Source organism: Streptomyces sp. NPDC050416 (assembly GCF_044458845.1).
GTDB lineage: Bacteria > Actinomycetota > Actinomycetes > Streptomycetales > Streptomycetaceae > Streptomyces.
This window is the reverse complement of record NZ_JBITII010000001.1, coordinates 847696-960524: the sequence shown is the minus strand read 5'-3', so window position 1 is coordinate 960524 and position 112829 is coordinate 847696. Positions and strand designations below refer to the sequence as shown.

Here is a 112829-nt window from a genome sequence, read left to right as displayed (position 1 = left end):
TCCATACAGGTCCGCCTCGGGGTGGACCTCGACGACTTCGAGCAGGCCGCCTCGGTGCACATCGCACTCCTCGCGCACGACGCGCAACAGCAGTGAAACACCCGACCACCTGGGAAAACGGCGGTGAAACATGGGCTCACGGCAGAGTGACACGGTGACACGCCGCACGCCCGCAGACGTGACACGGTGCAACTCAACGACGCCTTTCGCCCTCCCTAGGCTCACGGCACACCGAGCGACCGGAGGTCCCGATGAGCCGAGTGATCCGTGCCGCCGTCTTCCAGACCGCCTGGACCGGCGACAAGGAGTCGATGATCCAGGTCCACGAGCAGGCGGCCCGCGACGCCGCCGCACAGGGCGCCCAAGTCCTGTGCTTCCAGGAGCTGTTCTACGGACCGTACTTCTGCCAGGTCCAGGACCCGGCCTTCTACGAGTACGCCGAGCAGATCCCCGAGGGCCCGATCGTCCGCCGCTTCCAGGCCCTCGCCAGGGAACTGGGCATCGTCCTGGTCCTGCCGATGTACGAGGAGGAGCAACCCGGCGTCCTCTACAACACCGCCGCCGTGATCGACGCGGACGGCTCCTACCTCGGCAAGTACCGCAAGACCCACATCCCGCAGGTCCAGGGCTTCTGGGAGAAGTTCTACTTCCGCCTGGGCAACAGCGGCTGGCCGGTCTTCGAGACCGCCGTCGGCAAGGTCGGCGTCTACATCTGCTACGACCGCCACTTCCCCGAGGGCTGGCGCGCGCTCGGCCTCGCGGGCGCCGAGATCGTCTTCAACCCCTCGGCCACCTCGCGCGGCCTGTCCGGCTACCTCTGGCAGCTGGAACAGCCGGCGGCTGCCGTCGCCAACGAGTACTTCGTGGGCGCGATCAACCGGGTCGGCGTCGAGGAGTACGGCGACAACGACTTCTACGGGACGTCGTACTTCGTCGACCCGGAGGCCCAGTTCGTCGGCGAGGTGGCCAGCGACAAGGAGCCCGAACTGGTCGTCCGCGACCTGGACATGGCCAAACTCCGAGAGGTCCGCGACCGCTGGCAGTTCTACAGGGACCGGGCGCCTGGAACGTACGGGCCACTGACAGCTCCGTAGGACGTCCGCTGGGGGAACGTCCTCAGGGGCGCGGGGCTGTATTCGATATGCGGCTACCGCCGCGTGCGCGCGAGCAACCACCCACAACCGGCACGCACCCACTGCGAGGAGCGACCACGACATGAGCAGCCGTACAGTCATCCGCGGCGGCCTCGTCATCACCGCATCCGACGAGATCCACGCCGACGTCCTGATCGAGGACGGCCGAATCGCCGCCCTCGCAGCCTCCGGCACCCCCGCCGCCGAGGCCTTCACCGCCGACCGGACCATCGACGCCACCGGAAAGTACGTCATCCCCGGCGGCGTCGACGCCCACACCCACATGGAGCTGCCCTTCGGCGGCACCTTCGCCTCCGACACCTTCGAGACCGGCACCCGCGCCGCCGCCTGGGGCGGCACGACCACGATCATCGACTTCGCCGTGCAGAGCGTCGGGCACAGCCTGCGCGAGGGCCTCGACGCCTGGCACGCCAAGGCCGAGGGCAACTGCGCCGTCGACTACGGCTTCCACATGATCGTCTCCGACGTGAACCAGGAGACGCTCAAGGAGATGGACCTGCTGATCGAGGAGGGCGTCACCTCCTTCAAGCAGTTCATGGCCTACCCGGGGGTGTTCTACTCCGACGACGGCCAGATCCTGCGGGCCATGCAGCGCTCCGCCGAGAACGGCGGACTGATCATGATGCACGCCGAGAACGGCATCGCGATCGACGTCCTGGTCGAGCAGGCGCTGGCCCGCGGCGAGACCGACCCCCGCTACCACGGCGAGGTCCGCAAGGCCCTGCTGGAGGCCGAGGCCACCCACCGCGCCATCAGGCTGGCGCAGGTCGCGGGCGCACCCCTCTACGTCGTGCACGTCTCGGCGACGGAGGCGGTCGCCGAGCTGGCCCGGGCCCGTGACGAGGGACTGCCCGTCTTCGGCGAGACGTGCCCGCAGTACCTGTTCCTGTCCACCGACAACCTCGCCGAGCCGGACTTCGAGGGCGCGAAGTACGTGTGCTCCACCCCGCTCAGGCCGAAGGAGCACCAGGCCGCGCTGTGGCGGGGGCTGCGCACCAACGACCTCCAGGTCGTCTCCACCGACCACTGCCCCTTCTGCTTCGTCGGCCAGAAGGAACTCGGCCGCGGCGACTTCTCCAAGATCCCCAACGGCCTCCCGGGCGTCGAGAACCGTATGGACCTGCTCCACCAGGCCGTCCTCGACGGGCACATCTCCCGCCGCCGCTGGATCGAGATCGCCTGCGCCACCCCCGCCCGGATGTTCGGCCTCTACCCGAAGAAGGGCACCATCGCGCCGGGCGCCGACGCCGACGTCGTCATCTACGACCCGCACGCCGAGCAGGTCATGTCGGCCGACACGCACCACATGAACGTCGACTACTCGGCGTACGAGGGCAAACGCGTCACCGGACGGGTCGAGACGGTCCTCTCGCGCGGCGTACCCGTCATCACCGAGCGGGAGTACACCGGGCACGCCGGGCACGGCGTCTTCACCCCGCGTTCCACCTGTCAGTACCTCAACTAGGAGTGGTGCCGATGGACTTCGGACTCGTCCTGCAGACGGACCCGCCGGCCTCGCGGGTGATCAGCCTGATGAAACGCGCGGAACGCAACGGATTCTCCTACGGCTGGACCTTCGACTCCGCCGTGCTGTGGCAGGAACCGTTCGTGATCTACAGCCAGATCCTGGCCAACACCACGAAACTGAAGGTCGGGCCGATGGTGACCAACCCGGGCACCCGCACCTGGGAGGTCACCGCCTCCACCTTCGCCACCCTCAACGACATGTACGGCAACCGGACGGTCTGCGGCATCGGCCGCGGCGACTCCGCGATGCGCGTGGCCGGCCGCAAGCCCAACACGCTGGCCCGGATCAGCGAGGCCATGAAGGTCATCCGGGCCCTCGGCAGCGGCCAGGAGGCCGACCTCGGCGGCGGCACGGTCGTCCGGTTCCCGTGGATCAAGCCGGAGGCCGAACTCCCGGTGTGGATGGCCGCGTACGGCCCCAAGGCCCTGAAGATGGCCGGCGAGGAGGCCGACGGGTTCATCCTCCAACTGGCCGACCTCTATCTGACGGAGTACATGGTCAAGGCCGTGAAGGACGCGGCCGTCGCCGCCGGCCGGGACCCGTCCGAGGTGACCGTCTGCGTGGCCGCCCCGGCCTACGTCACCGAGGACGACTCGCCCGAGGCGCTCGCCCACGCGCGCGACCAGTGCCGCTGGTTCGGCGGGATGGTCGGCAACCACGTGGCCGACCTGGTGTCCAAGTACGGCGAGCACTCCGCCGCCGTCCCCGACGAACTCACCGACTACATCAAGGCGCGCGAGGGCTACGACTACTCCCACCACGGCCGCGCCGACAACCCCGACACCCAGTTCGTCCCCGACGAGATCGTCGACCGGTTCTGCCTGATCGGCCCGGTCGACAAGCACGTCGAGAAGCTGACCGCGCTGCGCGCCCTCGGCGTCGACCAGTTCGCCGTCTACGACATGCACGACGCGCAGGAAGCCGTGATCGACACGTACGGCTCGCGGGTCATCCCGGCCGTCAACGGCTGACCACCGCCGCACCACTCCCTCGATCTCCCCCTTCCCGCCGGCCCGGGAAGGGGGCCCAGGGCGCTCCCGAGCGCACCCCCCATCGGCGTCACCCGCATGGCCTTTCCCGTCCCACCTCCACGATTGGCCTGGCCCATGACCGACACCGTTCCCACGGCACCGCCGCCGACCACCCAAGTCACCCTCGCCGACGGCCGGGTGGAGATCGCCCCGGGCGCCCCCGCACCGACCGGGGCCTACGCCAACGAGGACCTGCTGCCGGTCCCCGTCGAGAAGCGCACCTGGACCACGTACAACTTCTCCGCGCTGTGGGTCGGCATGGCCCACAACACGGCCTCCTGGACCCTGGCCTCCGGCCTCATAGCCGTCGGCATGGACTGGAAGCAGGCGGTGCTCACCATCGCCCTGGCCAATGTGATCGTGCTGATACCGATGCTGCTCACCGGGCACGCCGGACCCAAGTACGGCATACCCTTCCCGGTCTTCGCCCGGGCCTCCTTCGGCATCCGCGGGGCCAACCTGCCCGCCGTCGTACGGGCGCTGGTGGCCTGCGGCTGGTTCGGCATCCAGACCTGGATCGGCGGCGAGGCCATCTTCTTCCTGGCCGGCAAGCTCGTCGGCAGCGGCTGGACGGACGCGGCGAAGGTCGGCGGCTATGCCTGGACCATGTGGCTGTCGTTCGCGATCTTCTGGGCGCTCCAGGTGGTCATCATCTACCGGGGCATGGAGACCATCCGCCGCTTCGAGAACTGGGCGGCGCCCTTCGTGCTCGTCGGCGCGTTCGTGATGCTGTGGTGGATGAGCGACAAGGCGGGCGGCTTCGGCCCGCTGTTCGACCAGCCGTCGAAGCTCGGCTGGGGCCCGGACTTCTGGAAGCTGTTCGCACCCGCCCTCATGGGCATGATCGGCTTCTGGTCCACGCTGTCGCTGAACATCCCCGACTTCACCCGCTACGGCAAGAGCCAGAAGGCGCAGACCTGGGGGCAGGCCCTCGGTCTGCCGACGACGATGACGCTGTTCGCGTTCCTCTCCGTGATGGTCACCTCGGGCTCGCAGGCGGTCTACGGCGAGGCGATCTGGGACCCGGTACAGCTCGCGGCGAAGACCGACAACACGGTGGGCCTGCTGTTCGCCCTGGTCACCGTCCTGGTGGCGACGCTGTCCGTCAACGTCGCGGCCAACCTGGTCTCACCCGCGTTCGACTTCTCCAACATCGCGCCCCGGAAGATCAGTTTCCGGGCGGGCGCCCTCGCCACCTGTGTCCTCGGCGTACTGATCTTCCCGTGGAAGCTGTACTCCGACCCGCAGGGCTACATCTTCACCTGGCTCGGGCTGGTCGGCGGCCTGCTCGGCACCGTCGCGGGCATCCTCATCGCCGACTACTGGATCCTGCGCCGCGCCCGGCTCGACCTGGCCGACCTGTACCGCACGGGCGGCCGCTACTGGTACGAGGGCGGCTGGAACTGGCGGGCCGTCGTCGCCTTCGCGGTCGGCGGCGTCCTCGCCGTCGGCGGCGCCAGCTTCAAGCCGCTGATCGACGGCCGCCCCGTCCCGGCCCTGGCCGATCTTGCGGACTACGGCTGGGCGGTGGGCCTGGGCACGTCGATGCTGCTGTACCTGCTGCTGATGGCGGCACGGGGCCGGGACCGGACCATCGTCTGACACGGTTACGGTCACGGACGCTGGAGGGCGGTCAGCCCTTGCCGCCCTCCAGCGCGGCCACCGCTTCCTTCGCGGCCTTGATCGCGCCCTTGTTGATCGTGTCCGTGCTCGGCGCCTTCTTCGACTCGAAGTCACTGCCGTTGTACGTGATGACCACCAGCGCGTTCGACGCGCGGACGAACACCTGGCCCTCACGGGTCTGCTGCTTGTCCTCGGTGGTGAGGTTGACGATGGAGTACGCGCTGTCACCGAGACCGGGGACGGCGCCTCCGCCGCTGCTCTCCTCGGTGCGGCCCTTGTAGGCCTTCTCGGCCGCCTCGTCCGACTCCATCACCTCGAAGGACACGTCGAGCCAGCGGTAGTCGTACCCCTTGAGCGCGTTCCAGGAGCAGGTGCGGCGCACCTCCGAGTCCGTGGAGGGGATCTCCTTCCCGGCCGTCTTGGCACCCGGCACCAGCGACTCGACCGTCTTCTTGGCGACGCTCTCGCACGGCGCAGGCGCGGCCGAGTAGGTCTTCGACACCGTCGACGTCGACGGGGCGGACGCGGACTGGGTCTCGGTCTTCTCGTCGGCCGGCTTGTGCTCGGCGGCCTGCGGTGCGGCGAGCGGACCGGACGACAGCGCCCAGCCCGCCGCGGCGAGCACGGCCACCGGCGACAGGCGTGCGGTCAGGGCCAGGGGCAGAGGTAGGGAACGCACGGCGCCCTTCTCGTGGGGGACGGCGGACGGGACGACAGTTTCACATGACTCCCTGTGACGCGGAAGGGCGAACTCGCTCCGTGCCTGCGCGGTGACGGTGACTCACTGTCGACGGTCGTGGTTTCGGTCGGTTCGGCGACCACTGGGTGGTTTGTCATCGCGCCGGTCGCACAGGAGCCGGTCGGCCTATCGTTGCGGACATGGTCTTCCAGCCGTCCACGGAACCCGCCGTCTTCCACGCAACGCTCCGCGACCAGTTCGAGACGTTCCTCGATGAGCACCGCTCCGCGCTGCACGACAGTCTGAACGGACTGACCGAGGAGCAGGCACGCCGGTCACTCGTCACGTCCAAGACCACGCTGCTCGGCCTGGTCAAGCACGCCACGTTCGTCGAGAAGGTCTGGTTCGACGAGGGGACAACCTGCCGGTCCCGCGCCGAGATCGGCATTCCCGACTCGCCCGACGAGTCCTTCGACCTGCGCGACGACGACACGATCGCCTCGGTCCAGCACGCCTACCAGCAGGCTTGCGCGGCTTCCCGTCGCGCCACGGCAGAGCTGACGCTGGACGACCTCCTCCTGGGCAACCGCCGGGGCCCGCTGCCCCTGCGCTGGGTCTACCTCCACACACTGCGCGAACTGGCCCAGCACTGCGGCCACGCCGACATCCTCCGCGAGCAGGTCCTCGGCGGCACGACATCCCACGGCTGACGCGGGCACTGTCCGACGTTCACAGCATGTCCCCCGCGCCCCTCCACCGAGGTACGGCCCAGGCCAGCACGTAGCCGAAGCCGTTGAGGGCCCAGTGCAGCGCAGCGGGCGCCAGCAGACTCCCGGACCGGCGCCGCAGCTCGCACAGGACGACCCCGGCCGCGGTCGTGGCGACCACGGCGGCCGCGACCGACAGCACGGTGCCCGCCGGTCCCGTGCCCAGGACCGCCACGGCCTCGTTGGCCCGGCTCAGCCCGCGCGAGGGAAGCACATGCCAGAGCCCGAACAGCACTGACGACACCGCGGTGGCCCAGGCAGGACCGTGCCGACGCCGCACCATGGCCCACAGGACGCCGCGGAAGGCGATCTCCTCCAGCAGCACGGTGCCGACCGGCACCCGGATCAACACTCGCCACAGCAGTTCCCCCTCGGTCAGGCCGGTGGCGCGTTCGTCCTCGAACGCCTCCCTCGTGGCCGGCAGAGCGAGCCCGACCAGGAAAACGGCGAGAACCGCTCCCACCAGCACCGCTGACCACCGCAGTCCCCGGTGCAGGGCAGCCGGGCCGAGCCCGAGATCGGCTCGGGTGAGACCGTCCCACCGGGCGATCAGCAGCAGCGCGGCAGCCGCGGCCACGCAGGTGGGTACGTAGGCGCCGGGCGCGAGCCAATTGTTGAGCAGGTTCGCGGCCACCAGGACGGCGAGGACACAGAACATCCGCATGGTGTCACCAGCATCCCGCCATCCGCTCCGTCAGCCCGGGTAGGGAAGGGAGATCACCGCCAATGAGGTGAACGAGATGAGAGGCCCTATGTTCACGACCCGCCCCACCCTCCAGGGCACCTTCGGCATGGTGTCCTCCACGCACTGGCTCGCCTCGCAGTCGGCCATGGCCGTCCTGGAGGACGGCGGCAACGCCTACGACGCGGCCGTGGCGGGCGCGTTCGTGCTGCACGTCGTCGAGCCGCACCTCAACGGCCCGGCGGGCGAGGTGCCGATCCTGCTCGCGCCGGCCGGCGGCGAGGTAAGGGTGCTGTGCGGACAGGGCGTCGCACCGGCCGGGGCGACGGTCGCGCACTACCGGGGCCTCGGCCTGGACCTCGTCCCCGGCACCGGGCCGCTCGCCGCCGCCGTGCCGGGCGCGTTCGACGCCTGGATGCTGCTGCTGCGCGACCACGGCACCAAGTCCCTCGCCGACGTCCTGAAGTACGCCATCGGATACGCCGAGCACGGGCACCCGCCCGTGGAACGCGTCGGCGAGACCGTCGAGACCGTACGCGAGCTGTTCGAGACGGAATGGACCTCGTCGGCGGACGTCTACCTGCCCGGCGGCAAGTCCCCGCGTCCCGGCGAGCCCTTCGCCAACCCCGCGCTCGCCGCCACCTGGAAGCGCCTGCTCGCCGAGACCGCGGGGGCGGGGGACCGGGAGGCCCGGATCGAGGCCGCGCGGGAGGTGTGGCGCCGCGGCTTCATAGCCGAGGCCCTGGTACGGCAGGCCGGGCAGCCCACCCTCGACACCAGCGGCGAACGCCACACCGGCACCCTCACGGCCGCCGACCTCGCCGGCTGGTCCGCGACCTGCGAGACACCGGTGTCGTACGACTGGAACGGCTGGACCGTGTGCAAGCCGGGCCCCTGGAGCCAGGGCCCGGTCCTCCTCCAGCAGCTCGCCCTGCTCCCGCCGGAGCTGCCCCGCCACGGCTCCGCCGACTACGTCCACCTGCTGGTCGAGAACTGCAAACTCGCCATGGCCGACCGGGAGGCCTGGTACGGGGACGCCGCCGACGTGCCGCTCGACGACCTGCTGTCCGACGCGTACAACACCGACCGCCGCGCTCTCGTCGGCGAGCGGGCCGGTCTCGACCTGCGGCCCGGCAGCCCCGGCGGACGCACCCCGCGGCTGTGCGCGCACGCGCGCGTGGCGGCCACCGCCCTGGAGGGCTTCGACGCCCTGGGCGTCGGTGAACCGACGGTCGCCAAGAGCCCCACGTCCCCCGTGCCCGGCGAACCGGAGGTGGGCGACGACGGGACCACCCGCGGCGACACCTGCCACCTCGACGTCGTCGACCGCTGGGGCAACATGGTCTCGGCCACACCCAGCGGCGGCTGGCTCCAGTCCAACCCCGTCGTGCCCGAACTCGGCTTCCCGCTCGGCACCCGGCTCCAGATGACCTGGCTGGAGGAGGGCCTGCCCAACTCCCTCACCCCCGGCCGCCGCCCCCGCACCACGCTGACGCCCTCGATCGCCCTGCGCGCGGGCGTGCCCGTCATGGCGTTCGGCACACCGGGCGGGGACCAGCAGGACCAGTGGCAGCTGCACTTCTTCCTCGCGGTCGCGCTGCGCGCCGAGGTGCGCGGCGGCCTGGACCTCCAGGGCGCGATCGACGCCCCGAACTGGCACAACGACAGCTTCCCGGGCTCCTTCTACCCGCGCGGCATGCGCCCGGGGAGCGTCACCGTGGAGTCGCGCACGGACCCGGCCGTCGTCGAGGAGCTGCGGCGGCGCGGCCACCAGGTGACCGTGGGCGGCCCCTGGTCGGAGGGCCGGCTCTGCGCGGTCGCGCGGGCCCCGGAGACGGGCGTCCTGTCGGCGGCGGCGAACCCGCGCGGCATGCAGGGCTACGCGGTCGGGCGGTGAAACCGCTGAGTCCCCCTGGCCGTGGAGCCCGCGCGGCGCCGTCGCTGTTCATCGTGACGCCACCCGGAGTGCGCCGGGCGGGTGGGGATTGTCAGTGCCGCGTGTTGTGATGGAGGGGTGATCGACAGCACCGAAACCATCGAAGAGTTTCTCGCCCGGCACGCTTCCGACGTCGAGGAGGCGATCCGCAGCGCGGCCGCCGCCGAGATCATGCCGCGCTGGCGCCGCCTCGCCGCACACGAGGTCGACCAGAAGGCCGGCCCGCACGACCTGGTGACGGACGCCGACCGCAAGGCCGAGCTGTATCTGACCGAGGCACTGGGCGCCCTGCTGCCCGGCTCGGTCGTGGTCGGCGAGGAGGCGGTCCACGCCAACCCGGCGTCCTACGAGGCCATTCGCGGCGACGCCCCCGTCTGGATCGTCGACCCGGTCGACGGGACCCGGCAGTTCGTGCGCGGCGAACCGGCCTTCTGCACCCTGGTCGCGCTGGCCCACGGCGGCACCCTGCTCGCCTCCTGGACCTACGCCGCCGCCCGCGACCAGCTCGCCACCGCCCAGCGGGGCAAGGGCGCCTACCTCGGGGGAGAGCGGCTGTTCGCCGGTGTGCCCGAGCCCGGCCGGGACCTGCGCGTAGCCACCTCCCACCCGGACTACACGACGGACGACCAAAAGCGCGCCCTGCTCGGCCTGCGCACCGAGGGCGTGGCACCGCGCGCGTGCGGCTCGGCCGGACTCGAGTACCTGGCCATCGCGCGGGGCGAGTCCGACGCGGTGGCCTTCTCCTGGGAGGCCGCGTGGGATCACGCGGCCGGTCTGCTCCTGGTCGAGGAGGCGGGCGGCGCCCACCTGACCCGCTCGGGCGAGCCGTTCCGCATCACGGGCGGCAACGAGCTCCCCTTCACCGCGGCCCGCGACGCGGCCACGGCCCGCCGGGTGGCGGCACTGCTGGCGAGCGCAGACTGAATGTCACGGACCGTGCGCCCCCCGTCGCCCAAGGGGCGCTCCGGGTGCCGTTTCCGCGCGATTCCCCCCGCGGCCGGTGACTGTCAGTCCCCGGGCCTATCCTGATCCTCAGTGGCCGTCGGCTGACGAAGGGGTCCGAAGGTGCCGTCGATGCTCGATGCCGTCGTAGTGGGTGCGGGGCCGAACGGACTGACCGCGGCCGTGGAGCTGGCCCGCCGCGGATTCTCCGTCGCCGTGTTCGAGGCCCGGGGCACCGTGGGCGGCGGTGCCCGCACAGAGGAGCTCACCCTGCCGGGCTTCCGGCACGACCCGTGCTCCGGGGCGCACCCCCTCGCCATCAACTCACCCGCGTTCCGCGCCCTGCCGCTCCAGCGCTACGGCCTGGAGTGGCTGCACGCCGAGCTCCCCATGGCGCATCCCTTCCCGGACGGCTCGGCGGCCGTGCTGGCCCGGTCGGTGGGCGAGACGGCCGCCTCCTTCGGGCCGCGTGACGCCGGGACGTACCGCAGGCTGGTCGAGCCCTTCCTGCCCAAGTGGGACGTGCTGGCCCGGGACTTCATGTCCCTGCCGCTCACCGCGCTGCCCCGCGACCCGGTCACGCTCGCCCGCTTCGGCCTGGTCGGCCTGCCCCCGTCGACTCTGCTGACGCGCCGCTTCCGCGACGAACCCGCCAGGACGCTGTTCGCGGGGCTCGTCGCGCATGTCATGGCGCCGCTCGGCGGCTTCGCCACCAGCGCCATCGGCCTGGTCTTCGCCCTGGCGGCGCACGCCCGCGGCTGGCCCGTCGCCCGCGGCGGCTCCCAGGCCATCTCCGACGCCCTCGCCGCCTACCTGCGCGACCTCGGCGGCAGCGTCCACACCGACTACGAGGTCAAGCGCCTCGACGACCTGCCGCCGGCCCGTGCGTACGTCTTCGACACCTCACCCACCGCCCTGGCCCGCATCGCCGGCTTCGGCAACCACTACGCGGACTTCCGCTACGGACCGGGCGCCTTCAAGATCGACTACGCGCTGGACGGCCCCGTGCCCTGGACCGCGAAGGAGGCCCGCGTCGCCGGCACGGTGCAGATCGGCGCGAACCGTGCGGAGATCGGCGCGGCCCTGCGCGCGGCGTCCCGCGAGGGCCGGGCCCCCGACAAGCCTTTCCTGATCACGGTCCAGCCGAGTGTCGTCGACCCCACCCGGGCCCCGGCGGGCAAGCACGTCTTCTGGGCCTACGGGCACGTCCCGCACGGCTGGACCGGCGACCTGACCGACGCCATCGAGCGCCAACTGGAGCGGTTCGCCCCGGGGTTCCGCGACCGCGTCTTGGCCCGCGCGACGGCGGGCCCGCCCGAACTCGCCGCCCGCAACGCCAACTACGTCGGCGGCGACATCGCCTCCGGCGCGGTCTGCGGTCTGCAGATCCTGCTGCGCCCCAAACCGACCCTGTTCCCCTACCGCACGCCGCACCCGGCCGTCTTCATCTGCTCGTCGGCGACCCCGCCGGGCCCCGGTGTGCACGGCATGTCGGGGCACAACGCGGCGAAGGCCGTCTGGAAGCGACTGAGGCAGCCATGACCACCATCGAACTGGTCCAGGGCGACATCACCCGCCAGAGCGTCGACGCCATCGTCAACGCGGCCAACTCCTCGCTGCTGGGCGGGGGAGGCGTCGACGGCGCGATCCACCGGCGCGGCGGCCCGGCCATCCTGGAGGAATGCCGGAAGCTGCGCGCCTCCCACTACGGCAACGGCCTGCCCACCGGCCAGGCGGTCGCCACCACCGCCGGAGACCTGGACGCCCGCTGGGTGATCCACACGGTCGGCCCCGTCCACAGCGCCACCGAGGACCGCTCCGCCCTCCTCGCCTCCTGCTACCGCGAGTCCCTCCGCGTCGCCGACGAGCTCGGCGCCCGTACGGTCGCGTTCCCGGCCGTCTCCACGGGCGTCTACGGCTGGCCGATGGACGACGGCGCGCGCATCGCGGTGGAGACCGTACGGGCCGCGGACACGGCGGTCGAGGAGGTCAGGTTCGTGCTCTTCGACGAGCAGGCGTACGAGGTGTTCGCCGGCCGGCTCCGCTGACGCGACCCGGCCGGGCCGGGCCGTCTCAGACCGGCTCGGGCTCGAAGTGCTGCAGCAGGTCCCGGCCGGGCTGCACCACGCCGTAGCTGCTCTCCGGTACCGCGTTCCAGACGCCGGGCAGATCACCGAGCGGCTCCGACACGACCAGCCGGGTCCCCTCGGAGATGTGCTTCAGGAACGCGAGGTCGGGGTGGAGGGCCCGCACGTCCTCGACCCGGCTGCTGTAGTACAGCGACCGCGAGTCTCCCGAGCTGGAGTACCGGAAGAACCACAGCCGTTCGCCGTCGGTCACCGCGACCGTCATCTGGAGCGGCTGCGCCACCCCGTGCTCGTGCCCCAGCCGCTCGACGAGCCCCACCATGCGGGCCACCGCGCCCGGCGGATCGCCGTCGAGCCCCAGGGTGAGGGCCACGTGGAACATCACCTCGGAGTCCGTTGTGCCCTCCAGCGACGGGAACAGTTCCGGATCCACAGCGAGCATGAGATCGCGGCGCAGTTCGCTGAACCCGCTGATCGCCCCGTTGTGCATCCACATCCAGCGCCCGTGCCGGAATGGGTGACAGTTGGTCTGCTGCACGGCCGTCCCGGTGGACGCGCGGACGTGGGCGAAGAACAGCGGCGAGCGGACGTGATCGGCGATCTCGCGGAGATTTCGGTTGCTCCAGGCCGGACCGGTGTCGCGGATGACGGCGGGGGTGCGCAGGTGCCACGCGTACCAGCCGACGCCGAAACCGTCGCCGTTGGTGGTCTCGACACCCATCCGTGCGTGCAGGCTCTGGTCGATCAGCGAGTGCTGCGGCCGGTACAGGACGTCGTCCAGCAGCACGGGAGTGCCCGAGTAGGCCAGCCAGCGGCACATGGTCGCCACCCCCATCCGAGCCGCCTCGGCCCTGCCGTGCGGCTCCGCAGGTGTCGGTGCGGATACGTCTCGCGCGCCGGGGCCGCGGCGCGTGGTCCCAGACAACCCCGCCACCGGTGACGGCCGCATCGCCCGCCACGGGTGGTTGCCGGGGGAGCGGCAGCGCCCGGGCCGGTGTGCGTGGGGGAGTGAACACTGAGATTCTGGGGAAACGAGTGCTGCTCATGATCCGGCGCACGGCAGGCAGTGGGAGCCCCATGGCCGCGACCTCGGAGACCGGTGCGGAGCCGACGTCCACGGGCGTCGACCCCATGGGCGATCCGCTGCTGCGCACCCGGTTCGCCCTGCCGAAGCGGCCCGCCGGCTTCCTGCGCCGCAGCCGCCTGACCGGACACCTCGACCAGGCGCTCATGACCCCCCTGACGATGGTCAACGGGCCGGCCGGCGCGGGCAAGACCCTCCTGGTCGCCGACTGGGCCGCCGGCCTGCGCGAACCGGTCGTCTGGCTCACGGCCGAGCCCGGCGACCAGGCTCCCGGGATCTTCTGGGCCTATGTGCTGGAGGCACTGCGCGCCGCCGGTGTACCCATGGCGGGCGAGGTCGGCTGCCCGGCGGAGGCCGGCCGGGTGGACCGGCGGACGCTGACCCGCCTCGCCGCCGACCTGGAGAGCCGCGACCACACCACCGTCGTCGTGCTCGACGAGTTCGACCGGGTGACCTCACCCGAGATCGCGGAGCAGCTGCAGTTCGTTCTGCGCCACGCCGGGCACGGCCTGCGCCTGGTCCTCGTCACCCGCACGGAACCCCTGCTGCCGCTCCACCGCTACCGGGCCTCGGGCGAGATGACGGAGATCCGCGACGCGGAGCTGGCGTTCACCGCCGAGGAGGCCGCGGACCTGCTGTCGCGGCACGGCCTGCACCTGAACCACAGCGCCGTAAGGGCCCTGGTCGACCGCACCCAGGGATGGGCCGCCGGCCTCAGACTGTGCGCCCTGGCCGCCCGGCAGGTCGCGGACCCCCACCTGTACGTGAAGCAGTTCGAGGCCGACCACAGCGCGGTGGCCGACTTCCTGCTGACCGAGGTGCTCGACCGGCAGCCGCCCCGCACCCAGGACCTGCTGCTGCGCATCAGCGTCCTGGACCGCTGCTGCTCCGACCTGGTGAACGCGCTGACGCTGCGGACCGACGCCGAGCAGGTCCTGGCCGCGCTGCACCGGGAGAACGCCTTCGTCCAGTACCTCGGCCACTCGTGGTACGGCCTGCATCCGCTGTTCGCCGAGATCCTCCGCGCCCACCTGCGGGAACGCTTCCCCGGACTGGAGCCGGAACTGCGCGGCCGGGCCGCGCGGTGGCTGCGGCGGTCCGGAGCCCTGCACGAGGCGCTCGTCCAGGGCGCCGCCGCGGACGACTGGGAGTTCACCGCCGACGCCGTGGTCGACGACCTCGCGATCGGGCAGCTGTTCACGGGCCTGCACGCCGAGGACCTGTCCGCCCTGTTCGCGCGGATGAGCCCCGAGGCCACGGGCCCGGCGCCCGACCTCGTCCGCGCCGCCCGCGAGCTGGCTCACCACGACCTCGACCACGGCCTGCCCCACCTGCACCGGGCCGGGCGCCACCTGGCCGGGAACGGCCGCGACAGGGCGCCCGTCCGGCTGGCCCGAGCCCTGCTGGAAGCCCTGGCGGCACGGATGACCGGCGCCCCGGACAGAGCGGAGCGAGCCGCCGAGGAGGCCCGGGGCCTCCGCCAGGACGTTCCCGCCCACCTCCTGGAGAACCACCCGGAAGTCACCGCCCTCCTGCTCACCCACCTCGGCTCCGCCCGCCTGTGGGCCGGGCGTTTCGACGACGCCCGCGACGCCCTGTCGGCGGTCGCCGGACACCCCGGCGGAGCGGCGATGGCACTGCCCCGGTGGGAGGCGCTCGGCCACCTCGCGCTGATCGACCACCTGAACGGCCGGCCCGGCCCGGCGGAGCACAAGGCCCTGGCGGCGGCCGGCCAGGCCGAGCGATACAGCCTGCCCCCGCAGTCCGGGGCCGGCCTCGCCCCGCTGGTCCTGGCCGCCGTCCTGATCGACCGCGACGAACTCGACGACGCCCAGGCGCTCCTCGACGCGGCGGCCGCCTCCCGGCCGCTCCGCGACGACCCGGTGACTCAGGCCGGCCGGACCCTCATCCGGGGGCGGCTGCTCCTCGCCCGCGGGGACGCCCGGGCCGCGCTGGCGGCGGCGGACGCGTCCGTACCAGCAGCGGTGAGCTCCCCCTGGGCGGAAGACCACGCGGCCCTGCTCGCGTCCGCCGCCCACCTGGCCCGGGGGCATCCCGAAGCGGCCCGGGAGGTCGTGGAGCACGTGGCACACCACCGGACGGCCTGCGCGGTCGAGGCGGCGCGGGCCCGGCTCGCGGCGGGGCAGGTCGAGGGGGCGCTCGACATGATCGACAACCTGCCGGAGGACGATCGCCCCGGCCCGGCGGTGACCGTCCGGGCCACACTGGTCCGCGCCCAGGCCGCCCACGCGAGAGGCGACCCCGTCACCGCCCGCCGCCTCGTCGCCCGGGCCCTGCGGGACGGCCGGCGCGAGCATCTGCGCCGCCCCTTCCTGGAAGCCGGTCCCTGGCTCCGCCCCCTGCTGAGCACCGGCCGGTGCCGGGAACTGGCCGGCGGCTGGCTCCTTCCCCGCCCCGGCCGCCCCCACGACCCCGGGCCCGCCGCGCCGGACCGGCACCCGGCACTCGCCGTCGAGGAACTCAGCGCACGCGAGCGTGACGTGCTGCGGCTTGTGGCCGACATGAGGTCGACGGAGGAGATCGCCGCCGGCCTGCACGTGTCCGTGAACACGGTGAAGACCCACCTCAAGAGCATCTACCGCAAACTCGCGGTCGGCCGCCGCGGCGACGCGGTCCGCCGCGCCCGCGAACGGCGGCTGCTGTGACGGCTGCCGTGAGGTTCACCTGCGCCGGGTGACGCCGTACGGCGCGCCGGGGCGGAGCATCGCCAGGGAAAGGCGTGCCCCGTCCGCTTCAGGCCGTCCGCGGGAGAGCTGTTCATGCGCTACGAGATCCGTGTCGACGGACATATGTCGGAGACGCTGGCCAAGGTCTTCCCGGAGCTGGACCACGTGCTGATGTCCGGCCAGACGGTCCTGTACGGCCCCGTCGTCGACGAGGCCCATCTGTACGGGCTGCTGACCCGCTTCCAGGCGCTGGGACTCAGGGTCGTGGAGATGCGTCAGCTGCCGGAGTGAGCCGGGCTCACCGGGTGGCCGTACGGATGACCCGCCGCGGTGAGGCGGCCCCGTCCCGCACACGGGCACGCTGAGAGCGGCATGTTGCGCAGCGCGCCGGACCCGACAGCACGGTGCGGCCACCGCGGACGACGTGGAGGCCGGTGCAGGTTCGCATCCCCTGACGACCACGGGCCGAGGCGCCGGAAGCCACTCGCATCCCCGCCCCGACCCGAGGGTGAAGTGTGCCTCCTCACGCAGGAAGAGAACGTGACCACCCTTGATCCGCCTGCCCGTGACCGGTCCCAGCTGGTGCCAACCGTTGCCGCCGAGCGCGCTCAGGAACGGGCGCGGACCAACAGCAGCGCGACGTCGTCGTCGGGCTCCGGGCTCAGCGCGCCGAGGAGGCTGTCACTGGCCCGTTGCAGGCTGGGCCCCGCGTTCTCCAGGAGGCGGGTCAGCAGGTCGAGGCCGGTGTCGATCGGCTCCCCGCGGTTCTCGACCAGCCCGTCGGTGTACAGGGCGAGCAGGGAGCCCGGAGCGAACTCCAGCTCCACGGTGCCGAACTCCACGCCGCCCACCCCCAGCGGCACCCCGCCGGGCACGTCGACGAGCTTCGCGCCGCCGTCCGCCCCGGCGAGTACCGGCGGCAGATGACCGGCGCTGGACAGCGAGCAGACGCCCGCCCGCAGGTCGCACACCGCGTACACGCACGTGGCGATCGCGTCGCCGAGCGAGCCGGCGATGTCGTCGAGGTGCCGCAGCAGCTCGGCGGGCGGCAGGTCCAGCCGGGCCAGTGCCCGCGTCGCCGTGCTCAGCTGCCCCATGATCGCCGCGGCCTGGACGCCCTTGCCCATGACGTCGCCCACCACGAGCCCGGTGCGTCCCGGGCCCAGCGGCAGCACGTCGTACCAGTCGCCGCCGACCTCACTGAGCGCCGGGCGGTAGCGGGCGGCGATCTCAAGCCCCTCCTGCTCGGCGGGCGTGGCCGGGAGCAGACTGCGCTGGAGCGTCAGGGCGGTACCGCGTTCCCGGCCGTAGAGGCGGGCGTTGTCGATGCAGATCGCGGCGCGCGCGGCGAGCTCCGAGGCCAGCGCCTGGTCCCGGTCGTCGAACGGGCGTTCGTCGATCGTGCGGTACAGGGTGAGGGTGCCGAGCACCTTCCCCCGGGCCACCAGCGGCACCGCCAGGTAGGAGTGCGCGCCGGCCTCGTGCAGGGTCCGGGCGGCCCGCGCGTCCCGGGCGATGCGCCGCATCATCTTCGGGTCCACGCGCTCGACCAGGACCGGGCGGGCCCTGCGCACGCACTGCGTGATGATCCGTGACGAGGCGTACGTGGCCAGTTCGCCGACCGGGTCGGCGGCGTGGATGGCGTCGGTCGGGTAGCCCGCCGCGACGGCCAGCGCCCGGAACTCCGCGGGTGCGCCGCCCGTCACCGGCACGATGGTGCCGCGGGCCACGACGGACTCCAGGACGTCCACGGCGGCCAGGTCCGCCAGGTGCGACACCACCACGTCGGCCAGCTCCCGGGCGGTCTGCTGAAGGTCCAGCGTGGTGCCGATCCGCACCCCGGCCTCGGCGATCACCGACAGGTGCTGGCGTGCCTGCGCGACCTCGGCCGCGGCCTGCTGCCGTTCGGTCACGTCCAGCACGGCCATCGCGAGCCCGAGCACCCGGCCGTCGGTGTCCTCGATCCGGTGGTACGACTCCGAGTAGGCGCGGTCGTGTTCGTCCGCCGCCGTACGGCCGATGGTCTGCTGGTCGAGCAGCGGCCTGCCCGTCTTGAGGACGTGCCGCATCCGGGCCTCGATCGCCTCGACGTCCAGGCCCGGCAGCACCTCGCCGAGCCGCCGGCCCAGCAAGGCCTCCTCGGGCACCCCGTTGATCCGCTCCAGCGCCGGGTTGACCCCGACCCAGCGCAGGTCGTTGTCGAAGACGGCGATGCCGAGCGGGGTCTGGTTGACGAGGCTGTGCGACAGGGCGAGGTCCCGCTCCACCTTCCGTACGGTCGTCGCGTCCGTGGCGAGTCCCAGCAGGTGGGGCCTGCCCTCGCTGTCGAGGAGCCGCATCGTGCGGAACTCCACGGCGCGTTCCGTGCCGTCGCGGTGCCGCAGCGGGAAGACACCGGCCCAGCGGTCTCCCGCTCTGACCTGGGCGAACAGCTCCCTGCCCCGGGGGCGGTTCTCGGGCGCCACCAGGAGCGTGTCGGCGCGCTGACGCAGGGCCTCGTCGGCGGTGTAGCCGAGCAGCTGCTCGATCTCGGGGCTCCACAGGGCGATGTGCCCGCCGTCGTCCAGGACCACGGCCGCGACCTTCAGCAGGTCCAGCAGCCCACCGGGCGCGGCCGTGACGGCGCCCCGGTCCGAGGGCGCATACCCGTTCATGCGAGCCGCTCCTTCCGGCGCGGCAAAAGGTCCGGCCAAGATCCGTTGCGCAGGCTGTCCGATGAGGTCACATTACGGTCGGAGGAGCGACACTGTCGCGCCGAAATGACAAATAACCGCCGGTCGATGCACAGAGGAAGAGGGAGCGGGATCTTGGCTGACTGGACGTTGAGGGAGAGCCTGGCCACCATGTCGGGGACCGTGCGCTGGGACCGGTTCGGGGAGCCCGGCGGTGAGCCGGTCGTGCTGCTGCACGGGACGCCCTTCTCCTCGTATGTGTGGCACGAGATCGCTCCGGCGCTCGCCGCCGGCGGGCACCTCGTGCATGTGTGGGACATGGCGGGCTACGGCACCTCCGACATGCACCCGGACCAGGACGTCTCGCTGGGGGCCCAGGGCCGGATCTTCACCGAGCTGCTCGCGCACTGGGGGCTTGAGGAGCCGTCCGTCGTCGCACACGACTTCGGCGGGTGCGTGGCACTGCGCGCCCATCTGCTGCACGGTGCCCGCTACCGGCGGCTCGCGCTGGTCGACCCGGTGGCGCTGGAACCCTGGGGTTCTCCCTTCTTCCGGCTGGTCGGGGAGCACAGCCACGTCTTCGAGCAGTTGCCGCCGGCGCTGCACGAGGCTCTGGTGCGCGAGTACGTCACGTCCGCGAGCCACCTCGGCCTGCGGCCCGCCGCGCTGGACGCGCTCGTGCGGCCCTGGACGGGGGAGCGGGGCCAGGCCGCCTTCTACCGCCAGATCGCGCAGGCCGACCAGCGCTACACCGACGACATCCAGCCGCTGTATTCCACGCTCGACCTGCCGGTGACGGTCTGCTGGGGCACCGAGGACACCTGGATCCCCTTCGCCAAGGGCCAGGAGCTGGCCGCCCTGATCCCGGGTGCGCGGCTGGTGCCCGTCCCGGAGTCCGGCCACCTCGTCCCGCTGGACGCCCCCGCCCGGCTGACGAACGAGGTGCTCACCTTCCTCGGGGCCTGAGGGCGTCGCGGCCAAGGACGCGGGAGAACCATCAGGACCGAACAAAGTCCGACGGGGTCATTGCTTCGGTTCTGTTCGAGTCCTAGGGTGTGCCTGCTCAGCAGTTGCTCCGTCACCGTCAGTTGCACCGGTCCCAACTGAAACACCCGGTAAGGGAGTTGGGGACCGCAACGGACGTGCCCTCAGTCCGTGCAGCACCCTGTCGAACCGAGGAAGGCCACGGTCATGCCGCACCCGCTTCCGTCCCCCGCCGACCGGCCCGTCGTCAGCCGTCGCCGCCTGCTCGAAGGGGGCGCCGCCGTGCTCGGCGCGCTCGCCCTGTCCGCGTCGCCCGCCGTCGCGCACGCGGCCGACCGACGCCCGGCGGCGGACGGCCCGCCGGAGTGGAACGACGGCCTGGCCGTGTACCGCGTGGGCACCGAGCCGCCGCACACCACGCTCATGCCGTACGCCGACCTCGGGCAGGCCCTGGCCGGCGACCGCGAGCGCTCGCCGTACCGGCTGAGCCTAGACGGCAAGTGGAAGTTCGCCTACGCGGACCGCCCCGACGACCGGGACGCCGACTTCTACCGCACCGACGTGGACGACTCCGGCTGGGACACCATCCCCGTGCCCTCCGCCTGGCAGCTGCACGGCTACGACTTCCCCATCTATGTCAACATCACCTACCCCTGGTGGGGACCCAACGGCGGCGGCGAGGAGGCCCAGCCGCCCACCGCCCCGACCCGCTACAACCCCGTCGGCCAGTACCGCCGTACGTTCACCGTCCCCCGGAACTGGTCGGGCCGGCGCACCTTCCTGCACTTCGAGGGCGTCAAGTCCGCCCACTACGTGTGGATCAACGGCGAACTCGTGGGCTACCACGAGGACTCCTACACCTCCGCCGAGTACGACATCACCCCCCACCTCAAGCCGGGCACCAACCAGATCGCCGTCGAGGTGTACCGCTACTCGGACGCGGACTGGCTGGAGGACCAGGACATGATCCGGCTGAGCGGCATCTTCCGCTCGGTCCATCTGTACTCCACCCCGAACGTGCACCTGCGCGACTTCAAACTGGACACCCCGCTCGGCGACGCCTACGCCTCCGCCGAACTCAAGGTCACCGCGCACGTCCGCGACTACGGCGGCAAGGGCGCGGGCCGCTACACCGTCGAGACCCAGCTCTACGACGCGCGCGGCCACGCGGTCTGGTCGCGTCCCTTGAACCAGCCCGTCGACGTCCCCGACGGCGACGAGGCCACCGCCGAGGCGTCCAGAGCCGTCCCCTCGCCGAAGCTCTGGTCGGCCGAGCACCCGAACCTCTACACCGCCGTGCTGCGACTGCGCGACCCGTCCGGCAAGGTCGTCGAGACCCTCTCGCACCGGGTCGGCTTCCGCGAGTTCGCGCTCAAGGACGGCCTGATGCGCATCAATGGCAAGCCGGTCTCCTTCCGCGGCACCAACCGGCACGAGATGCACCCGGAAACCGGCTCGGCGCTCACCCGGGCGCAGATGATCGAGGACATCGAGATCATCAAGCGGCTCAATATCAACAGCGTCCGCACCTCGCACTACCCCAACAACCCGCTGTGGCTGGAACTCGCCGACGAGTACGGCCTGTACCTCGTGGGCGAAACCAACCTCGAAACCCACGGCATCCGCGACAGGTTCCCCGGCAGCGGCCACCCCGAGTGGACCGAGGCGTGCGTGGTCCGCGCCCAGAACATGGTCCACCGCGACAAGAACCACGCGTCGGTGGTCATATGGTCCCTCGGCAACGAGGCGGGCGGCGGCACCACCTTCAACGCCATGCACGACTGGATCCGCTCCTACGACCCCACCCGCGTCATCCAGTACGAGGGCGACGACCGCCCGGGCATCAGCGACATCCGCTCCGAGATGTACGACAGCCCGCAGCGGGTCGAGCAGCGCGCCAAGGACACGAACGACACCCGCCCGTACGTGATGATCGAGTACTCGCACGGGATGGGGAACTCCAACGGCAACTTCAAGAAGTACTGGGACATCGTCCGCCGCTACGACGTCCTCCAGGGCGGCTGGATCTGGGACTTCGTCGACCAGGCCCTGAGCTGGCCCACCCCCACGCGCAAACTGCTGACCGAGTCAGGCCCGGGTGCACTGCGCGGCGAGGTCATCGCGCCCGCCGGTACCTTCGACCGCGCGAAGGGCGTCTCCGGCGGCACCGTCTTCCCCCGCGACGCCCGCCTCGACCTCACCGGCTCCCTCACGCTGGAGGCCTGGGTCACCCCGCACGTGACCGGCGGGCACCAGCCCCTCATCGCCAAGGGCGACACCCAGTACGCCCTCAAACAGACCGACAAGAACCTGGAGTTCTTCATCCACGGCGGCGGCCAGTGGGTCACCGCCAGCTGGGCGCTGCCCGAGGGCTGGACGGGCAGGGAGCACCACGTCGCCGGTGTCTTCGACGCCGACGCGGGGACGCTCACCCTGTACGTCGACGGCCAGGTGCGCGGCACCCGGACCACCACCCGGCGCCCCGGCGACAACACGGCGTCCCTGTCCCTCGCCACCGACATCGACAACCCGACCCGGGAGTTCAGCGGCACCATCCGGCGGGCCCGCGTGTACGCCCGCGCGCTGAGCGCCGCCGAACTGGCCTCCGACAGCCGCGGCCCGGACGACGAGGGCGTGCGCTTCTGGTTCGACGCCGCCACCGTCGGCTTCAGCGAGAAGCGCCCGCGCGACAAGACCTTCTACTCCTACGGCGGCGACTGGGGAGACAACCCCAACGACGGTGCCTTCGCCGGTGACGGCATCATCACCGCCGACCGCGGCCTCACCGGTAAGTCCGCCGAGGTCAAGCAGATCTACCAGGCGATCAACGCCGCCCCGGCCTCCGGCGGCCCCGGCGCCGTCACCCTCACCAACGAGTACCTCTTCACCAACGTCCGTGAGTTCGACGGCCGTTGGTCCCTCATCGCCGACGGCAAGGTCGTCCAGCGCGGCCGGCTGACCCGCGAACAGCTGAACATCGCCCCGCTGACCAGCAAGGACATCAAGGTGCCGGTGCGGCTGCCGGCGAAGCCCGCACCGGGCACGGAGTACTTCCTCCAGCTCTCCTTCACCACGAAGGAGTCCACCAAGTGGGCGAAGGCCGGCTTCGAGGTGGCCAAGCAGCAGCTCGCCCTCGACACGGACAGCCCGGCCGTGACGCCCCTGCCGCTGCGCAGCGTCCCCGCCCTGCGGTACACCGAGCGGGACGATGCCGTCACCGTCAAGGGCAAGGGCTTCTCGGTCACCGTCGACAAGCGCACCGGCACCATCACCTCGTACGAGGCGGGTGGCACCCGGCTCATCACCTCCGGCCCCGTCCCGAACTTCTGGCGGGCGCCCACCGACAACGACCGGGGCAACGGCCACCACACCCGTAACCAGACGTGGCGCGACGCGGGATCCAGGCGGAAGGTGGCGGACGTACGGGTCCGGCCCCTGGACGACCGGGCCGTCGAGGTCACCCTCACCGGCACGCTGCCCACCAGCACGGAGTCCACGTACAGCACGACGTACACGGTCTTCGGCAACGGCGAGATCAAGGTCGACAACACCCTGCACCCGGGAGCGTCGAACCTGCCGTACATCCCCGAGGTCGGCACCCTGCTGTTCCTGCCCCGCCGCCTGGACCGGCTGCACTACTACGGCCGGGGCCCGGAGGAGAACATGTGGGACCGGAACAACGCCACCGACGTGGGCCTGTACTCCGGCACCGTCTCCGACCAGTGGACCTCCTACCTGCGCCCCCAGGAGAACGGCAACAAGACCGACGTCCGCTGGGCCGCGCTGACCGACGGCGGCGGACGCGGACTGCTCGTCTGCGGTGAGCCGCTGGTGGAGGTCAACGCCTCGCACTTCACCCCCGAGGACCTGTCGGTCGGCGCCCGCCACGACTACCAGCTCAACCCCAGGGACGCGGTGGTCCTCCGGGTCAACCACCGTCAGATGGGTGTGGGCGGCGACAACAGCTGGGGCGCCCACACCCACGACGAGTTCAAGCTCCTCGCCAACCGCGACTACGCCTACACCTACCGGCTGCGTCCGCTGACGCGCGTGAGCGAGGCGATGGCGGTGTCGAGGCGGCCGACGGCCACCGAATAGCCGGAATGGCGCGACAGCGGCGCCGCCTCAGTCGGTGGCGTCGCTGATGCCCAGGCGCAGATGCTCCACGTGGTAGACGGCCTGGTCGAGCAGCTCGGCGACATGGTGGTCGTGCAGCGCGTAGACGACGGAACGGCCCTGCCGCTCACCGACGACCAGGCCCAGATTGCGCAGCAGCCGCAGCTGGTGCGAGCAGGCCGACTGCTCCATGCCCACCTCGGCGGCCAACTCGGTGGCCGGCAGCGGGCCTTCCCGCAGCCGCGCCAGAATCAGCAACCGGGAGGGCGTGGACAGGGCCTGGAGCGTGGTGGCGACCTTCGCGACATTGTCCGCGTCCAGGCGTACGCGCTCGGTGGCGTCCTGCGCGGGGATGACGGCTCCATGACCCATGACGCCATCGTACCGGTCGCCCACAAACACATGAATGGATATTCATTCGTACTGGCTACGGTGGTGCCCGCGGGGCGCCGCCCGGGCACGTCGATGTCGGATTCTCGCCAGCCTGGCCCCGTCCCGTGCCGGATGCTGGACGCATGCAGATGGGGATGCACACCGACACCGAGCGCTGCGTGCGCGCCGTCCAGTCCAAGGACGCCCGGTTCGACGGATGGTTCTTCACGGCCGTCCTGACGACCGGCATCTACTGCCGTCCCAGTTGCCCGGTCGTGCCGCCCAAGCCGCAGAACATGGTCTTCCACCCGAGCGCGGCGGCCTGCCAGCAGGCCGGGTTCCGGGCCTGCAAACGCTGCCGGCCCGACACCAGCCCCGGCTCCCCGGAGTGGAACCAGCGCGCCGACCTCGTCGCCCGCGCCATGCGGCTGATCGCCGACGGTGTCGTGGACCGCGAGGGCGTGCCCGGCCTCGCCGCCCGGCTCGGCTACAGCACCCGCCAGGTCGAGCGCCAGCTGCTCGCCGAACTGGGCGCGGGCCCGCTCGCGCTCGCCCGCGCCCAGCGGGCCCAGACGGCCCGGCTCCTCATCGAGACGACGGCCCTGCCGATGGCGCAGATCGCCTTCGCCGCCGGCTTCGCCTCGATCCGCACCTTCAACGACACCGTCCGCGAGGTGTTCGCCCTCTCCCCGAGCGAGCTGCGCGCCCGCGCCCCGAAGCGGCAGGGCGCGAGCACCCCCGGCGCGCTGTCCCTGAGGCTGCCGTTCCGCACCCCGCTCAACCCCGACAACCTCTTCGGCCACCTCGCCGCCACGGCCGTACCCGGGGTGGAGGAGTGGCGCGACGGCTCCTACCGGCGCACGCTCCGCCTGCCCTACGGCCACGGCATCGTGTCCCTGACTCCCGCCCCCGACCACATCGCCTGCCGTCTCATCCTCAGCGACCTGCGCGATCTGACCGTGACGATCAGCCGCTGCCGCCGTCTGCTCGACCTGGACGCCGACCCGGTCGCGATCGACGACCAGCTGCGCACGGACCCGGTCCTGGCGCCGCTGGTCGACAAGGCGCCCGGCCGGCGCGTCCCGCGCACGGTGGACGAGGCGGAGTTCGCGGTCCGGGCCGTGCTCGGCCAGCAGGTCTCCACCGCCGCCGCCCGCACCCACGCGGCCCGCCTGGTCACCGCGCACGGCGAACCGGTCGACGACCCCGAGGGCGGCCTCACCCACCTCTTCCCGGCCCCCGAGGCCCTCGCGGCGCTGGACCCGGAGACCCTGGCGATGCCCCGCACGCGCCGCACGACCTTCACCACCCTGGTCCGCCGGCTCGCCGACGGCGACCTCCACCTGGGCGTGGAGAGCGACTGGCCGCAGGCCCGCGCCCAGCTCCTCGTCCTGCCCGGGTTCGGCCCCTGGACGGCCGACGTCATCGCCATGCGCGCCCTCGGCGACCCCGACGCCTTCCTCCCCACCGACCTCGGCATCCGCCGCGCCGCCAAGGAACTAGGCCTGCCCTCCACCCCCGCCGCGCTCACCGCCCGCGCGGCGGCCTGGCGCCCCTGGCGGGCCTACGCCGTCCAGTACCTCTGGGCGACCGACAGCCACCCGATCAACTTCCTACCGGTATAGGGACGTTCCATGAAGCACCACACCGTGACCGACAGCCCCTACGGCCTCCTCACCCTCGTCGCCGACGACGGCGTTCTGTGCGGCCTCTACATGACCGACCAACGCCACCGCCCCCCGGAGGAGACCTTCGGCCCACGCGACGACACCCTCTTCGCCGAGACGGAGGAACAACTGAAGGCCTACTTCGCGGGCGACCTCAAGGAGTTCACCGTCGAACTCCGCCTGACCGGCACACCGTTCCAGTGCCGCGTCTGGGACCGACTGCGCCGCATCCCCTACGGCGAGACCCGCACCTACGGCCAACTCGCCGACGCCCTCGGCGCCCCGACCGCCTCTCGCGCGGTCGGCCTCGCCAACGGCCGCAACCCCATCGGCATCATCGTCCCCTGCCACCGCGTGATCGGCGCGAACGGGGGCCTGACGGGATACGGGGGCGGGCTGGAGCGCAAGCAGCGCCTGCTGGACTTCGAGCGGGGGGCCGCACTGTTCTAGGCACCCGGCTGATCAAATTTGACTAGAGTGGGGTGATGCCGGAGAAGACGATCCCGATCCTGCCGTGCCAGACCCTCCCGCCCCTCCTCGACTTCTACACCGCCCTCGGCTTCGAGGTGACCTACCAGCAGCGCAGCCCCAACCCGTACGCGGTCGTCGAGCACGGCGGCATCGAGCTGCAGTTCTTCGCCATGAAGCACTACGAGCCGACCGGCTCGATCAGCACCTGCTACGTCCTGACCGACGACGTCGACGGCCTGTACCAGGCGTTCCGGACCGGGCTCAAGGCGGCGTACGGCAGGATCCCCACCCGGGGCCTGCCGCGGGTCGGGCCGCTCAAGGACATGTCGTACGGCGTGCGGCAGTTCCTCATGACCGACCCGGGTGGCAACTGCGTCCGGGTCGGGCAGCGCACCGGCGCGAGCCGACACCACGGGCCGACCCCCGAGGAGACCTTCGCGCGGGCCCTGCACCACGCGTCCCTCCTGGCGGACTCCAAGGGGGACGCGGCGGGCGCCGCCAAGGTCGTCGACCGGGTGCTGGGCCTGACGGACGAGACGCCGACGCCCGTACAACTGCTTCAGCTCCTCGTCCTGCGCGCGGACATCGCGGGGCGCCTCGGCGACGAGGAGACGGCGGCGGCCGCCCTCGCCCGGGCCGCCGCGCTCGACCTCACCGAAGCCGAACGCGACCAGGCCCGCGACACACTCACGCGCCTGGAGGACCTGCCGGCGGCGTCTCGGCCGTGAGACCGCGCAACAGCTCGGGCAGCGCCGTGCCGATGGGCTCGCGGACGATCTCGTCGGCGCGGTCGTCGTACGGTGTCGGCTCGGCGTTGACGATGACGAGGCGGGCGCCGTGGTCGGCGGCGACACCGGCGAGGCCGGCGGCGGGCTGGACCTGGAGGCTCGTACCGACGGCGACGAACACATCACAGGCCTTGCTGATGGCGGCCGCCTCGCCGAGAACGACCGGGTCCAGCCGCTCGCCGAACATCACCGTCGCCGACTTCAGGACGCCGCCGCACTCCAGGCACGGCGGGTCGTCCTCCCCGGCCTCCACCCGGGCGAGTACGTCCTCCATCGAGCCGCGGACGTGGCAGCCGGTGCAGACGACACTCCGGGCCGTGCCGTGCAGTTCGAGGACCTTGCGGGCGGGCATTCCGGCGAGCTGGTGCAGCCCGTCCACGTTCTGCGTGATCACCCGGACGGGCACCCCGGACCGCTCCAGCTCGGCCACCGCCCGGTGCGCGGCGTTGGGCTCCGCCTGAAGGGCCCGGTTCTCGCGCCGCATCTGCCAGGAGCGGCGGCGGATCTCCGGGTCGGCCATGTAGTACTCGTACGTGACGAGCTTCTCGGCCTCCGGATCCCGCCGCCAGAGCCCTTTCGGCCCGCGGTAGTCCGGGATCCCGGAGTCCGTGCTGATACCGGCGCCGGTGAGGAGCGCGACGAGGGGCTTGGCCATGGCACCGAGGGTAGGGCGGGCCGTACGACAGCGGCGAGCGATTATCGAACGGGACGCCGGAGGGTGAACGGGCGGATCCGGTCAGGACACCCGGTGCCCGTTCTCCAGCTCCGCCGTGCCGGAGCCGTCCGCCAGGACGTCCAGGGCGGCCAGGACACGGCGGCCGAGGGCGCCCGGCAGATACTCGGGCAGCTCCTCGCGCGGGACCAGCCGCCAGGACAGCAGTTCCTCCTCCTGGAGCCGGATCGCCTTGAACTCGTCCTCGCCGAGCACCCCGCCGTCGTACAGGTACGCCACCAGCGGCGGACGCCCCGTGCCGTGCACCCAGTCCACCGCCAGCAGCCGGCCGAGCTCACGGTCCAGCCCGATCTCCTCCGCCGTCTCGCGCCGCGCGCCCTGCCGAGGCGTCTCGCCGTCGTCGGACTCGATCGTGCCGCCGGGCAGCGCCCAGCCCTCCCGGTAGTTGGGCTCGACGAGCAGCACCCGGCCCTCCCCGTCCCGGAACAGCGCGGCGGCGCCGGCCAGGACGCGGGGCAGGGACGCGATGTAGGCGGCGAAGTCAGAAGAGGTGGTCATTGGGGCAGGGTAACCACCCGATGACGGTTCAGCCGCGGGGGAAGGCGCAGCAGACCTCAGGCCTCCCGCCCCGCCAGCCGCAGCGTCCGCTCCGCCAGCTCGCTGATCCGCACCCCGTCGAAGCCGAACACCGCGCTGCGGACCGTGTCCTCCAGCGGGACCGTCCACTGCTCCGGCATGGCCGCGGCCCCGCCGAACACACCCGCCACCGACCCCGCCGTCGCCCCGTTGGAGTCGGTGTCCAGGCCGCCGCGGACGGTCAGGGCGATGGTGCGGGTGAAGTCGCCGTCGCCGTAGAGCAGGCCCGCGGTGAGAACGGCGGCGTTCGGGACCGTGTGGATCCAGCCCATCCCGGCCGTCTCCTCGGTGAGCGTGGTGAGCGTGTCCTCCCACGACATCCGGGTGTCGTGCAGGGAGGCGACCCGGCGCACCGTACGGGCCAGGCGGCTGCTCGCCGGGATCACGGCCAGGGCCTCGTCGATCGCGTGCCGCACGGTGGGCGCCGTGAACGCCGCCGCGATCAGAGCCGCCGCCCACATCGCCCCGTACAGCCCGTTGCCGGTGTGCGACAGCACCGCGTCCCGCCGGGCCAGCGAGGCGGCCCGGCGCGGCAGGCCCGGACAGGTCCAGCCGTAGATGTCGGCCCTGATCAGCGCCCCGATCCACTCCTGGTACGGGTTGTCGTACGTCGCCGTCAGCGGCGGCTTCAGCCCGTTGGCGAGGTTGCGGTACGCGGCCCGCTCGGCGGTGAACGTCTGGAGGTACGGCAGCCGCAGCAGCCACAGGTCGCCGACCTGCTCGGTGCTGAAGCCGAAGCCGTGGGTCTCCAGCAGGTCCAGGCCGAGGATCGCGTAGTCGACGTCGTCGTCACGGCAACTGCCGTGGATGCGGCCACGCACGCACTGGCGCCATTCGGGGCGCAGCTCGAAGCCGTCGTGTTCGCTGATCGGTTCGGGGAGGTAGTCGGTCAGCGGCAGGGCGGCGGCCTGGCGCAGGTAGCGGTCGATGCGGTCGCGGGTCCAGACCTCGCCCTGCTCGACCGGTTTGCCGAGCATGTTGCCCGCGATGCGGCCCTGCCAGCCGCCGAGGATGCGGTTGGCTAGGTCTGTCTGGGGGTGCGCTGGGGGCATGGTTAAGGTCTACCCGTTTTCGGCGCGCGCCTGAGGGGCGGGGGACTGCGGTGTGCTCGCGGCCGCGGGTGCGTCGTGGTCGGTCGCGCCCGCGGCGGCAGCCGCATAGATGGCACAGCCCCGCGCCCCTTGGGGCGTCGTTCCAGAGGTTGGGCAGAGGCTGACGGCGGGGGTGTCCTGCGGTTAAGGTCGCTGCGGCGCGACTGGCCTTGACGTGCGTGAGGGCCCGTAGAGCAAGGGGAGTGCAAGTGGCGGACGCTGCAGTGAGCGATACCCGGAAGGCACGGCGGGTGCTCGTCGCCGCGGACAAGTTCAAGGGGTCGCTGACGGCCGTGGAGGTCGCCGAGCGTGTGACGGCCGGGCTGCGCCGGGCCGTACCGGACGTCGAGGTCGAGGCGCTGCCCGTGGCCGACGGCGGCGACGGAACCGTGGCCGCGGCGGTCGCGGCCGGGTTCGAGCGCCGGGAGGTGCGGGTCGCCGGCCCGCTCGGCGACGAGGTGACGGCGGCGTTCGCGCTGCGCGAGCACACCGCGGTCGTGGAGATGGCCGAGGCGAGCGGACTCCAGCTGCTGCCCGCCGGGGTCTTCGCACCGCTCACGGCGTCCACGTACGGCTCCGGCGAGCTGCTGCGGGCCGCGCTGGACGCGGGCGCCCGCACGATCGTCTTCGGCGTCGGCGGCAGCGCCACCACGGACGGCGGCGCCGGGATGCTGTCCGCGCTGGGCGCGCGCTTCCTGGACGGGCAGGGCGAGCCGGTGCCCCCGGGCGGCGGCGGCCTCGCCGAGCTGGCCACCGCCGACCTGTCCGGCCTCGACCCCCGCCTCACCGAGATCGAACTGGTCCTCGCGAGCGACGTGGACAACCCGCTGACGGGCCCGAAGGGCGCGCCCGCGGTCTACGGCCCGCAGAAGGGCGCCTCGCCGGACGACGTGACGGCCCTGGACGCCGCCCTCGCGCACTTCGCGAAGGTGCTGGAGGAGTCGGCCGGGCCGAAGGCCGCCCACTTCGCCGCCTCACCCGGCGCGGGCGCGGCCGGCGGCATCGGCTACGGCGCCATGCTGCTCGGCGCCCGCTTCCGCCCCGGCATCGAGGTCATGCTCGACGTCCTGGGCTTCGGCCCCGCCGTGGACCGTGCCGACCTGGTGATCACCGGCGAGGGCTCCCTCGACGAGCAGACCCTCCACGGCAAGGCCCCGGCGGGCGTCGCCGCGGCGGCCCGCGCGGCGGGCAAGGAGGTCGTCGCGGTCTGCGGCCGCCTCGCCCTCCTCCCAGAGGCCCTGGGCCGAGCCGGTTTCCGCCGGGTCTACCCCCTGACGGACGCCGAGCCGGACGTGGCGAAGTGCATCGCCGAGGCGGGCCCGATCCTGGAGCGGGTCGCGGAACGCATCGCCAGGGACTTCCTGACCTGAGCCGTCACGGCAGGGGTATCAGCTGGTGCACGTCCTTGGCTGTGGTCTCCCACGCCAGGGAGTGGCCCGCTCCGGCGAGGCGCTTCTGGGGTCCCTTGACGGCCGCGTAGAGGGCCGGCACGGAGAAGCGGATCGGGTCGGGGAAGGTCGCGGGGCTGTTGGCGGCCCGGTCCAGCTCCCCGTAAACCTGTTCGCCGAGGACGAGTGTGCCGGCCGGGTCTCGTGCGGCACCGTCAGGCTGTTCCAGCCCCACCAGTAGGTGTTCCGGTACCGCAGGATGCCCTCGGACTCGCCCGGTTCCACCTGGGGGCCCCACTTGCTGCCGAGGGGGACGTTCTGCATGCAGGCCTCCCAGGTCAGGTCCACGACGGCCGGCTCTCGCAGGGCGGGATTGCCGTCCAGCCCCGTCCTGAACCCGGTCTCGGCGCCGACCAGTATGGGAAGCCCCAGGTGGCGGAGCCGCCGGGTACCGGGGCGAGGTCGAACGCGGCCAGAACAGAGGTAGTTGACTGGTCAAGGGCAAAAGGGAAATGCCCTTGAACGTGAAAACGGGTGTGGCCCGAGCCTTCGAGGCTCGGGCCACACCCGTCAGTGGTGGGACGAGGTCAGGGCAGCTGCGCCGCCCGTGCTTCCCGCCGGTTGTCACGGAAGTTGTTCACCCGTCGGGCCGTCGCGAACAGCGGGATCACCGCCCCCATGACCAGCTGCAGCGCGCATCCCGTCTGGAGCAGCAGCTGTCCGCTCGGCGCGTCGAAGGCCCAGGCCGCCATCATGCCCATGCCCACCACGATCCACGACAGCATCGCCACCGCGAGCCGCCCCCGCGGCTTCGGGTACTCGACCCGGCTCACCATGAGCCACGCCGTACCCAGGATCGCCAGCAGCGTCGCCACGAACGGCAGCTCCAGCAGCACGATCGACACGACCGTCAACGCGCCGAACGGTGACGGCATGCCCTGGAACGTGCCGTCCTTCACCGTGACGCACGAGAATCTCGCAAGCCGCAGCACCACCGCCAAGAGCACCACGATCGCCCCGACCGCCGCCACTCGCTGGTACGCGCCGTCCGCCACCATGCCGTACACGAGGACGAAGTACGCCGGCGCCAGGCCGAAGCTGATCAGGTCGGAGAGGTTGTCCAGCTCGGCGCCCATGGGCGAGGAGCGCAGCTTGCGCGCCACCAGGCCGTCGAACAGGTCGAAGACCGCCGCGCACAGCATCAGGATGACGGCCGTGGCCGCGCTGTTGCGCGCCATGCCGGTCTCCTGGCTGCCGGTGAGATCCGGGATCAGGATGCCGGTGGTGGTGAAGTACACCGCCATGAAGCCGCACGTGGCGTTGCCGAGCGTCAGGGTGTCCGCTATCGACAGGCGAAGAGAGAGGGGCATTTCCTCTTCTTCGTCGACCTCGTCGGCCTCCGGGACCCAGCCGGCCTTGGTGTCGGGATCAATCACGGTCAATGCGAGTCACCCCAGCCACGGTCTTCTGCCCCACCTCGACCGCGACCTCCACACCCTCGGGCAGGTAGAGGTCGACCCGCGAACCGAAGCGGATCAGGCCGATCCGCTCGCCCTGCTCGACCTTGGTGCCCTGGGGCACGTAGGGAACGATGCGGCGGGCGACCGCGCCGGCGATCTGGATCATCTCGATGTCGCCGAGCTCGGTGTCGAAGTGCCAGACGACACGCTCGTTGTTCTCGCTCTCCTTGTTGAAGGCGGGAACGAAGCCACCGGGCACGTGCTCGACCGACGTCACCGTGCCGGCCAGCGGCGCGCGGTTGACGTGGACGTTGAGCGGGCTCATGAAGATCGCGACGCGAGTGCGGCCGTCCTTCCACGGCATGATGCTCTGCACCACACCGTCGGCGGGCGAGATGACCCGGCCCTGGGTGATCTCGCGCTCGGGGTCGCGGAAGAACCACAGCATCCCCGCCGCGAGCGCGGTGGCGGGAACGGCGACGGCCTTGGCGGCGCCGGAGCGACGGGCGCGGGCCAGGCTGAGGGCTGCGGTGGCGACGGTCGGAAGGAGCCACGGCGATGCTCCGCGCGCGAGGCGTACGCCGGCCCGGCTGTCGCGAGGTGCAGAGGTTTGGCTGTGGGGCATGGATGACCTTCGTAGCGGATGATGCCGCACTCTGACGGGGGACGGCGGCTTTCCGGCGATCGTAGCGGCTCGGGGCCCTAACTGGGTAAGCCAGGCAGCCGAGTCGGCCGCCGAAGAGTGCTGACGGGGTGTGATCTTCTTCTCCAAGAAAACACCCCGTATCCGGACATCTAGCCCTGGAATCGATACTCCTCGAGCAGCCGCCTGCCGATGATCATTTTCTGGATCTCGGCGGTACCTTCACCGATCAGCAGCATCGGTGCCTCACGATAGAGGCGCTCGATCTCGTACTCCTTGGAGAAGCCGTAGCCGCCGTGGATCCGGAAGGCGTCCTCCACGACCTCCTTGCAGTATTCGGAAGCGAGATACTTCGCCATACCGGCTTCAAGGTCGTTTCGTTCCCCGGAGTCCTTTTTGCGAGCTGCGTTCACCATCATCGCATGCGCGGCCTCGACCTTGGTAGCCATCTCGGCCAGCTTGAACTGGATCGCCTGGTGCTGGGCGATCGGCTTCCCGAAGGTGTGACGCTGCTGCGCGTACTGGACGCCGAGTTCGAACGCACGCTGAGCGACGCCGCAGCCACGCGCCGCCACGTTCACGCGGCCGACCTCGACGCCGTCCATCATCTGGTAGAAACCGCGGCCGGTGACCCCGCCGAGCACACGATCGGCGGGAATCCGCAGGCCATCCATGATGAGCTCGGTGGTGTCGACACCTTTGTAGCCCATCTTGTCGATCTTGCCGGGGATGGTGAGGCCGGGGCGGACCTCGCCGAAGCCGGGCTCCTTCTCGACGAGGAAGGTCGTCATCGACTTGTGGGGCGCGGTGCCCTCGGGGTGACCTTCGTCACTTCGCACCAGAACGGCCACGAGAGACGATGTTCCGCCGTTGGTCAGCCACATCTTCTGGCCGTTCAGGACGTACTCGTCGCCGTCCTTCACCGCCTTCGACGTGATCGCCGACACGTCCGAGCCGAGGGCCGGCTCCGACATCGAGAACGCGCCCCGGACGTCGCCGGCCGCCATCCTCGGCAGGAAGTGGTCCTTCTGCTCCTGCGTGCCGTGCTGCTTGAGCATGTACGCCACGATGAAGTGCGTGTTGATGATGCCGGACACCGACATCCACCCGCGGGCGATCTCCTCCACGCACAGCGCGTACGTCAGGAGCGACTCGCCCAGACCCCCGTACTCCTCGGGGATCATCAGGCCGAACAGGCCCAACTCCTTCAGCCCGTCGACGATCTGCTGGGGGTACTCGTCGCGGTGCTCCAGCTCGGTCGCGACCGGGATGATCTCCTTGTCCACGAAGTCCCGGACGGTGGACAGGATCTCCTGCTGGATGTCCGTCAGACCGGCGGTCTGGGCGAGTCGCGCCATGGCTACTTCTCCTGCTCCCTGAGCTCGGGGCGGCCGGGCTGCTCGCCGCCGCGCTCCTTGATGTACGTCTCGGTCGGCACCATCACCTTGCGGCGGAACACGCAGACCAGCGTGCCGTCCTGCTTGTAGCCCTTGGTCTCGACATAGACGATGCCGCGGTCGTTCTTCGACTTCGACGGCCACTTGTCGAGCACGGTCGTCTGGCCGTAGATCGTGTCGCCGTGGAAGGTCGGCGCCACGTGCTTGAGCGACTCGATCTCCAGGTTGGCGATCGCCTTGCCGGAGATGTCCGGCACGGACATGCCGAGCAGGAGCGAGTAGATGTAGTTCCCGACGACGACGTTCTTGCCGAAGTCCGTCGTCTTCTCCGCATAGTTCGTGTCCATGTGGAGCGGGTGGTGGTTCATGGTGAGGAGACAGAACAGGTGGTCGTCGTACTCCGTGACCGTCTTGCCCGGCCAGTGCTTGTACGTCGCCCCGACCTCGAACTCCTCGTAGGTGCGTCCGAACTGCATCGCGCTCAGGCCTCCGGGATCTCGAACTTGCTGGTGCGCCGCATCCCGGCGGCGCGTCCCTTGCCCGCGATGACCAGGGCCATCTTGCGGCTGGCCTCGTCGATCATCTCGTCGCCGAGCATCGCCGAGCCCTTCTTGCCGCCCGCCTCGGACGTGTAGTAGTCGTACGCGTCCAGGATCAGCTCGGCGTGGTCGTAGTCCTCCTGGGACGGCGAGAAGATCTCGTTGGACGCCTCGACCTGGCCCGGGTGCAGCACCCACTTGCCGTCGAAGCCGAGCGCGGCCGCACGCTGGGCGACCTCGCGGTAGCCGTCGATGTTGCGGATCTGGAGGTAGGGGCCGTCGATCGCCTGGAGGTTGTTGGCGCGGGCGGCCATCAGGATCTTCATCAGGATGTAGTGGTAGGCGTCCGCCGGGTAGCCGGGCGGCTGCTCGCCCACGACCAGCGACTTCATGTTGATGGACGCCATGAAGTCGGCCGGGCCGAAGATGATCGTCTCGACGCGCTGGGAGGCCTGCGCGATCTCGTTGACGTTATTCAGGCCCTGGGCGTTCTCGATCTGCGCCTCGATGCCGATCTTGCCGACCTCGAAGCCCATCGTCTTCTCGATCTGGGTCAGCAGCAGGTCCAGCGCGACGATCTGCTGGGCGTCCTGCACCTTCGGCAGCATGATGCAGTCGAGGTTCTGGCCGGCGCCCTCGACCACCGTCACGACGTCGCGGTACGTCCACTCGGTCGTCCAGTCGTTGACCCGGACCACGCGCGTCTTGCCCGTCCAGTCGCCCTCGTTGAGGAACTTGACGATGGTGTGCCGCGCCTCGGGCTTCGCGAGCGGGGCGCACGCGTCCTCCAGGTCGAGGAAGACCTGGTCCGCCGGGAGGCCCTGCGCCTTCTCCAGGAAGCGGGGGTTCGAGCCCGGTACCGCCAGGCAGGAACGCCGGGGGCGAAGGCGGTTGACCGTGGTCATGCGGAGACCTCCAGGGGGTCGAGCTTGTTCGCTTTCCGGATCTCGTCGACGATGCGGCCGATGATTCCGGTGATGTCGAAGTCCTTCGGGGTGAAGACCGCGGCCACTCCGGCTGCCCTGAGCTGCTCGGCATCCCCGTTCGGGATGATGCCACCGGCGATCACCGGGATGTCTGTGGCACCGGCCACACGCAGCCGTTCGAGCACGTCCGGCACCAGCTGGGCGTGCGAGCCGGACAGGATGGACAGGCCGACCGCGTGCACGTCCTCGGCGAGGGCCGCGTCCACGATCTGCTCGGGCGTCAGCCTGATGCCCTGGTAGACCACCTCGAAGCCGGCGTCACGCGCGCGCACCGCGATCTGCTCGGCGCCGTTGGAGTGGCCGTCCAGGCCCGGCTTGCCGACCAGGAAGCGCAGCTTGCCCACGCCCAGGTCCTTGGCCGTCAGATCCACCTTGCGGCGCACCAGGGCCAGCGTGCTGCCCTCCTCGGCGGGGACCGCCACCGGCGCCGAGGAGACACCCGTGGGCGCCCGGAACTCGCCGAACACCTCGCGCAGGGCCCCCGCCCACTCGCCGGTCGTGACCCCGGCGCGGGCGCACTCCAGGGTGGCCTCCATGAGGTTCTCGGTGCCCCGGGCGGCCTCCTTCAGCCGCTCCAGCGCCTTGCAGGGCCGCGGGTGGTTGAAGGGCGGCTGGTAGCGGCTGTCGCGCCACTGCTGGAGCGCGGCGATGACGCGGGCCTCGACCGCCGGGTCGACCGTCTGGATCGCGGTGTCCAGGTCGGCGGTCAGCGGGTTCGGCTCGGTGCCCTCGAAGGCGTTGACACCGATGATCTTCTCCTGGCCGGACTCGATCCGGCCCCGGCGCTCCGCGTGCGAGGCCACCAGCTGCGACTTGAGGTAGCCGGACTCGACGGCCGCCATCGCGCCGCCCATCTCCTGGATGCGGTCGATCTCCGAGAGCGAGGCCTCGACCAGCTCCGTCACCTTCGCCTCGATGACCTTCGAGCCCTCGAAGATGTCGTCGTACTCCAGCAGATCGCTCTCGTACGCCAGCACCTGCTGGATGCGCAGCGACCACTGCTGGTCCCAGGGGCGGGGCAGGCCGAGGGCCTCGTTCCAGGCGGGGAGCTGCACGGCACGCGCGCGTGCGTCCTTGGAGAGGGTCACGGCCAGCATCTCCAGGACGATCCGCTGGACGTTGTTCTCCGGCTGGGCCTCCGTCAGGCCCAGGGAGTTGACCTGGACGCCGTAGCGGAAGCGGCGGTGCTTGGGATTCTCGATGCCGTACCGCTCCCGCGTGATCTTGTCCCAGATGCGGCCGAACGCCCGCATCTTGCACATCTCCTCGATGAAGCGGACGCCCGCGTTCACGAAGAAGGAGATCCGGCCGACGACGTCGCCCATGCGCTCCTGGGGCACCTGCCCCGAGTCGCGCACGGCGTCGAGGACGGCGATCGCGGTGGACATCGCGTACGCGATCTCCTGGACCGGCGTGGCGCCCGCCTCCTGCAGGTGGTAGCTGCAGATGTTGATCGGGTTCCACTTCGGCATGTGGGAGACCGTGTACGCGATCATGTCCGTCGTCAGACGGAGCGACGGCACCGGCGGGAACACGTGCGTCCCCCGGGACAGGTACTCCTTGACGATGTCGTTCTGGGTCGTGCCCTGGAGCTTGGTGATGTCCGCACCCTGCTCCTCGGCGACGACCTGGTAGAGCGCCAGCAGCCACATGGCCGTGGCGTTGATGGTCATCGAGGTGTTCATCTGCTCCAGGGGGATGCCCTGGAACAGCCGGCGCATGTCACCGACGTGCCCGATCGGCACGCCGACCCGGCCGACCTCGCCGCGGGCGAGGATGTGGTCGGAGTCGTAGCCGGTCTGTGTCGGCAGGTCGAACGCCACCGACAGACCCGTCTGGCCCTTGGCGAGGTTGCGCCGGTACAGCTCGTTGGACGCCTCGGCCGTGGAGTGACCGGCGTAGGTCCGCATGAGCCACGGACGGTCCTTCTGACGCTCTGTCATCCAGCGGCCCTCAGATGTTCCGGAAGCGGTTGATGGCGTCGAGGTGCTGGGCGCGCTTCTCCTGGTCGCGCACGCCCAGCCCCTCCTCGGGGGCCATGCACAGCACACCGACCTTGCCCTGGTGGAGGTTGCGGTGCACGTCGTAGGCGGCCTGGCCGGTGTCCTCCAGGGAGTACACCTTCGACAGGGTGGGGTGGATCTTGCCCTTCGCGATGAGCCGGTTGGCCTCCCAGGCCTCGCGGTAGTTGGCGAAGTGCGAGCCGATGATGCGCTTCAGGGACATCCACAGGTAGCGGTTGTCGTACTCGTGCATGTAGCCCGAGGTGGAGGCGCACGTGGTGATGGTGCCGCCCTTGCGGGTGACGAAGACGCTCGCGCCGAAGGTCTCGCGGCCGGGGTGCTCGAAGACGATGTCGATGTCCTCCCCGCCGGTGAGCTCGCGGATGTGCTTGCCGAAGCGCTTCCACTCCTTCGGGTCCTGGGTGTTCTCGTCCTTCCAGAACTTGTAGCCCTCGGCGTTGCGGTCGATGATCGCCTCGGCGCCCATCGAGCGGCAGATGTTCGCCTTCTGCTCGCTGGAGACGACACAGATCGGGTTTGCGCCGCCGGCCAGCGCGAACTGGGTGGCGTAACTGCCGAGTCCGCCGCTCGCGCCCCAGATGAGCACGTTGTCGCCCTGCTTCATGCCGGCGCCGTTGCGGGAGACCAGCTGCCGGTAGGCGGTGGAGTTGACCAGGCCCGGGGCGGCGGCCTCCTCCCAGCTGAGGTGGTCCGGCTTGGGCATCAGCTGGTTGGACTTCACGAGCGCGATCTCGGCGAGGCCGCCGAAGTTGGTCTCGAAGCCCCAGATCCGCTGCTCGGGGTCGAGCATCGTGTCGTTGTGGCCGTCGCTGGACTCCAGCTCGACGGAGAGGCAGTGCGCCACGACCTCGTCGCCGGGCCGCCAGGCGTTGACGCCCGGGCCGGTGCGCAGGACGACGCCCGCGAGGTCGGAGCCGATGATGTGGTACGGCAGGTCGTGGCGCTTGGCCAGCTCGCTGGTGCGGCCGTAGCGCTCCAGGAAGCCGAACGTCGACAGCGGCTCGAAGATCGAGGTCCACACCGAGTTGTAGTTGACCGAGGAGGCCATGACGGCCACCAGGGCCTCGCCCGGGCCGAGCTCGGGCAGCGGCACCTCGTCCAGGTGGATCGACTTGCGGGGATCCTTGTCGCGCGTGGCGAGCCCGGCGAACATCTCCGTCTCGTCCTTGTGCACGGTGATCGCGCGGTACGACTCGGGGAGCGGGAGGGCGGCGAAGTCCTCCGACGTGGAGTCGGGCGACTGGATCGCGGCCAGGATGTCCTTAACGGTCACGGTGTTGCCTCCGGCGGTGAGCGCCCTGAGGGAGGGGCGCCGATGGTTACGTCGGTGCTGCTGAGGGTCGGGGGTGTGCCGTCGGTTCGGCGGTGGTGCTGTTCGGCAGCGCTGGTGGCGCGGGAGGTTGCCTGTGACGCAGGCGTCCGGGCGGGCAGGCGCTGGGCTTGCTGGGACGTCGCCCGGACCTCTTCAACGTATGACACCGCGTGTCACCTCGCAAGGCACTGAGTGCCAGAACTTTCTCTCAGATGAAATCTTTACGTAACAAATGAGCGATGATCGATCGAACGGCCTCGTCAAGGGCCTGCAAAACGGCCCCTGACATGCCAAAACGGCCACCCCGTGGGGTGGCCGTCATCACAGGAACGGGAGCCGCTCAGCGCTCCTTGAGGGCCTGCTCGATCGTCCGCATGACCTCGTCCAGCGGGGCGTCGGTCCGGGCGACGGTCACCAGCACCTCACCCTGCGCCGAGGTCGTCGCCGCGGCCGGCTGCGCCTCCGTGGAGCGCCCGGCCCCGATCCCCGTGCCGAACGTCTTGCGCACGATCGCGAAGGCGTGGTCCAGCTGCGCCTCCACGTCCCCCTGTCCGCCCGCCCGCAGCCAGCGCCGCAGGACGTGGTTGTGGGCGGTGACCACGGCGGACGCGGCGACCTCCGCGAGCAGCGGGTCGTCGTTGGCGTCGTCGGCGTGGGCGCGCTCGTCGAAGTGACCGAGGAGATAGCGGGTGAACAGGCGCTCGTAGCGGGCCACCGACGCGATCTCCGCCTCGCGCAGGGTCGGCACCTCGCGCGTCAGCTTGTAACGGGCGACCGAGATCTCCGGCCGGGCCGCGTACATCTTCATGACTTCCTTGATGCCGCGGCACACCGTGTCGAGCGGATGCTCGTGCGCGGGCGCGGCGTTGAGCACCGCCTCGGCCCGGACCAGGGTGTCGTCGTGGTCGGGGAAGATCGCTTCTTCCTTGGAGCGGAAGTGGCGGAAGAAGGTGCGGCGGGCGACGCCGGCCTGGGCCGCGATCTCGTCGACGGTGGTCGCCTCGTAGCCCTTGGTCGCGAACAGCTCCATCGCGGCGGCCGCCAGTTCCCGGCGCATCTTGAGCCGCTGGGCGGCGGCGCGAGAGCCTGCGGCACTTTCCGGCGCGTCGGTCGTAGCCGATGTACGTGAGGACTTGGCGGGCTGGGACATGCCCTGAACGTACTGCATGTGCGCAGCTCGCTGCGCGTGACCTGGTTCTCCGCCGCCGCCCTGGGGCGGCGGGAACCGGTCCGGGCCGAGCAGGCCGCCCCACTCCGCGCCGGACCGGAACCAGTCGCCGGGACCGTCAGCGCTTGGCATATTCGCGGAAGCCACGGCCGGTCTTGCGGCCGAGGCAGCCCGCGGCCACCAGGTGCTCCAGGAGCGGTGCCGGGGCGAGCCCCGGGTCGCGGAACTCGCGGTGCAGGACCTTCTCGATGGCGAGCGAGACGTCGAGTCCGACGACGTCCAGCAGCTCGAACGGGCCCATCGGGTAACCGCCGCCCAGCTTCATCGCCGCGTCGATGTCGTCGAGGGACGCGTAGTGCTCCTGCACCATCTTGATCGCGTTGTTCAGGTACGGGAAGAGCAGCGCGTTCACGATGAAGCCCGCGCGGTCCCCGCAGTCGACCGGGTGCTTCCTGATCCGGCCGCAGACCTCGCGGACCGTGGCGTGGACGTCGTCGGCCGTCAGCACCGTACGGACGACCTCGACCAGCTTCATGGCCGGCGCCGGGTTGAAGAAGTGCATGCCGATCACGTCCTGCGGGCGCGAGGTGGCCCGGGCACAGGCGACGACCGGCAGGGACGAGGTGGTGGTGGCCAGCACCGCGCCCGGCTTGCAGACCTTGTCCAGCGCGGCGAACAGCTGCCGCTTGACCTCCAGGTCCTCGGCGACGGCCTCCACGGCCAGGTCGACGCCCGCGAAGTCGTCGTACGTGCCCGTCGGCGTGATGAGGTCCAGGGTCTGCGCGGCGGCCTCGGCGGTCATCCGGCCCTTGTCGACCGAGCGGGACAGGGACTTGCCGATGCGGGCCTTCGCGGCCCGGGCCTTCTCCTCGCTGCGGGCGGCCAGCACGACCTCGTACCCGGCCTTGGCGAAGACCTCGGCGATACCGGAGGCCATGGTGCCCGAGCCCGCGACACCGACCGAGCGGACCTCCCGGCCCGGGGCCAGGTCGCCGCCCTCCAGCGGGGTCAGCGCGTCCCGCACGACGGTGCCGCTGCCCGGCGCCTCGTACGTGTAGAACCCGCGTCCCGCCTTGCGGCCGGTCAGGCCGGCCTCGCTCAGCTGCTTGAGGATCGGCGCCGGGGCGTGCAGCCGGTCGCGGGACGCGGCGTACATCGCCTCCAGGACCGTGCGCGCGGTGTCGACACCGATCAGGTCGAGCAGCGCCAGCGGGCCCATCGGCAGGCCGCAGCCCAGCCGCATCGCGGCGTCGATGTCCTCACGGGAGGCGTACTTCGCCTCGTACATCGCGGCGGCCTGATTGAGGTAGCCGAACAGCAGGCCGTCGGCGACGAACCCGGGGCGGTCGCCGACCGCGACGGGCTCCTTGCCCAGGTCGAGGGCGAGATCGGTGACCGCCGCGACGGCTGCCGGCGCGGTCAGCACCGAGGAGACGACCTCGACCAGCTTCATGGCCGGCGCCGGGTTGAAGAAGTGCAGGCCCAGCACCCGCTCCGGACGGGCGGAGTCGGCGGCGAGCCGGGTGACGGACAGGGCGTTGGTGCCCGTCGCCATGATCGTCTCGGGGCGCACGATCCCGTCCAGTTCCCGGAAGATCTGGTGCTTGACCTCGTACGACTCCGGCGCCACCTCGATGACAAGGTCGGCGTCGGCCGCGGCCCGCAGGTCGGTGGAGGTACGGACGCGCTCCAGGATCTGCGTGCGCTCCTGCTCGGTCAGCCGGCCGCGCTCCACGCCACGGGCGGTGGAGGACTCCAGGGCGGCGACGCACTTCGCGGCCTGGGCCTCGCTGATGTCGATGCCGACGACCTCGCGGCCGGCCTTGGCGAGGACCTCGGCGATGCCGGTGCCCATCGTGCCGAGACCGACGACGGCGATGGTGCGCAGCGGGGACAGGGACGGGTCGGACAGGGGAGTGGCCATCGCGGGACTCCAGGATGAGGGTGACGACGGGGAACGCGTCCCGGGTGCGCCGGAGTACGGACCGGCAGGGGCCGGTCCCGGGCGCACCGGGTGCGTGAGAAGTGCGGGTGCTGGCCGGGCTGCGAGCGCACACGCCCGGTGCCGTCGGGCCGGGCGTGCACACGCCCGGTGAACGGCGGTTCCGACCGGCCCTGTCCCGGGGCCGAGCCGTACTGCGGTACCGATGTACCGAACCGACTGCTCTCGCGGTGGCCGCGTCACCAGACCGCCGCGAGGAGATACGAGTGGGTAACTCGCTCGTCTGAGCTTAACTCGCGGGTAACGAGCGCGCCAGCCCTCGTGTTTGTGATGTACGTCCCGCGCGGCTCGCGCCAGCCCCTAATCTCTCAGACATGGACGAAGAGTTGCGATCACTCACGGAGCGCTTACGGCAGGAGTCGGGGGCGTCGCCCGCCTTCGAGCGGCTCGTGGCGACCGACGACCTCGACGCCCTGGCCGCGGTGCTGACCGAACCCGGGCAGTCCTTGTGGGCGCGGGAGCTGGCCGCCTTCCGGCTGGGACTCGCCGGGGACCGGCGGGCCTTCGAGTCCCTGGTGCTGCTGCTCAACCACCGTGATCCGCCGCGCTGCGCCTCCGCCGCGTACGCCCTCGCCCGGCTCGGCGACCCGCGCACCGCCCGCGCGGCCGCCGCCCTCGCCACCAACGAACTGCGGGTCGCCTACGCCCTCCACCCCGTCCGGCTCCTGGTCGACCTGCGCGCCCCGGAGGCCGTGCCCGCCCTGATCACCACCCTCCAGCGACGGCTGCGCCCGCACGACCCGTACCGCCGCGTGGCCCTCGCCTGCGTGGACGGGCTCGGCACGCTGGGCGACGCGCGGGCCAGACCCGTGCTGAACGAGGCCCTCGCGCATCCGGTGCTGGCGGAGGCGGCGGTGCGGGCGCTGGGGCGGATTCCGAAACAGCGGTGAGATCAGCGGGGGAGCGCGCGTGCGTACCGCACCTCGGGGACCGTGACACCGTCCACCTCGAAGGGCTCCTCCGCGCCGTCCGCCTCGAAGCCGGCCCGTTCGTAGAACCGGCGGGCCCGGCCGTTCTCCTTGAGGACCCACAGGAGCAGCCGGCCGTGGCCCGCGGCGGCGCAGCGCGCGACGGACTCCGCGAGGAGGGCCTGCCCTACGCCGTGTCCCACCCGGTCGGGGTGGACGTAGAGGGCGTACAACTCGGCGTTGGACATGAGGAGTTCACCGTCCCGGTACGAACCGTGGCAGGCCCAGCCGACGACCTCGCCGCCGCTGTCCTCGGCGACCAGGTTCACCACGTTGTCGTCGGCCTGCGCCAGATGCCCGCGACGACGCTCGGCGTCCTCCGCGACGCTGAGCCCGTCCAGGTACGACTGCGGTATCAGCCCCCGGTACGCGCTCTGCCAGCCGCGGATGCGGATCTCGGCGACGCGGTCGCAGTCGGCGAACGTCATCTCCCGTATCCGGAGCTTGCTTGTACTGGTCGACTCACTCATGGGCCCATGGTGGACCATGGCGGGGGCGTCGCCGTCCTTGATCGCCTCCGTCGTCAGGCGGTCGAAGGTGTGCCGCTGCTTCGCGTGGAGCTGCAGGGGAGCTCACTCGAGTTCAGCCTCGGAAGCCGAGCAGGCCGTGCAGCGTCGAGCCCTTCGAGGAGGCCGCGTTCCCGGCGGCCGGCTTCGGGTCGGGCAGTGCCTCGCACACCGCGTCCGCCTCGCCGTGGCCGCGCGGCACCGTGCCGTCGGAGAGGTACGCCGCCAAATGCTCGTCCAGGCAGGTGTTCCCGCTCAGCGTGATGCCGTGGTTGCCGCCGCCCTCCTCGACCACCAGGCTGGAGTCCGCCAGCAGATGATGGACGGTGACACCGCCCTCGTAAGGGGTGGCCGCGTCGCCGGTCGCCTGGAACAGCAGGGCGGGTGGCAGTTTGCCGTTGGCGACGTTCACCGGCTTCAGCGAGTCCGCCGGCCAGAACGCGCACGGCGCGTTGTACCAGGCGTTGTTCCAGGTCATGAACGGCGCCTTCTCGTGCACCGCCCAGTTGTCCTCGCGCCACCGGTGCCAGTCGCGCGGCCAGCCGGCGTCCCGGCACTGCACCGAGGTGTAGATGCTGTAGCCGTTGGCGCCGGAGGCGTCGAGGGCACCGAGGGCCTCGTACGCCTCGACCAGCGGCTCGGGTTTCCCGTCGTTCACGTAGGCCGCGAACGCCTCGGCCAGACGCGGCCAGTGGCCGTTGTGGTAGCCGCCCGGGATGAAGGTGTCCTCCAGCTCCGCCGCCCCCACCCTGGCGCCCGCCGGCTTCTTCGCCAGCGCCGCCCGCATCGCGTACCACCTGGCCTCGATCCGCTCCGGGTCGGTGCCGAGCCGGTACGTCGCGTCGTGCTCGGCGACCCAGGCCAGGAAGGCGCGGTGGCGGTCGTTGAAGGCCAGGTCCTGGTTGAGGTTGGCGTCGTACCAGACCTCCGTGGGGTCGACGACCGAGTCCAGGACCAGGCGCCGGACGCGCTCCGGGAAGAGCTTGGCGTAGACCGCGCCCAGGTAGGTGCCGTACGAGTAACCGAGGTAGTTGATCCGCTTGGCGCCCAGGGCCTTCCGGATGGCGTCCATGTCGCGCACGGCGCTGATGGTGTTCAGGTACGGCAGCAGACGCCCGTACTTCTTGCCGCAGGCCCTCGCGAAGGACTCGGCGCGGGCGAGGTTGGCCCGCTCGATCGCGGGTGTCGTCGGCAGGGAGTCCGGGCGCACCGGGGCGAAGTGGCCGGGGCGGCAGTCCAGCGCGGGCCGGCTCTTGCCCACGCCGCGCGGGTCGAACCCGATGACGTCGTACTGCGCCGCCACTTTCCCGGGCAGCGCGGACGCGACGAACCCGGCGAGCGCCAGACCGCTGCCGCCGGGGCCGCCGGGGTTGACCAGCAGCGGGCCCTGGTAGGTCCTGGCGGTGTGCGGGACGCGGGACAGGGCGAGGGTGATCCGCCGGCCGTGTGGCCTGCGGTGGTCGAGCGGCACCTTCAGGGACGCGCACTGGAGCGTCGGGTAGTTCTTGGTGGCGCAGTTCTTCCAGGTGGGTTCCGCGGTGGATTCCTCGACGGGTTCCGCGGAGTGCACGGGCTCCGCGGTGCGCGGTGCGCTCGCCTCGGCGGGAACGGCCGTGAGGGTACCGGCCATGACGGCGGCGGCGCCGCACAGCGCGGCTGCGCGTTTTCTCATGGAGTCCTCCCAGGACGGCGGGATGGAGGACCGCGAGGGTCACCGTCCTCGCCGCATCGTCCCGGAGAGGAGTCCTGGAAGAGCTCATTCCATCACTGTCATGACCCGGATGGATCTTCGGATACGCTCGAACGCTCCTCAAGGGATGCGCTGGAACGCCTTAAAGGAGCGAGAGTTGTGTCGGCCCGGACACCGGGGGCTCCCCGGCCGGCTCCGGGGGCCGGATCCGGCGCGGCATCCCCGCGCGCGTCGGCCCGATGCCGTACTCCTCGGCCAGCTCGTGCACCTGACGGGTGATCCGGCGCTGGTACCACTTCGGGGCGTAGGAGCCCGCCGCGTACAGCCGCTCGTAGCGTGGCACCAGGTGGGGGTGGTGCTGCCCCAGCCAGGTCATGAACCACTCGCGGGCGCCCGGCCGCAGATGCAGCACCAGCGGGGTGACGGACGTGGCGCCGGAGGCCGCGATCGCCCGTACGGTGGCCCGCAGCCGGTCCGGCTGGTCGCTCAGGAACGGGATGACCGGCGCCATCAGCACCCCGCAGCCGATGCCGTGCTCGCCGAAGGTCCGTACGACCTCCAGGCGCCGCTCCGGCGCGGGCGTGCCCGGCTCGACGGTCCGCCACAGCTCCTGGTCGGTGAAGCCGACCGACACGGAGATGCCGACGTCGGTCACCTCCGCGGCCTGCTTGATGAGGTCCAGGTCGCGCAGGATCAAGGTGCCCTTGGTCAGGATCGAGAAGGGGTTCGCGTGATCACGCAGGGCCGAGATGATGCCCGGCATCAGGCGGTAGCGGCCCTCGGCGCGCTGATAGCAGTCGACGTTCGTGCCCATCGCGATGTGCTCGCCCTGCCAGCGGCGCGAGCCGAGCTGCCGGCGCAGCAGCTCCGGCGCGTTGGTCTTCACCACGATCTGGGAGTCGAAGCCCAGGCCCGTGTCGAGGTCGAGATAGCTGTGCGTCTTGCGCGCGAAGCAGTACACACACGCGTGTGAGCAGCCGCGATAGGGATTGACGGTCCACTGGAACGACATCCGGGAGACCGCCGGCACCCGGTTGATGATCGAGCGGGCCCGGATTTCGTGGAAGGTGATTCCCGCGAACTCCGGCGTGTCGAAGGTGCGGGTGGTGACGGCGTCCGCGCCGAACAGCGCGGCGTCGGCCCGGCTGTGTTCGGAGTCCTCGGTGAGGTTGTCCCAGCGCATGACGCCTCCTCGGTAGCACTGACCACAGAATAGAACACATGTTCCCTTGATCGTGCGAGGGTGTTTCCGAACGGGTGCGACCGGGTTGGGCGACCCCGATTTGGGGGGCCGGGCAGCGGGGTGGTTGGCTTGCCCCCAACCCCCGAGAACCCATGTCCTGGAGGAAAGCGATGGCGCAGGTCGAGGCCACTACGGAGCGGATCGTCGCGGCGGACGCGGAGACGGTGTTCGACGCCCTCGCCGACTACAGCGGCACGCGCGCGAAGCTGCTGCCCGAGCAGTTCAGCGAGTACGAGGTCCGCGAGGGCGGTGACGGCGAGGGCACCCTCGTCCACTGGAAGCTCCAGGCCACCAGCAAGCGCGTGCGCGACTGCCTCCTGGAGGTCAGTGAGCCCACGGACGGAGAGCTGGTCGAGAAGGACCGCAACTCCTCCATGGTCACCACCTGGCGGGTCACCCCGGCCGGCGACGGCAGGTCCCGGGTCGTCGTGACCACCACCTGGACCGGCGCCGGCGGTATCGGCGGCTTCTTCGAGAAGACCTTCGCGCCCAAGGGCCTCGGCCGGATCTACGACGCGCTGCTCGCCCGACTCGCCGCCGAGGTCGAGAAGTAGCCTTCCCAAGGCGCAAATACTGAAGGGCCGTTGTGCCCCTCACCGGTTCGAGTGATGTCCGTACGGCTCGCTCCTGTGCCGTAACTCGTCGCGCTTGCTCGTAGTTGTCGCTTTTACGCGGGAATTGTGCGGCAGCGCGACGAGGGGAGCGGTAGGTGGGCGGGATCACTCTGGCGCAGGACGAACCGGCGGTGGCACCTCCCGAACCTCCCGCCCCGCCGCCGGCCCCGGCCGTCGAACTGAGCCCGCGCAGAGTGCGGTTGGTCTTCCTCGCACTCCTGCCGGCCCTGCTCCTCGCCGCCCTGGAGCAGATGATCGTCGCCACGGCGCTCCCGAAGATCGTCGGTGAGCTGCACGGCCTGGACCGGATGTCCTGGGCGATCACCGCCTACCTGCTCACCGCGACGGTCGGACTGCCGGTCTACGGCAAGCTCGGCGACCTGCTCGGCCGCAAGGGCGTCTTCCAGTTCGCGATCGTCGTCTTCGTCGCCGGCTCCGCGCTCGCGGGCCGGGCGCAGACCATGGACCAGCTGATCGCCTTCCGCGCCCTCCAGGGCGCCGGCGCGGGCGGCCTCGTGATCGGTGTCCAGGCGATCATCGCGGACATCGTGCCCGCCCGGCAGCGCGGCCGCTACCTGGGCCTGATCGGCGCCGCCTTCGGACTCGCCTCCGTGGCCGGGCCGTTGCTGGGCGGCTACTTCACCGACCATCTCTCCTGGCGCTGGTGCTTCTACGTCAACGTGCCCTTCGGCCTGGTCACACTGGCCGTCGTCGCCATCGCGCTGAAGCTGCCGAAACCGGCGGGCAAGGCCCGGCTGGACCTCCTCGGCGCGCTGCTGCTGACCGCCGCCTCCACCTGCCTGGTCCTGCTGACCAGTTGGGGCGGCACCGAGTACGCCTGGGACTCGCGCGTGATCCTCGGCCTCGGCGCCGGAGCGGCCGTGGCGACCGTCCTCTTCCTCGTCGCCGAGCACTTCGCCGCCGAACCCCTCATCCCCCTGCGGCTGTTCAGGGACTCCGTCTTCAACGTCACCGGCCTGGTCGGCCTGGTGACCGGAGCCGGGCTGTTCGGGGCCGCCAGCTATCTGCCGACCTACCTCCAGATGGTCGACGGGGTCTCCGCCACCGAGTCGGGCCTGCTCATGCTGCCCATGACGGCCGGCATCGTCGGTGCCTCCGTCATCGCCGGTCAGCTCATCAGCCACACCGGCCGCTACAAGGCCTACCCGATCCTCGGCTGCGCCCTCTCCGCCGCCGGCATGTGGCTGCTGTCCCGCCTCGACGCCGACACGCCCCGGCTGCACTACAGCGTCTGGACGGCCGTCCTCGGCGCCGGCATCGGCATGGTGATGCCGGCGCTGATCCTCGCCGTGCAGAACTCCGTGCGCCCCGCCGACCTGGGCACCGCGACCAGCGCCAACAACTACTTCCGGCAGATCGGCGGCAGCGTCTCGGCCGCCGTCCTCGGCGCGTTCCTCGCCGGCCGGCTCGCCGACGCCCTGGCCCATCACCTGCCCACGCGCGCGGGCGACCGGCTCCCCGACCCCGAGTCCCTCACCCCGCAGCTCGTGCACGCCCTGCCCCCCAGGCTGCGCGACGGCTACATCGGGGCGTACGCCGACGCCATGCCGCGGATCTTCCTCTACCTGGTGCCGGTGCTGGCCCTCGGGCTGGTCATCGCCCTCTTCCTCAAGGAGAAACCCCTGGTGTCCCACCACGCATCCGTCACAGACCTGTACACGGAGCCGGGGAGCACCCCGATCCCGCAGGCCCGCGCTCCGCACACCGCCGGGATCCCCGTCTGCGGCTCGGTGCAGCACCACGACGGGACCGTCGTGCCCCGCGCGGCGCTCACCCTCATCGACGCCACCGGCCGGCAGACCGGGCGCGGCGCGAGCGGTGAGGACGGGCGCTACGCGCTGGCCACTCCGGGGCCCGGCTCCTACGTGCTGATCGCCGCCGCGGGCGGCCACCAGCCGCAGGCGGTCTCCGTGACCGTGGGCGAGCGCCCCGTCGAACTGGACATCGTCCTCGGCGGCGCGGGCAACCTCGTCGGCACCGTGGTCACCGCCGACGGCACCCCCGTACGGGACGCCGGCGTCACGCTCACCAACGCGCACGGAGAGGTGGTGGCCACCACCCGCAGCGGCCGCGAGGGCGGCTACGTCATCACCGATCTGGTGGCAGGCGAGTACACCCTCGCCGCCAGCGCCCCCGCCTTCCGCCCGGCCGCGCTCCCCGTCACCGTCCAGGCCGCCCGCGAGACCCGCCGGGACATCGAACTGGCCGGCGGCGCCCTGCTGCGCGGCACGGTCCGGGCGGGCGGCGGACGGCCCGTGGAGGACGCGCGGGTGACGCTGCTCGACGTGGCGGGCAACGTCGTCGACACCCTCACCACCGGGCCCGACGGCACGTTCCGGTTCGTCGACCTGTCCTCCGGCGAGTACACCGTCATCGCCGCCGGCTACCCGCCCGTCGCCACCGTCCTCCAGGTCGCCGGAGGCGGCCGCACCGAGCGGGACCTCCAGCTCGGACACGAGGACTGACCCGCACCGGCGCGCGGGGTCGCACGCCGGTGCGCACCCCGCGCGACCAATTCCCCCGTTGCCGCACACGGCGACCGGCGGTCGCCGTACGGTGGTGATGCGGATCCGTGGGGAGAGAGGGCATGGACCGTGGCACCGAGAGCGCCGAGTACGGTTCGGTGACCGACCCCACCGGGCCCGGCCGTGTCCCCCTGGCCGTGGTCGTCGTCGACCGCGAAGGCCTCGTGTCGCACTGGAGCCGGGGCGCACGGCGCCTGTTCGGCGTCCCCAAGGACGAGGCCATCGGCCGCCCGGCCCTCGACCTGCTCCCCGTCTCCGGCGCACTCCCCGAGGACCAGGACACCACCCCGTACGAGGCCTACGACGGTCTGGGGCCCGGCCTCGGACCGTCCCTCGACGGCGGGCTGTCCTACCCGGCGGCCGGCCGCGCCCGGCTCACCGCTCCCGGCAGCGACCGGGTCGACGTCCTGTGGTGGGCCTACCCCCTGGTCGGCACCGGCCCCGAGCGGCTTCTCGTGCTGGCCGCCGACGCGGACGGGCTGCGCGCCGGCGGCATCGACGGGGCGTTCGAGCGGATCGCGCCCGGCTTCGCGCCGCACACCGACTTCCCCGGCTCGGAGGACCTCGCCCGCAGGCTCCCCGAGATCCTGCCCGGCATGAGCGTCGGCGAGAGCGCCCGCATCGTCGCGCAGGTCCTCGAACTCGGCTACCCGGTCCTGGAGTTCAGCCAGAACGACCGGGTGCCCATCACCCAGGACTGGGGTGTGGCCCGGCGCGCCGAGCGCAAGGCACGCCGGGAACGCGCCGCGCGGGCTCTCGCCGCCGGCGAGCCCGTCCCGGAGGAACTGCGCGACGAGGGCGAGGACCTCGAGTACGCCGCCGTCCGCGAGCGCCTGGAGTTCCTCAACGAGGTCAGCGGCCGCATCGGCACCTCCCTCGACCTGTCCCGCACGATCATCGAGGTCAGCAGGGCCGTCGTGCCCCGCTTCACCGACGTCGCCGGGACCTATCTGCGCGAACAGGTCGTCGCGGGCGAGGGGTTCCCGGAGGGCGTGCCCGACACGACGACCCTGTGGCACCGGGTCGCCGTCGAGCACACCGACGAACCCGGCCGCTGGGACGACGTCGTGCCCGTCGGCGAGGCCATGCCGTTCCCGGCGCACACGCCGTTCTTCCAGTGCATGACGACCGGCGAACCCGTGCTCGTGCCGCACATCGGCGAGGAGATGGGCCACGCCATCGCCGCGCAGTTCGAGAAGCGCGACATCCGGCCGCTCATCACGGGCCGCTCCATGCTGGTCGTTCCCCTGAAGGCCCGCCAGGTCGTGCTCGGCTTCATGATCCTGCTGCGGCACCCGGAGCGGCCCGTCTTCAACGACATGGACCGGGTCACCGGCGCCGAACTCGCCGCCCGCGCGGGGCTGGTGCTCGACAACGCGCGCATGTACACGTTTCAGGAGAACGTCGCCGAGACGCTCCAGGACAGCATGCTGCCGCACATCCCGTCCCGCATGGCGGGCTGCGACATCGCCACCCGCTATCTGCCCGGCACGCTGCTCGGGCGGGTCGGCGGCGACTGGTTCGACGCGGTGAAGCTGCCCGGCGGGCGCACCGCGTTCGTCGTCGGCGACGTCATGGGCCACGGACTGAACTCGGCCGCATGATGGGGCAGTTGCGCACGGCCGTGCAGACCATGGCCGGGCTCGACCTGCCGCCCGCCCAGCTGCTGCGCAACCTCGACGACCTCGCCCAGCGCCTCGGCGACAGCTACCTTGCGACCTGCCTGTACGCCGTCTACGACCCGATCGCGGGCGAACTGCACCTCGCCAACGCCGGTCACATCCCGCCCGTCCTGGTCCGCGCCGAGGACGGGCGCAGCGAACTGCTCGGTCTGCCCACCGGGGCGCCCATCGGCGTCGGCGGGGTGCCCTTCGAGGCGGTACGGGTGCGCGTCGGGCCCGGCGACCGGCTGGTGATGTGCACCGACGGGCTGGTCGAGGTGCGCGGCGAGGACATCGGCGTGGGCCTGGCGACCCTCTGCGCATCAGCCGCCCACCCGGCCGCCTCCATGGACGACGCCTGCGACACGATCATCCGGTCCCTCAACACGTGTGGCGGCCGCAAGGACGACGTGGCGCTGCTCATGGCCCGCCTGAACGGCATCGAACCGGACGACGTGGCCGAGTGGCGGCTCGCCCTCGAACCGGCCGAGGTCGGCCGGGCCCGCGCGGCGGTCCGCGAGCAACTGCACGACTGGGGCCTGGCGAAGCTGGCCGCGCCCGCCGAGCTGCTGGTCAGCGAACTCGTCACCAACGCCGTACGGCACTCCCGCGCCCGCCCCGTCGAACTGCGCCTGGTCCGCGGCGACACCCTGCTGTGCGAGGTGGACGACGACGACCACGACCTGCCGACGCTGCTCGGCACGGGCCCGCTCGACGACTCCGGGCGCGGTCTGCGGGTCGTCAGCACGCTGTCCCGCGAGTGGGGTACCAGCCGGACCAAGGCCGGCAAGACGGTCTGGTTCGAGCTGACCCTGCCGCGCCGCTGAACACCACCGCCGTCGACACCCTGGGGAGTGGGCATGAGCGTGACGAGCCGGTACCGGGAGGCCTGGGAGGGGTTCTGGCGGGAGGCGCCCGACGAACCCGGGGCGGTGATGTGGGACGCCGAGCCGGCCGTGACCGCCGGCCCGCATCTCGCCCTGTTCGAACCGCACCTGGCCGATCCCGCGCTGCCGCTGGTGGACCTCGGCTGCGGCAACGGCACCCAGACGCGCTTCCTCGCCGACCGCTTCCCGCGGGTCGTGGGCGCCGACCTGTCCGCCGCGGCCCTCGACCACGCCCGGCGGGCCGACCCGGCGGGGCAGGCCTCCTACCGGCAGCTGGACGCCGCCGAGAAGAGTGAGGCGCAGGCCCTGCACGCCGAGTTCGGCGACACCAACGTCTACATGCGGGGCGTGCTGCACCAGTGCGAGCCGGACGACCGGCAGGCGCTGGCCGACGGGATCGCCACGCTGGTCGGCGACCGGGGCCGGGCCTTCCTCGTGGAGCTGTCGGGGGCGGCCAAGGCGGTGCTGCTGGGGCTGGCGAGCGGCCCGTCCGGTCCGCCGCCCAAGCTCGCGCCCGTGTTCCGGCACGGGCTGGCCCCCGGCGAGGTCTCCGACGACGCCGTACCCGCCTATCTGCGCTCGGCCGGTCTCACCGTCCTGGCGAGCGGCGAACTGCCCCTCCTCACCACGGAGTTCCACTCCGACGGCACGCGGATCGAGCTGCCCGCCAGGTGGCTGGTGGCGGGGCGTACGGCTTAGAGGTCCCCAAGGTAAAGGTCGTTGAGGCGGACGGTCAGCGGTCCGGGCCGCCCAGCCGGTCGGCCAGACACGCCAGGTACAGGGCCATGGCCGTCCGGTGCTCGCGCAGCGGACGGCCGGTGAGCTGCTCGATCTTGTTCATGCGGTAGACGACGGTGTTGCGGTGGATGTGCAGCGCCGCGGACGCCCGTACGAGGTTGAAGCCGCTCTCGCACCAGGCGGTGATCGTGTCGCGCAGGGCAGGCCAGTCCGGCTGCTCCCGCAGCCGGGCGGCGGTCAGGTCGAGCAGCCGGTTACGGGCGGACTGGCTCACCGCAGCCAGGAGCTGGTGGACCCGCAGATCGCCGATCGCGTGGACGGTGGAGCCGCCGTCCACCCGGGCGCCCAGGCGCAGCGCGTCGCACGCGTCCTGGTACGAGTCGTGCAGAGCGCCGACAGAGGTGGCCGGTTCGCCGATGCCCGCGCGGGCGGTGAGCCCGTCCTGGGCGGCGATGACGTCCGTGACCCGGCGGCAGTCGGCGGCCGGCGCGTCCGCCGGGGCCCGGGCAGGGAGCCGGTGCAGGACGCCGATCCAGCCGGGAGCCGTGCCGGCGACGATGTCCTGCGGGTCGGCGAAGACGTCGCGGACCGTACGCAGCAGCTCGGAGCGGACCAGCGCCACGTCCCGGGCCCGGGCGCCCCGACGGGCGCCCGAATCCGGCACGGTCACCTCGAACGCCACCGCGACCCGGCGCAGCCGCAGGTCGAAGCCGAGGTCGGCGGCCCGGAACATCAGCAGGTCGCCCTCCACGACCAGCGGGTCGTACGCGGCGATGTCGGTGAGCAGCTTCTCGGCCGCCCGCTCGGCGAGCAGCCGCGAGCGCAGCATCACGGACTCGCGGATCAGGATCTCCGTCTGCCGCTTCACCAGCAGCCCGAAGCGGCCCACCTGGGCGGGGGTGCCGGTGATCCCGACGGTTCCCACCGCCCGCCCGTCCGTGACCAGGGGCAGGGTGATTCCGGGCCGGACCCCGCGCAGCGACTGGGCCTGAGAGGCGTTGTGCGTGGCGGGTTCCTTGGTGCGGACGACCTCGACGGACGCCTCATGGAAGGTGCCGACGCGGCTGCTGTCGCCGCTGCCGATGACCATGCCCTCGGCGTCGGTGATCAGCACGTTGAAGCCGATGACCGCGGAGGTGTCCCCGGCGATCTCCTGCGCGAGTGACGGGCTCAGCATGGGCGATTCCTCCCGCCAGGGGCGGTCCGGGTTGGACGCACCGTACAGGGGAGGCAGGCATTCCGGCGACAAGTTCGTACGAAGTGAACGGTGACGCGCGGCGGGCCTGTGCCTAGCTTTGGGGCTCATCACCTCCCCGCCGGGAGCACAGTGTCCGGTGAATCGGCGGGATCCTTCAGCACCGAGACGGAAGGCCCGAGCCGATGATCCGTGTGCGCTCGCTCGCTCTCGCTTTGTCCGCGATGCTCCTGATATCCACCGCCGCCTGCGGCTCGGGCGGGGACGACGTCCCGAAGAACGTGTCCGCCGAGACCGCCGCGCTGGGCACGCTCACGCCCGGCGTCCTCAAGGTGGCCGTCCAGCCCTACGCGCCCTACACCAGCGTCCAGGACGGCAGAATCGTCGGACTCGACGGCGACATCCTCGCCCACGCCGCCAAGAAGCTGGGCCTGAAGATCGAGCCGGAGGTGACGGACTTCGCGGGCATGCTCGCCGGGGTGCAGTCCCGCCGGGTCGACATCACCATCGGCGGCGTCGCCTGGTCCGCCGACCGGCAGAAACAGGGGCTGTTCACCGATCCGCCCTACTACTCGCCCCCGGCGATGGCCGTCCGCAGCGGCAAGACGTACAAGACGGTCGGGGACCTGGAGGGGCTGAATCTGGGCACCGTCGAGGGCTACGTCTGGGTCAAGTCTATCCAGGCCGTGCCGGGTGGCAAGCTGCACGCCTACCCGGACGCCAACGGCGTCTTCGACGACCTGGGCGCCGGCCGGGTCGACGTCGGCTTCCTCGACCCGCTGATCATCATCGCGGCGCAGAAGCAGCGCCCGGAGCTGAAGATCGACACGCAGTACCTGACGCCGCCGACCGCCGCGCAGGTGAAGGCCAAGCCCGCCTACGCGTACTTCCAGCCGTACCAGACCGGCTTCTACCTGCCGAAGAAGGCCACGAAGCTGGAGCGGGCGATCTCCGCGCAGATCGACGCCATGTACAAGAACGGTGAACTGGACAAGCTCGTCCGCAAGTACGGCGGCGACCCGAAGCAGTTCCTCGTGCCCGCCGCCGACGTCGCCACGGCCCGCCGGGGCGTGGACCGGCCCAAGGACTGGACGCCCCCGTCCATCGCCCAGTGAAAGCAGCCGCCATGTCCGGTCTCTTCGAGGTCCCCTGGTCCGACTACCGGCCCGATCTGATCTCCGCGCTCGGGCGCACCGTGTCCTACACGGTCGTCAGCTTCTCGGGAGCGGTGTTCCTCGGCCTGGCCGTGGCGCTGCTCCGGCTCAGCAGGGCCTGGCCGGCGCGCGCCCTCGCCGCCGTCTACACCGAGGTGTTCAAGAACGTCCCGCTGCTCGCCATCATCTTCCTGACCTACTTCGGCCTCGCCTCGGCCGGGATCCGGCTGGACGTCTTCACGGCCGGCTGCCTCAGCCTGGTCGTCTTCTACGCCGCCTACCTGTCCGAGATCTTCCGCGCCGCGATCAGCGGCGTGCACGCGGGACAGACCGAGGCCGGCGAGGCCCTGGGTGTCGGCAGGACCGGCATCTTCCGCCACATCGTGCTCCCGCAGGCCCTCCGGCTGGCCCTGCCCGGCACCAACACCATGCTCGTCGACCTGCTCAAGTCCACCTCGCTGCTGGTCACCGTCTCCGCCGCCGAGCTGATGTCCGAGGGACGGCTCATCACCTCGGCCACCTTCCGGGCCCTGGAGGTGTACCTGGTCGTCGCCGCGATCTACTTCGCCCTCTGCTACCCGCTGTCCCAACTGCTGCTGCTCCTGGAGCGCAAGGTCCGGTCGGGAGTGCCCCTGTCGCCGTGGCGACGGCGGCGCCTGCGGGCGGCCCGTGCCCTGCTGGCCGCCGAGCCGGCCGCCGCCGTTCCCGTGAAGGAGGTTTCCGCATGACCGAGTCAGTGGCCGCGGCGACGCCCGCCGCCCGGGCATCCTCCCAGGCCGTCATACGGATCGAGGGGCTGTGCAAGTCCTTCGACGGCCGGCTCGTGCTCGACCGGGTGAACCTGGAGGTCGGCCGGGGCAGCATCGTCAGCGTCATCGGCCAGAGCGGGGGCGGCAAGACGACCCTGATGCGCTGCGTGAACCTGCTGGAACGCCCGGACCAGGGCACCGTCGAGGTCGCCGGTGAGACCGTCCACCAGGGCGGCCGCATGGTCTGCCGCGACCTGCCCAGGCTGCGCCGCACGGTCGGCATGGTCTTCCAGCGGTTCCATCTGTTCCCGCACCTGACGGCGGTGGAGAATGTGGTGCTCGCCCAGCGCAAGGCCGGAGTGCCCGAAGCCCAGGCCCTGGAGCGGGCCGTTGCCCTGCTGCGCCGGGTCGGGGTGGCCCACCGCGCCCTCGCCCAGCCCGAGCAGCTCTCCGGCGGCGAACAGCAGCGCGTCGCCATCGCGCGGGCCCTCGCCCTGAGGCCCGAGGTGCTGCTCTTCGACGAGCCCACCTCCTCCCTGGACCCCGAGGCGACCCGGGAGGTGCTGTCCGTGATGCGCGAACTGGCCGCCGACGGGATGACGATGCTGCTCGTCACCCACGAACTGCCCTTCGCCCGCGAGGTGTCCGACCACGTCGTGTTCGTCGACGGCGGCCGGATCGTGGAGGAGGGCCGGCCCGAGGACGTCCTGGACACCCCCGCCGAGGCCCGCACCAGGGAGTTCCTGGCGTCGTACGGGAACGCGTCATGAGCGCCGTGTCGGGCCCCGTCGTCGTGGTGGGCGGCGGCGTGGTCGGGCTGTGCACGGCCTACTACCTGGCCGCCGCGGGGCTGCCGGTGGAGGTGGTCGAGCGGCGCCGGCTCGGGTCCGGGGCGTCGAGGGGCAACGCCGGCTGGGTCTGCCTCAGCCACTCCACGCCGGTGCCGGCGCCGGGCGTGGTGCGCTACGCCCTGCGCTCGCTGGGCCGTCCCGACTCCCCGCTCTACCTGCGGCCGCTTCCGGACCCGGCGTTCGTGCGGTGGCTGTGGCGGTTCTGGCGCAGCAGCACCCCGGCCGTCTTCAAGCGCGGCTACGCGGCGGTCGCCGAGCTGAACCGCGAGACCTTCGGCCTGTTCGACGGCATGCGCGAGGCCGGGGTGGACACGACGCTGACCCGGCCCGGGATGGTGCACGCCTTCCTGTCGCCTGCCGAGGCCCGGCACCACCTCGCGCTCCAGCGGGAGATGGCGGACGGGCACTATCCCGTGCCCGACGACATCGTCACGGGCGCCGAGGCCCACCTGCTGGACGAGGCGCTGTCACCGGCCGTGCGCGCGGCCTACCTCGTGGCGGGGGAGGGGGTCGTCGACCCGGAGGCGTTCGCGCGTGCCCTGGGCGAGGCACTGGCCGCCGCTGGTGTGAAGATCCACGAGAACGCCGAGGTCACCGGGTTCCGTTCGACGGGCGGCCGGGTCACCGCCCTGCGCACCGCCGACACCGAACTGCCCTGTGCGGCGGTCGTCGTCGCGGCGGGCATGCGCTCGCCGGACCTGCTCGGATTCCTGGGGCACCATCTGCCCCTCCAGGCAGGGAAGGGCTACAGCTTCTCCGTGGACCTGGATCCGGCGCCCCGGCACACGCTGTACTTCGGCGAGCGCCGGGCCGTCGCCTCACCGATCGGCGGCACCACGCGGATCGGCGGCACGATGGAGCTCAGCGGCAACAACAACCGCCTCGACTGGCGCCGTATCGTCGCGGTCGCCCTCGCGAGCCGGCACTACCTGGGCCGCTGGTTCGACGACCCGGACGACCTGGTCGGCCTGATCCGGGACCCCTGGGTGGGCGGGCGGCCGTTCCTCCCCGACGGACTCCCGGTGATCGACCGCGTCCCCGGGCACGACAACGCCTACGCCGCCACCGGCCACGGCATGCTCGGGGTCACCCTGGGCCCGGTCACCGGGCAGCGGCTCGCCCAGTACGTCATCACCGGGCGGCGGCCCGAGGCCCTCGTGCCCTTCGGCTTCGACCGGCTGCGGAGCTGAGCGCGACGCGGTCTGGCGGGCGGGGATTTTGTCGATGTACCGTCATGTCGCCCCCATATGTGCACCTGTCTCGTCCCCCGGAGGACAGTCATGCCGTTGCCCTGGTTACGGATGCTGGTCGCGTCGACGGCGGCATTGGCGCTGGCCGGTCCGCCCGCCGTCGCCACCGCCTCCCCGCCGGACCGGGACGGCGTGCGCGCGAGCGTGCACACCGCCGGGCGGGTCAAGGACGCGGGGGACGTGCTCCAGTACAGCTGGCCCGGCGTGTACTTCGAGGGCCGGTTCCGCGGCACCGGCGTGGGCGTCGTGCTCGACGACCCGGCCGCCGACTACGACGTCCAGATCGACGGAACCACCGTCGCCACCCTCGTCACGCCGGGCAGGACCACCCACTGGATCAAGGGTCTGCGCGACGGCGTGCACACCGTCCGGCTCGTCAAGCGCAACGACACCCCCTGGAGCACCAGCTCGTTCGGCGGCTTCGTCGCCGCGCCCGGCGGCGCCGTCCTCGGCAGACCGGCCGCACGCAGCCGCCGGATCGAGTTCGTCGGCGACTCCCTCACGGTGGGCTACGGCAACCTCTCGACCTCCCGCGACTGCACCGGCGAGCAGGTCGCGCGCACCACGAACGCCGACGTGAGCTACGGCGCCCTCACCGCCCGGCGGCTGCGCGCCGACTACCAGGTCAACGCCTATTCGGGCCTGGGCATGGTCCGCAACTACAACGGCGGGACGCCGGAGGTGAACTACCGCACCTTCTACGACCGCGCGCTGCTGAACGTGCCCGGTGACGTCTGGCAGAACCCGGGCACCTGGCGACCGCAGCTGGTGGTGGTCCACCTCGGCACCAACGACTTCTCGACCCCCGTCAACCCGGGCGAGCCGTGGACGGAGGAGAGCCTCGCCGCCGCCTACCGGAGCGCCTACAGCGGCTTCCTCCAGAAGCTGCGGACGCGCTACGGGCCCGGGACCACCCTCCTGGCCGTCGGCGCCGGCCCGTTCGCCGGACACGTCCAGCAGGTGGTCGAGGAGCGCGCGGGCGCGGGCGACCGCCGGGTCCGCTACTGGCGCCTCGACGACACGGGCCTGGACTACACGGGCTGCCACTGGCACTACTCGGCCCGCGACGACCGCCTGCTCGCCGACCGGCTCACCGCGTTCATCACCGACCTGCCGATACGGTGGTGACATGTCGTAGCCGGTTCCGCCCGCAGCGCGTAACGTGACGAACCATGAAGATCTCCATCCGGGGGGACGGCTCGTCATGAGAATCCTCATCAGCGCCGACATGGAGGGCGCCACCGGCGTCACCTGGCCCGACGACGTGCTGCCGGGCGCCTCGCAGTGGGAGCGCTGCCGCTCGCTGTTCACCTCGGACGTCAACGCCGCCGTGCTCGGCTTCTACGACGGCGGCGCCGACGAGGTCGTCATCAACGAGGCGCACTCGACCATGCGCAATCTGCTGCTGGAGCAGCTGGACGAACGGGCCCAGCTGCTCACCGGGCGGCACAAGGCGCTGTCCATGGTGGAGGGCGTGCAGCACGGCGACGTGGACGGCATCGCGTTCGTCGGCTACCACGCGGGCGCCGGCATGGAGGGCGTCCTCGCGCACACCTACCTCGCGAACCAGATCACGGGCGTGTGGCTGAACGACGTACCGGCGAGCGAGGGGCTGCTCAACGCGCATGTCGTCGCCGAGTTCGGGGTGCCGGTCGTGCTGGTCACCGGGGACGACGTCGCCTGCGAGGACGCGCTCGGATACGCGCCCGAGGCGCTGAAGGTCGCCGTGAAGGACCACGTCTCGCGGTACGCGGCCGTGTGCCGGACGCCCGCCAGGACCGCGGCCGACATCCGGGCGGCGGCCAAGGAGGCGGCGTCGCTGGCGGTGCGTCACCAACCCGTGCACGGCGGCCCGTTCACCGTCGCCGTCGAGTTCGACGCCGAGCACCTGGCCATGGCCGCCACCGTCGTGCCGGGTGTGGACCGGATCGGGGAGCGGAAGGTGGCCTGCACGAGCGGGACCATGTACGAGGGCATCCGCGCCTTCAAGGCGGTCACCACGATCGTCTCGGCCGCGGTGGAGGAGCAGTATGGCTGAGCAGCCGGACCGGCAGGCGCTGGACGAGGTCGTGACGTTCACGTCCGACCTGATCCGGATCGACACCACCAACCGGGGCGGGGGCGACTGCCAGGAACGGCCCGCCGCCGAGTACGCCGCCGCGCGGCTCGCCGAGGCCGGCATCGAGCCGACGCTCCTGGAGCGCACCAAGGGCCGCACCAACGTCGTCGCCCGCGTCGAGGGCACCGACCCCTCGGCCGACGCGCTGCTGCTCCACGGCCATCTGGACGTCGTGCCCGCCGAGGCCGCCGACTGGAGCGTGCACCCGTTCTCCGGGGAGATCCGCGACGGGGTCGTCTGGGGACGCGGCGCCGTCGACATGAAGAACATGGACGCGATGATCCTCGCCGTGCTGCGCGCCTGGGCACGCCAGGGCGTCCGCCCCCGGCGGGACATCGTCATCGCGTTCACCGCGGACGAGGAGGCCAGCGCCGAGGACGGCTCCGGGTTCCTCGCCGACCGGCACGCCGCGCTGTTCGAGGGCTGCACCGAGGGCGTCAGCGAGTCGGGCGCCTTCACCTTCCACGACGGCGCGGGACGGCAGATCTACCCCGTCTCGGCCGGTGAGCGGGGCACCGCCTGGCTGAAGCTCACCGCGCGCGGCCGGGCCGGGCACGGCTCCAAGGTGAACAAGGACAACGCGGTCACCCGGCTCGCGGCCGCGATCACCCGGATCGGCGAGCACGAGTGGCCGCTGCGGCTGACCCCGACCGTGCGCGCCGCGCTCACCGAACTCGCCGTGCTGTACGGCATCGAGCCCGACCTCACCGACGTGGACCGGCTGCTCGACAAGCTCGGACCGGCCGCCCGGCTCGTCGAGTCGACCGTCCGCAACAGCGCCAACCCGACCATGCTGGACGCCGGTTACAAGATCAACGTGATTCCCGGGGAGGCCGTGGCGCACGTGGACGGCCGGTATCTGCCCGGTGGGGAGGACGAGTTCCGCGAGACCCTCGACCTGCTCACCGGGCCGGACGTGGAGTGGGAGTTCCACCACCACGAGGTGGCCTTGCAGGCGCCGGTGGACTCGGTGACGTTCGCCCGGATGCGGGCCGCCGTCGAGGAGTTCGCCCCGGAGGGGCACGTGGTGCCGTACTGCATGTCCGGCGGCACGGACGCCAAGCAGTTCTCCCGCCTCGGCATCACCGGCTACGGCTTCACACCGCTGAAGCTGCCGGAGGGCTACGACTACAACGCCATGTTCCACGGCGTCGACGAGCGGGTCCCCGTCGAGGCGCTGCACTTCGGTGTCCGAGTACTCGACCGGTTCCTGCGCACGGCCTAGGGAATGGGGGAGACGGTGCGGACACTGCCGTACGGGGCCTGGCCCTCGCCCATCGACGCGGCGCTGGCCGCCGCGCACGACGGACACCCGGAGTACGTGGGGTTCGTCGGCGACGAGGTGTGGTGGACCGAACCGCGCCCCGCCGAGGCCGGGCGGCGCACCCTGGTGCGGCGGCACGCCGACGGCACGGAGGAGTCGCTGCTGCCCGCCCCGTGGAACGTGCGCAGCCGGGTCATCGAATACGGCGGACATCCGTGGGCCGCCCTCCCGCAGGAGAACGGCCCGCTGGTGGTGTTCGTGAACTTCGCCGACCAGCGGCTGTACGGCTACGAGCCCGGCGGCGAGCCGCGTCCGCTCACGCCCGTGTCCGACGTGGGCGCGGGCCTGCGCTGGGCCGAGCCGCAACTGCGGCCCGAGCGGGACGAGGTGTGGTGCGTGCTGGAGGAGTTCACCGGCGCCGGACCCACCGATGTGCGGCGTGTCCTGGCCGCCGTACCGCTGGACGGCTCCGCCGCACGGGACCGGGACGCCGTACGCGAACTCACCGACGACCGGCACCGGTTCGTGACCGGAGCGCGGCTGTCGCCCGACGGGCGGCGGGCGGCCTGGCTCGCCTGGGATCATCCCCGCATGCCGTGGGACGGCACCGAACTGCTCCTCGCCGACGTCGGCCCGGACGGCACCCTGCACGGCGCGCGGACCGTCGCCGGCGGGCAGGAAGAGTCCATTGCCCAGGCGGACTTCACCCACGACGGCCGCCTGTTGTACGCGAGCGACCGCAGCGGCTGGTGGAACCTGTACCTCGACGGGGAGCCGCTGTGCCCGCGCGAGGAGGAGTTCGCCGGAGCACTGTGGAAACTGGGCATGCGATGGTTCGCGCCGCTCGACAGCGGCCTGATCGCCGTCGTGCACGGCCGGGGCGCCACCGCCCTCGGGATCCTGGACCCCGAGACGGGTGAGGTCGTCGACGCGGCCGGGCCCTGGACCGAGTTCGCCGCCACCCTCGCCGCGCACGGCGAGCGGGTCGTGGCCGTCGGGGCCAGCCCGCGCAGCGCCTACGAGGTCGTGGAGCTGGACGCCCGCACGGGCTACGCCCGCGTCATCGGCGCCGAGCACGACGACGCCGTGGACCCCGCGTACTACCCCGAGCCGCAGATCCGCACCTTCACCGGCCCCGACGGACGCGACATCCACGCCCACATCTATCCGCCGCACCACCCCGGCTGTGTCGCTCCCGCCGACGAGCTGCCGCCGTACGTCGTCTGGGCGCACGGCGGGCCCACCGGACGCGCGCCGCTCGTGCTCGACCTGGAGATCGCCTACTTCACCTCGCGGGGCATCGGCGTCGCCGAGGTCGACTACGGCGGTTCCACCGGCTACGGCCGCGCCTACCGCGAACGGCTGCGCGAGCAGTGGGGCGTGGTCGACGTCGAGGACTGCGCCGCCGTCGCCCTGGCCCTCGCCGACGAGGGCACCGCCGACCGCGACCGGCTCGCCGTACGGGGCGGCAGCGCGGGCGGCTGGACCGCGGCCGCCTCGCTCACCACGACCGACGTCTACGCCTGCGGCACGATCAAGTACCCCATCCTCGACCTCACCGGCTGGGGCACGGGCGAGACCCACGACTTCGAGTCGCACTACCTGGAGAGCCTGATCGGGCCGCTCACCGACGTGCCCGCGCGCTACACGGAGCGCTCGCCCGCCACCCACGCCGACCGCCTGGACGTGCCGTTCCTGCTGCTCCAGGGCCTGGACGACGTGATCTGCCCGCCCGTCCAGTGCGAGCGGTTCCTGGCCCGCCTCGGCAACCGGCCGGTGCCGCACGCCTACCTCGCCTTCGAGGGGGAGGGGCACGGGTTCCGCCGGGCGGAGACCATGGTGCGCGCCCTGGAGGCCGAACTGTCACTGTACGCCCAGGTGTTCGGGCTGAACCCACCCGGCGTCCCGACCCTGGAGCTCACAAAGTGAGACCTCTGCTGCGACCGCCCCGACTCGCCCCCGGCGCCCGCGTGGCCGTCGTCGCGCCCAGCGGGCCCGTGCCCGAGGAGCGGCTCCAGGCCGGGCTCGACGTCCTGCGCGGCTGGGACCTCGACCCTGTCGTGGCACCCCATGTGCTCGGCCGCCACCGGGAGTTCGCCTACCTGGCCGGTACGGACGCCCAGCGGGCCGCCGACCTCCAGAACGCCTGGTGCGACCCGGCCGTCGCCGCGGTGCTGTGCGCCCGGGGCGGGTACGGAGCGCAGCGCATGGTGGACCTGCTCGACTGGGAGGCGATGCGGGCGGCGGGCCCGAAGGTGTTCGCCGGGTTCAGCGACATCACCGTCCTGCACCAGGCGTTCGCCACCCGCCTGGGCCTGGCCACCCTGTACGGCCCGGCGGCGGCCGGTGTCGACTTCCTCAAGAACGCCCGGGCGCAGGAACACCTCCGGGCGACCCTCTTCGCGCCCGAGTCCGTGCGGACCGTCACCGCCGTGCCCCCGGGCGGCACCGCGCTGGTGCCCGGACGGGCCCGTGGCGTCACGCTCGGCGGCTGCCTCAGCCTGCTCGCGAGCGACCTCGGCACCCCGCACGCCCTCGCCGGCGCCCGGGGCGGGCTGCTGCTGATCGAGGACGTGGGCGAGAGCCCGTACCGCGTCGACCGGTATCTGACCCAACTCCTGCGCACCGGCTGGCTGGACGGGGTGGCCGGGATCGTGCTCGGCTCCTGGTCGGCGTGCGGCCCGTACGCGGAACTGCGCGCGGTGCTCGCCGAGCGGCTCGGCGGCCTCGGCGTCCCGGTCGTGGAGGAGTTCGGGTTCGGGCACGGCGAGGGCGCGCTGACGATGCCCCTCGGCCTCCCGGCCGAACTGGACGCCGGCACGGGCACGTTGACGTTCGACGCGCCGGCCCTGAGCTGAGCGTGCCGCTACGCTGGCCGGGCTCCGGACACTCCGGGCCCAGGGCACCTCTTCGGCAACCGGGGGGCAAGCCGGTCACCGTGGTCGGCGGAGCGCGCGAGCCCGGCGTGCTCCGGCTGCCGGTCGCCGGGTCCTGAGGTCGCCGGGTTCCGAGGTCTCCGGGTTCCGAGGTCTCCGGGTTCTGATGGGACACCGCCGGCGCGGTTACTGTGGCGGGGTGCCGCACAACGCATCCCGCTACCTCGCCGAAGGCCCCCGGGTGGGCATACGCCACTTCACGTACGAGGACGGTGCCGAGTTCACCGCCCGCGCCCGGGACAGCAAGGACCTGCACCAGCCCTGGCTCTTCCCGCCGGACAGCTCACCCGCGTACACCGCGTACGCGGGCCGGCTGATCGAGGACCCGTCCAAGGCGGGCTTCCTGGTCTGCGAGAAGGCCGACGGGTCCATCGCCGGCTTCATCAACATCAACAACATCGTCGAGGGCGGCTTCCAGTGCGGGACGCTGGGCTACGGCGCCTTCGCGCACGCCGCCGGGCGGGGGCTGATGGGCGAAGGGCTGGACCTCGTGGTGCGGTACGCGTTCGGCCCGATGCGGCTGCACCGGCTGGAGATCAACGTCCAGCCCCGGAACGCCGCCTCGATCGCCCTGGCCCGCAGCCGCGGATTCCGCCTGGAGGGCTTCTCGCCGAACATGCTCTTCGTCGACGGAGCCTGGCGCGACCACGAGCGCTGGGCGATCACCGCCGAGATGATCGAGGAGCCGGGGCGGCGCTGAGCCGGCCCCGGCCGGGATCACGCCTGGCGGTCCACGTACTCGTAGACCGACCCGTCCGGGTGCAGGGCGATCAGGTTGCGGCCCGCCGGGGAGGCGATGGGCCCCGCGATGATGTGGCCACCCAGCTCGGTCAGCACCTTGTGCGTCTCCTCGACGTCCGTCACGGCGATCGTGGCGGCCACCTTGCGCAGCACCTCCAGCTCGGCCGGGGGGCCGCTCATCAGCAGGAAGCAGCCGATCGCCGCCACCTGGACACCGCCCCGTTCGAAGCGCTGGGCTCTGCCGCCCGCCAGCCGCTCGTAGAAGGGAATCGCGGTCTCGAGGTCGTCGACGCAGACGCGCAGTGTGGCACCCAGAATCTCCATGGGGAGGAGCCTAGTTACGGGCGAGGGGGCGAGGGTACCCGGCCGGGTATGAAGCCGCTGGATCACCTGGAGCATCTGGACAAGCATCTGGTCGACGAGCTCGCACAGGTGGCGCGCGAGACCGTCCGGGACGAACTGCGCGAGCAGACGCGCAAGCAGCGCCGCAAGGCCGCGCTGTACGCCGCGTCCGGCGCCCTCGCCCTGTACGCGGGCGCGGCCCTCGCGCTCGCCGTGGGACTGGCCCTCGCCCTCGGCCTGCCCGACTGGGCCGCCGCGCTGATCACCGCCGTGATCCTGGGCGCCTTGGCGTACGTGCTGCGCGGCATGGCCCGGCCGTCCGCCTCCCCGCCGGGCCCGGCGAACGCGGCCGGCATGACGCCGGGGCGCGAGACCACCACCGGCCCGGGCACCGGAGTGCCCGGGGGTGTGCCGCCCGTGCCGCCTGCCCCGCCCGCGGCCGGACCGGTCGCCGGCGCGGCCGGCGGGCCCGCCCCCGGCGCCGTGCCCCCGCGGCCGACCGACGAACCCGACGTTCCTCCCCGTGGGGCGTGATCCGAAGTGAGCACGGCGGAAACACCGCACGGCCGCGTCGTCGTCGTGACCGGGGCCAGCGGCGGCGTGGGACGGGCCACGGCCCGCGCCTTCGCCGCCGGCGGCGACCGGGTCGCCCTGCTGGCCCGGGGCACGGAAGGGCTCGCCGCCGCGGCCGACGACGTGCGGCGCGCCGGGGGCGAGGCCCTCGTCATCAGTGTGGACGTCTCCGACGCCAAGGCCGTCGACGACGCCGCCCAGCAGGTCGTCGACACGTTCGGCCCCATCGACGTCTGGGTCAACAACGCCTTCACCGGGGTCTTCGCTCCGTTCACGGAGATCGGCCCCGACGAGTTCCGCCGTGTGACCGAAGTGACCTACCTGGGTTATGTGTTCGGCACCCGGGCGGCCCTGCGTCACATGCTGCCGCGCGACCGCGGCACGATCGTGCAGGTCGGCTCCGCACTCGCCTACCGGGGCATCCCGCTCCAGTCGGCCTACTGCGGCGCCAAGCACGCGATCCAGGGCTTCAACGAGTCCCTGCGCTGCGAACTGCTGCACGCGCACAGTGGGGTGTGTACGACGATGGTGCAGCTGCCGGGCCTCAACACCCCCCAGTTCGAGTGGGTGCTGAACCGCATGCGGGGCCGGGCCCGGCCGGTCGCACCCGTGTACCAGCCGGAGGTCGCGGCCCGGGCGATCGTGTACGCGGCCTCGCACGCGGGGCGCCGGGAGTACTGGGTGGGCGCCTCCACCGCCGCCACGCTCCTCGCCAACGCCGTCGCCCCCGGCCTGCTCGACCGCTATCTGGCGCGCACGGGCTTCGCGTCCCAGCAGGAGGGGGACCGGCACGACGAGCCGGCCAACCTGTGGGCCCCGGCGGACGGGCGGCAGGGCCGCGACTTCGGCGCGCACGGGCGGTTCGACGACGAGGCCGTCCACGTCAGCCCGCAGCAGTGGGTCTCACGGAACCGGCGGCGGATGGGCGCGGCCCTGACCGTCGGGGCGGCGGCTGCCCTGGCCGCACGCAGACTGGCCGGGCAGGCCCGCCGGTAGGAGCACCTCGGTCGACATGCCGGAGCACTGGGCGACCCGGTACTCCGCCACCTCCTGTGTCCGCGGGGTGAGTCCGTGGCCCACGCCCTGGGTCGGGCGGATCGTGCCGCCCGTGGGGTCCAGGGCGCCGTCGAAGAACATGTCCTCGATGCGGACGTGGTCGTGGAACCACTCGATGTGCCGGAGATCGGGGAGTGAGGCGGCCGCCGCCGCGTGGGCGTGCGGGGCGCAGTGCGCGGAGACCTCCAGGCCGTGGGCGTGCGCCAGGGCGGCCGCACGCAGGAACTCGGTCAGGCCGCCGGTGGGGGTCCCCCCACGCCTTTAGGGCAGTGGGCAGGGTCGCGTCGATCTGGAGGCAGTCGACCGCCCCGGCCGTGATCATCCGGGCGAAGTAGGGCAGGTCGAAGCCGTACTCCCCGGCCGTCACGTCACTCACACCGCGTCCCGGACCAGCCTCTGGCCCGTCAGGTCGTCCGAGGACACCGGCTCCTCGAACCAGCCCACGCCGTGTTCGGCGAGGGCGTGGCCGGCGCGCACGGCCTGCTTGCGGGTGTAGGCGCCGTTGGCGTCGAGGTACAACTCCGCGTCGGGGCCGATGACCTGGCGTGCCGCCCGGACGCGGTGCAGGTCGCGGGCCACCTCGCGGCCCCACCTCTCACCGATCTTGATCTTCACGCGCGGGATGTGCTGCCCGTGCACCCAGCCGTTCAGCTGCGCGGCCAGGTGCGTGTCGTGGTAGGTCGTGAAGCCTCGCTGCCGTACACCGGCACCCGCTTGTGCCGCACCCCCAGCAGCCGGGCCAGGGGGGAGTTCCAGCAGCCGGGCCTTGAGGTCCCACCGGGCGATGTCCAGGGCCGAGACCGCGCAGGACGCGATGCCCGGGCGGCCCGCGTTGCGCACCGACCGGCACATCGCGTCGTGCACCGCCGGGATGTCCAGGGCGCTCATGCCCTCGACCAGCGGGGCGAGTTCGGCGGTGAGGAAGTCACCGACCGCCGCCTGGCCGTACGTCCAGCCCGTGCCGGTCGCGTCACCCGCCGTCACCTCGCAGACCACCACGGTCGTCGAGCCCAGGACAGCGTGCCGTCCGCCTCGGGAGCGTCCGTCGGCACCGTGTACACGGACACGGCGGGACGGTGGAGTTCCATCGGATCGCCCGGCTTCCCTCAGACGGCCTGCTGGAGCTGCGGCAGCACCTTCGTGCGGTAGAAGTCGAAGAAACCGCGCAGGTCCGGGCCGATCTGGTTGACGTAGACCCGGTCGAAGCCCGCGTCGGCGAACTGCTTCAGCTCGGCCACGTGCTCGTCCACGTCGTCGCCGCACACCCGGTTCTCCCGCACCATGTCCTCGGTGACCAGCTGCTGCGCCTGCTCGAAGTGCTTCGGGGACGGCAGCACCTGGCCCAGCTCGCCGGGCAGCTGCTCGTTCGCCCAGAGCCGGTGGACGGTCTTCACCGCCGCGTCCTTGTCGGTGTCGTAGCAGACCTTGGTGCCGCCGCTGACGAGTTTTCCGCCGCCCCCGCCCTTGCGGTACTGCTCCACCATCGCCGCGTCCGGCTGGATGGTGATGTAGCCGTCGCCGACGCGGGAGGCGAGCTGCGTGGCCGCCGGACCGAAGCCGGAGATGTCGATCGGGATCGGCTCGTCCGGGACCGTGTACAGGCGGGCGTTCTCCACCGTGTAGTGCGGGCCGTGGTGGTTGACCTCCTCGCCCGTGAACAGTCGGCGCATCACCTGGATGGCCTCCTCCAGCATGTCCAGACGGACGTGGGCCGGCGGCCAGTGGTCGCCCAGGATGTGCTCGTTGAGGGCCTCGCCGGAGCCGACACCCAGCCGGAAGCGGTTCTCCGTCATCACCGCGCTGGTCGCCGCGGCCTGCGCCACCACCGCCGGGTGCATCCGCACGGTCGGGCAGGTCACCGCCGTCTCCACCGGCAGGGACACCGCCTCGGACAGCGCGCCGATCACCGACCACACGAACGGGCTCTGGCCCTGCGCGTCGTTCCACGGGTGGTAGTGGTCCGAGATCCACAGCGCCTGGAATCCGGCCTGCTCGGCCATCCGGGCCTGCTCGATCAGCTCGGCGGGGCCGTACTGCTCGCACGACAGGAAGTAGCCGTACTCGGTCATGGGGGAGTGCCTCCGCGACGTCGGCGGTCCGTATCCCGCACCGGGTACCCGGGCGCGGGTCCGGAAACCGGCGGCGTTCGCGCGACAGGACCCGGGCGGACGTTTGGGTGCCCTGGCCAGGGGGACGCGGAAGGCTCCCGAGCCACGCGACAGCGCCGGAGGCGAGCGAACCGTGAGTCGACCCCGCATCGTGATCGTCGGTGCCGGTTTCGCCGGGTACCGCACGGCCCGCACCTTGTCCCGGGAGACCCGGGGCCGGGCGCACATCACCCTGCTGAACCCCACCGACTATTTCCTCTACCTGCCCTTGCTGCCCCAGGTCGCGGCCGGTGTCCTGGAGCCGCGCCGGGTCACGGTCTCCCTCTCGGACACGCTGCCGAACGTACGGCTCGTGCTGGGCGAGGCCGACCGGATCGACCTCGACGGACGGACCCTGCACTACACCGGGCCCGAGGGCGACGAGGGCACGCTCGCCTACGACCGGCTGGTGCTCGCCGCCGGCAGCGTCAACAAGCTGCTGCCGATCCCCGGCGTCGCCGAGTACGCGCACGGCTTCCGGGGGCTGCCGGAGGCGCTGTACCTGCGCGACCACGTGACCCGGCAGGTGGAGCTGGCGGCCGCCGCCGACGATCCCAAGACGTGTGCCGCCCGGTGCACCTTCGTCGTGGTCGGCGCCGGATACACCGGCACGGAGGTCGCCGCGCACGGGCAGATGTTCACCGACGCGCAGGTCCGCAAGCACCCGCTGCGGCAGGGCATGCGGCCCCGCTGGATGCTGCTGGACGTGGCGCCCCGGGTGCTGCCCGAGATGGACGAGAAGCTGTCCGCCACCGCCGACCGAGTGCTGCGGCAGCGGGGCGTGGACGTACGGATGGGCACCTCCGTGAAGGAGGCCACGCCCGACGGGGTCGTGCTGACCGACGGCGAGTTCGTCGAGACCCGGACGCTGGTGTGGTGCGTGGGCGTACGGCCCGACCCGCTGGTCGAGTCCCTCGGGCTGCCCATGGAGAAGGGACGGCTGCTCGTCGACCCGCACCTGCAGGTGCCAGGCCGGCCCGAGCTGTTCGCCTGCGGAGACGTGGCCGCGGTGCCGGATCTGGACAAGCCGGGCAGCTACACGCCGATGACCGCGCAGCACGCCTGGCGGCACGGCAAGGTCGCGGCGCAGAACGTCGCCGCCTCGCTCGGCCTCGGTGGCGAGCGCAAGCCCTACCGCCACCGCGACCTGGGCTTCGTCGTCGACCTGGGCGGCGCGAAGGCCGCCGCCAATCCGCTCGGCGTGCCCCTGTCCGGGGTGCCGGCGGGTGCGGTGACGCGGGGCTACCACCTCGCCGCGATGCCCGGCAACCGTGTCCGGGTCGCCGCCGACTGGCTGCTGGACGCGGTACTGCCGCGCCAAGCCGTGCAGTTGGGGCTCGTCCGGTCCTGGTCCGTGCCGCTGGACACGTCCTCTCCGGAGCTGGCCCGGGTGCCGGGCGGGCCGGAGCGGCGGCAGGAGGCGAGCGCCCGGTCGGGGCCGGGGGCGGCGATCGCGGCCGACACGCACGACGGGGGGACCGGCGCCGGATCCTCGCGGGGCCGGGCCGGAGGAGAGCCCGCGAAGGGGCAGCCCGGATCCGGGACGACTCGGAACCAGCACCGGCCCGGATCCGGGACCGCACAGCGCCGGTCGGAAGAGGAGCTGGCCAAGGGCCGCCCCGGCGGCGAGCCGGCCAGGACCTGGCCGACCGACGAGCCCGCCAAGGGACCGGTCGGGGGCGGGTCCGCGAAGGGGCATCTGGGTGGTGAGTCGGTGGCCAAGGGGCGCTCCGACGGGGAGTCGGCCAGGAACCGGCCTGGCGGCGAGCCGGCCAGGACCTGGCCGACCGACGAGCCCGCCAAGGGACCGGTCGGGGGCGGGTCCGCGAAGGGGCATCTGGGTGGTCAGCCCGCGCAGGGGCGCTCCGGTGGGGAGCCCGCCGATCCGGCCGGGAGTCAGCCTGGCGGCGAGCCTGCCAGGAACCAGCCCGGGGGTGAGTACGCGAAGGGGCAGTCCGGTGGGGAGCAGACCAAGGACCAGCGGGGCGGCGAACCGGCCAGGATCCAGCCCGGTGGTGAGCCCGCCAGGAACCAGCCCGGGCGCGAAGCCGCCAGGAATCAGCCCGGTGGTGAGCCGGCCAAGAACCAGCCAGGCGGTGAGCCTGCCAAGAACCAGCCCGGCGGCGAACCGGCCAGGAACCAGCCCGGGGGCGAACCGGCCAGGAACCAGCCCGGGGGTGAGTACGCGAAGGGGCAGTCCGGCGGGGAGCAGGCCAAGGACCAGCGGGGCGGCGAACCGGCCAGGATCCAGCCCGGTGGTGAGCCCGCCAGGAACCAGCCCGGGCCCACCCCCCAGCCCCCACCCGATCAGCCACCCCCCGGCCCCGACACCGCCCCCGGTCCCGTCAAGCGATCCGACGTCCCGGACGACTCCGCGAAAGGAGACTCATGAACACCGGTGAACTCACCGACCTCGGACAGCAGCTGCGCGTGGACAGTGTCCGCGCTGCCGCCGCCGCGGGCTCCGGGCACCCGACCTCCTCCATGTCCGCGGCCGACCTGATGGCCGTACTGCTCGCGCATCACTTCCGCTACGACTTCGACCGCCCGGCCCACCCCGGCAACGACCGCTTCGTCCTCTCGAAGGGCCACGCCTCCCCACTGCTGTACTCCGCGTACAAGGCGGCCGGCGCCATCGACGACGAGGAACTGCTCACCTTCCGCAAGCTGGGCAGCCGCCTGGAAGGGCACCCCACGCCGCAGCGTCTGCCGTGGGTCGAGACGGCCACCGGTTCGCTCGGGCAGGGCCTGCCGGTCGGGGTCGGCATCGCGCTGGCCGGCAAGCGACTCGACCGCACCGGCTACCGCACCTGGGTGCTGTGCGGCGACAGCGAACTGGCCGAGGGTTCCGTGTGGGAGGCCGCCGAGCACGCCGGGTACGAGCATCTCGACAACCTGACCGTCATCGTCGACGTCAACCGGCTCGGCCAGCGCGGCCCGACGCGGCACGGCCACGACCTGGACGCCTACGCCCGCCGCTTCCAGGCCTTCGACTGGCACACCATCGAGGTCGACGGGCATGACGTGGACGCGATCGACCGCGCCTACGGCGAGGCCCTGTCCACCAAGGGCCAGCCCACCGCGATCCTCGCCCGCACCCTCAAGGGCAAGGGCGTCGAAGGGGTCCAGGACCGCGAGGGCCTGCACGGCAAACCGCTCCCCGAGGCCGACGAGGCGATCGCCGAACTCGGCGGCCCGCGCGACATCCGCGTCCGGGTGCAGGAGCCGCCCGCCGCCCGCATGCTGCACTCCGTCCACACCGGGAACTTCGAACTCCCCAAGTGGGACAAGGGCGAGGAGGTCGCCACCCGCAACGCCTTCGGCGAGGCCCTCGCCGCCCTCGGCACCGGCCGCGGCGACATCGTCGCCCTGGACGGCGAGGTCGGCGACTCCACCCGCGCCGAGTTCTTCGCCAAGGAGCACCCCGACCGCTACTTCGAGTGCTACATCGCCGAGCAGCAGATGGTCGCCTCGGCCGTCGGGCTCGCGGCCCGTGGCTGGGTGCCGTACGCCGCCACCTTCGCGGCCTTCCTGACCCGGGCCTACGACTTCATCCGGATGGCGTCCGTCAGCGGCGCCGGCATCAACCTCGTCGGCTCGCACGCGGGCGTCGCCATCGGCGAGGACGGGCCCAGCCAGATGGGCCTTGAGGACCTGGCGATGATGCGGGCGGTGCACGGCTCGACCGTGCTGTACCCCTGCGACGCCAACCAGACGGCGCGGCTCGTCGGCGCGATGGCCGGTCTGGAGGGCGTCCGCTACCTGCGCACTTCGCGCGGCGAGAGCCCGGTGATCTACGGCCCGGACGAGGACTTCCCGGTCGGCGGGAGCAAGGTGCTGCGCTTCTCCGGAGAGGACCGGCTGACCCTGGTCGCGGCGGGCGTCACCGTGCACGAGGCGCTGGCCGCCGCCGACGCCCTCGCCGAGCAGGGCATCCGGGCCCGGGTGATCGACCTGTACTCGGTGAAGCCCGTCGACCGGGCCACCCTGCGCAAGGCCGCCGAGGAGACCGGCTGCCTGGTGACCGTGGAGGACCACCACCAGGAGGGCGGTCTCGGCGACGCGGTCCTGGAGGCGTTCGCCGACGGACGCCCCGTACCGCGCCTGGTACGGCTCGCCGTGCGGAGCATGCCCGGCTCGGCCTCCCCGGACGAGCAGCTGCACGCCGCGGGCATCGACGCCGAGTCGATCGCGGCGGCCGGGCGGCTGCTGGTGGAGGAGGCGGTCGTGCCGTGAGCGGCGGCGACGGCACGCGCAGGGTGCGGGCCGGCCGCCGCACCGTGGAGATCCACCGACCGGACAAGGTGCTCTTCCCCGGCGGCGGGGACGCCAAGGAGTACACCAAGGGCGACCTGGTGGACTACCACCGGGCCGTCGCGCCCTTCATGCTGCCGCACCTGCGCGGCCGTCCGCTGATGCTGGAGCGGCATCCGGACGGGCTGGACGGGCCCACGTTCATGCAGAAGAACACCCCGGACCACTACCCGGAGTGGATCACCCGCGCCGAGGTGGCCAAGGAGGGCGGCACCGTCCGCCACGTCGTCTGCGACGACACCGCCACCCTCCTCTACCTGGCCGACCAGGCGAGCATCACGCTGCACCGCTGGCTCTCCCGCGCCGACAGCGTCGACCACCCCGACCGGCTGGTCTTCGACCTCGACCCGGCCGGGGACGACTTCGACGCCGTGCGCGAGGCCGCCCGGCTGCTGGGGGAGCTGCTGGACGAGCTGGAGCTGCCCTCGGCGCTGATGACCACCGGATCGCGCGGGCTGCACGTGAACGTGCCGCTGAACGGCCGGCACGACTTCGACGAGGTGCGCTCCTTCGCCCGGGACGTCGCCGACACCCTCGCCGACGCCCACCCCGACCGGCTCACCACCGCCGCCCGCAAGAAGGACCGCGGGCAGCGGCTCTACCTCGACATCCAGCGCAACGCCTACGCGCAGACCGCCGTCGCGCCGTACACCGTCCGGCCCCGGCCGGGCGCGCCCGTGGCCACCCCCATCACCTGGGACCAGCTGGACGACCCCGAGCTGCACGCCCGCCGCTGGACCATCGCCGACGCCGTGGAGCAGGCCCGCACCAACCCCTGGTCGGGTCTGCTGAACCGCGGCCGGGCGCTGGGTCCGGCCCGGCGGCGGCTGAACGCCCTGCGCGGCTGAGCCACCGCCCGTGGCCGCCGGCGGGTGGCAGATGCATGCGCCCGTAGAGGTTTGGCGAACACTCTTGCGGCCACACGGAGGGGGAGGTGGCCATGTCGAACACAAAAAACACGCAAGAGTCACAGGGTTCACAGGAGCCCCAAACCTCTCAAAACTCACGTAAGCCTACTGACAACGCGGCCGACGACCGGCCGAGCCCCATGGAGGTGCTGCGCCAGGCGCGCGGTCAGCTCGCGGAGCTCACCGGCATGACCGCCGAGTCCGTGTCGTCCTTCGAGCAGACCGAGCAGGGCTGGGCGCTGGAGGTCGAGGTCCTCGAACTCGAGCGCGTGCCCGACACGATGAGCCTGATGGCGAGCTACCAGGTGGAGCTCGACGCCCAGGGGCAGCTCACGGGATATCGCCGCGTCCGCCGCTACGAGCGGGGGCGGTCCGACCCGCGAAGGACCGGCGGTCGCTAGACCGCCCGACCGGACCCGCACCCACAGACAAGGAGGGACATCCGGCATGACAGTCGTACCGGCACAGCAGACCGGCGGCGGAGGCGGCAGCAGCGGTCTCTACGACGTGCTTGAACTTGTTCTGGACAGGGGGCTCGTCATCGACGCATTCGTGCGAGTCTCCCTGGTCGGCATCGAGATCCTCAAGATCGACGTTCGCGTCGTCGTCGCCAGCGTCGACACCTATCTGCGCTTCGCCGAGGCGTGCAACCGGCTCGACCTCGAGGCCGGGCCGCGCAAGGACCCGGGCCTGCCCGACCTGGTCGGTGAGATGACCGAGTCCGGCGCGCGCGGCAAGTCCAAGGGGGCGCTGTCCGGCGCCGCCGAAACCATCTCCGACGCCTTCAAGCAGGCGCGTTCCGAAGGCTCCGAGCAGGAGACCGAGTCCCGTCCGCGAGCCCGTAAGAGCACGTCCGCCCGCCGGAAGGAGGAGCAGGAGTGAGCACCTACGTCTACGGCATCGCGGCGAGCTCGCACCCCGGGCTCCCCGAGGGCATGGGCGGTGTCGGCGACCCGCCACGCCCGGTGCGCATCCTGCGCGAGGGCGACCTGGCGGCCGTCGTCAGCGAGGCGCCCGAAGGGCTGCGGCCCAAGCGCAAGGACCTGCTCGCCCACCAGAACGTGCTCAGCGAGGCGGGCGCGGCCGGGTGTGTGCTGCCCATGCGGTTCGGCAGCGTCGCCCCGGACGACAACTCGATCACCGCGGTCCTCGCCGAGCGTGCCGAGCACTACAAGGAGCGCCTGCGGGCCCTGGACGGCCGGGTCGAGTACAACGTCAAGGCCAACCACGTCGAAGAGGCCGTACTGCACCAGGTGATGGCCGAGAACCCGGAGATCCGCGGTCTCGCCGAGGCCAACCGCCAGGCCGGCGGCGGCAGTTACGACGACAAGATCCGGCTGGGCGAGATGGTCGCGGCCGCGGTCAAGGCCCGGGAGGGCGAGGACGCCGCCGCACTCCAGCGGTTCCTGGAACCCTCCGCCGATGCCGTCAGTGTGGGCCCCGAGTCCACCGGCTGGCTGGCCAACGTGTCGTTCCTGGTGGACCGGAAGTCCGCCGAGAACTTCCTGGCGGCCGTGGAGGAGGCCCGCAAGGAGCTGCCGCACCTGGAGGTGCGGATCAACGGACCGCTGCCCCCGTACAGCTTCGTCGAGCCCGGCCCGGCAGAGTCGGCGGACGTCATGGCGAGCGGCACGGACACCGGAGCGGGGTGACGACGTGGGCCTGATCTCGGAGGTGCTGCTGCTGCCGTTCGCACCGGTGCGCGGCAGCGCCTGGGCCATCAGACAGGTAGTCCAGGAGGCCGAGCGGATCTACTACGACCCCGCCACGATCCGGGCCGAACTGGGCCGTCTCGAGGAGCAGTTGGAGGCCGGAGAGATCACGGAGGAGGAGTTCGACCGCCTCGAGGACGAACTCCTCGACCGGTTGGAGATCGCTTCGCGCGGGAGCGCGGGAACGGGCAACGGGACGACACAATGAACCGAGTGGGACTGGGTCTCGCCGTGGGGGCCGGATACCTCCTGGGACGGACCAAGAAACTGAAGATGGCGGTGGCCGTCGGCGGCCTGGTGGCCGGGAAGAAGATGAACCTGAGCCCGCGCATGGTCGCGGACCTGGTCCAGCAGCAGCTGCGGAACAACCCGCAGTTCAAGGAGATCGGCGACCAGCTGCGGCAGGACCTGCGCGGCGTCGGCAAGGCGGCCTCCGGTGCCATGGTCGAGCGGCAGCTCGACGCCTTCGCCGACCGGCTGCACGGCCGGACGGCCCAGGTGCGCGACCAGCTGTCGGGCGTGGTTCCCGGAGGGCCTGAGGGCGAGGCCGAGGACGAGGAGCCCGAGGCCGAGGAGCGCGAGGCCGAGGAGCCTGAGGACGAGGAGCCCGAGGCCGAGGCCGAGGACTCCGGGTCGGAGGACGACGAGGAGTCGGAGCCGGCGAAGGCGGCGAAGAAGGCCCCGGCCAAGAAGGCGCCCGGGAAGACGGCGCGCAAGGCCCCGGCGAAGAAGGCCCCCGCCAAGAAGACCGCGGGCAAGAAGACGGCGGCGAAGAAGACCACGGCCGGGAACAGGGGCGGCAGCTCCCGGAACCGGCTGCCGAAGGGAGGCGGTGAGGGATGAGCGACACCCTCGGGTCCGCGACCTCCGCCGCGAACGGAGCGAAGAAGAACCCGCTCACCGACGTGGCCCACAGCGAGGCCGCCGACCGGCTGAAGGCCGAGTTGCAGGAGTACGTCACCGCGCAGGCCACCCGCATGCTGACCGGCGTGGGCCGCAAGCTCGGCGAGACCACCAACAGACTGAACGACATCGCCGAGGGCAACAGCCCCGGCTTCGCCAAGCTCGCCCTCGACGGCGGCCGCAAGCTCGCCGAGGGCAAGGGACCGGTGCGCGCCGCGCTGGAGACCGGCGGGTCGACCATCAAGGAAAAGGTCACAGGCGCTTTCAAGAGCCTGGGCGGCGGCAAGGGCAAACGCAAGCGCTCGGCCGGCAAGAAGCCCACCGTCATCATCGAGCACATCGATGTCGGCGTGCCGCTGCGCACGGCCTACGACCAGTGGACCCAGTACCAGGACTTCAGCACCTTCGCGAAAGGCGTCAAGGCCGCGAACAAGGCCGACGACACCCACTCCGACTGGCAGTTGAAGGTCTTCTGGTCCAACCGCAGCTGGAAGGCGCAGACGACGGAGCAGGTGCCCGACGACCGCATCGCCTGGACGTCGGAAGGCGCCAAGGGCACGACGAAGGGCGTGGTCTCCTTCCACCGCCTCGCCGACAACCTCACCAGGGTCCTGCTGGTCATCGAGTACTACCCCACGGGGCTCTTCGAGAAGACCGGCAACATCTGGCGCGCCCAGGGCCGCCGGGCCCGGCTCGACCTGAAGAACTTCGCCCGCTTCATCACGATCAAGGGCGAGACGGAGGACAGCTGGCGCGGCGAGATCCGCGACGGCGAGGTCGTCCGCAGCCACGAGGACGCGCTCGCCGAGGAGGAGTCCGAGGAGGAGCGCCCCGAGGGCGAGGAAGCCGAGGGCGAGGAACCCGAGGACGAGTACGCCGAGGACGAGGAAGAGGAAGGCGAGGCGGAACCCGAGGGCGAGTACGAGGACGAAGCCGAGTCCGAGTACGACGAGGAAGAGCCCGAGGAAGAAGCCGAGGAGGAGCCTGAAGGCGAGTACGAGGAGGCCGACGAGGACGAGGACGAGTACGCCGAAGGCGGGAGCCGTCGATGACAACGCCCAGCAGGATGCCCGAACCCTACGGCCACGGAAGCGGCGCCAACCTCGCCGACATCCTGGAACGGGTGCTCGACAAGGGCATCGTCATCGCGGGCGACATCCGCATCAACCTGCTCGACATCGAACTCCTCACCATCAAGCTGCGTTTGATCGTCGCCTCCGTGGACAAGGCGAAGGAGATGGGCATCGACTGGTGGGAGACCGACCCGGCACTGAGCTCGCGGGCCCGCCGTGACGAACTGACCCGTGAGAACGCCGAGTTGCGCGAGAGGCTGGCCCGGCTGGAGGAACTGGAGCCCGGCCGAGCGCAGAAGAAGGAGGCACCGTGACCGGACTGCGGTACGTCTACGCCGTCTGCCGCCCCTTCGGTACGCCGCTCCAGTCCCAGCTGTCGGGTGTGGCGGGTGATCCGCCCAGAGCGCTCACCCACCACGGCCTCGTGGCCGTGGTCAGCCACGTACCGGAGCGGGACTTCGCGGAGGAACCGCTCCGCGCCCATCTGGAGGACCTGGACTGGCTCACCGCGACCGCCCGCGCCCACCAGGGCGTGATCGACGCGCTGACCACCGTCACGACCCCGCTGCCGCTGCGGCTGGGCACCGTTTTCCGGGACGACAGCGGCGTACGGACCATGATCGAGGCCCGCGAAGAGGACTTCCGGCGCACCCTCGACCGGCTGGAGGGCCGGGTCGAGTGGGGCGTGAAGGTGTACGCCGAGTCCGAGCCGCAGGAGAGCGCCCGGCCCGCGCAGAAAGCCACGTCGGGCCGCGACTACCTGCGGCAGCGGCGTATGCAGACGCGGTCGCACGAGGAGATGTGGCAGAAGGCGGAAAGCTTTTCCACCCGACTGCACGAAAAGCTTTCCGCATTCGCGGAGGATTCCCGGCTGCATCCCCCGCAGAATCCCGCGCTTTCCGAAGCGACCGGGCGGAACGTACTGAACGCCGCCTATCTCGTGCCGCGCTCGCATTCCGAGGAATTCGTGGAAATGGTCGACCGCACGAAGGGCGAGCTGCCCGGAATGCGTGTCGAACTCACCGGCCCCTGGGCGGCCTATTCGTTCGCCGGGGAGGCCACATGACCGACGGGGAGAAGCCGTGACCGTAGTGGAACGCCGTGAGGTCGCCCTCGTGGACCTGCTCGACCGGCTGCTCGCCGGCGGCGTCGTGATCACGGGGGACATCACGCTGCGCATCGCCGACGTCGACCTCGTCCGTATCGACCTCAACGCGCTCATCAGCTCGGTGAACGCCCAGGTGCCCTCCCCGTTCGAGGAGTTGCTGTGACGTCGTCCGACCAGCCCGAGCAGGACCCGCGGCCGCGTCGCAACCGGCTGGACCTCGAACCCGACACCGTCGAGCGTGACCTGGTCAAACTCGTGCTCACGGTGGTGGAGTTGCTGCGCCAGCTCATGGAGCGCCAGGCGCTGCGCCGCTTCGACGTGGGGGACCTGAGCGAGGACCAGGAGGAGCGGATCGGCCTCACGCTGATGCTGCTGGAGGAGCGGATGGCGGAACTGCGCGACCGCTACGGACTGCGGCCCGAGGACCTCAATCTGGACCTCGGGCCGCTCGGACCGCTGCTGCCCCGCGACGGGGGCTAATTCACCACCTGTACCAACGGCCCCTGCCTCCAGCCGCCGACGTACCACGGACGAAGAATCCCAGCAGCCACAGAACGAGAACCGCGAGCGCGATCCACCAGAGAACCTTCACTGCAAATCCGGCGCCGAACAGAACCAACGCCAGAAGCAGCACCAGCAGGATGGGAACCATAATTCGAACCTCCTGCTTTTAGGGTGTCCCCGAATCGGCGTTTCAGGCGCCCTTCCGGCAGAGAATTTCTCCGTGCAGGACGCTGAACCAGCCGTCCTCCCTTTGCCCCCACTCCCGCCAGGCGTCGGCCACGGCCCGCAGCTCCGCCTCGCTCGCGTGCCCGCCCTGCCGGGCCCGGTCCGCGTACGCCGACGCCAGCGTCCGGTCGGCCCACAGACCGCTCCACCAGGTCCGCTCCTCCCGCGTGGCGAACGTCCAGGTGCCGGAGGTCGCCGTGACGTCCGTGAACCCGGCGCGCAGCGCCCACGCCTTCAGCCGGCGCCCGGCGTCCGGCTCGCCGCCGTTGGCCCGGGCGACCCGGCGGTAGAGGTCCAGCCAGTCGTCGAGCCCTCCGGACGCCGGGAACCAGGTCATGGCCTCGTAGTCGGCGTCCCGCACGGCGACCAGTCCGCCGGGCTTCAGTACCCGCCTCATCTCGCGCAGGGCCCCCACCGGATCGCCCACGTGCTGCAGGACCTGGTGGGCGTGCACCACGCAGAACGTGGCGTCCGGGTAGTCCAGGGCGTGCACGTCGGCGACCGCGAAGTCGACGTTGGCGAGCCCCCGCCCGGCAGCCGTGGCACGCGCCCGCTCCAGGATCTCCGGCTCCCGGTCGACGCCGGTGACATGGCCGTCGGGCACGAGACCGGCCAGGTCGGCGGTGATGGTGCCCGGGCCGCACCCGACGTCCAGGATCTTCATGTGGGGGTGGAGCGACGGCACCAGATACGCGGCCGAGTTGGCGGCGGTCCGCCAGGTGTGCGAACGGAGCACCGACTCGTGGTGCCCGTGCGTGTAGACGGCGGTCTCCCGTGGTTCCGGCATGGCGGATCCCACCCCTTCGTGTCGGGTCGGCATGGGATCACCGTACGCAGTGCGGCCGCATATTGAGACCGCATTCCCGCTATATGGACTGACGCCGCGTCAGCCCGTGCCGGTCGGGATCGGCCGGTAGACGGTCAGCGCCTCGGGCAGCTTCTCCAGGGTCACGCGGCCCTCCACCTCGGTGACTTCGCCGTCGTAGGCGAGGAGCGTGCCGGCCGCCACGTGATCCAGATGCAGCCGTCCCACCTGGACGGCGGCGTGGGCGGGGGAGCGGGTCAGCGGTCCCGCGAGGGCGGCGGCGAGCAGCCGGACCGCCGGCCGGCGACCGCCGTGCACGACCCGCACGTCGAGCTGCCCGTCCGCCAGGTCCCTCCGGCGCCCGGGCGCCAGCCCCATGCGGTGATAGGTGCCGTTCCCGGCGAACAGCAGCCACAACGGATGCGTACCGCCCCGGACCTCGGCCTCCAGCGGGTGCCGGTCGGCCCGCAGCACGCGCACGGCCGCGACCACGCCGGCGGGCCAGCCGCCGATCCGGTGCGACCAGCGCTCCCGCTCGCGCACGAGCTCCGGATAGACGCCGACACTGCACGTGTTGAGGAAGACGCCGTGCTTCCCGCCGCAGGAGTACCGGCCCACGTCCACGCGCACGGCGTCGCCCGCACGCAGCGCGCGGGCGAGATCGCGTACGTCCTCGATGCCCAGGTCGTAGGCGAAGTGGTTCAGGGTCCCGCCCGGCAGCACGGCGAGGGGCAGGCGGGCCCTGAGCGCCACACGGGCGGCGGCGTTCACGGTGCCGTCGCCGCCGCACACGCCGAGGACCCGGGCACGGGTGGCCGCCTTCTCCAACTCGGCGGGCACGTCCGCCGGTTCGCACTCGACGACCTCGGCCCGGGGGAGGGCGTCCCGCAGGGCACGGACCCGCTCGGCGCTCCCCGCGCCGGTGTTCGCCACCAGCACGAGTCCCTCGCCGTCCGGCAGCGCCGGGACCTCGGCGCGAGGCCGGGCCGGCGGGGCGGCCTGGCCCCGCGTCGGCACCAGGGCCCGTACGGCGAACGCCGCACCCACGCCCAGGGCGGCGCCCGCCAGGACGTCACCCGGGACGTGCGGGCCGCTGCCGGCGCGGGCGAGGGCGATGGACGCGGCCACCGGGACGACGACCGTGCCCCAGGCGGGGGACTCCAGGGCGACACCGGTCGCGAAGGCGGCGGCCGATGCGGCGTCCCCGGAGGGGAACGCGGTGGCGGCCCGACGCCGCTTCAGCTGCCACACCGTGGGGACAGTGCGCTTGCCGAGCGCGCTGACGGTGAGGGAGGCGAGGCCGAGCGAGGCCAGGCCGCGGGTCGCCGCGCGGCGGGCGCGGGGGGTGCGGGTCGCCGCGAGGGCGGCGGCGGCAGCGCACCACAGGGCGCCGTGGTTCGTGCTGCGGCTCAGGCGGGGCGGGACGGCGGGCGTCATGGGGTGCGGGTACCCGGAGGGGGGTGGACACACCGGCCCTCCCCGGGCAGGCTCATGGCTGATCATCATGACCGAAGAGGGGGAACCGAATGAGCGGGCGAGTGACGGCGGTCAGCAGCAACGGGGAGTACTCGTTCACCAAGCCGAACCGGGACAGCATCAGGCTGCTCGCCGGGCTGGGTGTGGAGGGGGACGTGCACGCCGGTGTGACGGTCAAGCACCGGTCGCGCATCGCGCAGGATCCGACCCAGCCGAACCTGCGCCAGGTGCACCTCATGCACGAGGAACTCTTCGAGGAGGTCGGTGAGGAGGGATTCAAGGTGGCGCCCGGCGAACTCGGCGAGAACATCACCACACGGGGCATCGATCTGCTCGGTCTGCCGGCCGGCACGCTGCTGCGCATCGGCGACACCGCGGTGCTGGAGGTGACAGGCCTGCGCAATCCCTGCCTGCAGATCGACCTCTTCCAGGAAGGGCTGCTGAAGCGGGTCGTGGGGCGCGACGAGGCGGGGAACGTCGTGCGCAAGGCCGGGATCATGAGCGTCGTGCGGGAAGGCGGCGTGGTGCGTCCCGGCGACGCGATCGCGGTCGAACTCCCCGCGGGGCCGCACCGGCCTCTGGAGCGGGTCTGAGCCGTTGCCTTGCCTTCCCGGTGGTCGGCGTTGTCGCCGAGGCCGGGTGGGTCGGCAGCCCGGCGGAGCGGGGGGCCGCTGCGTCCACCCGTGCCGCCCTTAGCGGCACGTTTGCCCGCAGCTGAGCGCGCCCGCACCGCGGGGGGTGTCCGCCCGCAGCGGTTGGCGCGTCGACGCCAGTCAGTCGGTAGGCGCCCCGTCGCGCCGTTCCGAGAACGGACACCCCCGGCGCGGCCCCGACCCACCCGCACCGCGCAGGCGCAGACGCGCACCCCCGCCGGAAATGCGTTTGCCCAGCGCGCCGGTCGCCGCGCAAAATCGCGACCATGGGTCACCTCGAAGCAGCGCATCTGGAGTACTACCTGCCCGACGGAAGGGCGCTGCTGGGTGACGTCTCGTTCCGGGTGGGGGAGGGGGCGGTCGTCGCCCTCGTGGGGCCCAACGGGGCCGGGAAGACGACTCTGCTCCGCATGCTCGCCGGTGAGCTCAAGCCGCACGGCGGAACCGTCACCGTGGGCGGCGGACTCGGTGTGATGCGGCAGTTCGTCGGATCCGTACGCGACGAGAGCACCGTGCGGGACCTGCTCGTGTCCGTCGCCACGCCCCGCATCCGCGAGGCGGCCCACGCCGTGGACACCGCCGAGCACGCCCTCATGACCGTCGATGACGAGGCCGCCCAGCTGGCATACGCCCAGGCCCTCGCCGACTGGGCCGAGGCCCGCGGCTACGAGGCCGAGACGCTGTGGGACATGTGCACCACGGCCGCGCTCGGCATTCCCTACGAGAAGGCCCAGTGGCGCCAGGTCCGCACCCTCTCCGGCGGTGAGCAGAAACGGCTCGTCCTGGAGGCCCTCCTGCGCGGCACCGACGAGGTGCTCCTCCTCGACGAGCCCGACAACTACCTCGACGTCCCCGGCAAGCGCTGGCTTGAGGAACGGCTCGCCGAGACCCGCAAGACCGTCCTCTTCGTCTCCCACGACCGCGAACTGCTCGCCCGCGCCGCCCAGCGGATCATCTCCCTGGAACCCGGCCCCGCGGGCGCCGACGCCTGGGTGCACGGCGGTGGTTTCGGTACGTACCACGAGGCCCGCCGGCAGCGGTTCGAGCGCTTCGAGGAACTGCGCAGGCGCTGGGACGAGAAACACGCCCAGCTGAAGAAGCTGGTGCTGACGCTGCGTCAAGCCGCCGCCGTCAGCCATGAGATGGCTTCCCGCTACGCCGCCGCCCAGACCCGGCTGCGCAAGTTCGAGGAGGCCGGGCCGCCGCCCGAGCCGCCGCGCGAGCAGGACATCAGGATGCGGCTCAAGGGCGGCCGCACCGGCGTCCGGGCCGTCACCTGCGAAGGACTCGAACTCACCGGCCTGATGAAGCCCTTCGACCTGGAGGTCTTCTACGGCGAACGCGTCGCCGTCCTCGGCTCCAACGGCTCCGGCAAGTCCCACTTCCTGCGCCTGCTCGCCGGCGGCGACGTGGCGCACTCCGGCCTCTGGAAACTGGGAGCCCGGGTCGTCCCCGGGCACTTCGCGCAGACGCACGCGCACCCGGAGCTGGAGGGGCGCACCCTGCTCGACATCCTGTGGACGGAACACGCGCAGGACCGCGGCGCGGCGATGTCCCGGCTGCGCCGCTACGAGCTGACGAACCAGGCCGAGCAGACGTTCGACCGCCTGTCCGGCGGTCAGCAGGCCCGTTTCCAGATTCTCCTGCTGGAGCTCCAGGGGGTGACGGCTCTGCTGCTCGACGAGCCGACCGACAACCTGGACCTGGAATCCGCGGAGGCACTCCAGGAGGGCCTGGAAGCCTTCGAGGGCACGGTCCTCGCGGTCACGCACGACCGCTGGTTCGCCCGCTCCTTCGACCGCTACCTGGTCTTCGGCAGCGACGGCCGGGTCCGGGAGACCCCGGACCCGGTCTGGGACGAACGCAGGGTGGAACGGGCCCGCTAGGGGCCGGCTCGTAGGGGGCGCTGCTCCCCGCTCACTTCCAGCGGAGCAGCGCCCCGAGACCGCCGGCCGGGACCTCGCGCTCCGCGACGGCCAGTGCCGCCGCGTCCGTCGCCACGGCCGAGCGGATCAGCGCGTCGTCCGCCCGGGCCGGCCAGGAGTGCTGCTCGCCGAGGATCTTCAGGTCCGTACGCCGCACCGCGACCTGGTCCGGGTCCTCGCCGATCCACACCTCGCGGTGTGCGTCCGGCCCGTCCGGCCTGATCAGCAGCTCGTCGATGCGGCGCTCGCGCGCCGCCTCGATCAGCGCGGGCACGCCCTCCACGGCTCCGGCGCGGCCCTGGTCGTCCGGGTTCCGGGCGGCCAGGAACCGCTCCAGCTCCGCCTCGGCCCGCCGCGCCACATGCTCGGCGCGGGCCCGCTCCACGTCCTCGTCGAGGAGCCGGCTGCCGGTGCCGTGCGGCGCCTCGACGACGAGGTCGTGCAGCCGCTTGGGCAGCCGCTCGTGCACGGACCGCCGCTCACGGTCGTCGCCGACGAGGATCAGCAGGTCGGCGCGGGTCTCCTCCTGGCACACGGCGAGCGCGTCGGCGATCTCCGCGGCGTTGTGCTCCCAGGTGTTCTCCACCCGCAGCTGGAAATGCCGCTCGGACCAGTCCACGGAGCTCGTCCGGTGCACCGGCCACTGACGCCCGGTGACGCTTCCGGCGTCCTCACGGCCCAGTGCGCTGCGCAGCTCGAAGTCCGCGCCCTTGCGGTCGACGTACGCCACCACGCACACCGGGTCCTCGCCGGCCAGCTCCAGCAGGGGCGTCACACGCGGCAGCGGGGCCCATTCGGCCCAGTCGCCGCCCTGCGGGGGACGGGCCAGCGGCGGGTCGAGGACCACCTCGCCGGCGCGGGCGAACAGGGCCCGGCCGTGCGGTTCCGAAGAGTGCCGCAGGTCCTCGATCGCGCTCTGCACGGCCCGGCAGGTCGCCTCGTCCGCGCCCTGGTCGGCCAGCTGCCTGGCCATCGCCTGGGCCGTGAGCTGCCGCTCGTGGGGGGTGGCCTCCGTATGCCGGGAGGTGTCGACGTACACCGAGGCCCAAGGCCCGGGGTGTTCGTACAGTGGGTGCAGAAAGGCGAGATCCATGGCTCCCTCCCGGATGCCGCTCGGGGGTAGTGCTCAGTTGCTCCCCGGGCGGGTACCCGGACCGCATGAACGAACACGACGAGCGGGGCAACACCATGACCGGAGTGGACCCTGACCGGCTGGACGACCAGCAGCTCATGAAGGAGCTGGAGACCATCCACCGCACGCGCCACGACACGCTGCTCTACGGCTCGAACGACGCGCTGCGGGCCCACAACGAGCGCATGGCGCAGCTGGAGGGCGAGTTCCTGCGCCGCAACCCACGCCGCCCGGTGGCCGCGGGCCGCACCCGCGAAGGCGCCCGGGAACGGGGAAGCGGAGAGTCGACGACTCCCACGACCCCCGGCACCTGACCCTGCCGGACCAGCACGCAACGACGCACCCAGGCGGGCAGCGGCGCAACGCGCCCCGGACGAGCAGGCAGATCGCGCCCCGGGCCGGCACCGGCACCCCCGCGTCCCGGCCCACGTCGGCACAGCCCGACCTGGCACGCAGCGGACAAGCGGACCGCGGCACCGCCGGCGCTTACGCGCGGGTCGGCATCGACCCGCCACGACCGGGTCCGCATCCGCATGAGGCGAGCCGCTCCGCGCCGCCACCCGACCTGATCGGCACCACACGAGTGAGCCCGGCACCGCCGGCGCTTCGCGGACGGTTCCGCATCGGCCCCGTCACGACCGGGTTCTCCCGGCACAAGGCGACCGGCTCGGCGCCGCCGCCACCCGACCTGATCCGCAGCACTCAGATGTGCCCTGGCCCCGGCGACGCCTCGCGCGCGGGGCCCCACCGGCCCCGCTACGACCGGCTTCGCAACGGCATGAGGCGAGGCGAGCCCCTCCGTACCGTACCGGCGCCACCCGGCCTGGTCCGCACTGCACAAGCGCGCCCCCGCCCCGCAACGGCGCATCGCGCGGGGGGGGGTCCGCACCGGCACAACGCGACCCGGCCAAGCACCGCACAAGCGCCAGACCCGCACCGACAAGCGCGCGGCCGGCCCGCATCGGCGCATCGCGCGCGGGCCGGCATCGGCACGACCCGAGCCGCCCCTTCAACCGCCACACCACGACTCGCCCCCTGGCAGCACAAAGCAAGCCGGGCCGCGCCCCCACAAGCGCGGCCCGGCCCTGCCCCGGCCCCGGCTCAGTGCCGCACCGGTGCCCGTCCCCAGTGGCGGTGTGCCGCGATCGCGGTGCAGAGCTCGTTCAGGAACTCCTCGCTCGCCGGGCCCGGGGACGTGTCCGTCACCACGCCCTGGTCCGTGACCACGCGGTGGAACTCCGTCGACAGCCGCAGGCCCTCGGGCTCCAGGGCCGACAGGACGCCCACGCCCGAGCCGAGTGCGCCGACCGGCTTGCCGTGCCGGTAGGCGTCCCGCACGAACCGCACCGCGTCCGGGTCGGCCGCCGTCGGCGGGGTGCCGACGGGCCCGCCGGGCAGCAGCACGGCGTCGTACAGCACGGACGCCACGGTCGGCAGCGCACGGTCGACCGCGTACGTCTCGCCGTCGGAGCCGGTGATCGTCCCGTCCGTCGGGGCCAGCGCCTCGACGATCGCGCCCTCGGCGGCCAGCCGCTCCCGCACGGAGGTGATCTGCTCGGCGTCCACCCCGTCGGTGACCAGTACCGCGATCTGCCGGGTCCGGATCGAACCGTCCCCGCGCAGGGACTCCAGGCTGAGCGCGGGGGAGGCCGACTTGGACGCGGCCTCCGCAGTGGACGGCTCCGGCACCCCGACACCCCGTGCCACCCGCACCGCCAGTTCCCCGTCGACCTTGGCCAGGTGCTCGACCGTACGCGCCCGCACGGTCATCGCGCCCACCTTGCCGAGCTCGAACCGGAACGCCTCGACGATGTGCTGCTTCTCCCAGTCAGCCATGCTGTTCCAGAACAGCGCGGGCTGGCTGTAGTGGTCCTGGAAACTGGGACTGCGGCGCCGGATCTTGTGGCCGTCCACCCGTTCGGCGTAATGCGTGTACGCACTGCCCCCGGCGCCCGCATGGGCCGGGCAGCCCCCGCCGAGCGAGTTCGGGAAGTAGTTCGTGCCGGAGTGGATCGCGCTCTGGTGATAGCCGTCGCGCTGGTTGTTGCGCACCGGCGCGACCGGCCGGTTCACCGGCAGCTGCGAGAAGTTGGGCCCGCCGAGCCGGATCAGCTGGGTGTCCAGGTACGAGAAGTTCCGCGCCTGGAGCAGCGGGTCGTTGGTGAAGTCGATGCCGGGGACGACGTTCGCCGTGTGGAAGGCGACCTGCTCGGTCTCCGCGAAGAAGTTCTCCGGGTTGCGGTCCAGCACCATCCGGCCGATCGGCCGCACCGGCACCTGCTCCTCCGGGATGATCTTCGTCGGGTCGAGCAGATCGAAGTCGAACGCGAACTCGTCCTCCTCCGGCACGAGTTGCACGCCCAGCTCCCACTCGGGGTACTCGCCCGCCTCGATCGCGTCCCACAGATCACGCCGGTTGAAGTCCGGGTCGCGGCCCTGGCACTCCTGCGCCTCGTCCCACACCAGCGAGTGCACGCCGAGCCGCGGCTTCCAGTGGAACTTCACGAACGTGCCCTTGCCGTCCGCGTCGACGAACCGGAAAGTGTGCACGCCGAAGCCCTGCATCATGCGGTAGCTGCGCGGGATCGCCCGGTCCGACATCAGCCACATGATCGCGTGCAGCGTCTCGGGCTGGAGCGACACGAAGTCCCACAGGGTGTCGTGCGCGGACGCGCCCGTCGGGATGTCGTTGTGCGGCTCGGGCTTCACCGCGTGCACGAAGTCGGGGAACTTGATCCCGTCCTGGATGAAGAAGACGGGGAAGTTGTTCCCGACCAGGTCGTAGTTGCCCTCCGACGTGTAGAACTTGGTCGCGAAGCCGCGCACGTCCCGCACCGTGTCCGCCGAGCCCTTGGGGCCCTGCACGGTCGAGAACCGTACGAACACGGGCGTGCGCACGGCCGGGTCCTGGAGGAACGCCGCACAGGTGAACTCCGCGCAGGACTCGTACGGTTCGAAATAGCCGTACGCGCCCGCGCCCCGCGCGTGCACCACCCGCTCCGGGATCCGCTCGTGGTCGAAGCGGGTGAGCTTCTCCCGGAAGTGGAAGTCCTCCATCAGTGTCGGACCGCGCCCGCCCGCGGCCAGGGAGTCGTCGGTGTGGTCGACCTCGGCTCCCTGGTCGGTGGTGAGCGGCCCGCCGGCCGGATCGTCCGCCTTGAAGGCCTCGCGCTGTTCCTGTTTCCGGTCGGCGGGCGAGGCCATCAGGCGGCCTCCTCGGCGAAGACGTCGAGGAAGGCCTCGCAGAACGCCTTCAGGTCGTCCGGCTTACGGCTGGTGACCAGCTTGTTGGCGCCGTGGTCACAGACCTTCACCTGCTCGTCGACCCAGGTGCCGCCCGCGTTGCGGATGTCGGTCTGCAGGCTCGGCCACGAGGTCAGCACCCGGCCCCGTACGACGTCCGCCTCGACCAGGGTCCACGGCGCGTGGCAGATCGCGGCCACGGGCCGGCCCTGCTCGAAGAAGTCCCGGACGAACGCGACGGCCTTGGGGTCCATCCGCAGGAAGTCCGGGTTGGCCACGCCGCCCGGCAGCACCAGAGCGGCGAACGAGCCCGGGGCGGTCTCGCCCACGACTTCGTCCACGGGGAAGGTGTCCGCCTTGTCGAGGTGGTTGAACGCCTGGATCTCCCCCTGCTTCGTCGACACCAGCACGGGCTCGTGACCGGCGTCCTTCGCGGCCTGCCACGGATCGGTCAGCTCCACCTGCTCGACGCCCTCGGGTGCCACCAGAAATGCGATACGCATGATGCTCAACGTCCTTTCCCGGAGCGCGCGGCACTCCAGCGCGCCGCGTCACTCCTCGCGTTCTTCTCCTTCGTGCGGTTCCCGCGGCCCGTACGCACGCACCGCAACAACTCCTCGCCGTACGGCAGCAGCACGCACGTGCCGATCGCCGCGGCGATGCCCGCCAGATAGCCGCGTGACAGCGGCCGCCGGCGCGGCACCAGACGCCACGCGTCGGGATCCCCGCGGCCGCCGCGCAGCAGCGACGTCACCTGGTCGGCGTGCAGGCACATCAGGGAGGCCAGCGCCGCGAACGGCAGCGACTCCAGAAAGCTGTGGATGTGCTGCTCTATGGGCTTGACCTCCCGCTCGCTCTCGACGGCCGTACGGACGTCCCACAGCGCCGTCGCCTCGTGCACCGCGGCCCCGCCCAGCTGCACGCTCAGCAGCAGCGGGTTGACCTCGTAGCGCAGCGTCAGCGCGATCGGGATGCCGACCTCGGCCATCATCAGGGAGTGGATCAGGGACTCCTTCGTCCCCGCCGTCTCCTCGATACGGGTCCGCCGGTGCATCACCCAGTCGGCCACCCCGGGCACGAACCAGCTGGGCAGCAGCCCGTACAGCAGATAGCGGGTCGTGGCGTCACCGACGTCCACCGTGACGCCACTGGCACTGATCTCCTTCGCCTGGTCGATGCTCACGCACCTCCCCGGGCGTCCGGCTCGGCACGGCTGATGTCGGCGAGCGCCGACGCGGGATCCTCGGCCTCGGCCAGATCGCCGAGGCTCACCATCCCGACCGGCAGCCCGTTCTCCACCACCGGCAGGCGGCGCACCGCGTGCTCACGCATCAGCGCGGCCGCGGTCGCCACCCGCTCGTCCGGCGTCACCGTCACCGGATCCGGTGTGCACACCGACTGCGCGCTCACCGTCATCGGGTCGGCCCCGTCGGCCACCGCCCGTACCGTGATGTCACGGTCGGTGAGCACGCCGATCACGTCCTGCCCGTCGGCCACCACCACGTCGCCGATGTTCTGGGTGCGCATCAACTGCGCCGCCTCGACGAGCGAGGCGTCCGGGCGTACGGCGACCACACCCGGGGTCATCACGTCCTTCACCAACTCGGCCATCACTGAGGGCCCTCCCTCTGTTCCCCGGCCGGCGGGGGCACCGCGGGCGGGCGCGGCCCGCCCGCGGCACACCCCGTCGCGATTCCTACGCGTACTCCTCCGGTCCGGTCTCCCGGGCCCGGATCAGGGCCTGGGCCAGCTCCTGGACATTGCCGTAGCGCTCCTGGCGCGGCAGCCGCTCCAGGGCCTCGACGAGGGCGTCGGGCGCCTGGTGGCCGCGCAGTTCGCGGGCCAGGTCGCGCGCGCTCGCCGGGAACGCCCTGCGGCCCAGGATTCGGGCCAGCTCCAGGCGTACCGACTCCAGGGACGTCGGCGCACGGCTCGGCGTCACCGGCCCGCGCGCGACCTCGGGGTCGTCCTCGGCAGCCGGCTCCGGGTCGTGCCACTCCTCACTACGGGTGGGGTGCCCGGACCTGAGCAGCCCCTGGAGTTCATGCTTCATCTCGTCGTCACGATGGACGCTCAGCCGGTCGCTGCCTCGCTGCATTTCTCCCTCCAGACGGTCGGGGGTCCGCACCGCGTACCCGAACACCGCGAGCCGACACGGGTTCGCCACCCCGGATCGGTGCCCTCCGCACGGGTTTGCGCCACGGCCTGCGGGAGACCCGGATCACACCCCCCACTCATCTCTGGGGAAGGACACGCCATGGCGATGCTCGCTGTGCTGCTTCCGGTGCTCATGCTCGGAGTGGTGCTGCTGCTGGGCCGCTACGAGGAGCTGCTGCTGCCGCAGGACGGTGCCGACCGGCGCGAACCGGTCGGCGTGCCCCCGGCGGCGGCGACCGCTACTTCTTCTCGCGCCCCGGCAGGAACTCCTGCATCTTCGCCTTGAAGCCCTGCTTGACCACCGATCCGCGGTCCGAGTCACCCTTCAGGATCGACGCGGCGGTCGCCTCCATCTGCTCCCAGGTGGCGTGCGGCGGGATCGGTGGGACAGCCGGATCGGTCAGGAACTCGACCACCGCGGGACCGTCCGCCTCCAGCGCGGCTCGCCAGCCCGCCTCGACGTCCTCGGGCTTCTCCACCCGGATGCCGGTCAGCCCCAGGGAACGCGCGAACGCGGCGTACTGCACGTCCGGGAGCTGTTGCGACGGCAGGAACTGCGGCGCGCCCTCCATGGCCCGCATCTCCCACGTGACCTGATTCAGATCCTGGTTGTTCCACACGGCGATCACCAGCCGCGGGTCCTCCCACTGGTGGCGGTACTTCGCCGCCGTGATCAGCTCCGCCATCCCGTTCATCTGCATCGCCCCGTCGCCCACCAGCGCGATCGCGGGCCGGTCCGGGTGCGCGAACTTCGCGCCGATCACGTACGGCACCCCGCAGCCCATCGTCGCCAGGGTGCCGGAGAGCGAGCCCCGCATGCCCGGCCGCATGGTCAGGTGCCGCGCGTACCAGTTCGCCGCCGAACCCGAGTCGGAGGCGATGATCGCGTTGTCCGGCAGCAGCGGGTCCAGCGAGCGGGCCACGTACTCCGGGTTGATCGGGTCGGCGTCGAGTCCCGCGCGGCGCTCCATGACCTCACGCCAGCGCGTCACGTTGGCGCACACCGTGTCGTACCACTCGCGCCCGCGGCCCTCCTCGATCAGCGGGATCAGCCGCTCCAGCGTGGCCTTCGCGTCGCCGACCAGGTTCACCTCGTACGGGTAGCGCATCCCGACCATGTGCGGATCGATGTCGATCTGCACACCCCGCGCCTTGCCGAACTCCGGCATGAACTGGGTGTACGGGAACGACGACCCGATGGTCAGCAGCGTGTCGCAGTCCCGCATCAGCTCGTACGACGGACGCGTGCCCAGCAGGCCGATCGAGCCGGTGACGTACGGCAGTTCGTCGCTGAGGACATCCTTGCCGAGCAGCGCCTTGGCGACACCCGCGCCGAGCAGCTCGGCGATCGACTCCACCTCGGCCCGCGCCCCGGCCGCGCCCTGGCCGACCAGGATCGCCACCTTGTCGCCGGAGTTGAGGATCTCGGCGGCCCGCCGCACCGAGTCGTCGGACGGCACGGCCGTCCACGAACTGCGGTCCAGGCTGGAGGGAACCATCTTGAACTCGTGCGTCGGCGGCGAGTAGTCGAGCTCCTGCACATCGCCGGGAATGATGATCGCGGTCGGGCAGCGGCGCGCGTACGCGGTGCGGATCGCCCGGTCCAGCACGTTCGGCAGCTGCTCCGGCACGGTCACCGTCTCCACGAAATCGGAGGCGACGTCCTTGTACAGCGTGTGCAGATCCACTTCCTGCTGGTAGGAGCCGCCCATCGCGGAGCGGTGCGTCTGGCCGACGATCGCCAGCACCGGAACATGGTCCAGTTTGGCGTCGTACAGGCCGTTCAGGAGATGGATCGCGCCCGGCCCGGACGTCGCCGTGCACACCCCGAGACGGCCGCTGAACTTGGCGTACCCGACCGCCTGGAACGCCGACATCTCCTCGTGCCGCGACTGCACGAAACGGGGCTCGTTCTCGGCCCGGCCCCATGCGGCGAGCAGGCCGTTGATGCCGTCGCCCGGATAACCGAAGACCTGCTCGACCCCCCACTCGCGCAACCGCTCAAGGACGTGGTCGGAGACCTTGGTGCTCATGTACGACCTCCCGGACGTATGGGGACAGAGCCAGCTGTACGAGTCACCCTGCGCAACGGCGGAAAACCTCACCGGGTTTGCGGGCGGGGGCCGGGGGCAGGCGCACCTCAGTGCTTCGGACAGGAGGCACGTCCGTGGGAGCGGCGAATCGCGCCGCCACCGGCGCTCCTGGTCCGCACCCAGTCGACGCGCTCCCACGGTGACCGTCCAACCCAGAGCACCTGCAAGGGAATTGCGACGCATCATGCCGATCCACACCAGCGCGAAGCAGCACCCCCACGACGACGCCCCCGACACCGCCGACGCCTTCCGCAGGCTCGCCACACTCCCCGACGGACCCGAGCGCGACGCGCTCCGCGACGAGATCGTCGAGGCCTGGCTGCCCATGGCCGACCGCCTCGCCGGACGCTTCCGCAGCCGCGGCGAGAGCTTCGAGGACCTGCGCCAGGTCGCGGCCCTCGGCCTGGTCAAGGCCGTCGACCGGTACGACCCCGAGCTCGGCAACGCCTTCGAGAGCTACGCCGTGCCCACCATCACCGGCGAGATCAAGCGGCACTTCCGGGACCATATGTGGACCCTGCACGTACCTCGCCGCGTCCAGGACCTGCGCAATCGCGTCCGGTTCGCCTCCCAGGACCTGTCCCAGACCATCTCCGGCCGGCGGCCCACCGTGGCGGAGATCGCCGAGCACGCGAAGCTGAGCGAGGAGGACGTCAAGACCGGCCTGGAGGCGCTGGAGAGCTTCACCGCCCTGTCCCTGGACGCGGAGCTGCCCGGCAGCGAGGACGGGTACTCGTTGAGCGACGCGCTCGGGTCGCCGGATCCGGCGCTGGACACGGTCGTGGACCGTGAAGCGGTGAAGTCGCGGCTGGCGGCGCTGCCGGAGCGGGAGCGGGCGATTCTGTACATGCGGTTCTTCGGGGACATGACGCAGAGCCGGATCGCGGAGGAGCTGGGGATCTCGCAGATGCATGTGTCCCGGCTGATCAGCCGGTGCTGCGGTCGGGTCCGGGAGCAGGTCATGCGGGATGTGGCGTAGCGCCGTGGGGGCTGTTCGCTGGTCGCGTGTGCGGGCCGTCTGTGGCTTGTCGCGCAGTTCCTCGCGCCCCTGAGAGGGACGTATCGATTCACCCGGTTGGCGAGTGCTGTCCCGCTAATGGGGTCCGGGCGCGCGCGGCGTTCCAGCGGGCGGGCTGTGATGGCAGAGGGCCATTCCGCCGTCGCCCGAAGGAGCCCCCGCCATGCGCCGCACCCGTCACGCACTCTTCGTCGCCGTCCTGGCCGGCTCGGCCCTGGTCGGGTTCGTTCCGGTCGTGGCCGCCGAACCCGCCGCCGAGGTCAGTCCGGCCACCGTGGAGCCAGGCGGCACGCTCACCATCTCGGTCAGCTGTGATCCGACCGGGGGGCCGCCGCCCGACAGCATCGACGCGACCTCGCAGGCCTTCGACGAGGGCACGGTCCCGTTGCGCAAGGTGACCGGCAACGACGACGAGGTGTCCGGCCCGGCCTACCGGGGCACGGCCCGTATCGCTCCCGCGGACAACTTCGAGGGCGATCCCGACGCCCTCGGCGAGGACTCGGCCTGGACCGTCGACGGCACCTGCCCGGCCGCTCCCGGCGGGGAGGGCAAGCAGTGGAGCGCGACGTTCACCGTGGCGCACGGCGGTGGCCACCACACGCCGTCCCACCACCCGACGCACGAGCCCTCCCACCGGCCCACCCACAAGCCCTGCCCCGACGCGCGGCGCGACGAACCGCTCGGCGAACCGGGGCACCACCCCACCGAGTGCGGGGGAGCGGTCGTCCAGCGCGGGGTACGCGCCGGCGACGGCGGTGCCTTCTCCGACTCCGTGCCCGCCCTGGTCGCGGGCGGCGTGCTGATCGCGGGCGCGTTCGGTGCCGCCGTGCACCGGCTGCGCAACCGGGAGAGCGACCCGTACCGCTGAGCGCCGGCGCGCACCACCGCCCCGGAAGCCCCCCGCTTCCCCGGCCCGGCCCGCTCATGCTGTGACCGTCACAACCCGGCCGGGCGCCCATGGGGCGACGGCGCCATGGGTACTCAGTGGCCGAGGGCACGCGCGATACGGCTGGCGAGGGCGACAGGACACGGCAGCAGGCACTGCGGAGGTATGGATGCGGCGGACGGACCCGGAAGGCCACGGCCCCGTCCGGTTCGGGCCGCCGCTCCCCGACGACGGACTGCCCGTGCTGCCGGAGCTGTCCGCCGTGCTCGCCGCCGCGGCGTCCCGGGGCGACCACGAGCCGGTCGGCGGGGGAGAGGCCCTGCGGGAGGCCGCCTGCGGCTACTGGGACCGGCGCGGACTGCACTGCGACCCCGGCCGGGTGGCCGCCGGGCCCGGCGCGCCCGCGCTGCTGCTCGCCCTGACCGCCGCCCTCGGCGGTGACGTCCTCGTGCCGAGACCCTGCGCCGCCTGGTGGGCGCCGTACGCCCGCCTGCTGGGGCGCCCCGTCTTCCACGTGCCGACCCCGCCGGAGAGCGGCGGGGTGCCCGATCCGTACGCCCTGCTGGAGACCGTGCGCCGGGTCCGCGCCGAGGGCGGTGATCCGCGCCTCCTGGTGCTGTCCGTCGCCGACGACCCGACGGCCACCGTCGCCCCTCCCGAACTGCTGCACGAGACCGTCGAGGCCGCCCAGGGGGAGGGCCTGCACCTCGTCAGCGACGAGACCTGGCGCGACACCCTGCATGACCCGCACGACACCGTGCTGCTCAGCCCCGCCGAGATGCTGCCCGACCGGGTCACCGTCGTCACCGACCTGTCCGGGGCCTTCCTCCCGCCCGGCTGGCCGTCCGCGGTGGCCCGCTTCCCGGCCGGCGAGGACGCCGACGGGCTCCACGCGCGCGTGCTCGACGTCCTCACCGCGCTCGACGCCCGGGTCGCCGCCCCCGTCGCCTCGGCGGCCGCCCACGCGCTGGGGGAACCGGAACCGGTCACCGCGCGCATAGCCGCCACCGTGCGCCTGCACGCGTGCCTGGCCGCCGAGGCGCACGCCGTCGTCGTCGCGTCCGGCGCCCTCGCCCGGCCCCCGCAAGCCGGCCGCCATCTGTACGTCGACCTCACACCGCTGCGCCCCGCGCTGAGCGCGCACGCCATCGGCGACGCACAGGAGCTGGAGGACTTCCTCGCCGCCCGCCTCGGCATGCCCGCGCCCGGCGGGCACCGCTTCGGCGACGAGCTCGAAGCCCCGCGCGTGCGGCTTTCGACCGGCGCACTGCTGCTCGGCTCCGCCCCGGAACGCGCGGAATGCCTCACCTCACCCACGCCGTTGGAACTGCCACACGTGCGGCGCGCGTTGATCCGACTGAAGTCGGTCTTCGACGATCTCCGTGACGACGCTCAGCGATGGGAGCCTCCTCGATGACGCAGCAGTCCGAGTCGACCACGAGCACGACCACTCGGGAAGCCGGCGACGCGGCCCTCCCGTCCCCCCTCGCGCCCCCGTACCCGCCGCTGGCCGAGCCGAGACCACTGGCCGAACGCCGGGTGTGGCCGCGCACGTTCCACGACCGGCTCACCGCCCCGCTCCCCGACCTGAGGGCCATGGCCCGCTTCGCCCGCGAGGGCGCCGTGCGACCGGGCCCCGAGGGCCTCGCCGACATCCCCCGGCTCCCTTACGCCCCCGGCCCGCTGCCCCGCGTCGACGCCCGCACGGTCGCCGTGACCTGGGCGGGACACGCCAGCTGGGTCCTGCGCATCGGCGGGCTCACCGTCCTCACCGACCCGGTCTGGTCCCGCCGGATCCTCGGCACCCCGGCCCGCATCACCCCCGTGGGAGTCCCCTGGGAGGCGCTGCCGCGCGTCGACGCCGTCGTCATCAGCCACAACCACTACGACCACCTGGACGCCCCCACGCTGCGCCGCCTCCCGCGCGACACCCCGGTGTTCGTCCCGGCCGGCCTGGCCCGCTGGTTCCACCGCCGCCGCTTCACCCGTGTCACGGAGCTCGACTGGTGGGAGGCAGCCGAACTAGACGGCGTCCGCTTCGACTTCGTCCCGTCCCACCACTGGTCCAAGCGCACCCTCACCGACACCTGCCGCAGCCTGTGGGGCGGCTGGGTCCTGACCGACCAGGAGGGCCAGCGCGTCTACTTCGCGGGCGACACGGGCTACGGCCACTGGTTCTCCCGCATCGGCCGCCGCTACCCCGGTATCGACCTCGCCCTCCTCCCCATCGGCGCCTACGACCCCCGCTGGTGGCTCAGTGACGTCCACTGCGACCCGGAGGAGGCGGTCCGCGCGGCCCAGGACCTGGGAGCGACCAGGATGGCCCCCATGCACTGGGCCACCTTCGTCCTCTCGGCGGAACCGGTCCTGGAACCCCTCACGCGGGTACGGGCGGCCTGGGAGAAGGCAGCCCTCCCCCGAGAAAACCTCTGGGACATGCCGGTGGGCGCTTCAAAGGTGCTGTAGGTGTCCGACTCCAGGGGCGCGGGGCTGTGCCGATATGCGGCTCCGCCGCGTGGGCGCGAACAACCACGAACAACCCGCGCCCCGAAGCCCACACAACCTCCAACGGTGCTACCGAACCCGCCGCACCACACTCGGCACCACACTGATCAGCAAGGTCAGTCCGATCGCCGCCACGACACCCTCCCACGGCTCATCGAACAACGACCCCCCGAGAATCCCGATCAACTGATACGTCACAGCCCAGGCCAGACAGGCCGGCAGATTCCCCCGGGAAAACCTCCGCAGCGGCCACTTCGCCAGCAGACACGCCAGCATCACCGGAATCCGCCCCGCCGGCACCAGCCGCGACAGCACCAGCACCGCCACCCCGTGCTCGGCGAGTTTCGTCTGCGCCTGCTCCAACCGGTCCTCGGGGGCCCGCGCCCGGAGCGCCTCCAGCCAGCGCGAGCCGTTCTTCGACTTCATCCCGCGCCGCCCGAGCCAGTACAGCGCCGCGTCGCCGAGGAACGCCGCCAGCGACGCCGTCACGAACACCATCGCCAGCGAGAACGGCGCCGTCTGGTGGACGGCGACCACGGCCGCCGAACTCACCAGCGCGCCCGTAGGGATCACCGGCACCAGCGCCCCGACCAGCACCAGCACGAAAAGCGTCGGATAACCGATCGCCTGCTGCGTGGACTCCGGCACGACGGACGCCGGGGTGACGGCAGACGCCGCGAGCAGAGGTATCGCGGCCTGCGCCACGGGCCCGGTCGGAATCACCGCGCGACCTCGAGGCGCACGCTCTCCCCGTGCCCGAGCCGGTGCACCGTCACGCCGGGCGCGTGCCGCGCGGCGAGCCGCACGAACTCGTCACCCGGCGCGTGGAACTCGTGGGGGCGCACGGCGTCCATCCCGATCGGCCAGTACGTGCCGTAGTGCACCGGCACCGCACTGCGGGGCGCCAGCCGCGCCAGCGCCTGGGCCGCCCTGCCCGCGTCCAGATGTCCCTCGCCCAGGTACGGCCCCCAGCCGCCCACCGGCAGCAGCGCCACCTCGACCGGCCCGACCTCCTCGGCCATGCCGTCGAACAGCCCGGTGTCCCCGGCGAAGTACGTCCGGGCCTCGCCGGCGACGACGTAACCGAGCGCGGGGGAGCGGTGCGGCCCGAACGGCAGCCGGCGTCCGTCGTGCCGCGCGGGCACGGCCCGTACGACGATGTCGCCGACCGGGGTCTCGTCCCCGGGCGCCACCTCGCTGACGTGCAGGTGCGCGAGCCGGCGCAGTCCCGGCACCGCCCGGCGCGCGCCCCGGGGCACGAGCAGGCGCGTGCCCGGAGCGAGCCGCATCAGCGACGGCACATGCAGGTGGTCGGCGTGCAGATGCGAGACCAGCGCGACGTCCGCCTGGCGGGCGCCGGGAGGCGGCAGGTCTCCGCGCCGGCGGCGCAGGTGCGCGAGCCGGCGCGCGAACAGCGGATCGGTGAGCACGCGTACGTTCGAGTCCTCGACCGTGCAAGTGGCGTGACCCCACCAGGTGATCTCCACCGGCACTTCTTTGCCCCCTTCGCGCGACTCCCCGAAGCCTACGTGCAGGAGTAGGGTCGGCGGCGAAACCGGAGGTGAGGGGGACGCCATGGTGCCGGTCCGGGTCACGGCGATCGCGAGTCTGACGCCGCTGGAGGAGCTCGACGACGATCCGTTCCTCGTCGACTCCCGCAGCCAGCACGCGATGTGCGCCCGCTGGGCCGCCGAGCGGGGCTATGTGATCAGCCGGGAGTTACTGGTCCGGGGGCTGCGTTCCGACCACTGCGCGCTGTGGGACGGCGTCCGCCCCGGCCTCGATCTGTTCGTGGCACCCAGCCGGAGAGTGCTGGAGAGCGCGCTCGCCTCCGTCGAGGAGTTCACCGCGGAGTGCGCGCGGCGCGGGGTACGCGTCGAGACGGTGGGGCACGCGGAGCCGGCGTACGACGCGGCGATGAAGGCGTGCGTGCACCGCCGGCTGTCGATGCCGACCGCCGGCTACGACGGGCGCTGACACGACGGTCCGGGGGACACCGGGCGTCCGCGGAGCGTTGTGGCACTGTGGGTGAGAGCCCGTGGTCGCGACGGGCCGGGACGTGAGGTGGCTGGGCGTGCGGGGCGTGCGGTGGCGGCGGGTCGCCAGTCAGGTGGGGCGGAGCGTCGCCGTATGGGCGGTCTCCACCCTCACCATGCTCGTGCTCGCCGGGATCCTGCCCGACTTCCGGCTCCGCTCGGCCGACGGCGACAGCGCGACCGACATCGCCGTCAAGGCGGCCTTCGGCGCCGGCGCCTTCGGTCTGCTGTCGGCCGTGGTCTGGCCGCTGCTCGTCCGTCTCCTGCTCCTCGTACCGGCGCTCGTGCTCGGACTGCTGGTGTTCTTCCTCAACGGCGCGCTGCTGCTGCTCGCCCTGCGCCTCGACCCCGGGGAGCGCGGCACCGCCGCCCCGGAGACCGCCGTCGTCGTCGCCGCCGTGATGTCCGCCGTGGCGTCCGCCACCGGCGCCGCCCTGGCCGTGCGCGACGACGACGCCTACCGCCGCAGGCTGTACCGCCTCTCGGACCGCCGCCGCAGGTCCAAACCGCCCAGCCCGTCCACCCCCGGCACGGTCTTCCTGCAACTCGACGGCGTCGGCCACGACGTCCTGCTGGACGCGGTCGCCAAGGGCCTGATGCCCACCGTCGCCCGCTGGCTCGGCATCGGCGACGGCGCCCGCCCCACCCACCGGCTCACCCCCTGGCGCACCGACTGGTCCAGCCAGACCGGCGCCAGCCAGCTCGGCATCCTGCACGGCAGCAACCACGACGTCCCGGCGTTCCGCTGGTACGAGAAGGACACCCGCGAGGTCGTCGTGTGCAACCGCCCGAGCAGCGCCGCCGAACTCCAGCGCCGCGCCGTCGGCTACGCGGGGCACGGCGGTCTGCTCGCCGTCGACGGCGCCAGCCGCGGCAACCTGTTCAGCGGCGGCGCCGAGCAGCAGGCCCTCGTGCTGTCCGTAGCCGCCCGCCGCAGCCGGGAGAACCGCTCCCGCGCGGGCTACTTCGCCTACTTCTCCGACCCGGCCAACGCCGTGCGCACGGCCCTGTCCTTCGTCGCCGAGGTAGGCCGCGAGATCGGCCAGTCCACCCGGGCCCGCCTCGGCAAGCAGCGCCCGCGCGTCTCCCGCGGCGGCCTCTACCCGCTCGTGCGGGCCTTCGCGACCGTCGTCGAGCGGGACGTCGTCGTGGCCGCCGTGACGGGCGACATGCTCGCCGGCCGCACCGCCGTCTACGCCGACCTCGTGGCCTACGACGAGGTCGCCCACCACTCCGGCCCGGCGAGCCGCGACGCGCAGAAGGTCCTCGAACGCCTCGACCGCTCCCTCGCGCTGATCGAGAAGGTCGCCGAGCACGCCCCGCGCCCGTACCGGATCGTCGTGCTGTCCGACCACGGCCAGAGCCCCGGCGAGACCTTCCGCTCCCGCTACGGCCTCACCCTCGGCGACCTGGTGCGGGCCGGCTGCGGACTGCCCGTGCCGCGCCGCGCGGAGCGCACCCGCAGCGGGACCGAGGCCCGCGCCGCCGTGCGCGCCGCCCTGCGCATCCCCGTCGAGGAGCACGGCGAGCAGCACCGCCCCACGCGCCGCTCGGAGCCGATCGTGCTGGCCTCCGGCAACCTCGGCCTGATCTCCTTCCCGGACGTCACGCACCGCATGAGCAAGGAGGAGATCGACGCCCGCCACCCCGCGCTGCTGCCGACCCTCGCCAACCACCCCGGCATCGGCTTCCTGCTGGTCCGCAGCGACGAGCACGGCGGGGTCGTCCTCGGCGCGTACGGCGCCGAGATACCGCTCGCCGACCTCGACGACAACCCGGGCCCGCTCGCCCCCTTCGGCCCGGGCGCCGCCGACGCGGTACGCCGCACCCACACCTTCCCGCACACCGCCGACATCATGGTCAACTCCTTCCACGACCCGGCCGACGGCGAAGTCCTCGCCTTCGAGGAGCAGATCGGCTCCCACGGCGGCCTCGGCGGCGAACAGGGCAGACCCTTCCTGCTGTCGCCGCTCGGCTTCTCCCCGCCGGTCGGCGAGGGGGAGGAACTCGTCGGCGCCGAGCACGTCCACCGCGTCCTGTGCCGCTGGATGCGCGAGTCGGACGGCCCCCAGGTGCCGCTGGAGACCAGCGAGGAGCGCGCCGCCTGAGACCGGGCCGCGTCCGGGAAGCCGCGTGCCTCATCCCGCTGGGGCGGCTGCCGTTCGCGTCAGAGGGCAGGTCTTCCGCGTGAGTTGAGCGGGAGTGTGATCGGATGGTGGCCAGGAACCCGGTCGCGGTTCCGGATACTCATCGAAAGGATGCGTCATGGCAGCCACGCGCTCCGCACACACCGTGTGGGAAGGCAACCTGTTCAAGGGCAACGGCGTCGTCACCTTCGACTCCTCCGGCATCCTCGCCGAGCAGCCGGTCAGCTGGGCGGCCCGCACCGAGGAGCCGGGCGGGAAGACCAGCCCGGAAGAGCTGATCGCCGCCGCCCACTCCAGCTGCTTCTCGATGGCCTTCTCCAACATCCTCGACAAGGCCGGCACCCCGCCGACGAAGCTGGTGACCTCCGCCGACGTGACCTTCCAGCCCGGCGAGGGCATCACCGGCATCCACCTCACCGTCGAGGGCACCGTCCCCGGCATGGACGAGGCCGCCTTCCTCGCCGCCGCCGAGGAGGCCAAGGTCGGCTGCCCGGTCAGCCAGGCCCTCAAGGCCACGCCCATCACCCTGACCGCCAAGCTCGCCTGACCTGCCCCGCCCACGTCGCGCGGGCCCGCCCACCAGGGCCGGCCCGCGCGCCGTCGTCGGTTCGCCGACGGCGCCCGGGGTATGAACCAGACGCTCTGCCGCCGACGGTCCGGAAGGAAAGCGATGCTGCCGGGAACGTCCACCAGCGCGACGGCGCTCGACTCCGCCACCCGTGACCGGACCCGCGTCCTGCTCCTGTTCAGCCTCTCCGGCCGGCTCCGCCCCCAAGACACACCCCTGGGCGCCCTCGTCGACCGCTACGACTTCGGCCGCTTCGCCTCCCACCTGATGACCAGCCAGGACGTCCTGCCCGTCCCGGTGCTGGACGAACAGGTCGCGCCACGCCGGCTGCGGCTGCCGCACGGCGACCACGGCCTGGGCCTCGCGTCCCTGCGGATCCTCGTCGTCACCACCCCGCGCGGCGACGCCACCCTCGTCGCGGACTGCGCCTTCGCGGGCGAGACCACGGCCGGCGACCTCGCCGCCTGGCTGGCCACCACCTGCTTCGACCGGGAGCGGATCGAACTCGACGACCGTCCGCTCCTGCAGGCCCTGACGGGACAGCTCGGCGGCCGGCCGCTCGCCCTCGGCCAGAACGTGCACCAACTGGTCTTCCCCGGCGGCCGGTTACAGCGCGAGCTGCTCAGCGCCGACGAGGCCCGCAAGGCGATCCTGCTGAACGAGATCGTCTACCGCGGCCGGATGCCCTGGAACCCCGCCACGCCCTACGACGCGAGCCTGGCGCCGCACCTCAGGAACCACGGCGTCACCCTGTCCGCCCTCGGCCGGGGCGTCTCCGTCCAGGCCGGCTGGGCCCCGCACGTCGAGAACGGCCTGATGCTCGTCGCGATCGGCATGATCTCCGCCCTGGCCGCGCTCCAGCGCACCCGGCTCGCCGCCTTCGCGACGATGAAGGCCAACGAGCAGGCCCTGACCGACTCGCCCACCGAGATCCGCTCCCTGATCTCCCGCCTCTCCGCGGGCGTCAACGAACTCCAGCTGGACCTGGCCTTCGGCGTCGAGGCCTACGTCGACAGCCTGCTGATCCCCGAGATGGTCATGGAGGCGTTCCAGTCCTCGCTGCGCGACGCGCTCGGCATCCGCGACAGCCTGGAGAACTCGGCCCGCATGGTCGAGCGCCTCACCTCGGTGATCAGCGCCCGCTCCGCCGCCCTGGACGCCGAGCTCGCCGAGCGCGACGACCGCCGGGACCGTACCGTCTCCGGACTGGTCGCCGCCGCCACGCTGATCGCCCTGCCGCCCACCCTGCTGCTGGCCTTCTTCGGCGTGAACGGCACGAACGTCGACGAACACCGCTCCATCCTCGACCTGCGCGCCTACGCCCCGGCCTACGCGCTGGCCTGGCTCCCCTTCGTGCTCCTGGTCCTGATCGGCTACGTCCTGCTCAGACGGATCAGCACCCGCTCCGGCTCGCTGCTGCCGGCCTCCGACGACGACGCCGTACCCGTCCCGCCTCCCCGCACGCCCTCCGGGAGCCGACGACCATGACGCCACGCCCCGCCGTCTCCGCCCACCGGGGCGGCTCCGAGCGCGCCGGACCCGCCACCTGGGAGGCGTACGAGGACGCGCTGGAGTCCGGCGCGGAGTACGCCGAGTTCGACATCCGCCGCACGAGGGACGGCGTCCTCGTCGTCTACCACGACCCCCGGGTCGGGCCCGCCGGGCCGCCGCTGGCCGCGCTCACGCATGCCGAGCTGAGCGAGCGGGCCGGCTACGAGGTGCCCGTGGTGGACGAGGTCATGGCGCTGATCGCAGGGAGGCTCGTGGCGCACCTGGACCTGAAGGAGACCGGCTACGAGCGGGAGGTGATCGACCGGGCGGTGGCCCTGCTCGGCGTGGACGGGCTCGTCGTGACGTCGCTGGAGGACTGCTCCGTGGCCGCCGTCGCGCAGGCCTTCCCCGGGGTGCGCACCGCGCTGTCCCTGGGGCGCGACCGCAAGGAGCTGGCCCTGGCCCGGCTGCCCGGGACCCGGCTGAGCGAGCTGTTCCCGGCCCGCCGCATCCGGGCGTGCGGGGCCGATGGCGTCGCCGTGCATCAGCGGCTGGCCAGGACCACCGTGCTGCGCGAGGCGACCCGCCGCGGCCTGTTCACCATGGTGTGGACGGTCAACGACGACACCCTGATGCGGGCCTTCCTCGCCCACCCGCGTGTGGACGTGCTCGTCACCGACCGGCCCCGGCGGGCCGTGGCGCTCCGCGGGCCGGTCACCCCCTCGCGCCATTGACAACAGCGCACTCAGGTTTTGTGCTGGATTGTGAGAGCGCCCTGGCGGAAGGGGACAGCGATGGGACGTGCGGTCGGGATCGACCTGGGAACCACGAACTCGGTGGTCGCCGTGCTGGAAGGCGGCGAGCCCACCGTCATCGCCAACGCGGAGGGGGCCAGGACCACACCCTCGGTCGTGGCTTTCGCCAAGAACGGCGAGGTGCTGGTCGGGGAGGTGGCCAAGCGGCAGGCCGTGACGAACGTGGACCGCACCGCGCGTTCGGTCAAGCGCCACATGGGTGACGCGCACTGGCGCTTCCCCGACCACGGCGACATCGACGGCACCCGCTACCGGGCGCAGGAGCTGTCCGCGCGGGTGCTGCAGAAGCTGAAGCGGGACGCGGAGTCCTACCTCGGCGAGGACGTCACCGACGCGGTGATCACCGTCCCGGCGTACTTCGACGACTCCCAGCGGCAGGCCACGAAGGAGGCCGGGGAGATCGCGGGCCTGAAGGTGCTGCGGATCATCAACGAGCCGACGGCCGCCGCCCTCGCCTACGGCCTGGACAAGGAGAACGACCAGACGGTCCTGGTCTTCGACCTCGGCGGCGGCACCTTCGACGTGTCGCTGCTGGAGATGGGCGAGGGCGTCATCGAGGTGAAGGCCACCAACGGCGACACCCACCTCGGCGGCGACGACTGGGACCAGCGGATCGTCGAGTACCTGGTCAAGCGCTTCAAGGGCCAGTACGGCGTCGACCTCGCGGGCGACAGGATGGCCGTGCAGCGGCTGCGCGAGGGCGCCGAGAAGGCCAAGATCGAGCTGTCCAGCTCCACCGAGACGACGATCAACCTGCCCTACATCACGGCCTCGTCCGAGGGGCCGCTGCACCTCGACGAGAAGCTGACCCGGGCGCAGTTCCAGGAGCTCACCGCCGACCTGCTCGACCGCTGCAAGGCGCCCTTCCACCAGGCGGTCAAGGACGCCGGGGTGAAGCTCTCGGCGATCGACCACGTGATCCTGGTCGGCGGCTCGACCCGGATGCCCGCCGTGACCGACCTCGTCAAGGAACTCACCGGAAAGGAACCGCACAAGGGCGTCAACCCCGACGAGGTCGTGGCCGTGGGAGCCGCGCTCCAGGCGGGGGTCCTCCGCGGCGACGTCAAGGACGTGCTGCTGCTCGACGTCACCCCGCTGTCCCTGGGCATCGAGACCAAGGGCGGCATCATGACGAAGCTCATCGAACGCAACACGACGATCCCCACCCGGCGTTCGGAGATCTTCACCACCGCCGCCGACAACCAGCCCTCGGTCGGCATCCAGGTCTACCAGGGCGAACGGGAGATCGCCGCGTACAACAAGAAGCTCGGCGTCTTCGATCTGACGGGACTGCCGCCGGCGCCGCGCGGCGTGCCGCAGATCGAGGTGGCCTTCGACATCGACGCCAACGGCATCATGCACGTCTCCGCCAAGGACCTGGCGACCGGCCGCGAGCAGAAGATGACCGTCACCGGCGGCTCGGCCCTGCCCAAGGAGGACATCGACCGCATGATGCGCGAGGCCGAGCAGTACGCGGAGGAGGACCGCAAACGCCGCGAGGCCGCCGAGACCCGCAACCAGGCCGAGCAACTCGTCTACCAGACCGAGAAGTTCCTCCGCGACAACGGCGACAAGATCCCCGCGGAAACGAAGACCGAGGTCGAGTCCGCCATCACCGAAGTGAAGGAACAACTGGAGCGGCAGGCGGACACCGCCGCCCTGCGCGCCGGCGTCGAGAAGCTCGCCTCGGTCAGCCAGCAGCTGGGCCAGGCGATGTACGCGCAGGCCCAGCAGACACCCCCCGAGGAGCCCTCCGAAACCCCGCGGGACGAGGAGGGCGTCGTCGACGCGGAGATCGTGGACGAGGAAAAGGACCAGGGAGACCGGAAGGGCGGCGCGGCCTAACTTTCGGCCGGGTTCTCCGCGGGCGGCAGCGTCGCGTACACGGCGTCGACGACGGACGCGTACGGAGTGCCGGAGTCGGCCAGTCCGGAGCGGAGCCGCTCCAGTCCGGCCCGGTGCTCCGTGAGCAGGACGGTGTCGCCGGTACGTGCCGTGAACTCCAGTACGGCGGGCAGGAAGTCGGGCAGCTCCTCACCGGTGAGCTCCAGTCCGTGGGAGCTGTACAGCTCCTGGAAGCGGGCCGGTGAGATCCCGCGCCAGCGGCTCAGGTACAGGCTGTGGCCGTCCGCGCTCTCGAAGACCTGGAGGTAGTGGGCGGCCAGCTCCCGCGGCTCGGTGACGGCCGCGTGATCGGCGAACTCCCTCAGCTGCGGGGCGGCTTCGCGCAGCAGCGGCAGCCGGGCGCGGAACTCGTCGCCGGGATACGTCAGGCACAGCGCGGCCGCCTGGTACAGCAGCTCGAAGCCGGGCATCTGACCTCCTTGCCGTGCGCTCTCTGCCCCGCCCCGTGCAGACGACGCTAGGGGCGGGCGGGGGAGCGCACCCGTCGGCGGCGCCCGTACGGGTCACGGCCCGCGCGCGAGGGGCCTCGCTCAGTAGGTCTCGCGGTACTCCCGCAGCAGCATCTCGGTGCGCTGTGTCGAGGCCGCGCCCGCGGTCATGTGGTCGAGGACCTCCAGGTGCGCGGAGACCTCCTTGCGGGAGTCGAGGTACAGCGCGCCGGTCAGGTACTCGGTGAAGACCATGTCGGGCAGTTCGGGCTCCGCGAAGCGGAACAGGGAGAACGGCGCGTACGTGCCCGGGTGCGGGCCGTCCTTGAACTCGGCGATCTGGAGCGTGACGCGGTCCCGCTCGGCGTACTCCAGCAGCTTGTCCAGCTGGTCCCGCATCACCTGGCCGTCGACGCTCACCGGCCGCCGCAGCACCGTCTCGTCCATGATCACCCACAGGTGCGGCGGGTTCGGGCGATCCAGCAGCCGCTGCCGCTCCATGCGCAGCGAGACGTGCCGCTCCACGGCCTGCGGCCCGGAGTTCCCGATGGTGCCGGCCTGCAGCACCGCACGCGCGTACCCCTCGGTCTGCAGCAGCCCCGGCACGAAGTGCGGCTCGTAGGACCGGATGATCCGGGCGGCGCCCTCCAGGCTCACGTACAGGCTGAACCACTCCGGCAGCACGTCGTGGAACCGCTGCCACCAGCCCGGCCGGTTCGCCTCCTCGGCGAGCTCGACGAACGCGGTCACCTCGTCCTCGGCGACACCGTACGCCGTCAGCAGGATCTGCACGTAGGGGATCTTGAGCGCGACGTCGGCGGTCTCCATCCGCCGGACCGTCGCGGGGGCGACGCGCAGCACCCGGGCGGCCTCGTCACGACTGAGGCCCGCGGCCTCGCGCAGCTCCTGCAGCCTCTTGCCCAGCACCACCTGGCCCACGGTCGGTGCGGCCCGCCGTTCACTCACGCCACGCCTCCCCAACCTGCCCCAGCCTGTGATCAGTCTGTCACGTTCCGACGGCAGTCTCACAGGGTCGCGGGCGAGAAGATCGCGGGAAACGGACCGGTCGCCGCGGCATTACCCCGGGGGTAATCGACCGGGCGCGCCCGGGACGGGATCGTGAACGCACCGGGTCCCGGGCCGGCGCACTCCGGCCCGGGACCCGGTACCCGCTGCCGCACCACGACCCGACGGAGAGTGATGCACCATGTCCGCGACCCCGCTCGCCACGCTCGCCCGGACCAGCGCGCCGCAGTCGATGCTGCGCCGCTTCCTCGCCCTGGACGCGGCGGTGACCGGCACCAACGCGCTCGCCTACCTCGCGTTCTCCGGCCCGCTCGGCCGTTTCCTCGGCGTGGACTCCACGCTGCTGCTCGCCCTGGGCGCGTTCCTCACCGCCTACGCGGCGGGCGTGGGCCTGCTGGCCTCCCGCCGGCAGCCTCCGGCGCTCGGCGTGCGGGCCGTCGTGGAGGCCAACCTCGCCTGGACGGCGGTGAGCCTCGTGGCCCTGGCGCTGTGGCTCACGCCGAGCACGGCGGGCGCCGTGTGGACGGTGCTCCAGTCGCTGGTCGTGGCCGCGTTCGCCGCCCTCCAGTACACGGCGCTGAGGGTCCGTCAGGACATGAGCGACTGAAGGTACTTGACCGTCGCCGGGTCCGCAGGGAGCAGCGTCTCGATGGCCAGCTCGGCGACGGTCACGTCCATCGGGGTGTTGAACGTGGAGATCGAGGAGATGAACGACAGCGTCCGCCCCTCGTGCTCGATCCGCAGCGGCAGCGCGAAGTACGGCACCGGCTCCGCCGGCTCCTCCGCCGGATCCGCGTCGGGCACCGGATACGCCGCCACCTCCTCGTACAGCGCCCGCAGCGGCTCGGAGCGGTGCAGCGCGATCTGCCGCTCCATCTGCTCCAGCAGGTGCCCGCGCCAGGCGCGCAGGTTGCGGATGCGCGGCGCCAGGCCCCGCGGGTGCAGGGCCAGCCGCATCGCGTTCAGCGGCGGTTCGAGCAGCGACTCGTCCACGCCGTCGACCAGCGCCATGATCCCCCGGTTGGCCGCCACGACGTCGTACACCGCGTCCACGACCAGCGCCGGATACGGCTCGTAGCCCCCGATCAGCCGTTCGATGCCCTCGCGCAGTGCGCCCAGCGCCGGGTCGTCCAGCGGCGTCTCGGGGTAGCGCGGGGCGTAACCGGCCGCCAGCAGCAGTGCGTTGCGCTCCCGCATGGGGACGTCCAGGTGCTCGGCCAGCCGCAGCACCATCTCCTCGCTGGGCCGGGAGCGGCCCGTCTCGATGAAGCTGATGTGCCGTGCCGAGGAGTCCGCGCGCAGCGCCAGCTCCAGCTGGCTGACCCGGCGCTGTTCCCGCCAGGCCCGCAGCAGCGGCCCCACGCCCTGGTCGGTGGTGGACGGATGAGTGGTCATGCCGGGACCGTAGTCGAGAACCGGTCGCGCCGGACAGGCACGCCGCTGTGACCAGGGCCCCTGACCTTCCGCTGTGGCAGGCTGAGAAGGGAGAAGAGGACGCCCGTGTCAGGGAAGGAGCGCTGCCCATGCCCGTCGAACCGCTGTCGCAGAAGGAGGTCGAGGACCGGCTGGCCGAACTGCCGGGCTGGTCGCTCGACGGGGACCGCCTCACCCGCTCCTACCGGCTCGGCTCGCACTTCGCGGCGACGGCGATGGTCGTGCACATCGCCCAGGTCCAGGAGGAGCTCGACCACCACTCCGACCTCACGCTCGGCTACAACACGGTGTCCCTGGCCGTCCACACGCACAGTGCGGGCGGCGCCGTCACGGAGAAGGACGTCGAGCTCGCCCGCAGGGTGGAGGACCTGGCCCCCGGGCACGGGGCACGCTGACCGGGTGCTCGACTACGACAAGGAAGCGGAGCGGTACGACGCCTCGCGCGGCGGTGAGCCCAGGGCGGCCGCCGCCGCGAACGCGGTCCTGAGCCTCGTGCCGCCGGACGCGCGAAGCCTGCTCGACGTCGCCTGCGGCACCGGCATCGTGACCCGTCGGCTCGCGGCCGCGCGCGAGGGCATGCGGGTGACCGGCGTGGACCTCTCCCCGGCGATGGCCCGGCAGGCCACCGCCCGGCTGCCGGGTGCCGTGGTGCTCGCCGACAGCCGCCGGCTGCCCTTCCGAGACGGTGAGTTCGACGCCGTGTGCAGCGTGTGGCTGCTGCACCTGGCCGCCGGGCCCGCCGACGTCCGGACCGTCATCGGCGAGTGCGCGCGGGTGCTGCGGCGCGACGGCGTCTACGTCACCACGGTCGACAAGGCCGCCTCCCACAACGTGGGCAGTGACATCGATGTCGTCATGTCCTCCCGTCCGCCCAGCCCGGTCCGGGACGCGGCGGCGGACGTCGAGGCCTACGCCGCCGCGCACGGCCTGGTCCCGGCCGGACAGGCCCGCTTCCGCGGCCACGGTCAGGGCCGCAGCCCGCGCCGCACGGTCGCCGACCTGCGCAGAGGCTGGTTCGTCACCCTGCCGCCCGGCCACCCGCTCGCCGACGGCTTCGCCACCCGTCTGGCGGAACTCCCCGACCAGGACAGACCCCGCCCCGACCCGTACTTCACGCTCCGGGCGTTCCGGAAGCCGTGAGGGGCTCGAGTACGGCAACTCCCGCGCCCCCGGCGGCGACTGAGAGGCGGAACCCGCCCGTCCTTTCAGGAGGTCCGTCCCGTGAAGCACCCGCACAGGCACCGCAGACGCCGCCTGCTCCTGCCCGTCGCCGCCGTCACGGCGGCGCTCACCGGCGCCGGCCTGACCACGTTCGCCACCGGTGACACGGCCGAGGCGGCCACCGCCCGGCAGGTCGAGAAGCTGGACCGCGGCGTGGTCAGCGTCCACACCGGCAGCGGCAACCTGGTCAGCTGGCGCTGGCTGGGCACCGACCCGAACGACGTGTCGTTCAACGTGTACCGGGCCGGTACGAAGGTCAACGCGACCCCGATCACCGGCTCCACGAACTACTTCCACTCCGGCGCCCCCTCGCACGCCGACTACACCGTCCGCGCGATCGTGAACGGCGTGGAGCAGGGCGACTCGGTGCAGGCGATCCAGTTCCGCACCGGCTACAAGGACATCCCGATCTCCCCGCCCGCGGGCGGCACCGCCCCGGGGAACTCGACGTACACCTACGAGGCCAACGACGCCTCCCTGGGTGACCTGGACGGCGACGGCGGCCTGGACATCGTCCTGAAGTGGCAGCCGACCAACGCCAAGGACAACTCCCAGTCCGGCTACACCGGCAACACCATCGTCGACGGCATCAAGCTGGACGGCACCCGGCTGTGGCGTATCGACCTGGGGCGCAACATCCGCTCGGGCGCGCACTACACGCAGTTCCAGGTGTACGACTACGACGGCGACGGCAAGGCCGAGGTCGCCATGAAGACGGCCGACGGCACCCGGGACGGCACCGGCGCGGTCATCGGCTCCTCCTCGGCCGACCACCGCAACTCCAGCGGCTATGTGCTCTCCGGACCCGAGTTCCTGACGATGTTCAACGGCCAGACGGGCAAGGCGATGCAGAGCGTCGACTACGTCCCCGGCCGCGGCACCGTCTCCTCCTGGGGCGACAACTACGGCAACCGCGTGGACCGTTTCCTGGCGGGTACGGCCTACCTGGACGGCTCCCGCCCGTCGCTGATCATGGCCCGGGGCTACTACACGCGTACCGTCATCGCGGCCTGGGACTGGCGGAACGGCTCCTTCACCCGCCGCTGGACCTTCGACACCAGCTCCTCGACCAACAGCGGCAAGGGCTACGACGGTCAGGGCAACCACAGCCTGTCCGTCGCGGACGTCGACGCCGACGGCAAGGACGAGATCGTCTACGGCGCCATGACGGTCGACGACAACGGCAACGGGCTGTGGACGACCAGGCTGGGCCACGGCGACGCCGGACACGTCGGGGACCTCAACCCCTCCCGCGCGGGTCTGGAGTACTTCAAGGTCTCCGAGGACAAAAGCAAGCCC

104 protein-coding genes and 2 pseudogenes (2 of these 106 only partly in view) are annotated in these 112829 nt (G+C 72.1%); 66 read left to right on the top strand and 40 right to left on the bottom strand.

Features of this window, described 5'->3' with window-relative positions; translation table 11 throughout:
• The 5 genes from ACIBL4_RS04320 to ACIBL4_RS04300 all read left to right on the top strand — a co-directional run.
• Positions 1–96 carry the final stretch of a PucR family transcriptional regulator gene (locus ACIBL4_RS04320; RefSeq protein ID WP_399406327.1) on the top strand. The gene continues 1470 nt to the left of window position 1, outside the view, so the window shows 96 of its 1566 coding nt (coding positions 1471–1566); the start codon falls outside the window, past its left edge; its stop codon occupies positions 94–96.
• A gap of 155 nt (positions 97–251) precedes the next feature.
• Positions 252–1094, top strand: coding sequence for a nitrilase-related carbon-nitrogen hydrolase (locus ACIBL4_RS04315; RefSeq protein WP_399406325.1), 843 nt, complete (start codon positions 252–254; stop codon positions 1092–1094).
• Positions 1095–1215: 121 nt separating this feature from the next.
• On the top strand, positions 1216–2619 hold the full coding sequence (gene hydA / locus ACIBL4_RS04310) for a dihydropyrimidinase (RefSeq protein WP_399406323.1): 1404 nt from the start codon (positions 1216–1218) through the stop codon (positions 2617–2619).
• Positions 2620–2630: 11 nt separating this feature from the next.
• Positions 2631–3653 (top strand): TIGR03842 family LLM class F420-dependent oxidoreductase, encoded by a 1023-nt coding sequence (locus ACIBL4_RS04305; RefSeq protein ID WP_399406321.1) that lies wholly within the window; start codon positions 2631–2633, stop codon positions 3651–3653.
• Between the two features lie 135 nt (positions 3654–3788).
• The gene (locus ACIBL4_RS04300) at positions 3789–5315 is read left to right on the top strand and encodes an NCS1 family nucleobase:cation symporter-1 (protein WP_399406319.1); all 1527 of its coding nucleotides are present in this window, start codon (positions 3789–3791) and stop codon (positions 5313–5315) included.
• A gap of 31 nt (positions 5316–5346) precedes the next feature.
• Here the strand turns inward: ACIBL4_RS04300 and ACIBL4_RS04295 are convergent, their stop codons facing one another.
• Complete coding sequence (locus tag ACIBL4_RS04295; protein WP_399406317.1) at positions 5347–6015, bottom strand: hypothetical protein; 669 nt, start codon at positions 6013–6015, stop codon at positions 5347–5349.
• A gap of 200 nt (positions 6016–6215) precedes the next feature.
• On the opposite strand from ACIBL4_RS04295, the gene ACIBL4_RS04290 reads away from it, so the two are divergent.
• The gene (locus ACIBL4_RS04290; RefSeq protein WP_399406315.1) at positions 6216–6725 is read left to right on the top strand and encodes a DinB family protein; all 510 of its coding nucleotides are present in this window, start codon (positions 6216–6218) and stop codon (positions 6723–6725) included.
• 19 nt (positions 6726–6744) lie between these two features.
• Here ACIBL4_RS04290 and ACIBL4_RS04285 read toward each other — a convergent pair whose 3' ends face one another.
• On the bottom strand, positions 6745–7446 hold the full coding sequence (locus tag ACIBL4_RS04285; RefSeq protein ID WP_399406313.1) for a lysostaphin resistance A-like protein: 702 nt from the start codon (positions 7444–7446) through the stop codon (positions 6745–6747).
• Positions 7447–7534: 88 nt separating this feature from the next.
• Between ACIBL4_RS04285 and ACIBL4_RS04280 the strand changes: the two genes are divergently transcribed.
• The 4 genes from ACIBL4_RS04280 (at position 7535) to ACIBL4_RS04265 (ending at position 12390) form a co-directional block, all read left to right on the top strand.
• Positions 7535–9361, top strand: a complete 1827-nt coding sequence (locus tag ACIBL4_RS04280) for a gamma-glutamyltransferase family protein (protein ID WP_399406311.1) — start codon at positions 7535–7537, stop codon at positions 9359–9361.
• Between the two features lie 117 nt (positions 9362–9478).
• On the top strand, positions 9479–10324 hold the full coding sequence (locus ACIBL4_RS04275; RefSeq protein WP_399406309.1) for an inositol monophosphatase family protein: 846 nt from the start codon (positions 9479–9481) through the stop codon (positions 10322–10324).
• A 150-nt stretch (positions 10325–10474) separates the two neighbouring features.
• Positions 10475–11884: a phytoene desaturase family protein gene (locus tag ACIBL4_RS04270; protein WP_399406307.1), complete on the top strand. Its 1410-nt coding sequence runs from the start codon at positions 10475–10477 to the stop codon at positions 11882–11884.
• Positions 11881–12390: an O-acetyl-ADP-ribose deacetylase gene (locus ACIBL4_RS04265; protein WP_399406305.1), complete on the top strand. Its 510-nt coding sequence runs from the start codon at positions 11881–11883 to the stop codon at positions 12388–12390. Before ACIBL4_RS04270 ends, ACIBL4_RS04265 begins: the two co-directional genes overlap by 4 nt.
• A 25-nt stretch (positions 12391–12415) precedes the next feature.
• On the opposite strand, the gene ACIBL4_RS04260 is transcribed toward ACIBL4_RS04265, so the two are convergent.
• A complete protein-coding gene (locus ACIBL4_RS04260; RefSeq protein WP_399406579.1) occupies positions 12416–13249 on the bottom strand; it encodes a class II glutamine amidotransferase in 834 nt (277 codons plus the stop codon).
• Positions 13250–13506: 257 nt separating this feature from the next.
• Here ACIBL4_RS04260 and ACIBL4_RS04255 point away from each other — a divergent pair, with 257 nt between their 5' ends.
• Complete coding sequence (locus ACIBL4_RS04255; protein ID WP_399406303.1) at positions 13507–16179, top strand: LuxR C-terminal-related transcriptional regulator; 2673 nt, start codon at positions 13507–13509, stop codon at positions 16177–16179.
• A gap of 114 nt (positions 16180–16293) precedes the next feature.
• Positions 16294–16491 carry a hypothetical protein gene (locus ACIBL4_RS04250; RefSeq protein ID WP_356925403.1) on the top strand — a complete coding sequence of 66 codons (198 nt, stop codon included), beginning with the start codon at positions 16294–16296 and terminating at the stop codon, positions 16489–16491.
• Between the two features lie 317 nt (positions 16492–16808).
• Here ACIBL4_RS04250 and ACIBL4_RS04245 read toward each other — a convergent pair whose 3' ends face one another.
• Positions 16809–18854, bottom strand: a complete 2046-nt coding sequence (locus ACIBL4_RS04245; RefSeq protein WP_399406301.1) for a SpoIIE family protein phosphatase — start codon at positions 18852–18854, stop codon at positions 16809–16811.
• 153 nt (positions 18855–19007) lie between these two features.
• On the opposite strand from ACIBL4_RS04245, the gene ACIBL4_RS04240 reads away from it, so the two are divergent.
• Positions 19008–19838 (top strand): alpha/beta fold hydrolase, encoded by an 831-nt coding sequence (locus ACIBL4_RS04240; protein ID WP_399406298.1) that lies wholly within the window; start codon positions 19008–19010, stop codon positions 19836–19838.
• A gap of 225 nt (positions 19839–20063) precedes the next feature.
• Positions 20064–23954, top strand: coding sequence for a glycoside hydrolase family 2 TIM barrel-domain containing protein (locus tag ACIBL4_RS04235; protein ID WP_399406296.1), 3891 nt, complete (start codon positions 20064–20066; stop codon positions 23952–23954).
• A gap of 27 nt (positions 23955–23981) precedes the next feature.
• On the opposite strand, the gene ACIBL4_RS04230 is transcribed toward ACIBL4_RS04235, so the two are convergent.
• Entirely contained in the window at positions 23982–24344 is a 363-nt protein-coding gene (locus tag ACIBL4_RS04230; protein ID WP_399406294.1) for an ArsR/SmtB family transcription factor, read from the bottom strand.
• 155 nt (positions 24345–24499) lie between these two features.
• Between ACIBL4_RS04230 and ACIBL4_RS04225 the strand changes: the two genes are divergently transcribed.
• The 3 genes from ACIBL4_RS04225 to ACIBL4_RS04215 are packed head-to-tail and all read left to right on the top strand — an operon-like array spanning position 24500 to position 27210.
• Entirely contained in the window at positions 24500–25969 is a 1470-nt protein-coding gene (locus ACIBL4_RS04225) for an AlkA N-terminal domain-containing protein (RefSeq protein WP_399406577.1), read from the top strand.
• 9 nt (positions 25970–25978) lie between these two features.
• Positions 25979–26461 carry a methylated-DNA--[protein]-cysteine S-methyltransferase gene (locus tag ACIBL4_RS04220; RefSeq protein ID WP_399406292.1) on the top strand — a complete coding sequence of 161 codons (483 nt, stop codon included), beginning with the start codon at positions 25979–25981 and terminating at the stop codon, positions 26459–26461.
• 35 nt (positions 26462–26496) lie between these two features.
• Positions 26497–27210 (top strand): bleomycin resistance protein, encoded by a 714-nt coding sequence (locus tag ACIBL4_RS04215; protein WP_399406290.1) that lies wholly within the window; start codon positions 26497–26499, stop codon positions 27208–27210.
• Here ACIBL4_RS04215 and ACIBL4_RS04210 read toward each other — a convergent pair.
• The 3 genes from ACIBL4_RS04210 to ACIBL4_RS04200 all read right to left on the bottom strand — a co-directional run bounded on the left by ACIBL4_RS04210 (position 27170) and on the right by ACIBL4_RS04200 (position 29631).
• Positions 27170–27925 (bottom strand): SIR2 family NAD-dependent protein deacylase, encoded by a 756-nt coding sequence (locus ACIBL4_RS04210; RefSeq protein WP_399406288.1) that lies wholly within the window; start codon positions 27923–27925, stop codon positions 27170–27172. The two genes, ACIBL4_RS04215 and ACIBL4_RS04210, sit on opposite strands and share 41 nt — an antisense overlap.
• An 81-nt stretch (positions 27926–28006) precedes the next feature.
• Positions 28007–28501, bottom strand: a complete 495-nt coding sequence (locus ACIBL4_RS04205; RefSeq protein WP_399406286.1) for an NUDIX domain-containing protein — start codon at positions 28499–28501, stop codon at positions 28007–28009.
• 56 nt (positions 28502–28557) lie between these two features.
• Positions 28558–29631: an ADP-ribosylglycohydrolase family protein gene (locus ACIBL4_RS04200; RefSeq protein ID WP_399406284.1), complete on the bottom strand. Its 1074-nt coding sequence runs from the start codon at positions 29629–29631 to the stop codon at positions 28558–28560.
• 290 nt (positions 29632–29921) lie between these two features.
• On the opposite strand from ACIBL4_RS04200, the gene ACIBL4_RS04195 reads away from it, so the two are divergent.
• Positions 29922–31040 carry a glycerate kinase gene (locus ACIBL4_RS04195; RefSeq protein WP_399406575.1) on the top strand — a complete coding sequence of 373 codons (1119 nt, stop codon included), beginning with the start codon at positions 29922–29924 and terminating at the stop codon, positions 31038–31040.
• A gap of 4 nt (positions 31041–31044) precedes the next feature.
• On the opposite strand, the gene ACIBL4_RS04190 is transcribed toward ACIBL4_RS04195, so the two are convergent.
• The 10 genes from ACIBL4_RS04190 to ACIBL4_RS04145 all read right to left on the bottom strand — a co-directional run bounded on the left by ACIBL4_RS04190 (position 31045) and on the right by ACIBL4_RS04145 (position 42511).
• Complete coding sequence (locus ACIBL4_RS04190) at positions 31045–31293, bottom strand: hypothetical protein (RefSeq protein WP_399406282.1); 249 nt, start codon at positions 31291–31293, stop codon at positions 31045–31047.
• 352 nt (positions 31294–31645) lie between these two features.
• Positions 31646–32428, bottom strand: coding sequence for a CDP-diacylglycerol--serine O-phosphatidyltransferase (gene pssA / locus ACIBL4_RS04185; RefSeq protein ID WP_356925499.1), 783 nt, complete (start codon positions 32426–32428; stop codon positions 31646–31648).
• A 58-nt stretch (positions 32429–32486) separates the two neighbouring features.
• Complete coding sequence (locus ACIBL4_RS04180; RefSeq protein ID WP_010038789.1) at positions 32487–33143, bottom strand: phosphatidylserine decarboxylase; 657 nt, start codon at positions 33141–33143, stop codon at positions 32487–32489.
• 170 nt (positions 33144–33313) lie between these two features.
• Positions 33314–34519, bottom strand: a complete 1206-nt coding sequence (locus tag ACIBL4_RS04175) for an acyl-CoA dehydrogenase family protein (RefSeq protein WP_399406280.1) — start codon at positions 34517–34519, stop codon at positions 33314–33316.
• Between the two features lie 2 nt (positions 34520–34521).
• Complete coding sequence (locus tag ACIBL4_RS04170) at positions 34522–35034, bottom strand: MaoC family dehydratase (protein ID WP_030843910.1); 513 nt, start codon at positions 35032–35034, stop codon at positions 34522–34524.
• Between the two features lie 5 nt (positions 35035–35039).
• On the bottom strand, positions 35040–36002 hold the full coding sequence (locus tag ACIBL4_RS04165) for a CoA ester lyase (protein ID WP_010038783.1): 963 nt from the start codon (positions 36000–36002) through the stop codon (positions 35040–35042).
• The gene (locus ACIBL4_RS04160; protein ID WP_399406278.1) at positions 35999–38026 is read right to left on the bottom strand and encodes a protein meaA; all 2028 of its coding nucleotides are present in this window, start codon (positions 38024–38026) and stop codon (positions 35999–36001) included. Before ACIBL4_RS04160 ends, ACIBL4_RS04165 begins: the two co-directional genes overlap by 4 nt.
• Before the next feature lie 10 nt (positions 38027–38036).
• A complete protein-coding gene (ccrA, locus tag ACIBL4_RS04155; protein ID WP_399406276.1) occupies positions 38037–39380 on the bottom strand; it encodes a crotonyl-CoA carboxylase/reductase in 1344 nt (447 codons plus the stop codon).
• A 379-nt stretch (positions 39381–39759) separates the two neighbouring features.
• Positions 39760–40569: a TetR family transcriptional regulator gene (locus tag ACIBL4_RS04150; protein WP_356039888.1), complete on the bottom strand. Its 810-nt coding sequence runs from the start codon at positions 40567–40569 to the stop codon at positions 39760–39762.
• A gap of 136 nt (positions 40570–40705) precedes the next feature.
• Complete coding sequence (locus ACIBL4_RS04145; RefSeq protein ID WP_399406274.1) at positions 40706–42511, bottom strand: 3-hydroxyacyl-CoA dehydrogenase family protein; 1806 nt, start codon at positions 42509–42511, stop codon at positions 40706–40708.
• A 392-nt stretch (positions 42512–42903) separates the two neighbouring features.
• On the opposite strand from ACIBL4_RS04145, the gene ACIBL4_RS04140 reads away from it, so the two are divergent.
• Positions 42904–43479, top strand: coding sequence for an adenylosuccinate lyase (locus ACIBL4_RS04140; protein ID WP_399406272.1), 576 nt, complete (start codon positions 42904–42906; stop codon positions 43477–43479).
• A 2-nt stretch (positions 43480–43481) separates the two neighbouring features.
• Here the strand turns inward: ACIBL4_RS04140 and ACIBL4_RS04135 are convergent, their stop codons facing one another.
• The 3 genes from ACIBL4_RS04135 to ACIBL4_RS04125 all read right to left on the bottom strand — a co-directional run bounded on the left by ACIBL4_RS04135 (position 43482) and on the right by ACIBL4_RS04125 (position 46936).
• A complete protein-coding gene (locus ACIBL4_RS04135; RefSeq protein ID WP_399406270.1) occupies positions 43482–44027 on the bottom strand; it encodes a GNAT family N-acetyltransferase in 546 nt (181 codons plus the stop codon).
• Positions 44028–44139: 112 nt separating this feature from the next.
• On the bottom strand, positions 44140–45735 hold the full coding sequence (locus ACIBL4_RS04130) for an alpha/beta hydrolase (RefSeq protein WP_399406268.1): 1596 nt from the start codon (positions 45733–45735) through the stop codon (positions 44140–44142).
• A gap of 160 nt (positions 45736–45895) precedes the next feature.
• The gene (locus ACIBL4_RS04125; RefSeq protein WP_399406265.1) at positions 45896–46936 is read right to left on the bottom strand and encodes an Rv2578c family radical SAM protein; all 1041 of its coding nucleotides are present in this window, start codon (positions 46934–46936) and stop codon (positions 45896–45898) included.
• 170 nt (positions 46937–47106) lie between these two features.
• On the opposite strand from ACIBL4_RS04125, the gene ACIBL4_RS04120 reads away from it, so the two are divergent.
• The 4 genes and pseudogenes from ACIBL4_RS04120 to ACIBL4_RS04105 all read left to right on the top strand — a co-directional run bounded on the left by ACIBL4_RS04120 (position 47107) and on the right by ACIBL4_RS04105 (position 53403).
• The gene (locus ACIBL4_RS04120; protein WP_059423111.1) at positions 47107–47550 is read left to right on the top strand and encodes an SRPBCC family protein; all 444 of its coding nucleotides are present in this window, start codon (positions 47107–47109) and stop codon (positions 47548–47550) included.
• Positions 47551–47705: 155 nt separating this feature from the next.
• Positions 47706–50096, top strand: coding sequence for an MFS transporter (locus ACIBL4_RS04115; RefSeq protein ID WP_399406263.1), 2391 nt, complete (start codon positions 47706–47708; stop codon positions 50094–50096).
• Between the two features lie 122 nt (positions 50097–50218).
• Positions 50219–52644 (top strand): annotated as a pseudogene (locus tag ACIBL4_RS04110) (SpoIIE family protein phosphatase).
• Positions 52645–52677: 33 nt separating this feature from the next.
• Complete coding sequence (locus ACIBL4_RS04105; protein WP_399406261.1) at positions 52678–53403, top strand: class I SAM-dependent methyltransferase; 726 nt, start codon at positions 52678–52680, stop codon at positions 53401–53403.
• Positions 53404–53437: 34 nt separating this feature from the next.
• Here ACIBL4_RS04105 and ACIBL4_RS04100 read toward each other — a convergent pair whose 3' ends face one another.
• A complete protein-coding gene (locus ACIBL4_RS04100; protein WP_399406259.1) occupies positions 53438–54619 on the bottom strand; it encodes a CdaR family transcriptional regulator in 1182 nt (393 codons plus the stop codon).
• 203 nt (positions 54620–54822) lie between these two features.
• Here ACIBL4_RS04100 and ACIBL4_RS04095 point away from each other — a divergent pair, with 203 nt between their 5' ends.
• The 10 genes from ACIBL4_RS04095 to ACIBL4_RS04050 all read left to right on the top strand — a co-directional run bounded on the left by ACIBL4_RS04095 (position 54823) and on the right by ACIBL4_RS04050 (position 65660).
• The gene (locus ACIBL4_RS04095) at positions 54823–55752 is read left to right on the top strand and encodes a substrate-binding periplasmic protein (protein WP_399406257.1); all 930 of its coding nucleotides are present in this window, start codon (positions 54823–54825) and stop codon (positions 55750–55752) included.
• A gap of 11 nt (positions 55753–55763) precedes the next feature.
• Positions 55764–56519 (top strand): amino acid ABC transporter permease, encoded by a 756-nt coding sequence (locus ACIBL4_RS04090; protein WP_399406255.1) that lies wholly within the window; start codon positions 55764–55766, stop codon positions 56517–56519.
• Positions 56516–57310, top strand: a complete 795-nt coding sequence (locus tag ACIBL4_RS04085) for an amino acid ABC transporter ATP-binding protein (protein WP_399406253.1) — start codon at positions 56516–56518, stop codon at positions 57308–57310. Before ACIBL4_RS04090 ends, ACIBL4_RS04085 begins: the two co-directional genes overlap by 4 nt.
• Positions 57307–58581, top strand: coding sequence for an NAD(P)/FAD-dependent oxidoreductase (locus ACIBL4_RS04080; protein WP_399406251.1), 1275 nt, complete (start codon positions 57307–57309; stop codon positions 58579–58581). The genes ACIBL4_RS04085 and ACIBL4_RS04080 overlap by 4 nt, the downstream gene beginning before the upstream one ends.
• A 90-nt stretch (positions 58582–58671) precedes the next feature.
• Positions 58672–59769: a GDSL-type esterase/lipase family protein gene (locus ACIBL4_RS04075; protein WP_399406249.1), complete on the top strand. Its 1098-nt coding sequence runs from the start codon at positions 58672–58674 to the stop codon at positions 59767–59769.
• A gap of 76 nt (positions 59770–59845) precedes the next feature.
• On the top strand, positions 59846–60679 hold the full coding sequence (locus ACIBL4_RS04070; protein ID WP_399406247.1) for a M55 family metallopeptidase: 834 nt from the start codon (positions 59846–59848) through the stop codon (positions 60677–60679).
• Positions 60672–61985: a M20/M25/M40 family metallo-hydrolase gene (locus ACIBL4_RS04065; RefSeq protein ID WP_399406245.1), complete on the top strand. Its 1314-nt coding sequence runs from the start codon at positions 60672–60674 to the stop codon at positions 61983–61985. Before ACIBL4_RS04070 ends, ACIBL4_RS04065 begins: the two co-directional genes overlap by 8 nt.
• Positions 61986–61988: 3 nt before the next feature.
• Positions 61989–63953: a prolyl oligopeptidase family serine peptidase gene (locus tag ACIBL4_RS04060; RefSeq protein WP_399406243.1), complete on the top strand. Its 1965-nt coding sequence runs from the start codon at positions 61989–61991 to the stop codon at positions 63951–63953.
• Positions 63950–64882, top strand: coding sequence for an LD-carboxypeptidase (locus ACIBL4_RS04055; protein WP_399406241.1), 933 nt, complete (start codon positions 63950–63952; stop codon positions 64880–64882). The genes ACIBL4_RS04060 and ACIBL4_RS04055 overlap by 4 nt, the downstream gene beginning before the upstream one ends.
• 217 nt (positions 64883–65099) lie before the next feature.
• Positions 65100–65660, top strand: a complete 561-nt coding sequence (locus ACIBL4_RS04050; RefSeq protein WP_399406239.1) for a GNAT family N-acetyltransferase — start codon at positions 65100–65102, stop codon at positions 65658–65660.
• A gap of 17 nt (positions 65661–65677) precedes the next feature.
• Here ACIBL4_RS04050 and ACIBL4_RS04045 read toward each other — a convergent pair whose 3' ends face one another.
• A complete protein-coding gene (locus tag ACIBL4_RS04045) occupies positions 65678–66025 on the bottom strand; it encodes a VOC family protein (RefSeq protein ID WP_399406237.1) in 348 nt (115 codons plus the stop codon).
• Positions 66026–66073: 48 nt separating this feature from the next.
• Between ACIBL4_RS04045 and ACIBL4_RS04040 the strand changes: the two genes are divergently transcribed.
• Together ACIBL4_RS04040 and ACIBL4_RS04035 are read left to right on the top strand one after the other, a co-directional pair.
• The gene (locus ACIBL4_RS04040) at positions 66074–66577 is read left to right on the top strand and encodes a phage holin family protein (RefSeq protein ID WP_399406235.1); all 504 of its coding nucleotides are present in this window, start codon (positions 66074–66076) and stop codon (positions 66575–66577) included.
• Positions 66578–66583: 6 nt separating this feature from the next.
• Positions 66584–67612 (top strand): SDR family oxidoreductase, encoded by a 1029-nt coding sequence (locus ACIBL4_RS04035; RefSeq protein ID WP_399406233.1) that lies wholly within the window; start codon positions 66584–66586, stop codon positions 67610–67612.
• Here ACIBL4_RS04035 and ACIBL4_RS04030 read toward each other — a convergent pair.
• Both ACIBL4_RS04030 and ACIBL4_RS04025 read right to left on the bottom strand, forming a co-directional pair.
• Positions 67520–68524: pseudogene (locus tag ACIBL4_RS04030) on the bottom strand (enolase C-terminal domain-like protein). The gene ACIBL4_RS04035 and the pseudogene ACIBL4_RS04030 overlap by 93 nt on opposite strands.
• 254 nt (positions 68525–68778) lie before the next feature.
• Complete coding sequence (locus ACIBL4_RS04025; RefSeq protein WP_399406231.1) at positions 68779–69741, bottom strand: LLM class F420-dependent oxidoreductase; 963 nt, start codon at positions 69739–69741, stop codon at positions 68779–68781.
• A gap of 172 nt (positions 69742–69913) precedes the next feature.
• Between ACIBL4_RS04025 and ACIBL4_RS04020 the strand changes: the two genes are divergently transcribed.
• From ACIBL4_RS04020 to ACIBL4_RS03960, 13 genes are all read left to right on the top strand, one after another.
• Positions 69914–72211, top strand: coding sequence for an FAD-dependent oxidoreductase (locus ACIBL4_RS04020; RefSeq protein ID WP_399406229.1), 2298 nt, complete (start codon positions 69914–69916; stop codon positions 72209–72211).
• Positions 72208–74055 (top strand): transketolase, encoded by a 1848-nt coding sequence (locus ACIBL4_RS04015; RefSeq protein WP_399406227.1) that lies wholly within the window; start codon positions 72208–72210, stop codon positions 74053–74055. Before ACIBL4_RS04020 ends, ACIBL4_RS04015 begins: the two co-directional genes overlap by 4 nt.
• Positions 74052–74981, top strand: coding sequence for a non-homologous end-joining DNA ligase (gene ligD / locus ACIBL4_RS04010; RefSeq protein ID WP_399406225.1), 930 nt, complete (start codon positions 74052–74054; stop codon positions 74979–74981). Before ACIBL4_RS04015 ends, ligD begins: the two co-directional genes overlap by 4 nt.
• Positions 74982–75073: 92 nt before the next feature.
• Positions 75074–75442, top strand: a complete 369-nt coding sequence (locus ACIBL4_RS04005) for a gas vesicle protein (protein WP_399406223.1) — start codon at positions 75074–75076, stop codon at positions 75440–75442.
• Positions 75443–75488: 46 nt separating this feature from the next.
• The gene (locus ACIBL4_RS04000) at positions 75489–75923 is read left to right on the top strand and encodes a gas vesicle structural protein GvpA (protein ID WP_010038714.1); all 435 of its coding nucleotides are present in this window, start codon (positions 75489–75491) and stop codon (positions 75921–75923) included.
• A complete protein-coding gene (locus ACIBL4_RS03995) occupies positions 75920–76693 on the top strand; it encodes a GvpL/GvpF family gas vesicle protein (RefSeq protein ID WP_399406220.1) in 774 nt (257 codons plus the stop codon). Before ACIBL4_RS04000 ends, ACIBL4_RS03995 begins: the two co-directional genes overlap by 4 nt.
• Before the next feature lie 4 nt (positions 76694–76697).
• Entirely contained in the window at positions 76698–76961 is a 264-nt protein-coding gene (locus tag ACIBL4_RS03990) for a gas vesicle protein GvpG (RefSeq protein WP_356925359.1), read from the top strand.
• Positions 76958–77596: a DNA primase gene (locus ACIBL4_RS03985; protein ID WP_399406218.1), complete on the top strand. Its 639-nt coding sequence runs from the start codon at positions 76958–76960 to the stop codon at positions 77594–77596. The genes ACIBL4_RS03990 and ACIBL4_RS03985 overlap by 4 nt, the downstream gene beginning before the upstream one ends.
• Positions 77593–78708 carry an SRPBCC family protein gene (locus tag ACIBL4_RS03980; protein WP_399406216.1) on the top strand — a complete coding sequence of 372 codons (1116 nt, stop codon included), beginning with the start codon at positions 77593–77595 and terminating at the stop codon, positions 78706–78708. The genes ACIBL4_RS03985 and ACIBL4_RS03980 overlap by 4 nt, the downstream gene beginning before the upstream one ends.
• Positions 78705–79043, top strand: a complete 339-nt coding sequence (locus ACIBL4_RS03975) for a gas vesicle protein (protein ID WP_086560744.1) — start codon at positions 78705–78707, stop codon at positions 79041–79043. Before ACIBL4_RS03980 ends, ACIBL4_RS03975 begins: the two co-directional genes overlap by 4 nt.
• On the top strand, positions 79040–79795 hold the full coding sequence (locus ACIBL4_RS03970; protein ID WP_399406214.1) for a GvpL/GvpF family gas vesicle protein: 756 nt from the start codon (positions 79040–79042) through the stop codon (positions 79793–79795). Before ACIBL4_RS03975 ends, ACIBL4_RS03970 begins: the two co-directional genes overlap by 4 nt.
• A 16-nt stretch (positions 79796–79811) precedes the next feature.
• Positions 79812–80000 carry a gas vesicle protein gene (locus ACIBL4_RS03965; RefSeq protein ID WP_003994122.1) on the top strand — a complete coding sequence of 63 codons (189 nt, stop codon included), beginning with the start codon at positions 79812–79814 and terminating at the stop codon, positions 79998–80000.
• Positions 79997–80317 carry a gas vesicle protein K gene (locus ACIBL4_RS03960; protein ID WP_150483998.1) on the top strand — a complete coding sequence of 107 codons (321 nt, stop codon included), beginning with the start codon at positions 79997–79999 and terminating at the stop codon, positions 80315–80317. The genes ACIBL4_RS03965 and ACIBL4_RS03960 overlap by 4 nt, the downstream gene beginning before the upstream one ends.
• A 1-nt stretch (position 80318) precedes the next feature.
• On the opposite strand, the gene ACIBL4_RS03955 is transcribed toward ACIBL4_RS03960, so the two are convergent.
• From ACIBL4_RS03955 to ACIBL4_RS03945, 3 genes are all read right to left on the bottom strand, one after another.
• Entirely contained in the window at positions 80319–80489 is a 171-nt protein-coding gene (locus ACIBL4_RS03955) for a hypothetical protein (protein WP_020270859.1), read from the bottom strand.
• 42 nt (positions 80490–80531) lie between these two features.
• A complete protein-coding gene (locus ACIBL4_RS03950; protein ID WP_399406573.1) occupies positions 80532–81353 on the bottom strand; it encodes a class I SAM-dependent methyltransferase in 822 nt (273 codons plus the stop codon).
• A gap of 99 nt (positions 81354–81452) precedes the next feature.
• Entirely contained in the window at positions 81453–82808 is a 1356-nt protein-coding gene (locus tag ACIBL4_RS03945) for a diacylglycerol/lipid kinase family protein (protein ID WP_399406211.1), read from the bottom strand.
• 89 nt (positions 82809–82897) lie between these two features.
• Here ACIBL4_RS03945 and ACIBL4_RS03940 point away from each other — a divergent pair, with 89 nt between their 5' ends.
• Both ACIBL4_RS03940 and ACIBL4_RS03935 read left to right on the top strand, forming a co-directional pair.
• The gene (locus ACIBL4_RS03940; protein WP_399406209.1) at positions 82898–83440 is read left to right on the top strand and encodes an MOSC domain-containing protein; all 543 of its coding nucleotides are present in this window, start codon (positions 82898–82900) and stop codon (positions 83438–83440) included.
• Positions 83441–83766: 326 nt separating this feature from the next.
• Positions 83767–85386: an ATP-binding cassette domain-containing protein gene (locus ACIBL4_RS03935; RefSeq protein WP_399406207.1), complete on the top strand. Its 1620-nt coding sequence runs from the start codon at positions 83767–83769 to the stop codon at positions 85384–85386.
• 31 nt (positions 85387–85417) lie between these two features.
• Here the strand turns inward: ACIBL4_RS03935 and ACIBL4_RS03930 are convergent, their stop codons facing one another.
• Positions 85418–86518, bottom strand: a complete 1101-nt coding sequence (locus ACIBL4_RS03930) for a Vms1/Ankzf1 family peptidyl-tRNA hydrolase (protein WP_399406205.1) — start codon at positions 86516–86518, stop codon at positions 85418–85420.
• A gap of 65 nt (positions 86519–86583) precedes the next feature.
• On the opposite strand from ACIBL4_RS03930, the gene ACIBL4_RS03925 reads away from it, so the two are divergent.
• Complete coding sequence (locus ACIBL4_RS03925; RefSeq protein ID WP_010038687.1) at positions 86584–86871, top strand: DUF6158 family protein; 288 nt, start codon at positions 86584–86586, stop codon at positions 86869–86871.
• 787 nt (positions 86872–87658) lie between these two features.
• Here ACIBL4_RS03925 and ACIBL4_RS03920 read toward each other — a convergent pair.
• The 5 genes from ACIBL4_RS03920 to ACIBL4_RS03900 all read right to left on the bottom strand — a co-directional run bounded on the left by ACIBL4_RS03920 (position 87659) and on the right by ACIBL4_RS03900 (position 91898).
• The gene (locus tag ACIBL4_RS03920) at positions 87659–89761 is read right to left on the bottom strand and encodes a catalase (protein WP_399406203.1); all 2103 of its coding nucleotides are present in this window, start codon (positions 89759–89761) and stop codon (positions 87659–87661) included.
• Positions 89761–90303, bottom strand: a complete 543-nt coding sequence (locus tag ACIBL4_RS03915) for a type 1 glutamine amidotransferase domain-containing protein (RefSeq protein WP_399406201.1) — start codon at positions 90301–90303, stop codon at positions 89761–89763. Before ACIBL4_RS03915 ends, ACIBL4_RS03920 begins: the two co-directional genes overlap by 1 nt.
• 5 nt (positions 90304–90308) lie before the next feature.
• Positions 90309–90983, bottom strand: coding sequence for a diguanylate cyclase (locus ACIBL4_RS03910; protein WP_399406199.1), 675 nt, complete (start codon positions 90981–90983; stop codon positions 90309–90311).
• On the bottom strand, positions 90980–91411 hold the full coding sequence (locus tag ACIBL4_RS03905; protein ID WP_399406197.1) for a CBS domain-containing protein: 432 nt from the start codon (positions 91409–91411) through the stop codon (positions 90980–90982). The genes ACIBL4_RS03910 and ACIBL4_RS03905 overlap by 4 nt, the downstream gene beginning before the upstream one ends.
• 85 nt (positions 91412–91496) lie before the next feature.
• Positions 91497–91898 (bottom strand): DUF2795 domain-containing protein, encoded by a 402-nt coding sequence (locus ACIBL4_RS03900; RefSeq protein ID WP_356927075.1) that lies wholly within the window; start codon positions 91896–91898, stop codon positions 91497–91499.
• Positions 91899–92057: 159 nt separating this feature from the next.
• Here ACIBL4_RS03900 and ACIBL4_RS03895 point away from each other — a divergent pair, with 159 nt between their 5' ends.
• Complete coding sequence (locus tag ACIBL4_RS03895) at positions 92058–92243, top strand: hypothetical protein (protein ID WP_356927074.1); 186 nt, start codon at positions 92058–92060, stop codon at positions 92241–92243.
• Here the strand turns inward: ACIBL4_RS03895 and ACIBL4_RS03890 are convergent.
• Positions 92197–93990, bottom strand: coding sequence for a thiamine pyrophosphate-requiring protein (locus ACIBL4_RS03890; protein WP_399406194.1), 1794 nt, complete (start codon positions 93988–93990; stop codon positions 92197–92199). The two genes, ACIBL4_RS03895 and ACIBL4_RS03890, sit on opposite strands and share 47 nt — an antisense overlap.
• A 244-nt stretch (positions 93991–94234) precedes the next feature.
• Between ACIBL4_RS03890 and ACIBL4_RS03885 the strand changes: the two genes are divergently transcribed.
• From ACIBL4_RS03885 to ACIBL4_RS03870, 4 genes are all read left to right on the top strand, one after another.
• Positions 94235–95029, top strand: a complete 795-nt coding sequence (locus tag ACIBL4_RS03885) for an RNA polymerase sigma factor SigF (RefSeq protein WP_306961577.1) — start codon at positions 94235–94237, stop codon at positions 95027–95029.
• Positions 95030–95231: 202 nt separating this feature from the next.
• Positions 95232–95936 carry a hypothetical protein gene (locus tag ACIBL4_RS03880; RefSeq protein ID WP_399406192.1) on the top strand — a complete coding sequence of 235 codons (705 nt, stop codon included), beginning with the start codon at positions 95232–95234 and terminating at the stop codon, positions 95934–95936.
• Between the two features lie 187 nt (positions 95937–96123).
• Positions 96124–97371: an aminotransferase class I/II-fold pyridoxal phosphate-dependent enzyme gene (locus tag ACIBL4_RS03875; protein WP_399406190.1), complete on the top strand. Its 1248-nt coding sequence runs from the start codon at positions 96124–96126 to the stop codon at positions 97369–97371.
• Positions 97368–98420, top strand: a complete 1053-nt coding sequence (locus tag ACIBL4_RS03870; RefSeq protein ID WP_399406188.1) for an MBL fold metallo-hydrolase — start codon at positions 97368–97370, stop codon at positions 98418–98420. The genes ACIBL4_RS03875 and ACIBL4_RS03870 overlap by 4 nt, the downstream gene beginning before the upstream one ends.
• A gap of 108 nt (positions 98421–98528) precedes the next feature.
• Here ACIBL4_RS03870 and ACIBL4_RS03865 read toward each other — a convergent pair whose 3' ends face one another.
• Together ACIBL4_RS03865 and ACIBL4_RS03860 are read right to left on the bottom strand one after the other, a co-directional pair.
• Positions 98529–99164, bottom strand: a complete 636-nt coding sequence (locus tag ACIBL4_RS03865) for a DedA family protein (protein ID WP_399406186.1) — start codon at positions 99162–99164, stop codon at positions 98529–98531.
• A 14-nt stretch (positions 99165–99178) separates the two neighbouring features.
• Positions 99179–99952, bottom strand: a complete 774-nt coding sequence (locus ACIBL4_RS03860) for an MBL fold metallo-hydrolase (RefSeq protein WP_399406184.1) — start codon at positions 99950–99952, stop codon at positions 99179–99181.
• A gap of 82 nt (positions 99953–100034) precedes the next feature.
• Here ACIBL4_RS03860 and ACIBL4_RS03855 point away from each other — a divergent pair, with 82 nt between their 5' ends.
• From ACIBL4_RS03855 to dnaK, 6 genes are all read left to right on the top strand, one after another.
• Positions 100035–100436: a hypothetical protein gene (locus ACIBL4_RS03855; protein WP_399406182.1), complete on the top strand. Its 402-nt coding sequence runs from the start codon at positions 100035–100037 to the stop codon at positions 100434–100436.
• A gap of 97 nt (positions 100437–100533) precedes the next feature.
• A complete protein-coding gene (locus tag ACIBL4_RS03850; RefSeq protein ID WP_399406570.1) occupies positions 100534–102603 on the top strand; it encodes a phage holin family protein in 2070 nt (689 codons plus the stop codon).
• 157 nt (positions 102604–102760) lie between these two features.
• Positions 102761–103189 carry an OsmC family peroxiredoxin gene (locus ACIBL4_RS03845; protein WP_037668927.1) on the top strand — a complete coding sequence of 143 codons (429 nt, stop codon included), beginning with the start codon at positions 102761–102763 and terminating at the stop codon, positions 103187–103189.
• A 123-nt stretch (positions 103190–103312) separates the two neighbouring features.
• Positions 103313–104698, top strand: a complete 1386-nt coding sequence (locus tag ACIBL4_RS03840; protein ID WP_399406179.1) for a hypothetical protein — start codon at positions 103313–103315, stop codon at positions 104696–104698.
• A complete protein-coding gene (locus tag ACIBL4_RS03835; protein WP_399406177.1) occupies positions 104695–105435 on the top strand; it encodes a glycerophosphodiester phosphodiesterase family protein in 741 nt (246 codons plus the stop codon). The genes ACIBL4_RS03840 and ACIBL4_RS03835 overlap by 4 nt, the downstream gene beginning before the upstream one ends.
• Before the next feature lie 60 nt (positions 105436–105495).
• Positions 105496–107361, top strand: coding sequence for a molecular chaperone DnaK (gene dnaK, locus ACIBL4_RS03830; RefSeq protein ID WP_399406175.1), 1866 nt, complete (start codon positions 105496–105498; stop codon positions 107359–107361).
• Here the strand turns inward: dnaK and ACIBL4_RS03825 are convergent.
• Positions 107358–107831, bottom strand: a complete 474-nt coding sequence (locus ACIBL4_RS03825) for a nitrate reductase molybdenum cofactor assembly chaperone (protein ID WP_399406173.1) — start codon at positions 107829–107831, stop codon at positions 107358–107360. The genes dnaK and ACIBL4_RS03825 overlap by 4 nt on opposite strands.
• 120 nt (positions 107832–107951) lie before the next feature.
• Positions 107952–108815, bottom strand: a complete 864-nt coding sequence (locus tag ACIBL4_RS03820) for a helix-turn-helix domain-containing protein (RefSeq protein ID WP_399406171.1) — start codon at positions 108813–108815, stop codon at positions 107952–107954.
• 241 nt (positions 108816–109056) lie between these two features.
• Here ACIBL4_RS03820 and ACIBL4_RS03815 point away from each other — a divergent pair, with 241 nt between their 5' ends.
• A complete protein-coding gene (locus tag ACIBL4_RS03815) occupies positions 109057–109482 on the top strand; it encodes a hypothetical protein (protein WP_399406169.1) in 426 nt (141 codons plus the stop codon).
• Here the strand turns inward: ACIBL4_RS03815 and ACIBL4_RS03810 are convergent.
• Positions 109464–110270 (bottom strand): helix-turn-helix domain-containing protein, encoded by an 807-nt coding sequence (locus ACIBL4_RS03810; RefSeq protein ID WP_399406166.1) that lies wholly within the window; start codon positions 110268–110270, stop codon positions 109464–109466. The genes ACIBL4_RS03815 and ACIBL4_RS03810 overlap by 19 nt on opposite strands.
• A 128-nt stretch (positions 110271–110398) precedes the next feature.
• Between ACIBL4_RS03810 and ACIBL4_RS03805 the strand changes: the two genes are divergently transcribed.
• From ACIBL4_RS03805 to ACIBL4_RS03795, 3 genes are all read left to right on the top strand, one after another.
• Positions 110399–110704 carry a 4a-hydroxytetrahydrobiopterin dehydratase gene (locus ACIBL4_RS03805; RefSeq protein WP_399406164.1) on the top strand — a complete coding sequence of 102 codons (306 nt, stop codon included), beginning with the start codon at positions 110399–110401 and terminating at the stop codon, positions 110702–110704.
• Positions 110705–110708: 4 nt separating this feature from the next.
• Entirely contained in the window at positions 110709–111449 is a 741-nt protein-coding gene (locus tag ACIBL4_RS03800) for a class I SAM-dependent methyltransferase (RefSeq protein WP_399406162.1), read from the top strand.
• 81 nt (positions 111450–111530) lie between these two features.
• Positions 111531–112829: the 5' portion of a rhamnogalacturonan lyase gene (locus ACIBL4_RS03795; protein ID WP_399406160.1), read on the top strand. It continues 576 nt past the right edge of the window; 1299 of the gene's 1875 nt are visible here — the first part of the coding sequence; its start codon is at positions 111531–111533; its stop codon lies beyond the right edge, outside the window.

Coding starts and splice junctions, on each gene's coding strand:
- dnaK (WP_399406175.1), top strand. CDS start 105,496: ATGGGACGTGCGGTCGGGATCGACCTGGGAACCACGAACTCGGTGGTC.
- pssA (WP_356925499.1), bottom strand. CDS start 32,428: ATGCCCCTCTCTCTTCGCCTGTCGATAGCGGACACCCTGACGCTCGGC.
- ACIBL4_RS04225 (WP_399406577.1), top strand. CDS start 24,500: ATGCACACCGACACCGAGCGCTGCGTGCGCGCCGTCCAGTCCAAGGAC.
- ACIBL4_RS03895 (WP_356927074.1), top strand. CDS start 92,058: ATGGCGATGCTCGCTGTGCTGCTTCCGGTGCTCATGCTCGGAGTGGTG.
- ACIBL4_RS04080 (WP_399406251.1), top strand. CDS start 57,307: ATGAGCGCCGTGTCGGGCCCCGTCGTCGTGGTGGGCGGCGGCGTGGTC.
- ACIBL4_RS04160 (WP_399406278.1), bottom strand. CDS start 38,026: ATGACAGAGCGTCAGAAGGACCGTCCGTGGCTCATGCGGACCTACGCC.
- ACIBL4_RS04145 (WP_399406274.1), bottom strand. CDS start 42,511: ATGGCCACTCCCCTGTCCGACCCGTCCCTGTCCCCGCTGCGCACCATC.
- ACIBL4_RS04120 (WP_059423111.1), top strand. CDS start 47,107: ATGGCGCAGGTCGAGGCCACTACGGAGCGGATCGTCGCGGCGGACGCG.
- ACIBL4_RS04270 (WP_399406307.1), top strand. CDS start 10,475: ATGCTCGATGCCGTCGTAGTGGGTGCGGGGCCGAACGGACTGACCGCG.
- ACIBL4_RS04075 (WP_399406249.1), top strand. CDS start 58,672: ATGCCGTTGCCCTGGTTACGGATGCTGGTCGCGTCGACGGCGGCATTG.
- ACIBL4_RS04015 (WP_399406227.1), top strand. CDS start 72,208: ATGAACACCGGTGAACTCACCGACCTCGGACAGCAGCTGCGCGTGGAC.
- ACIBL4_RS04260 (WP_399406579.1), bottom strand. CDS start 13,249: ATGTGCCGCTGGCTGGCCTACTCGGGCACTCCCGTGCTGCTGGACGAC.
- ACIBL4_RS04090 (WP_399406255.1), top strand. CDS start 55,764: ATGTCCGGTCTCTTCGAGGTCCCCTGGTCCGACTACCGGCCCGATCTG.
- ACIBL4_RS04180 (WP_010038789.1), bottom strand. CDS start 33,143: ATGCCCCACAGCCAAACCTCTGCACCTCGCGACAGCCGGGCCGGCGTA.
- ACIBL4_RS03855 (WP_399406182.1), top strand. CDS start 100,035: ATGGTGCCGGTCCGGGTCACGGCGATCGCGAGTCTGACGCCGCTGGAG.
- ACIBL4_RS04175 (WP_399406280.1), bottom strand. CDS start 34,519: ATGGCGCGACTCGCCCAGACCGCCGGTCTGACGGACATCCAGCAGGAG.
- ACIBL4_RS04290 (WP_399406315.1), top strand. CDS start 6,216: ATGGTCTTCCAGCCGTCCACGGAACCCGCCGTCTTCCACGCAACGCTC.
- ACIBL4_RS04300 (WP_399406319.1), top strand. CDS start 3,789: ATGACCGACACCGTTCCCACGGCACCGCCGCCGACCACCCAAGTCACC.
- ACIBL4_RS03815 (WP_399406169.1), top strand. CDS start 109,057: ATGTCCGCGACCCCGCTCGCCACGCTCGCCCGGACCAGCGCGCCGCAG.
- ACIBL4_RS04135 (WP_399406270.1), bottom strand. CDS start 44,027: ATGAGTGAGTCGACCAGTACAAGCAAGCTCCGGATACGGGAGATGACG.
- ACIBL4_RS04105 (WP_399406261.1), top strand. CDS start 52,678: ATGAGCGTGACGAGCCGGTACCGGGAGGCCTGGGAGGGGTTCTGGCGG.
- ACIBL4_RS03955 (WP_020270859.1), bottom strand. CDS start 80,489: ATGGTTCCCATCCTGCTGGTGCTGCTTCTGGCGTTGGTTCTGTTCGGC.
- ACIBL4_RS04045 (WP_399406237.1), bottom strand. CDS start 66,025: ATGGAGATTCTGGGTGCCACACTGCGCGTCTGCGTCGACGACCTCGAG.
- ACIBL4_RS04220 (WP_399406292.1), top strand. CDS start 25,979: ATGAAGCACCACACCGTGACCGACAGCCCCTACGGCCTCCTCACCCTC.
- ACIBL4_RS03940 (WP_399406209.1), top strand. CDS start 82,898: ATGAGCGGGCGAGTGACGGCGGTCAGCAGCAACGGGGAGTACTCGTTC.
- ACIBL4_RS04005 (WP_399406223.1), top strand. CDS start 75,074: ATGTCGAACACAAAAAACACGCAAGAGTCACAGGGTTCACAGGAGCCC.
- ACIBL4_RS03980 (WP_399406216.1), top strand. CDS start 77,593: ATGAGCGACACCCTCGGGTCCGCGACCTCCGCCGCGAACGGAGCGAAG.
- ACIBL4_RS04235 (WP_399406296.1), top strand. CDS start 20,064: ATGCCGCACCCGCTTCCGTCCCCCGCCGACCGGCCCGTCGTCAGCCGT.
- ACIBL4_RS04085 (WP_399406253.1), top strand. CDS start 56,516: ATGACCGAGTCAGTGGCCGCGGCGACGCCCGCCGCCCGGGCATCCTCC.
- ACIBL4_RS04200 (WP_399406284.1), bottom strand. CDS start 29,631: ATGCCCCCAGCGCACCCCCAGACAGACCTAGCCAACCGCATCCTCGGC.
- ACIBL4_RS03950 (WP_399406573.1), bottom strand. CDS start 81,353: ATGCCGGAACCACGGGAGACCGCCGTCTACACGCACGGGCACCACGAG.
- ACIBL4_RS03890 (WP_399406194.1), bottom strand. CDS start 93,990: ATGAGCACCAAGGTCTCCGACCACGTCCTTGAGCGGTTGCGCGAGTGG.
- ACIBL4_RS04210 (WP_399406288.1), bottom strand. CDS start 27,925: ATGGCCAAGCCCCTCGTCGCGCTCCTCACCGGCGCCGGTATCAGCACG.
- ACIBL4_RS04250 (WP_356925403.1), top strand. CDS start 16,294: ATGCGCTACGAGATCCGTGTCGACGGACATATGTCGGAGACGCTGGCC.
- ACIBL4_RS03915 (WP_399406201.1), bottom strand. CDS start 90,303: ATGCGTATCGCATTTCTGGTGGCACCCGAGGGCGTCGAGCAGGTGGAG.
- ACIBL4_RS03985 (WP_399406218.1), top strand. CDS start 76,958: ATGAACCGAGTGGGACTGGGTCTCGCCGTGGGGGCCGGATACCTCCTG.
- ACIBL4_RS03920 (WP_399406203.1), bottom strand. CDS start 89,761: ATGGCCTCGCCCGCCGACCGGAAACAGGAACAGCGCGAGGCCTTCAAG.
- ACIBL4_RS04040 (WP_399406235.1), top strand. CDS start 66,074: ATGAAGCCGCTGGATCACCTGGAGCATCTGGACAAGCATCTGGTCGAC.
- ACIBL4_RS03880 (WP_399406192.1), top strand. CDS start 95,232: ATGCGCCGCACCCGTCACGCACTCTTCGTCGCCGTCCTGGCCGGCTCG.
- ACIBL4_RS03870 (WP_399406188.1), top strand. CDS start 97,368: ATGACGCAGCAGTCCGAGTCGACCACGAGCACGACCACTCGGGAAGCC.
- ACIBL4_RS03840 (WP_399406179.1), top strand. CDS start 103,313: ATGCTGCCGGGAACGTCCACCAGCGCGACGGCGCTCGACTCCGCCACC.
- ACIBL4_RS04315 (WP_399406325.1), top strand. CDS start 252: ATGAGCCGAGTGATCCGTGCCGCCGTCTTCCAGACCGCCTGGACCGGC.
- ACIBL4_RS03845 (WP_037668927.1), top strand. CDS start 102,761: ATGGCAGCCACGCGCTCCGCACACACCGTGTGGGAAGGCAACCTGTTC.
- ACIBL4_RS03930 (WP_399406205.1), bottom strand. CDS start 86,518: ATGGATCTCGCCTTTCTGCACCCACTGTACGAACACCCCGGGCCTTGG.
- ACIBL4_RS03835 (WP_399406177.1), top strand. CDS start 104,695: ATGACGCCACGCCCCGCCGTCTCCGCCCACCGGGGCGGCTCCGAGCGC.
- ACIBL4_RS04230 (WP_399406294.1), bottom strand. CDS start 24,344: ATGGGTCATGGAGCCGTCATCCCCGCGCAGGACGCCACCGAGCGCGTA.
- ACIBL4_RS03905 (WP_399406197.1), bottom strand. CDS start 91,411: ATGGCCGAGTTGGTGAAGGACGTGATGACCCCGGGTGTGGTCGCCGTA.
- ACIBL4_RS03900 (WP_356927075.1), bottom strand. CDS start 91,898: ATGCAGCGAGGCAGCGACCGGCTGAGCGTCCATCGTGACGACGAGATG.
- ACIBL4_RS03975 (WP_086560744.1), top strand. CDS start 78,705: ATGACAACGCCCAGCAGGATGCCCGAACCCTACGGCCACGGAAGCGGC.
- hydA (WP_399406323.1), top strand. CDS start 1,216: ATGAGCAGCCGTACAGTCATCCGCGGCGGCCTCGTCATCACCGCATCC.
- ACIBL4_RS03945 (WP_399406211.1), bottom strand. CDS start 82,808: ATGACGCCCGCCGTCCCGCCCCGCCTGAGCCGCAGCACGAACCACGGC.
- ACIBL4_RS03810 (WP_399406166.1), bottom strand. CDS start 110,270: ATGACCACTCATCCGTCCACCACCGACCAGGGCGTGGGGCCGCTGCTG.
- ACIBL4_RS04100 (WP_399406259.1), bottom strand. CDS start 54,619: ATGCTGAGCCCGTCACTCGCGCAGGAGATCGCCGGGGACACCTCCGCG.
- ACIBL4_RS04130 (WP_399406268.1), bottom strand. CDS start 45,735: ATGAGAAAACGCGCAGCCGCGCTGTGCGGCGCCGCCGCCGTCATGGCC.
- ACIBL4_RS04280 (WP_399406311.1), top strand. CDS start 7,535: ATGTTCACGACCCGCCCCACCCTCCAGGGCACCTTCGGCATGGTGTCC.
- ACIBL4_RS04140 (WP_399406272.1), top strand. CDS start 42,904: ATGGACGAAGAGTTGCGATCACTCACGGAGCGCTTACGGCAGGAGTCG.
- ACIBL4_RS04125 (WP_399406265.1), bottom strand. CDS start 46,936: ATGCGCTGGGACAACCTCACCGAGGACTCCGAACACAGCCGGGCCGAC.
- ACIBL4_RS04245 (WP_399406301.1), bottom strand. CDS start 18,854: ATGAACGGGTATGCGCCCTCGGACCGGGGCGCCGTCACGGCCGCGCCC.
- ACIBL4_RS04095 (WP_399406257.1), top strand. CDS start 54,823: ATGATCCGTGTGCGCTCGCTCGCTCTCGCTTTGTCCGCGATGCTCCTG.
- ACIBL4_RS03935 (WP_399406207.1), top strand. CDS start 83,767: ATGGGTCACCTCGAAGCAGCGCATCTGGAGTACTACCTGCCCGACGGA.
- ACIBL4_RS04205 (WP_399406286.1), bottom strand. CDS start 28,501: ATGACCACCTCTTCTGACTTCGCCGCCTACATCGCGTCCCTGCCCCGC.
- ACIBL4_RS04070 (WP_399406247.1), top strand. CDS start 59,846: ATGAGAATCCTCATCAGCGCCGACATGGAGGGCGCCACCGGCGTCACC.
- ACIBL4_RS04215 (WP_399406290.1), top strand. CDS start 26,497: ATGCCGGAGAAGACGATCCCGATCCTGCCGTGCCAGACCCTCCCGCCC.
- ACIBL4_RS03885 (WP_306961577.1), top strand. CDS start 94,235: ATGCCGATCCACACCAGCGCGAAGCAGCACCCCCACGACGACGCCCCC.
- ACIBL4_RS04150 (WP_356039888.1), bottom strand. CDS start 40,569: ATGTCCCAGCCCGCCAAGTCCTCACGTACATCGGCTACGACCGACGCG.
- ACIBL4_RS03825 (WP_399406173.1), bottom strand. CDS start 107,831: ATGCCCGGCTTCGAGCTGCTGTACCAGGCGGCCGCGCTGTGCCTGACG.
- ACIBL4_RS03925 (WP_010038687.1), top strand. CDS start 86,584: ATGAACGAACACGACGAGCGGGGCAACACCATGACCGGAGTGGACCCT.
- ACIBL4_RS04170 (WP_030843910.1), bottom strand. CDS start 35,034: ATGCAGTTCGGACGCACCTACGAGGAGTTCGAGGTCGGGGCGACGTAC.
- ACIBL4_RS04065 (WP_399406245.1), top strand. CDS start 60,672: ATGGCTGAGCAGCCGGACCGGCAGGCGCTGGACGAGGTCGTGACGTTC.
- ACIBL4_RS04285 (WP_399406313.1), bottom strand. CDS start 7,446: ATGCGGATGTTCTGTGTCCTCGCCGTCCTGGTGGCCGCGAACCTGCTC.
- ACIBL4_RS04265 (WP_399406305.1), top strand. CDS start 11,881: ATGACCACCATCGAACTGGTCCAGGGCGACATCACCCGCCAGAGCGTC.
- ACIBL4_RS04060 (WP_399406243.1), top strand. CDS start 61,989: ATGGGGGAGACGGTGCGGACACTGCCGTACGGGGCCTGGCCCTCGCCC.
- ACIBL4_RS04025 (WP_399406231.1), bottom strand. CDS start 69,741: ATGACCGAGTACGGCTACTTCCTGTCGTGCGAGCAGTACGGCCCCGCC.
- ACIBL4_RS04000 (WP_010038714.1), top strand. CDS start 75,489: ATGACAGTCGTACCGGCACAGCAGACCGGCGGCGGAGGCGGCAGCAGC.
- ACIBL4_RS04305 (WP_399406321.1), top strand. CDS start 2,631: ATGGACTTCGGACTCGTCCTGCAGACGGACCCGCCGGCCTCGCGGGTG.
- ACIBL4_RS03805 (WP_399406164.1), top strand. CDS start 110,399: ATGCCCGTCGAACCGCTGTCGCAGAAGGAGGTCGAGGACCGGCTGGCC.
- ACIBL4_RS04255 (WP_399406303.1), top strand. CDS start 13,507: ATGGCCGCGACCTCGGAGACCGGTGCGGAGCCGACGTCCACGGGCGTC.
- ACIBL4_RS04165 (WP_010038783.1), bottom strand. CDS start 36,002: ATGACCACGGTCAACCGCCTTCGCCCCCGGCGTTCCTGCCTGGCGGTA.
- ACIBL4_RS03875 (WP_399406190.1), top strand. CDS start 96,124: ATGCGGCGGACGGACCCGGAAGGCCACGGCCCCGTCCGGTTCGGGCCG.